103 protein-coding genes and 1 pseudogene (2 of these 104 only partly in view) are annotated in these 115,343 nt (G+C 46.5%); 79 read left to right on the top strand and 25 right to left on the bottom strand.

Annotation, left to right across the window (positions count from 1 at the left end; genetic code table 11):
* From NLX74_RS08260 to NLX74_RS08275, 4 genes are all read left to right on the top strand, one after another.
* Nucleotides 1-96, top strand: the 3' portion of a protein-coding gene (locus NLX74_RS08260; protein WP_013371655.1) for an IDEAL domain-containing protein. 84 nt of this gene lie to the left of the window's left edge; the window shows 96 of its 180 coding nt (coding positions 85-180); the start codon falls outside the window, past its left edge; the stop codon is at nucleotides 94-96.
* Nucleotides 97-270: 174 nt separating this feature from the next.
* Nucleotides 271-915: a DUF1405 domain-containing protein gene (locus tag NLX74_RS08265; protein ID WP_013310701.1), complete on the top strand. Its 645-nt coding sequence runs from the start codon at nucleotides 271-273 to the stop codon at nucleotides 913-915.
* A gap of 288 nt (nucleotides 916-1,203) precedes the next feature.
* Nucleotides 1,204-1,464: a hypothetical protein gene (locus tag NLX74_RS08270; protein WP_155729680.1), complete on the top strand. Its 261-nt coding sequence runs from the start codon at nucleotides 1,204-1,206 to the stop codon at nucleotides 1,462-1,464.
* Between the two features lie 18 nt (nucleotides 1,465-1,482).
* Entirely contained in the window at nucleotides 1,483-2,328 is an 846-nt protein-coding gene (locus tag NLX74_RS08275) for a sporulation protein YpjB (RefSeq protein ID WP_254328416.1), read from the top strand.
* Between the two features lie 77 nt (nucleotides 2,329-2,405).
* Here NLX74_RS08275 and NLX74_RS08280 read toward each other — a convergent pair whose 3' ends face one another.
* Nucleotides 2,406-3,275 carry a YitT family protein gene (locus tag NLX74_RS08280; RefSeq protein WP_061829196.1) on the bottom strand — a complete coding sequence of 290 codons (870 nt, stop codon included), beginning with the start codon at nucleotides 3,273-3,275 and terminating at the stop codon, nucleotides 2,406-2,408.
* 213 nt (nucleotides 3,276-3,488) lie between these two features.
* Between NLX74_RS08280 and NLX74_RS08285 the strand changes: the two genes are divergently transcribed.
* The 27 genes from NLX74_RS08285 to NLX74_RS08415 all read left to right on the top strand — a co-directional run bounded on the left by NLX74_RS08285 (nucleotide 3,489) and on the right by NLX74_RS08415 (nucleotide 29,856).
* Complete coding sequence (locus NLX74_RS08285) at nucleotides 3,489-3,818, top strand: nucleotide pyrophosphohydrolase (protein ID WP_023989148.1); 330 nt, start codon at nucleotides 3,489-3,491, stop codon at nucleotides 3,816-3,818.
* A gap of 50 nt (nucleotides 3,819-3,868) precedes the next feature.
* The gene (locus tag NLX74_RS08290; protein WP_013310696.1) at nucleotides 3,869-4,387 is read left to right on the top strand and encodes a tetratricopeptide repeat protein; all 519 of its coding nucleotides are present in this window, start codon (nucleotides 3,869-3,871) and stop codon (nucleotides 4,385-4,387) included.
* Nucleotides 4,388-4,418: 31 nt separating this feature from the next.
* On the top strand, nucleotides 4,419-5,222 hold the full coding sequence (gene dapB, locus NLX74_RS08295) for a 4-hydroxy-tetrahydrodipicolinate reductase (protein ID WP_254328417.1): 804 nt from the start codon (nucleotides 4,419-4,421) through the stop codon (nucleotides 5,220-5,222).
* 56 nt (nucleotides 5,223-5,278) lie between these two features.
* Nucleotides 5,279-5,716: a methylglyoxal synthase gene (gene mgsA / locus NLX74_RS08300; protein WP_013310694.1), complete on the top strand. Its 438-nt coding sequence runs from the start codon at nucleotides 5,279-5,281 to the stop codon at nucleotides 5,714-5,716.
* Nucleotides 5,713-6,405 (top strand): bacillithiol biosynthesis deacetylase BshB1, encoded by a 693-nt coding sequence (gene bshB1, locus NLX74_RS08305; RefSeq protein WP_061829194.1) that lies wholly within the window; start codon nucleotides 5,713-5,715, stop codon nucleotides 6,403-6,405. Before mgsA ends, bshB1 begins: the two co-directional genes overlap by 4 nt.
* 85 nt (nucleotides 6,406-6,490) lie before the next feature.
* A complete protein-coding gene (gene bshA, locus NLX74_RS08310; protein WP_254328418.1) occupies nucleotides 6,491-7,654 on the top strand; it encodes an N-acetyl-alpha-D-glucosaminyl L-malate synthase BshA in 1,164 nt (387 codons plus the stop codon).
* 55 nt (nucleotides 7,655-7,709) lie between these two features.
* Nucleotides 7,710-9,032 (top strand): CCA tRNA nucleotidyltransferase, encoded by a 1,323-nt coding sequence (locus tag NLX74_RS08315; protein WP_254328419.1) that lies wholly within the window; start codon nucleotides 7,710-7,712, stop codon nucleotides 9,030-9,032.
* Complete coding sequence (locus NLX74_RS08320) at nucleotides 9,025-9,999, top strand: biotin--[acetyl-CoA-carboxylase] ligase (RefSeq protein ID WP_254328420.1); 975 nt, start codon at nucleotides 9,025-9,027, stop codon at nucleotides 9,997-9,999. The genes NLX74_RS08315 and NLX74_RS08320 overlap by 8 nt, the downstream gene beginning before the upstream one ends.
* Nucleotides 10,000-10,344: 345 nt before the next feature.
* Entirely contained in the window at nucleotides 10,345-11,244 is a 900-nt protein-coding gene (gene panB / locus NLX74_RS08325; RefSeq protein WP_023989139.1) for a 3-methyl-2-oxobutanoate hydroxymethyltransferase, read from the top strand.
* Nucleotides 11,241-12,179 carry a pantoate--beta-alanine ligase gene (gene panC, locus NLX74_RS08330; RefSeq protein WP_254328421.1) on the top strand — a complete coding sequence of 313 codons (939 nt, stop codon included), beginning with the start codon at nucleotides 11,241-11,243 and terminating at the stop codon, nucleotides 12,177-12,179. Before panB ends, panC begins: the two co-directional genes overlap by 4 nt.
* Nucleotides 12,172-12,555, top strand: a complete 384-nt coding sequence (gene panD / locus NLX74_RS08335; protein ID WP_013371641.1) for an aspartate 1-decarboxylase — start codon at nucleotides 12,172-12,174, stop codon at nucleotides 12,553-12,555. The genes panC and panD overlap by 8 nt, the downstream gene beginning before the upstream one ends.
* 82 nt (nucleotides 12,556-12,637) lie before the next feature.
* Complete coding sequence (locus NLX74_RS08340; protein WP_061829188.1) at nucleotides 12,638-13,270, top strand: tetratricopeptide repeat protein; 633 nt, start codon at nucleotides 12,638-12,640, stop codon at nucleotides 13,268-13,270.
* 155 nt (nucleotides 13,271-13,425) lie between these two features.
* Entirely contained in the window at nucleotides 13,426-16,293 is a 2,868-nt protein-coding gene (gene dinG, locus NLX74_RS08345; protein ID WP_254328422.1) for an ATP-dependent DNA helicase DinG, read from the top strand.
* Between the two features lie 44 nt (nucleotides 16,294-16,337).
* The gene (locus NLX74_RS08350) at nucleotides 16,338-16,991 is read left to right on the top strand and encodes a redox-sensing transcriptional repressor Rex (RefSeq protein ID WP_254328423.1); all 654 of its coding nucleotides are present in this window, start codon (nucleotides 16,338-16,340) and stop codon (nucleotides 16,989-16,991) included.
* Nucleotides 16,978-18,279, top strand: coding sequence for an amidohydrolase (locus NLX74_RS08355; RefSeq protein ID WP_254328424.1), 1,302 nt, complete (start codon nucleotides 16,978-16,980; stop codon nucleotides 18,277-18,279). Before NLX74_RS08350 ends, NLX74_RS08355 begins: the two co-directional genes overlap by 14 nt.
* A 37-nt stretch (nucleotides 18,280-18,316) precedes the next feature.
* The gene (locus tag NLX74_RS08360; protein ID WP_254328425.1) at nucleotides 18,317-18,841 is read left to right on the top strand and encodes a cell wall elongation regulator TseB-like domain-containing protein; all 525 of its coding nucleotides are present in this window, start codon (nucleotides 18,317-18,319) and stop codon (nucleotides 18,839-18,841) included.
* 540 nt (nucleotides 18,842-19,381) lie between these two features.
* On the top strand, nucleotides 19,382-19,915 hold the full coding sequence (locus NLX74_RS08365; protein WP_061829183.1) for a hypothetical protein: 534 nt from the start codon (nucleotides 19,382-19,384) through the stop codon (nucleotides 19,913-19,915).
* Nucleotides 19,908-21,410, top strand: a complete 1,503-nt coding sequence (locus NLX74_RS08370; RefSeq protein ID WP_254328426.1) for an AAA family ATPase — start codon at nucleotides 19,908-19,910, stop codon at nucleotides 21,408-21,410. The genes NLX74_RS08365 and NLX74_RS08370 overlap by 8 nt, the downstream gene beginning before the upstream one ends.
* 136 nt (nucleotides 21,411-21,546) lie before the next feature.
* The gene (locus tag NLX74_RS08375) at nucleotides 21,547-22,419 is read left to right on the top strand and encodes a 3-hydroxyacyl-CoA dehydrogenase family protein (RefSeq protein WP_061829181.1); all 873 of its coding nucleotides are present in this window, start codon (nucleotides 21,547-21,549) and stop codon (nucleotides 22,417-22,419) included.
* Nucleotides 22,416-23,612 (top strand): acetate/propionate family kinase, encoded by a 1,197-nt coding sequence (locus NLX74_RS08380; RefSeq protein ID WP_013310675.1) that lies wholly within the window; start codon nucleotides 22,416-22,418, stop codon nucleotides 23,610-23,612. Before NLX74_RS08375 ends, NLX74_RS08380 begins: the two co-directional genes overlap by 4 nt.
* A gap of 132 nt (nucleotides 23,613-23,744) precedes the next feature.
* Entirely contained in the window at nucleotides 23,745-25,040 is a 1,296-nt protein-coding gene (gene asnS, locus NLX74_RS08385; protein WP_254328427.1) for an asparagine--tRNA ligase, read from the top strand.
* 3 nt (nucleotides 25,041-25,043) lie between these two features.
* Nucleotides 25,044-25,772, top strand: coding sequence for a DnaD domain-containing protein (locus NLX74_RS08390; RefSeq protein WP_069289808.1), 729 nt, complete (start codon nucleotides 25,044-25,046; stop codon nucleotides 25,770-25,772).
* 204 nt (nucleotides 25,773-25,976) lie between these two features.
* Entirely contained in the window at nucleotides 25,977-26,465 is a 489-nt protein-coding gene (locus NLX74_RS08395) for an RNA polymerase sigma factor (protein WP_254328598.1), read from the top strand.
* The gene (locus tag NLX74_RS08400; protein WP_254328428.1) at nucleotides 26,462-26,932 is read left to right on the top strand and encodes a hypothetical protein; all 471 of its coding nucleotides are present in this window, start codon (nucleotides 26,462-26,464) and stop codon (nucleotides 26,930-26,932) included. The genes NLX74_RS08395 and NLX74_RS08400 overlap by 4 nt, the downstream gene beginning before the upstream one ends.
* 95 nt (nucleotides 26,933-27,027) lie before the next feature.
* Nucleotides 27,028-28,296 (top strand): multi-tm2 domain protein, encoded by a 1,269-nt coding sequence (locus NLX74_RS08405; RefSeq protein ID WP_254328429.1) that lies wholly within the window; start codon nucleotides 27,028-27,030, stop codon nucleotides 28,294-28,296.
* Between the two features lies 1 nt (nucleotide 28,297).
* On the top strand, nucleotides 28,298-29,080 hold the full coding sequence (locus NLX74_RS08410; protein WP_069289805.1) for a hypothetical protein: 783 nt from the start codon (nucleotides 28,298-28,300) through the stop codon (nucleotides 29,078-29,080).
* Between the two features lie 164 nt (nucleotides 29,081-29,244).
* On the top strand, nucleotides 29,245-29,856 hold the full coding sequence (locus NLX74_RS08415; protein WP_254328430.1) for a flavin reductase family protein: 612 nt from the start codon (nucleotides 29,245-29,247) through the stop codon (nucleotides 29,854-29,856).
* Between the two features lie 166 nt (nucleotides 29,857-30,022).
* Here NLX74_RS08415 and NLX74_RS08420 read toward each other — a convergent pair whose 3' ends face one another.
* From NLX74_RS08420 to NLX74_RS08450, 7 genes are all read right to left on the bottom strand, one after another.
* Complete coding sequence (locus NLX74_RS08420) at nucleotides 30,023-30,679, bottom strand: methylthioribulose 1-phosphate dehydratase (protein WP_235309610.1); 657 nt, start codon at nucleotides 30,677-30,679, stop codon at nucleotides 30,023-30,025.
* On the bottom strand, nucleotides 30,680-31,357 hold the full coding sequence (locus NLX74_RS08425; protein WP_254328431.1) for a 2-hydroxy-3-keto-5-methylthiopentenyl-1-phosphate phosphatase: 678 nt from the start codon (nucleotides 31,355-31,357) through the stop codon (nucleotides 30,680-30,682). It lies immediately after the preceding gene.
* Entirely contained in the window at nucleotides 31,354-32,565 is a 1,212-nt protein-coding gene (locus tag NLX74_RS08430) for a 2,3-diketo-5-methylthiopentyl-1-phosphate enolase (RefSeq protein ID WP_254328432.1), read from the bottom strand. The genes NLX74_RS08425 and NLX74_RS08430 overlap by 4 nt, the downstream gene beginning before the upstream one ends.
* A complete protein-coding gene (gene proC / locus NLX74_RS08435) occupies nucleotides 32,562-33,428 on the bottom strand; it encodes a pyrroline-5-carboxylate reductase (protein ID WP_254328433.1) in 867 nt (288 codons plus the stop codon). Before proC ends, NLX74_RS08430 begins: the two co-directional genes overlap by 4 nt.
* A gap of 39 nt (nucleotides 33,429-33,467) precedes the next feature.
* Nucleotides 33,468-34,760 (bottom strand): glutamate-5-semialdehyde dehydrogenase, encoded by a 1,293-nt coding sequence (locus NLX74_RS08440; protein ID WP_254328434.1) that lies wholly within the window; start codon nucleotides 34,758-34,760, stop codon nucleotides 33,468-33,470.
* Between the two features lie 12 nt (nucleotides 34,761-34,772).
* Nucleotides 34,773-35,978 carry a glutamate 5-kinase gene (proB, locus tag NLX74_RS08445; protein WP_254328435.1) on the bottom strand — a complete coding sequence of 402 codons (1,206 nt, stop codon included), beginning with the start codon at nucleotides 35,976-35,978 and terminating at the stop codon, nucleotides 34,773-34,775.
* A gap of 241 nt (nucleotides 35,979-36,219) precedes the next feature.
* Entirely contained in the window at nucleotides 36,220-37,401 is a 1,182-nt protein-coding gene (locus tag NLX74_RS08450; protein ID WP_254328436.1) for a pyridoxal phosphate-dependent aminotransferase, read from the bottom strand.
* Nucleotides 37,402-37,577: 176 nt separating this feature from the next.
* Between NLX74_RS08450 and NLX74_RS08455 the strand changes: the two genes are divergently transcribed.
* The 3 genes from NLX74_RS08455 to NLX74_RS08465 all read left to right on the top strand — a co-directional run bounded on the left by NLX74_RS08455 (nucleotide 37,578) and on the right by NLX74_RS08465 (nucleotide 39,248).
* Complete coding sequence (locus NLX74_RS08455) at nucleotides 37,578-38,396, top strand: carbon-nitrogen family hydrolase (protein WP_069289797.1); 819 nt, start codon at nucleotides 37,578-37,580, stop codon at nucleotides 38,394-38,396.
* A 22-nt stretch (nucleotides 38,397-38,418) separates the two neighbouring features.
* Nucleotides 38,419-38,835, top strand: a complete 417-nt coding sequence (locus tag NLX74_RS08460; protein ID WP_250261130.1) for a helix-turn-helix domain-containing protein — start codon at nucleotides 38,419-38,421, stop codon at nucleotides 38,833-38,835.
* Nucleotides 38,836-39,107: 272 nt separating this feature from the next.
* Nucleotides 39,108-39,248, top strand: a complete 141-nt coding sequence (locus tag NLX74_RS08465) for a hypothetical protein (RefSeq protein WP_023989112.1) — start codon at nucleotides 39,108-39,110, stop codon at nucleotides 39,246-39,248.
* 339 nt (nucleotides 39,249-39,587) lie between these two features.
* On the opposite strand, the gene NLX74_RS08470 is transcribed toward NLX74_RS08465, so the two are convergent.
* A complete protein-coding gene (locus NLX74_RS08470) occupies nucleotides 39,588-40,505 on the bottom strand; it encodes a LysR family transcriptional regulator (protein ID WP_165177151.1) in 918 nt (305 codons plus the stop codon).
* A gap of 239 nt (nucleotides 40,506-40,744) precedes the next feature.
* Between NLX74_RS08470 and NLX74_RS08475 the strand changes: the two genes are divergently transcribed.
* The 3 genes from NLX74_RS08475 (at nucleotide 40,745) to hydG (ending at nucleotide 45,131) form a co-directional block, all read left to right on the top strand.
* On the top strand, nucleotides 40,745-42,361 hold the full coding sequence (locus NLX74_RS08475) for an alkaline phosphatase (protein ID WP_250261131.1): 1,617 nt from the start codon (nucleotides 40,745-40,747) through the stop codon (nucleotides 42,359-42,361).
* Between the two features lie 249 nt (nucleotides 42,362-42,610).
* Complete coding sequence (hydE, locus tag NLX74_RS08480; protein WP_223822128.1) at nucleotides 42,611-43,669, top strand: [FeFe] hydrogenase H-cluster radical SAM maturase HydE; 1,059 nt, start codon at nucleotides 42,611-42,613, stop codon at nucleotides 43,667-43,669.
* A 49-nt stretch (nucleotides 43,670-43,718) separates the two neighbouring features.
* A complete protein-coding gene (gene hydG / locus NLX74_RS08485; RefSeq protein WP_013310651.1) occupies nucleotides 43,719-45,131 on the top strand; it encodes a [FeFe] hydrogenase H-cluster radical SAM maturase HydG in 1,413 nt (470 codons plus the stop codon).
* Between the two features lie 147 nt (nucleotides 45,132-45,278).
* Here hydG and hydF read toward each other — a convergent pair whose 3' ends face one another.
* From hydF to NLX74_RS08535, 8 genes are all read right to left on the bottom strand, one after another.
* Nucleotides 45,279-46,532, bottom strand: coding sequence for a [FeFe] hydrogenase H-cluster maturation GTPase HydF (gene hydF, locus NLX74_RS08490; RefSeq protein WP_254328437.1), 1,254 nt, complete (start codon nucleotides 46,530-46,532; stop codon nucleotides 45,279-45,281).
* Nucleotides 46,519-47,907, bottom strand: a complete 1,389-nt coding sequence (locus NLX74_RS08495; protein ID WP_254328599.1) for an aspartate ammonia-lyase — start codon at nucleotides 47,905-47,907, stop codon at nucleotides 46,519-46,521. The genes hydF and NLX74_RS08495 overlap by 14 nt, the downstream gene beginning before the upstream one ends.
* Nucleotides 47,908-47,963: 56 nt before the next feature.
* Nucleotides 47,964-48,554, bottom strand: coding sequence for a 4Fe-4S dicluster domain-containing protein (locus NLX74_RS08500; protein ID WP_013310648.1), 591 nt, complete (start codon nucleotides 48,552-48,554; stop codon nucleotides 47,964-47,966).
* 65 nt (nucleotides 48,555-48,619) lie between these two features.
* A complete protein-coding gene (locus NLX74_RS08505) occupies nucleotides 48,620-50,125 on the bottom strand; it encodes a [FeFe] hydrogenase, group A (protein ID WP_250268687.1) in 1,506 nt (501 codons plus the stop codon).
* A 33-nt stretch (nucleotides 50,126-50,158) separates the two neighbouring features.
* Nucleotides 50,159-50,809, bottom strand: coding sequence for a 4Fe-4S dicluster domain-containing protein (locus tag NLX74_RS25615; protein WP_302058541.1), 651 nt, complete (start codon nucleotides 50,807-50,809; stop codon nucleotides 50,159-50,161).
* Entirely contained in the window at nucleotides 50,806-52,968 is a 2,163-nt protein-coding gene (gene fdhF / locus NLX74_RS08525; protein WP_235309618.1) for a formate dehydrogenase subunit alpha, read from the bottom strand. Before fdhF ends, NLX74_RS25615 begins: the two co-directional genes overlap by 4 nt.
* A 127-nt stretch (nucleotides 52,969-53,095) precedes the next feature.
* Entirely contained in the window at nucleotides 53,096-53,578 is a 483-nt protein-coding gene (locus NLX74_RS08530; protein WP_235309619.1) for a DUF2294 domain-containing protein, read from the bottom strand.
* 581 nt (nucleotides 53,579-54,159) lie between these two features.
* On the bottom strand, nucleotides 54,160-54,585 hold the full coding sequence (locus NLX74_RS08535) for a MaoC family dehydratase (RefSeq protein WP_235309620.1): 426 nt from the start codon (nucleotides 54,583-54,585) through the stop codon (nucleotides 54,160-54,162).
* Between the two features lie 492 nt (nucleotides 54,586-55,077).
* Between NLX74_RS08535 and NLX74_RS08540 the strand changes: the two genes are divergently transcribed.
* The 4 genes and pseudogenes from NLX74_RS08540 (at nucleotide 55,078) to NLX74_RS08555 (ending at nucleotide 59,031) form a co-directional block, all read left to right on the top strand.
* Nucleotides 55,078-56,496, top strand: a complete 1,419-nt coding sequence (locus NLX74_RS08540) for a transcriptional regulator (RefSeq protein ID WP_254328438.1) — start codon at nucleotides 55,078-55,080, stop codon at nucleotides 56,494-56,496.
* A 126-nt stretch (nucleotides 56,497-56,622) separates the two neighbouring features.
* A complete protein-coding gene (locus tag NLX74_RS25795; protein WP_367997025.1) occupies nucleotides 56,623-57,009 on the top strand; it encodes a hypothetical protein in 387 nt (128 codons plus the stop codon).
* A gap of 446 nt (nucleotides 57,010-57,455) precedes the next feature.
* Nucleotides 57,456-57,628, top strand: a pseudogene (locus NLX74_RS08550) (NucA/NucB deoxyribonuclease domain-containing protein); the annotation flags it as partial.
* A 173-nt stretch (nucleotides 57,629-57,801) separates the two neighbouring features.
* Complete coding sequence (locus NLX74_RS08555) at nucleotides 57,802-59,031, top strand: Kelch repeat-containing protein (RefSeq protein ID WP_254328439.1); 1,230 nt, start codon at nucleotides 57,802-57,804, stop codon at nucleotides 59,029-59,031.
* A 539-nt stretch (nucleotides 59,032-59,570) separates the two neighbouring features.
* On the opposite strand, the gene NLX74_RS08565 is transcribed toward NLX74_RS08555, so the two are convergent.
* Nucleotides 59,571-61,046, bottom strand: a complete 1,476-nt coding sequence (locus NLX74_RS08565; RefSeq protein WP_254328440.1) for an FAD-binding protein — start codon at nucleotides 61,044-61,046, stop codon at nucleotides 59,571-59,573.
* A gap of 716 nt (nucleotides 61,047-61,762) precedes the next feature.
* Here NLX74_RS08565 and leuC point away from each other — a divergent pair.
* From leuC to NLX74_RS08675, 22 genes are all read left to right on the top strand, one after another.
* Entirely contained in the window at nucleotides 61,763-63,187 is a 1,425-nt protein-coding gene (leuC, locus tag NLX74_RS08570; RefSeq protein ID WP_069289784.1) for a 3-isopropylmalate dehydratase large subunit, read from the top strand.
* Nucleotides 63,188-63,207: 20 nt separating this feature from the next.
* Nucleotides 63,208-63,810, top strand: a complete 603-nt coding sequence (leuD, locus tag NLX74_RS08575; protein ID WP_254328441.1) for a 3-isopropylmalate dehydratase small subunit — start codon at nucleotides 63,208-63,210, stop codon at nucleotides 63,808-63,810.
* A 233-nt stretch (nucleotides 63,811-64,043) separates the two neighbouring features.
* On the top strand, nucleotides 64,044-65,618 hold the full coding sequence (locus NLX74_RS08580) for an N-acetylmuramoyl-L-alanine amidase family protein (protein WP_254328442.1): 1,575 nt from the start codon (nucleotides 64,044-64,046) through the stop codon (nucleotides 65,616-65,618).
* 293 nt (nucleotides 65,619-65,911) lie between these two features.
* Complete coding sequence (locus NLX74_RS08585; RefSeq protein ID WP_235309628.1) at nucleotides 65,912-67,411, top strand: N-acetylmuramoyl-L-alanine amidase family protein; 1,500 nt, start codon at nucleotides 65,912-65,914, stop codon at nucleotides 67,409-67,411.
* A gap of 45 nt (nucleotides 67,412-67,456) precedes the next feature.
* Nucleotides 67,457-68,107: a GerMN domain-containing protein gene (locus tag NLX74_RS08590; RefSeq protein ID WP_069289781.1), complete on the top strand. Its 651-nt coding sequence runs from the start codon at nucleotides 67,457-67,459 to the stop codon at nucleotides 68,105-68,107.
* A gap of 213 nt (nucleotides 68,108-68,320) precedes the next feature.
* Nucleotides 68,321-68,995, top strand: a complete 675-nt coding sequence (gene nth / locus NLX74_RS08595; RefSeq protein WP_023989081.1) for an endonuclease III — start codon at nucleotides 68,321-68,323, stop codon at nucleotides 68,993-68,995.
* Nucleotides 68,996-69,052: 57 nt separating this feature from the next.
* Nucleotides 69,053-69,325, top strand: coding sequence for a hypothetical protein (locus NLX74_RS08600; protein WP_013310628.1), 273 nt, complete (start codon nucleotides 69,053-69,055; stop codon nucleotides 69,323-69,325).
* A gap of 485 nt (nucleotides 69,326-69,810) precedes the next feature.
* On the top strand, nucleotides 69,811-73,473 hold the full coding sequence (locus tag NLX74_RS08605; RefSeq protein ID WP_254328443.1) for a dynamin family protein: 3,663 nt from the start codon (nucleotides 69,811-69,813) through the stop codon (nucleotides 73,471-73,473).
* A 263-nt stretch (nucleotides 73,474-73,736) separates the two neighbouring features.
* Nucleotides 73,737-75,512, top strand: coding sequence for an ABC transporter ATP-binding protein (locus NLX74_RS08610; RefSeq protein WP_254328444.1), 1,776 nt, complete (start codon nucleotides 73,737-73,739; stop codon nucleotides 75,510-75,512).
* The gene (locus NLX74_RS08615; RefSeq protein WP_061831567.1) at nucleotides 75,509-77,347 is read left to right on the top strand and encodes an ABC transporter ATP-binding protein; all 1,839 of its coding nucleotides are present in this window, start codon (nucleotides 75,509-75,511) and stop codon (nucleotides 77,345-77,347) included. Before NLX74_RS08610 ends, NLX74_RS08615 begins: the two co-directional genes overlap by 4 nt.
* A 129-nt stretch (nucleotides 77,348-77,476) precedes the next feature.
* On the top strand, nucleotides 77,477-78,661 hold the full coding sequence (gene purT, locus NLX74_RS08620) for a formate-dependent phosphoribosylglycinamide formyltransferase (protein ID WP_254325443.1): 1,185 nt from the start codon (nucleotides 77,477-77,479) through the stop codon (nucleotides 78,659-78,661).
* Nucleotides 78,654-79,115, top strand: coding sequence for a GNAT family N-acetyltransferase (locus NLX74_RS08625; RefSeq protein ID WP_254328445.1), 462 nt, complete (start codon nucleotides 78,654-78,656; stop codon nucleotides 79,113-79,115). Before purT ends, NLX74_RS08625 begins: the two co-directional genes overlap by 8 nt.
* A 208-nt stretch (nucleotides 79,116-79,323) precedes the next feature.
* A complete protein-coding gene (locus NLX74_RS08630) occupies nucleotides 79,324-80,064 on the top strand; it encodes a CAP domain-containing protein (RefSeq protein ID WP_254328446.1) in 741 nt (246 codons plus the stop codon).
* A gap of 227 nt (nucleotides 80,065-80,291) precedes the next feature.
* Nucleotides 80,292-80,972 carry a TIGR00266 family protein gene (locus tag NLX74_RS08635; RefSeq protein ID WP_061831571.1) on the top strand — a complete coding sequence of 227 codons (681 nt, stop codon included), beginning with the start codon at nucleotides 80,292-80,294 and terminating at the stop codon, nucleotides 80,970-80,972.
* Nucleotides 80,973-81,147: 175 nt separating this feature from the next.
* Nucleotides 81,148-82,098 carry a GDSL-type esterase/lipase family protein gene (locus tag NLX74_RS08640; protein WP_254328447.1) on the top strand — a complete coding sequence of 317 codons (951 nt, stop codon included), beginning with the start codon at nucleotides 81,148-81,150 and terminating at the stop codon, nucleotides 82,096-82,098.
* Nucleotides 82,095-83,171 (top strand): ABC transporter ATP-binding protein, encoded by a 1,077-nt coding sequence (locus tag NLX74_RS08645; protein WP_254328448.1) that lies wholly within the window; start codon nucleotides 82,095-82,097, stop codon nucleotides 83,169-83,171. Before NLX74_RS08640 ends, NLX74_RS08645 begins: the two co-directional genes overlap by 4 nt.
* Entirely contained in the window at nucleotides 83,164-84,153 is a 990-nt protein-coding gene (locus tag NLX74_RS08650; protein WP_235309635.1) for an ABC transporter permease, read from the top strand. Before NLX74_RS08645 ends, NLX74_RS08650 begins: the two co-directional genes overlap by 8 nt.
* Nucleotides 84,154-84,251: 98 nt before the next feature.
* Nucleotides 84,252-86,231 carry a DNA topoisomerase IV subunit B gene (gene parE, locus NLX74_RS08655; RefSeq protein ID WP_028540692.1) on the top strand — a complete coding sequence of 660 codons (1,980 nt, stop codon included), beginning with the start codon at nucleotides 84,252-84,254 and terminating at the stop codon, nucleotides 86,229-86,231.
* A 22-nt stretch (nucleotides 86,232-86,253) separates the two neighbouring features.
* Complete coding sequence (gene gyrA, locus NLX74_RS08660) at nucleotides 86,254-88,716, top strand: DNA gyrase subunit A (RefSeq protein ID WP_254328449.1); 2,463 nt, start codon at nucleotides 86,254-86,256, stop codon at nucleotides 88,714-88,716.
* A gap of 275 nt (nucleotides 88,717-88,991) precedes the next feature.
* Nucleotides 88,992-89,462 (top strand): MarR family winged helix-turn-helix transcriptional regulator, encoded by a 471-nt coding sequence (locus tag NLX74_RS08665; RefSeq protein ID WP_254328450.1) that lies wholly within the window; start codon nucleotides 88,992-88,994, stop codon nucleotides 89,460-89,462.
* 264 nt (nucleotides 89,463-89,726) lie between these two features.
* Nucleotides 89,727-90,212, top strand: coding sequence for a MarR family winged helix-turn-helix transcriptional regulator (locus NLX74_RS08670; RefSeq protein WP_254328451.1), 486 nt, complete (start codon nucleotides 89,727-89,729; stop codon nucleotides 90,210-90,212).
* Nucleotides 90,196-91,698, top strand: coding sequence for a DHA2 family efflux MFS transporter permease subunit (locus NLX74_RS08675; protein WP_254328600.1), 1,503 nt, complete (start codon nucleotides 90,196-90,198; stop codon nucleotides 91,696-91,698). Before NLX74_RS08670 ends, NLX74_RS08675 begins: the two co-directional genes overlap by 17 nt.
* Nucleotides 91,699-91,834: 136 nt before the next feature.
* Here the strand turns inward: NLX74_RS08675 and NLX74_RS08680 are convergent, their stop codons facing one another.
* Both NLX74_RS08680 and NLX74_RS08685 read right to left on the bottom strand, forming a co-directional pair.
* On the bottom strand, nucleotides 91,835-92,581 hold the full coding sequence (locus NLX74_RS08680) for an RluA family pseudouridine synthase (protein ID WP_254328452.1): 747 nt from the start codon (nucleotides 92,579-92,581) through the stop codon (nucleotides 91,835-91,837).
* A 10-nt stretch (nucleotides 92,582-92,591) separates the two neighbouring features.
* On the bottom strand, nucleotides 92,592-93,455 hold the full coding sequence (locus NLX74_RS08685; protein ID WP_028540694.1) for a class I SAM-dependent methyltransferase: 864 nt from the start codon (nucleotides 93,453-93,455) through the stop codon (nucleotides 92,592-92,594).
* Between the two features lie 500 nt (nucleotides 93,456-93,955).
* Between NLX74_RS08685 and NLX74_RS08690 the strand changes: the two genes are divergently transcribed.
* From NLX74_RS08690 to NLX74_RS08735, 10 genes are all read left to right on the top strand, one after another.
* Entirely contained in the window at nucleotides 93,956-94,414 is a 459-nt protein-coding gene (locus tag NLX74_RS08690; RefSeq protein ID WP_069289771.1) for a flavodoxin, read from the top strand.
* Nucleotides 94,415-94,434: 20 nt separating this feature from the next.
* A complete protein-coding gene (locus NLX74_RS08695) occupies nucleotides 94,435-95,247 on the top strand; it encodes a hypothetical protein (RefSeq protein ID WP_254328453.1) in 813 nt (270 codons plus the stop codon).
* A gap of 356 nt (nucleotides 95,248-95,603) precedes the next feature.
* Nucleotides 95,604-96,257, top strand: a complete 654-nt coding sequence (locus NLX74_RS08700) for an HlyD family secretion protein (RefSeq protein WP_061831582.1) — start codon at nucleotides 95,604-95,606, stop codon at nucleotides 96,255-96,257.
* A 15-nt stretch (nucleotides 96,258-96,272) separates the two neighbouring features.
* The gene (locus tag NLX74_RS08705) at nucleotides 96,273-97,790 is read left to right on the top strand and encodes a DHA2 family efflux MFS transporter permease subunit (protein WP_235309639.1); all 1,518 of its coding nucleotides are present in this window, start codon (nucleotides 96,273-96,275) and stop codon (nucleotides 97,788-97,790) included.
* Between the two features lie 69 nt (nucleotides 97,791-97,859).
* A complete protein-coding gene (locus tag NLX74_RS08710; RefSeq protein WP_069289769.1) occupies nucleotides 97,860-99,326 on the top strand; it encodes an efflux RND transporter periplasmic adaptor subunit in 1,467 nt (488 codons plus the stop codon).
* A 235-nt stretch (nucleotides 99,327-99,561) separates the two neighbouring features.
* Complete coding sequence (locus NLX74_RS08715) at nucleotides 99,562-100,404, top strand: STM4015 family protein (protein WP_254328454.1); 843 nt, start codon at nucleotides 99,562-99,564, stop codon at nucleotides 100,402-100,404.
* 65 nt (nucleotides 100,405-100,469) lie between these two features.
* On the top strand, nucleotides 100,470-101,810 hold the full coding sequence (locus tag NLX74_RS08720; protein ID WP_254328455.1) for an STM4014 family protein: 1,341 nt from the start codon (nucleotides 100,470-100,472) through the stop codon (nucleotides 101,808-101,810).
* Nucleotides 101,803-102,585 (top strand): STM4013/SEN3800 family hydrolase, encoded by a 783-nt coding sequence (locus NLX74_RS08725; RefSeq protein WP_069289766.1) that lies wholly within the window; start codon nucleotides 101,803-101,805, stop codon nucleotides 102,583-102,585. The genes NLX74_RS08720 and NLX74_RS08725 overlap by 8 nt, the downstream gene beginning before the upstream one ends.
* A 69-nt stretch (nucleotides 102,586-102,654) precedes the next feature.
* Nucleotides 102,655-104,073, top strand: a complete 1,419-nt coding sequence (locus tag NLX74_RS08730) for an STM4012 family radical SAM protein (protein ID WP_254328456.1) — start codon at nucleotides 102,655-102,657, stop codon at nucleotides 104,071-104,073.
* Nucleotides 104,070-104,984 (top strand): STM4011 family radical SAM protein, encoded by a 915-nt coding sequence (locus tag NLX74_RS08735; protein ID WP_254328457.1) that lies wholly within the window; start codon nucleotides 104,070-104,072, stop codon nucleotides 104,982-104,984. The genes NLX74_RS08730 and NLX74_RS08735 overlap by 4 nt, the downstream gene beginning before the upstream one ends.
* 145 nt (nucleotides 104,985-105,129) lie before the next feature.
* Here NLX74_RS08735 and NLX74_RS08740 read toward each other — a convergent pair whose 3' ends face one another.
* The 4 genes from NLX74_RS08740 to NLX74_RS08755 all read right to left on the bottom strand — a co-directional run bounded on the left by NLX74_RS08740 (nucleotide 105,130) and on the right by NLX74_RS08755 (nucleotide 107,408).
* Nucleotides 105,130-105,408 carry a YxcD family protein gene (locus NLX74_RS08740; protein ID WP_013310599.1) on the bottom strand — a complete coding sequence of 93 codons (279 nt, stop codon included), beginning with the start codon at nucleotides 105,406-105,408 and terminating at the stop codon, nucleotides 105,130-105,132.
* Between the two features lie 3 nt (nucleotides 105,409-105,411).
* Nucleotides 105,412-105,867, bottom strand: coding sequence for a hypothetical protein (locus NLX74_RS08745; RefSeq protein WP_254328458.1), 456 nt, complete (start codon nucleotides 105,865-105,867; stop codon nucleotides 105,412-105,414).
* Between the two features lie 153 nt (nucleotides 105,868-106,020).
* Nucleotides 106,021-106,593, bottom strand: coding sequence for a PadR family transcriptional regulator (locus NLX74_RS08750; RefSeq protein ID WP_235309644.1), 573 nt, complete (start codon nucleotides 106,591-106,593; stop codon nucleotides 106,021-106,023).
* Nucleotides 106,594-106,844: 251 nt separating this feature from the next.
* Nucleotides 106,845-107,408, bottom strand: a complete 564-nt coding sequence (locus NLX74_RS08755) for a beta-class carbonic anhydrase (RefSeq protein WP_254328459.1) — start codon at nucleotides 107,406-107,408, stop codon at nucleotides 106,845-106,847.
* Between the two features lie 173 nt (nucleotides 107,409-107,581).
* Here NLX74_RS08755 and NLX74_RS08760 point away from each other — a divergent pair, with 173 nt between their 5' ends.
* The 5 genes from NLX74_RS08760 to NLX74_RS08780 all read left to right on the top strand — a co-directional run bounded on the left by NLX74_RS08760 (nucleotide 107,582) and on the right by NLX74_RS08780 (nucleotide 113,079).
* Complete coding sequence (locus tag NLX74_RS08760; protein WP_254328460.1) at nucleotides 107,582-109,099, top strand: carboxypeptidase M32; 1,518 nt, start codon at nucleotides 107,582-107,584, stop codon at nucleotides 109,097-109,099.
* A 127-nt stretch (nucleotides 109,100-109,226) separates the two neighbouring features.
* Nucleotides 109,227-110,318 carry an ABC transporter substrate-binding protein gene (locus NLX74_RS08765; protein WP_254328461.1) on the top strand — a complete coding sequence of 364 codons (1,092 nt, stop codon included), beginning with the start codon at nucleotides 109,227-109,229 and terminating at the stop codon, nucleotides 110,316-110,318.
* Nucleotides 110,315-111,127, top strand: a complete 813-nt coding sequence (locus tag NLX74_RS08770) for an ABC transporter ATP-binding protein (protein ID WP_254328462.1) — start codon at nucleotides 110,315-110,317, stop codon at nucleotides 111,125-111,127. The genes NLX74_RS08765 and NLX74_RS08770 overlap by 4 nt, the downstream gene beginning before the upstream one ends.
* A gap of 8 nt (nucleotides 111,128-111,135) precedes the next feature.
* Nucleotides 111,136-111,969, top strand: a complete 834-nt coding sequence (locus NLX74_RS08775; RefSeq protein WP_013310592.1) for an ABC transporter permease — start codon at nucleotides 111,136-111,138, stop codon at nucleotides 111,967-111,969.
* A 153-nt stretch (nucleotides 111,970-112,122) separates the two neighbouring features.
* Complete coding sequence (locus NLX74_RS08780; RefSeq protein ID WP_254328463.1) at nucleotides 112,123-113,079, top strand: aromatic acid exporter family protein; 957 nt, start codon at nucleotides 112,123-112,125, stop codon at nucleotides 113,077-113,079.
* 21 nt (nucleotides 113,080-113,100) lie between these two features.
* On the opposite strand, the gene NLX74_RS08785 is transcribed toward NLX74_RS08780, so the two are convergent.
* A complete protein-coding gene (locus NLX74_RS08785; RefSeq protein WP_254328464.1) occupies nucleotides 113,101-114,417 on the bottom strand; it encodes an amino acid permease in 1,317 nt (438 codons plus the stop codon).
* A 115-nt stretch (nucleotides 114,418-114,532) separates the two neighbouring features.
* On the opposite strand from NLX74_RS08785, the gene NLX74_RS08790 reads away from it, so the two are divergent.
* Nucleotides 114,533-115,343, top strand: the 5' portion of a protein-coding gene (locus tag NLX74_RS08790) for a LysR family transcriptional regulator (protein WP_028540705.1). 86 nt of this gene lie beyond the right edge of the window; only the first 811 of its 897 coding nucleotides appear in the window; its start codon is at nucleotides 114,533-114,535; the stop codon falls past the right edge of the window.

Genomic DNA, 115,343 nt, shown 5'->3' on the forward strand with positions numbered 1-115,343 from the left:
AGTGAAAAACTCTACAAGGATATTGATGAGGCGCTAGCCTCCGGAGATGAAGTAGCTTTTCGTCATCTTACGGATGAGCTGAAAGCAATGAGTTAGAACAATCTTAGGAATCCTAAGTTGGATTTCAGACGAATCTTTAGTTCAAAGATTATAATCATCAAACCTGACTGTAGCGGCGGTCAGGTTTTTTTGATACGCTTGGATATGATATAGTCTTTGTAGGATGGGACCTGTACAAGGCAACTGTCGTATGAACGGAGGATGAAGGACGTGTCGTTATCTTATTTGTGGAGCCGGTCGTTCTTGACGAGCCGGCCTTTTTTGTGGCTGCTGTTCTGGTGTAATCTGGTTGGAACGGTGTATGGGTACATATGGTATGGGGGGCAGTTGGAATATACGCTAAATTATCACCCAATGTGGCAGATTGTATTTGTGCCTGATAGTCCGACGGCGAGTCTGTTTTTTACGATCTCTATAGCATTTTTGCTCTATTCTCCGCGTCTCAAGAGCTTGAAGGTCATTCGCCAGATCATCGAGGCGTTGGCTGTTGTCACGAGTGTAAAATATGGCATCTGGGCTTCAGCTATTATTTTTTGGGGAGTTGCGCAGGGGGGACATATGATATGGCAGGATTGGATGCTGGTGGCATCTCACACGGCAATGGCGGTCGAAGCACTGCTGTTCGTGCGTTTTTTCACCTGCAAATGGACTGCTTTGTGCCTAGCCACACTCTGGACATTATTAAATGATACGATGGATTATACATTTGGTATATATCCGTATCTTCCGAAGACGCTAACGGATGATGTACCACAAGTGCGTGCTTTTACCTATATGCTGACCCTTGTCAGTATTATAGCGGCATGGCTTGCCATGTTTGCGCGCAATCGAATGGGAGTAGAAGTGGAGAAATAGAGATGAACATTGTTATAAACCAAAAAGAATATATATTTAAAAAAGGAACCGTGATGATCATAAAATAAGAAAGAGCTTTAATCATTTAGCTAAACAAAGTTTTGGTTTTGATTTTGAAGCTTGGTATCAATTGGGCTTTTGGAATGATAAATATATCCCTTACGTACGGCAGGGCAACTGTGATGCTACGTATTTGTTCGCAATGATAGTGTGAAGAATTTTTACCCTAAATTCGCGTTTGTTTCAGCACAAGAATATCAATCGAACCGGAAAGTAATCATAAACCACTTGGACATTAAAGTTGAGAAATTGAACCTGGAAGAGCAGTCGGATTTAAAGTTACTGAAAAATAAAAGTGCTAGATTAAATCCGTATTCACTTTTTGCTGCGGAAAGTAGTGAATGGCTGGTTTTATTCTATGCCATCTCGTTTTTTAAAGATAAATTTATGTATATACCTCAATATGACACGATTGTGGTTGCAGATTTTGAGGGGGATACCATTTGTCCTAAAGCAAGTTCTAGTCTCGGTAACCTTGCCATACAGTAAGGTGAGGAGGGATGTCCCATGATTAGGGGTCAGGCGTTGCAAATTATGATACGTATTGTTTCGAGTGTTGTTTTAACTATGGTCCTGCTGCTGTCCGTCTGCGTCCCTCCAGGTGTGGCAGAAGCGCGTGATCAGTCAAAACCCGTAGGAAATACAAAAGAGATTGAGGAACTGGATCATGCAGCTGCGATACTGTACCGAGATGTGATGGACGGGAACATTGAAAAAGCGCGCGCGGATGTAGCCGAGGTGAGTCGATGGTTTGGCACTGGACAGGTGCAGGCAGCGTTATCTGTAGAGGCCATTCATGCTTTGTCCGGCAGCATCCTTGAGGTGCAGCAAGCTACACAGTCCGTCCAAGCATCACCGGATGAATGGGTGAAGGCTGCGGCCAATTTACGACTTGCGACAGATGCGCTTGCACATCCGCGTCAGCCCTTATGGCAGCAGTATTATAAGATTTTAAAAGAAGATGTTAGTGGCTTGAACAGCCAGTTTGCTAAAGGCAACATGAAGGGTTTCAAAGCTGGAGCCGCGGTGCTGGAGGACCACTATGAGACGATCCGTACAGCAGCATTGATTCATGGCAGAACAAGTGAAGTTGTCCGGGCTGATTCATGGATTTCCTACGTCAAAGGATTGGGGGATCAGCAAAATGCAGATGCCTCAGCGATTAGAGGGGCGTTGGATCAGGGAAATCCGACGTTTAATGCCTTGTTTGGACGTGAAAAAGACGCCACTGCCCTGGCGCCATTTATCCCGCGTGAAAGTGAGCGCCGGGCAGAATTGGCAATCGGCATGATTGTTCTGCTGGCGCTGGCCTATGCAGGTTATCGTAAATATCGAGCTGGTTTCTCTGGATAACGATGCAAAATTCGAATATTCGCGTCGTTGGCTGCTGAGCCATCCATATAGGTTAGCCCATCGCCCGGATTTCCGGGCTATTCCTCTTTGAACCCCTCTCCATGTACATCATGCACATCCTGTATGATAATAAACGCCCGTGGATCAACCGATTTAACAATTTGGTGCAAACGTCGTATTTCCTGACGAGGCACGACACAATAGGCAACATGCTTGGCCTGCTTGGAAAATGCACCTACAGCCGGAATAATAGTAACTCCACGATCCATGTCCCTAATAATAATATCCGCAATGTCCATCGTCTGGTCGCTGATAATCATAAAGGCTCTGGCAGAATAGGCCCCTTCTTGTATAAAATCAATAATTTTGGACGCGATGAACACGGCGACTAATGTATATAGAATTTTTTCTTTTGGTATGTAAAGTAGTGAAGCACCGATAATGACGATATCAATGACCAGCAGAATCCTTCCCATACTCCAGCCAAACTTCCTGTTTAGAATACGAGCGATTATATCCGAGCCGCCCGTGGTGCCGCCAAAGCGGAACACAATACCTAATCCGGCCCCAAGCGTAACCCCCGCATATAATGAAGAAAGTATAAAATCGTGTTCAGTTTGAAATGTTCCCATCCATCCGAAATGAATCATTTTTTCATACAACCACAGAAAAAAAGTGAGCGACCCGATACCTACCCCTGTATATAGAATTTGCTTGCCCCCAAGCATTTTCCACCCAATTAAAAATAAAGGAATGTTCAGCAGCAATGTGGAGAGAGAGGGTGAAATCGAAAAAGCATAATTGAGCAGCAGGGTGATCCCTGTAATACCACCTTCCATCAGTTTACTGGGTATTATAAAATAAAGCAGACCGAATGCATAGATGGCGGTCCCGAGCACAATGGGTAAAATCAGTTTAAGCTGTTCCATAGACTTGGATATCTTCATATGATCCCTCGCAGTAGCAGTTTAAGGAAGAACGACTTCATGCTTATTTGCTAAATCGCAGCTCCTTATATGTAGTATACCTTTTTACGAAAGCTTTAAAAGGCTGATGACTGTAAGTTGGGATCATAAGTACACAATTAAAAAAAATTTGTTTTAAAATGTGCTTTACGATAACATATGAATAAACCTGCACATGGGGGGATTGCGTGATTCATGGAAAAATCATTAGATGAAATTCAACGTGAGGTAGACCAGTATATATCTCAATTTAAGGAAGGGTATTTTAGCCCTTTGGCGATGTTGGCCCGGATGTCTGAGGAAGTCGGGGAACTGGCGAGGGAAGTCAATCACTCCTTTGGCGAGAAACCGAAAAAAACGGATGAGGCGGACAATTCGATTGAGCTGGAGCTGGGGGACATTTTGTTCATCACAGTTTGCTTTGCGAACTCGCTAGGTATAAATTTGACCGAGGCTCATGATAAGGTCATGCAAAAATTTAACACGCGTGACGCGAATCGCTGGACCAAAAAGGACACCGATTAGGCGTTTTGTACATATGCTGTACCAAACCGGTTACCCGGAGGTGCAGTGTCATGAAGGCGGAGGAATACGTTCAGAAAGCTTATCAGTGCATTTTGCAGAACGATTTTGAGCAGGCTGTGGAATGGTTTGAAAAAGCAATTTCAGCTCAGCCTGATCATGCGGAGCATTATTTCCGGTGCTCGGTTACCTATGCTCGTAGTGGTCGTTTGGAGCAGGCTCTCGCATATGCAGAGCATGCGGTTCGTCTCGCTCCACAGCAGGATGAATATGTTCTCCATCTGCATGCGCAGGAAGCCAGGCAGCATACGGAGAAGGCCAGAAAAATGCTGGATGTCGACAGAGCTACGCCACAGGTGCGTCAGGATGCGATTTTGCTACTGGAACGAGCAATAGCCCTCGATCCGTTATGTGGGGATGCTTTTTTGTTGCTCGCATTGATTTATGATGAATTGAATGAGTATAAGCTAGCTGTGCAGGCTGCTCGCGAGGCGGCTGCACTGTTTCCTCACAATGTGCAGCTTGCCAACCTCATGAAGAAGTTATGCCAGCAGATGAATGAACAGATCTAACACAAATGGATGCATAAGGAGTTGTAGGGATATGTCAGAACCAATAAAAGTGGCTGTTGTAGGAGCAGCAGGGCGTATGGGCCGTGAAGTTGTCAAATTGGTTCTTCAGGATGAGGAACTACAGCTTGTGGCCGCAGTGAACAGAACACATGCCGGCAGTGATGCCGGCCTTCTCGTCGGATTACCGGAAGCGGGTATCGCTATTGGGGAGGACGTGGAGCAGGCTTTACTGGATAGTCGAGCGGATGTCATGGTCGATTTTACGGGGCCGCATTTTGCGTACGCACATACAGCGCTTGCTATCAAGTATGGAGTACGTCCGGTTATCGGAACGACAGGGTTTACCCCCGAACAGATTAATGAACTGGACAAGCAGTGTCGTGAGCAGCAAATTGGTGGTCTGATCGCCCCGAACTTTTCGATTGGAGTCATTTTGATGATGCGGTTTGCGGCTCAGGCAGCGAAATACTTCCCACATCTGGAAATCATCGAATATCATGGTGACCAAAAATTGGACGCGCCATCGGGCACAGCCATTAAGACCGCAGAGCTGATCGCCGAACAGCGTGAAGAGCTACGACAGGGTAACCCGGAAGAGGAAGAAACGTTAGAAGGATCACGGGGGGGGTACTATCAAGGGTTCCGTGTTCACAGTGTCCGTCTTCCCGGTGTGTTCGCACAGCAAGAAGTAATCTTCGGAGGGTTTGGACAATCTCTGAAAATTCGTCAGGATTCTTATGAACGAGCGGGCTATATGCCGGGTGTTAAAATCGGTATTCAGAAGGTTATGGAGCAGCCAGGACTTGTATATGGATTTGAGCATTACATCGATTAAGAATACGCGAATGATTTGACGAACGAAATTATAGAATGAGGCAGGAGGAACTTTGAATGTTAAAGATTGCATTTATAGCGCATGACCGAAAAAAGGATGAAATGGTAAATTTCATAACGGCCTATGAGCATGTTTTTACAGATCACCAGTTATTTTCAACAGGTACAACAGGTCTGCGCATTATGGAGCAAACCAAGCTTCAAATTCACCGTTTCATGTCCGGTCCGCTTGGAGGAGATCAGCAAATCGGGGCTATGGTTGCACAAAATGACATGGACTTGATTATATTCTTGCGTGATCCGCTTATGGCCCAGCCGCATGAGCCGGATATTAGCGCCCTGTTACGTCTGTGTGATGTACAAGGGATTCCTCTGGCAACCAACGTTGCAACTGCTGAAATACTGGTTAAGGCGCTAGACCGTGGCGATTTTGCTTGGCGTGAGCTGGTACATAAATATAAACCGGGGATTGACCAGCAAGGTGATATAAAATGACACTGGACATCTTGATTTTCGGAGCCCATGCCGACGATGCAGAAATAGGAATGGGAGGCACGATTGCCAAGCATACAGCCGCTGGTTTAAAGGTGGGCGTTTGCGATTTGACGCGGGCTGAAATGTCATCCAATGGTGATGTGGATACTCGTATGGCAGAGGCAGAACACGCTGCAAAAGTACTCGGACTTGCCGTGCGGACGAATTTAGGTCTGCCGGATCGTGGATTATATGTAACTCCAGAACATGTAGCTGCAGTTACAGCAGAAATACGGCGCCATGCACCAAAAGTCGTATTTGCTCCTTATTGGGAGGATCGACATCCAGACCATGTCATGTGCAGTAAGTTAGTGGAGGAAGCGGTATTTAACGCCAAGTTGCGACGTTTTATGCCAGAAAATCCTGCGGTACAGGTAGAGCAATTATATTTTTATTTTATTAATGATATTGGCAGAACGGATTTGATTGTGGATATCACCGAGCATTATGAAGCCAAAGAACGGTCTTTGTTGAGTTATGCTTCGCAATTTCAGGCAGCACCTGGAAAGGATACAGTATCCACACCCTTAAATCAGGGATATGTGGAACGCGTAAAAGCTCGCGACTCGTTGTTGGGTCAACGCAAACTGATTTCGTATGCAGAAGGCTTTGCGTCCAAAACGCCATATCTGGTTAAGCTATTCACATAAGAATTCTATACTTGAGCATTTTGCAGAATGTTAAAATAAATCGGCAGGAAAGTTATCACTGATGAGCGGAAGGAGGCAGCTTAGCTTGAAAGACAAATTGAAAATTGGCATTACCTGTTATCCGTCGTTGGGTGGCTCCGGCGTAGTGGCTACTGAGTTGGGTAAGTTGCTGGCAGAAAAAGGGCATGAGGTCCATTTCATTGCCAATAGCATTCCGTTCAGATTAGGCGGGGCATTTCAGAAAAATATTTTTTATCATGAGGTTGAAGTTAACGATTATTACGTGTTTAGATATCCACCCTATGATTTGTCACTCGCGACCAAAATGGCCCAAGTCGCACAAATGAAGAATTTGGACGTACTCCATGTTCATTATGCAGTACCCCATGCAGTATGCGCTTACTTGGCGAAGGAAATGGTGGGTGATCATCTGAAGGTGGTAACCACCTTGCACGGTACGGACATTACAGTGTTGGCACAGGATGAGTCGTTGAAGGACCTGATTCGGCTGGCTATTAACAAAAGTGACGCTGTGACAGCGGTTTCCAAGGATTTGATTCGGGAGACGATAGATGCGTTGGAAATTACACGACCTATTGATTTAACCTACAATTTTGTAGATAAACGGGTATATTATCCACGAGATGCCGCGGCGCTTAGAAGAGATTTTGCCCAACCGCATGAAAAAATAATGATGCATATTTCCAATTTCCGTCCTGTCAAAAGGGTGGGAGATGTGCTGGATATATTTGAAAAAGTGCAACGTAAAGTACCTGCGAAGCTACTGTTGGTGGGAGAAGGACCGGATCTTCCCAAAATCCGTTGCAAAATCGAGAATTTAGGTCTGCAAGATAAGGTCTTCTTTTTAGGTAAGCAGGATCAGATCGCAGAAGTAATTTCTATGGCGGATGTGCTGCTGCTTCCCTCGGAAAAAGAAAGTTTTGGTCTGGTTGCATTGGAAGCAATGGCCTGTGGAGTGCCGACAATCGGTTCTCAAGCAGGGGGGGTACCTGAACTCGTTGTTCATGGAAGTACGGGGTATCTTGCTGAAATCGGTAATACTGAGGCAATGGCTGATTATGCAGTAGAGCTGTTGTCCGATGAAGCGATGGCGGAACGTTTCCGTGAAGCGTGTCTGACCCGCGCCCGTACCGTTTTTTGTGATGAACTGATTACCCGTCAATATGAAGAGATATATTACCGTGTGTTGGGACGCGAGGTGCCGGATCTTAAACCGATCAGCGTTTAAGGGGGCGGACTCGCGTCCGTTTTTTATATTGAATACTTGCAAAGGGGGAAACCCTATGAATACAAATACTTGGCAATATGCTGACCAAGAGATGGCATTTCATGGCAGAGAGGTTATACATACACTAACCGCAGCAGGACACGAAGCCTACTGGGTCGGTGGCTGTGTGCGGGATGAGCTATTAGGAAGAGCCATTCATGATATGGATTTGACTACTTCGGCTGAGCCTGAACAGGTCATAGCGCTATTCCCTCACGTCATTCCGACAGGAATTCAGCATGGGACGGTTACGGTCATGCAGGGTGGCCATGCGTTCGAGGTAACCACTTTTCGTACGGAAAGTGGTTATGCCGATCACCGCCGTCCAACGGAAGTTGCCTTCGTAAAGGATATCCGTGAGGATCTGATGCGACGGGATTTTACTATGAATGCGATTGCGATGGCAGAACACGGAGAGCGTGTTGACCCATTTGGAGGAGAAGCCGATTTACGAGCCGCTCTCGTTCGTTGTGTAGGCCGAGCCGAGGAACGTTTTGAAGAGGACGGGTTACGGATGCTGCGTTGCATCCGTTTTGCCTCTGTGTTTCGGTTCCGTGTTGCTTACAACACCTGGAAAGGCATGATTCGGCGCAAAGAGGGACTTCGTTACATAGCCATGGAACGTGTGCGGGTCGAGCTGGAAAAGATGCTAGCGGGCCCTGACCCTTTAAGTGGGTTGGAGATGCTGAGCCGTAGCGGATTGCTCGGTTGTACGAAGGTTCCGGTTCCTTGGGAACAATGTGAAGTAGGGGCGCTCAAGGGGATCGTTCAACTGCAAGAAGAACTGCGGTGGGGCCTGCTCTTAATGTCTTGTAGACTTACCTCAGAGGCAGCGGATGAGCTACTAAGAGCTTGGACCTTTTCCAACGCGGTACGACTTCGGCTGGTTCATCTGCTGGAATGGGAGACCGAATTAATCTACAGTGCTGGTGCCATAGCTGGCGATTCCGATCCGGGGGAGTCTGGCATTGTCAACGATGAGGCGCTGCGTCGTAGCTGGATTCGTCTGCTAATTAGACTGGGAAAAGATACAGCTTCAGACTGGCTTGATCTTTACAAGACACTGCCTGCTTCATTCCGCGGATTACCGCCGTGGGTAGAAAAGCATGTGGCGAAAACAGCAGAACTGGCAAGCTCGTGGACAAAGCAGGCTGTAGTCGTTCGTATCAAAGATTTAAATATTACAGGAAATGAACTGGTTCAGGCGATGAATCGACCAGGCGGCCCTTGGCTGGGTCAGATGATGGAACAGCTTTTACAAGCTGTTGCCTGCGGAGATATTCCGAATGAAACAGAAACATTGCTTCAGGAAGCGAAACGGGTGATGAGTAGTGAATAATCATGAAAGATTGTTAGGCATACTGGAGGAAGGTACATCCGATTACGTATCAGGGGAGGAAATCAGCCGACGCCTCTCGGTTAGCCGAACAGCAGTATGGAAGCAGATCAACAAACTGCGTGAGTTGGGCTACAACATTGATGCCTCCTCGCGTCGGGGTTATCAATTGATATCCCGACCGGATCGGCTGCAAGTCTCCAAATTAACCAATATGTTAAATACTCAATCTTTTGGCCAGCGTATTGTTGTACTGGATTCGACGGTTTCCACTCAGCAAGATGCCATGGGTTTGGCAGAAGAGGGCGCGCCAGAGGGGACAGTAGTGCTTGCGGAGGAACAAACGGCAGGTCGGGGACGTTTGGGACGGAAGTGGTATTCCCCTCGTGGCAAAGGAGTCTGGATGAGCATTGTGTTGCGTCCTACCCAGCCCTTGGCTTTTACCCCCCAGCTAACGCTACTTACAGGTGTAGCAGTGTGTAGGGCCATTCGTCGGCTGACGGATGTGGAGGCTGGTATCAAATGGCCAAACGACGTGCTGATTCATGGTCGCAAAGTATCCGGTATTCTGCTGGAATCTGCAACAGAGGATCAACGGGTTCGATACTGTATTGCAGGGATTGGCATTGATGTGAATTTAAATAAAGAAGATTACCCGGAAGAGTTATCGCAGGTGGGAACGTCCTTGAAAATAGAAGCAGGGCGTGAAATTGACCGTACTGTGCTGATCGCCTCAGTGCTGGAAGAGATGGAACAGCTAAGCAAGTTGTATGCCGAGCAGGGGTTTCAGCCTATAGCCATGCTGTGGGAGGCTTTGTCCGTGACTATGAACCGTAGCATACGGGCACATACCGGGCAAGGGATAACTGTAGAAGGTACAGCTGTTGGCTTGGACCCTTCCGGGGCACTCGTAGTAGAAACGGATCAGGGAGAGCGAATTCAGGTCATTTCAGGGGATATACAATTGTAGAAGCGACCCTAGCTATGAAAACGACCGAAATCGTTCTATTCCCTGTGCAAAACTTCACGTGAAAAAGCTGATGTTTTTTGTTATACTGTGCAGGAGGCGGCATCGGACGGTCCGAGCTGCACTCCAGGGGCACATGCTCTACTTTAGCAAGTTTGTAAGACCATCATAACTTCATTTGAAGGTTACGTTGGATTCTGCTCTGAGCCGAACAGGACCGAGACAGAAGGGACGATCTCAAAATGAGTGTCTTTTTTGGCTGTTCGGACCTTTTGATGACGCAGATGTACAGGCGTTCATAAAAGGTTATTTTTTGTGCCAAAAAAAGATGGAAGGGAGCCATTTACAATGGCAGGAAAACAAGCACTGAATATTGTGAAAATGAAAAAAATGAAGCAAGAGGGCATTCCGCTCAGTATGCTGACCGCCTATGATTATCCATCGGCTAAAATAGCCGAGGAGGCGGGAATTGACATGATTCTCGTAGGTGACTCGCTGGGTAACGTAGTTCTTGGTTACGATTCAACCATCCCTGTAACCTTGGATGATATCGTGTACCATTCCCGGGCAGTCGCAAGAGGCGCGGAACATACATTTATCGTAGCGGACATGCCTTTTATGACATATCACAGCAGCGTATCAGAAAGTCTTCAGGGCATCCGCCGTCTGATGCAGGAAGGACATGTGCATGCTGTTAAATTGGAGGGCGGAGCTGAAATTGCCGATGTTGTAAAAGCAACTGTTCAGGCAGGTGTGCCTGTATTGGGACATATCGGGCTTACTCCGCAATCGGTTAATCAAATTGGCGGCTATCGCATTCAAGGCAAGGACGAAGCGGACGCACGCCGGTTAATGGCGGACGCCAAGGCGCTGGAGCAGGCGGGTGCTTTTGGCGTTGTATTGGAACTGGTAACTGAGGAAGTGGCAACAGCGATTTCTAAAGAGCTTTCCATTCCAACCATTGGAATTGGTGCTGGACGTGGATGTGACGGTCAGGTACTCGTTTATCACGATCTGATTCAGTACGCATCGCCTTATTTCAGCAAACGCTTTGTTAAAACCTATGCCGATGTAGGCGGCTTGATCCGCAGCAGCATTGAGCAGTATGTGAGTGATGTAAAAGGGCGGGCATTTCCGGCCGCGGAGCATGTGTTCAGCGCGGATGACCGCGTTGTGGAATCCCTGTATGGTAAGGCAAAAGGACAGACACAGGAACAAGCTAAGGAAAAGGTGGAATCACGCTCATGATCATCGTAAGAGAAGTGGATCAGCTGCGCAAGATTATTGCTGAACGTCGGCAGCTTGGGACAAGCGGAACAAAAAAGGTACACGGTTCTACCTCTTTACAGCAACATAAAGTCGGCTTTGTACCAACAATGGGATACCTGCATGAAGGGCATGCGAGCTTGATGCACAAGGCGCGTGAAATGGCGGATACGGTGGTGCTTAGCATTTTCGTAAATCCGATTCAATTTGGACCGAATGAAGATCTAGACAGCTATCCTCGCGATGAAGCTCGTGATTTGGAGGTAGCGCGGCGCGAAGGAGTGGATATTGTTTTTTTACCAACTGTAGCAGAAATGTATCCACAACCAACCCAAACCAAAATTCGTGTATCCGCTTTGACAGATCGTTTGTGCGGTGCTTCCCGTCCCGGCCATTTTGATGGTGTGACTACGGTGGTAGCCAAGCTTTTTAACATGATAGGTCCTGATTTGGCTTTCTTTGGAATGAAGGATGCGCAGCAGGTTGCTGTGCTCCAGCAGATGGTGACTGATCTCAATATGAACGTGACTATCGTACCTTGTCCCATCGTCAGAGAGGCGGATGGTTTGGCCCTCAGCTCCCGTAATGTGTATTTAAGTGCAGAACAGCGCGAACAGGCGTTGGTGCTGTCTCAGTCACTGCGTAAGGTGCAAGAAGTGAGCGAAGATATAGTAACAAACACAATTACGATTCGTCAGCTACATCAAATGGTGGAGTCCACCATTACTTCCTCTCCTTTAGCGGACATTGATTACATTGAAATATTAACTTTTCCCGGTCTGGAGCCCCTTCTTCCCGAGCAGCGGCTATGTGATGTTCAGGAAGACGTCATCGTAGCGCTGGCTGTGAAATTTGGCAATACCAGACTGATTGACAATATAAGAATACAGAAGGCGGAGGTGCTTTCCCATGTTTAGAACCATGATGAAATCCAAAATTCACCGCGCTACGGTTACGGAAGCTAACCTGAACTATGTGGGGAGTATCACTATAGATGAAGATCTCATGGAGACATCGGATTTGTTGGAGAATGAAAAGGTTCAAATTGTAAACAATAACAATGGAGCTCGACTGGAAACCTATGTTATCCCCGGACCGCGTGGGAGCGGCGTAATCTGTCTCAATGGTGCGGCAGCCCGTTTGGTGCAGCCTGGTGATACAGTCATTATTATTTCTTATGCTTCCATGTCGAATGAAGAGGCCAAAACATACAAACCAACAGTGGTATTTGTTGATGAACATAATAAACCAGCCCAAACGATGAACAAAGAAGTACACGCGACGATCATGTAATGAATGGGAGTGCGGATGAAACCCGTCTTTTAAGCGAAAAATGTGAGTGTATTAATCCATCTTTCATAAGGGCGGGATGCACATGTTCCAGCATGTATTCGCAGAAATGAACAGCATGTTAGATGATATCGTGAAGCATTACCCATCAGCCCAGGGCTCCCGCAGGCAGGAGCTGCTACAGCACTGGAGTCTGCTGCGGAGAATGAGTGACGGAATTATGGATGAGTGGCTGGCCTTTGAGGAAAAAATGGTTTGCCTGCGTGCGGCCGGGTTTTCCGCGGAGACCGATATGTCTGACACGGAGCTGCCTGAAAAAGAGCTGCCAGCTTTTAATCGGGGGCAAGGGTATTATCGATTACTCATGTACCCTGAGGCGATCCAACAATTTGAGCAGGTACTACAGCATTTTCCGAACAGCTGGCAGAGTCGCATGTATATGGGAATGGCCTATTTTCAACTAGATGATCCAGCAGAGGCTGTATGCCATTTTCAGAAGGTGCTGGACCTGACTGAGCAGGCAGGACTGAAGGCGGTCATCTATAATGCGCTAGGCTGTCTGTTGGCAAAGCAGGCTGACGTAGAGGAGGCGCAAAAATGTTTTGCTCTCGCACATCAGTTCGATCCTGCGTTACCCGAGCCGCTGCACAATATGGAAGCCTGTCTGTCCGGTACCGAAAAGCTTCGATACGACAGCTCCATGATGACGTGGATGTAGTTGTCAGACACCGAGCAAGACGATGCATGCCCACCTCTCAGGCGGCGTGTGCATCGTCTTTTTTGGCTGTCTTAATTTCCAAACAGGCGATCTTCTGCTATGCTAATATACAGAGTTATTATTTTTGTAAGTGTCATAAGAAAGGATTAGCCCGAATGAAATTTGCGGTATTGGATTTTGAAACGACAGGCACCCAGTCCGCGGATGACATCATTCAAGTCGGACTTGCAATTATAGATCATGATAACAGCATTTCCCGTGTTTACGGCTCTTATGTAAACCCTGGCAGATCTATTCCCCCTTTTATCACCGGATTGACCGGAATTACAGACGATGACGTCAAGGATGCTCCTGCTCTTGAAGAAATGATGATGGAGCTCGTGCCTATGCTGGACGATGTTGTACTGGTCGGTCATAATGTGGCGTTTGATTTTAATTTTTTGCAAAACGCTCTGGATCGGTGCGGATATTTACCGTTTAGCGGAAGAATCTTGGATACAATGGATTTTCTGAAAATTATGTTTCCATCGCTTTCTTCTTATCAGTTGGGTTTTGTGTCTTCTGAGTTTGGGCTGGCGCATGATCGCCCTCACCAAGCAGACAGCGACGCGTTGGCTACGGCTGAGGTTTTTTTAAAGTGTCTGGGTGAGCTTCAAGCATTACCTTTGATAACGATACAGCGGCTTAGCGATTTGTTTGCAGAGGAAGACAGTGACCTTGGATGGTTTCTTGATGGGGTGCGTGAAGAGAAAGAGCTTGATCCTATTCAGGATCTGGAGGGACATCAGTTTTTTCGTCAGCTTGCGCTAAAAGTGGAAGATTGGACGGAGCTAGCTGCTCCGCGTAGAGAAGATGACCCGAATCCACTGTCAGGTGTTTCCTTTGAGGAGTACATGGATGATGTGCGGGACAATTTGCGTTCATCCTTGAGCCAATATGAGGAGCGCGAGGCGCAGATACAGATGATTGAGGGTGTAAATCAGGCACTGAGTGAAGACAAGCACCTACTGATCGAAGCAGGTACAGGAACAGGGAAGTCCCTCGGCTATTTGCTCCCATCGCTGTATCACAGTGTGAAAAAAGGACAGCGAGTTATGGTAAGTACACATACGATCAACCTGCAGGAGCAATTACGCGAGCGCGACATTCCGATGCTGACCAAGGTGATTCCGTTTCCGTTCCGGGCTGCTATTTTCAAGGGTCGGGGACATTATTTGTGTCTGCGTAAGTTTGAACATAAAATAAACAGAAGAGACTTCGCGACACCGAAGGAAGATTTAATTACAGCTGCTCAGATGATCGTCTGGTTGACGCTAACAGAAACCGGTGATGATGAGGAACTGAATCTGAGCAACCGTGGTGGAGATTTCTGGGAAACGGTGGCGAGTGATTCAGAGTCCTGTCTTGGTCGCTCTTGCCCATGGTTCCGCAAATGCTATTATCATCGTGCACGCCATGAAGCAGGGATAGCGGATGTCGTTATTACGAATCACTCTAAGTTGTTTACAGACGTCAAAGCTAGTCACCAGTTGTTGCCGAGCTATGAACATCTGGTGATTGATGAAGCCCATCACCTGGAGGAAGTAGCTGGTAAGCACCTAGGTATGCATATGAAATATTTCACACTCGTGCATACACTGACACGACTGTTCAAAGACAGCAAGAATGGACAATTGCCTTCACTTCGTCAACAGTTGGCGAAATCGGGGCACGAGAAGTCGACGCATTGGGCCTCAACCATCGATCAGATGTATCCGCTCGTGTTAGAGGTTAAGGAAACTTGGGACCTGCTAAGCGACAAACTGTTTGGCATGTTGCCAGAGCGAAGCGATGCGACACCGGGTGAAACAGGACAGTTTTCTTCCCGTCTCAAACCTTCAGCCAAGCCTGCAAAGTGGGATCAGGCGGGGGCTTTGGAAAATCAGCTATATGTAACGATGAGTGAAATTTTGCGCAAGGGCGACAAGCTGATGCTGGACGTCAAGGAAGAACATGACGATTATGCGGCGGATAGCCTTATTACAGATATCACGGGTCTGCTCAAGGATCTGGCGGGGATTCGAGAAAATTTGCGCTTTTTTATGCGACTCGATGATGAAACAACCGTATACTGGCTCGAAGCGAGTGGGCAATTCCGCAGTAAATCATTACAATTTTATGCGGTGCCCGTCGATGTGAGCCGCCAGTTGAAAGAAATGTTTTTTGACAAAAAAAGAAGCATTATTCTGACGTCTGCTACCTTATCGGTAGATAAGTCGTTTCAGTACATGATCGATCAGCTCGGCTTGCAGGAGGCCGCAGATCAAGAGCGGCTGATGACTTCGCAGCTCCCGTCACCCTTTAATTACAGGGATCAGGTGCTGCTGGTCATTCCACGGGATTTCCCAAGCGTGAAGGGCAGTGTAGGAGATGCACACTTTGTAGATATGCTCGTTAGCTCTCTAGGAGCGACTGCTCAGGCGACGCGGGGGAGAATGCTCGTTCTGTTTACTTCCTATCGGATGCTCCGGCAAGTGTATGAGCCGCTTAAAGAGGCCTTAGCATCCAGCGAAATTACTGTGCTGGGACAAGGTGTGGACAGTGGGAGTCGCAGCAAGCTAACCCGCCGTTTTCAGGAAGCCAAAGCTTCTGTATTGCTGGGAACCAGCAGCTTCTGGGAAGGCGTCGATATTCCGGGGAAGGCTCTGACTTGTCTAGCCATTGTTCGCTTGCCATTTCAACCGCCGAATCACCCGTTGCTGGAGGCAAAAAGCGAGCTGCTCCAGCAGCAGAAGAAGAATCCATTTATGAAGCTGTCTGTACCACAAGCGGTTATTCGCTTCAAACAGGGATTTGGTCGGTTGGTTCGTACAGCGAGCGACCACGGGGTCGTTATCGTTTACGATACGCGTGTGATCGAATCCTATTACGGAAAGCACTTTTTGTACTCGTTACCGGGACCAAAAATGGAGCATATGCCATCGGAGCAAATGGTGCCCCGCATCGCCGAATGGCTCCAATCCGCCCCGGAGACCGAGGCATAACGGACGGACACTAAGTATGTTCGTTACAATTAGGGGGAGCAAGTATGAAATCAGATAAAATTTCAGAGGCTGTCGTACGGAGGTTACCCGTATATTTACGTTATCTGAATGCACTTCACAAACGGGAGGTGGCTACGGTCTCTTCTCAAGAGTTGGGACAGAGGCTAGATTTGAACCCGGCCCAAATCCGTAAAGATCTCGCCTATTTTGGAGATTTTGGTCGGAAGGGTATCGGTTATGATGTTTCTTATCTAATTGAGAAAATACGCCATATCCTGAAAATCGATCAGCAAATTAATGTAGTATTGGTCGGAGCGGGTAATCTGGGGCAAGCTCTTTCGAATTATAACGCTTATTTAAAAGACAATATGAAGATTGTAGCGGTATTTGATGCGTTTCCGGATAAGGTAGGGACCAAGATCAATACATTGGTCGTGCAACCGATGCATGAACTGGAAGCGACTGTGAAAGAAAAAAACATTCGAATCGGGATTATTACCGTACCTGATTTTGAAGCACAGCACGTGGCTGACAGGCTTATTGAGAGCGGAATTGGAGCGATCCTTAACTTTGCACCGACTACTCTCAAGGCACCGGCCAACATTCGGATTCATGCCACAGACTTTACAACTGATTTGCTTAGCCTCGCTTATTATTTGGAGGACGGAAAGGAAGAAACACAATATGACAGTGAATAAATGGATGATTAAAAACGGCTCTTTTGCCGTAAATGGACCAGAATCTGGGGTAATCCATGGTTTTATGATTGTGGAAGATAGCCGCATTACTTACATTGGCGAGACTTTGCCTTCGGGTGAGGAAGAGACGGAAGCGATCGATGGTAAGGGGCTTTTGTTTTTACCTGGTCTGATTAATACTCATGGTCATGCGGCGATGTCTCTGCTGCGTGGGCATGGAGATGACTTGGCACTTCAAGTATGGCTTCAGGAAAAAATGTGGCCTATGGAAGCCAAGTTTACATCTACGGACGTGTACTGGGGTACGTCGTTGTCTGTGCTGGAAATGCTGAAAGGTGGTACAACGACCTTCCTGGACATGTACGATCATATGGATGAGGTGGCTCGTGTAGCTGAAGAGTCAGGTATTCGTGCAAGTCTGATGCGTGGAGCAATTGGACTATGTTCGGAGGAAGAACAGCGAATCAAGCTGGCTGAGGCCGTGACTTTTGCGCGTAACTGGCATGGTAAAGCAGACGGGCGTATTACAACGATGATGTCACCGCATGCGCCATACACCTGTCCACCTGCGTTTATTGAAAAATTCGTACAAGCTGCGCATGATCTGGATTTGCCACTGCATACACACATGTCTGAGACGATCGCCGAAGTGGAGCAAAACGTACGAGACTACGGTTTGCGTCCAGTTGCACACTTGGATAAGCTTGGCTTTTTCTCCCGTCCCTCGCTTGTTGCCCATGGCGTTCATTTGAACGACGAAGAAATAGCTTTACTGGCTGAACGTGGTGTAGCGGTTTCGCACAACCCAGGTAGCAACTTGAAGCTGGCAAGTGGTGTGGCAAGAGTGCCTGAATTGCTGCGTGCAGGGGTTACCGTTTCTCTCGGAACGGATGGTCCTGCCAGTAATAATAACCTGGATATGTTCGAGGAAATGCGTCTGGCAGCACTTATTCACAAGGGTGTATCTGGTGACCCTACAGCAGTTCCTGCGAGTGAAGCGCTGCGTCTGGCAACAGAATACGGTGCAAAGTCAATTGGTTTAAAAGAAGTAGGAGCGTTGGCAGCAGGCAACAAGGCTGACTTTATCGCGCTGGATCTGAATCAGGCACATTTCTTGCCGCGTACAGATCTTATTTCCCATGCGGTATACTCAGCAAGCGCCAAAGACGTGGTTCACGTATGGGTAGACGGTCGTCAGGTTGTGAAAAACGGCGAATGCCTGACTATGGACGAGGAACGCATCAAACATGAGGCACAAGCCGCCTTTGAAGGGCTGCTGTCGCGCTAATTCAGGTGTCACATCCCCTTAGAGAGGAAGCACGGGTTTGAAAAATAAGAAAAAGTGGATAGCGGTCGCCATTTTGGCCGTAATACTGATCCTGGTCAGCATTTTCTGGTATTATTCCTATGTTACTCAAGACCAGGTGGCTGAGAAAAATGCCGCTATCATTAAGGCCAAGCAATCAGGTGGTCTGGTTAGCACGACTCAAACATGGAAGTCTGTGTGGGATCAGGTATATTGGGTGGTTCAAGGGAAAAATGCACAGAATGAAAATATAATGGTGTGGGTTCCTTTTCAAAAAGTGGAGGGACAACCTAACGTACCTGCCGCAGATAATAGCGGTGTTCACACCGAGTTGCTGAAGAACGGAGTCGATGAGCAAAAAATGACGTCAATAATTCAGCAGCAGCTTCCAGGTGCAAAAATTGTAAGGCTTCAGCCGAGTGTGTTCAATGGCGAATATGTGTGGCAGTTGTTTTACGATGATGGAAGTCATCATTACTACACCTTTTATCGTTTCTCAGATGGGGTGGCGACGGGTGTAAAGTATACTTTGCCCAATAACTGAGCTGGTTGAGGATTAGCAGATGTGGAATAAATGACTAGTAAATAATTGAAAGCTTAAGAAAAAGACGTAAATGCGATGAAATTCGTATTTACGTCTTTTAGTCTTGCTATGCCGTAAAGTGGGCTGAAAGCCAGTGAAGCATCTTTACCTATCCATCTTCTCTCCTAGGGCAAATTCATCTTTATGGCGGGCAGTACGGAGTGGAGGATTTGAATCTGGAGAAGCGGAGCGTTCGCCTTTGCCGCCGGATTTTCTCCGTAAGAATATAATCGAGAAAAATCGGGTGGCAACAGCGATCGTAAGATCAAATCCTACGCTCAGCGTCTCGCCTCCACCTTAACCAAAGATTTTGCCTCATCACAACTCCTCCACACATTGCCTTCGATATTAGATATACGTTATGATATACTATATTTTATAAGTGATAGACAAAAATGATAGAAAAAAAATTGCTGATCGCTGTAAGATCATGCAATTTGGTTGTTTGTTGACATTCGTCCCGTTTCTTCTGGGTTTTACATTTTGAGAGGAGGATGTTGTTTGAAATTGCGTGCAGTTCCTATCGTTGTGGCGGCAGTTTTGGCAGCTTTGCTGCTATTTGGGGGATGGTTCATTTACCGTCAGGTTACAATGCAAAGCCCTCTGGAAAAACTGGTTTCTCAATATCCAGGCGTGACAAGCGCTCAAATAGATATTAAACAGGATCAGGTTGTATTGAAACTAGATCTCAAACCGCAGGCGGATGTGGCCGGATTAGTCGATGTGGTTAAGCAAAAAGGACAAACCATCATTGGCAGCCGTACCATTAAGCTGGATATTGAAGATCGTTCCAATTCAGCACTGAATCAATGGTGGTCTGAGGCTATGTTTCCTGTAGCCGAAGCGATGGAAAATAAAAAGTATACTCAAATTTCATCTACAGTTGAGCAGATGAAAAAGAAAAAGACGGGTATCAAAGCTGATACCGACATGGATTCGAACAATGTCTATATCCGACTCAGCGAAGGGAAAGCGACCAAGTTTATCGTTTTGCCACGTCAATCTCAGCAAATGGGGGTATGGCCTAATGCCTAGATGGATCAAGGAAACATTAATCGGCATAGTGCCGGTGACTATTATATTTCTCGTTTTTATTGGGGTGAATATTATCCCTCTTCTAGTTGCTGGCGTGATGCTCAGCGGCTTGTTAATGCTCATGCATGCACGTGGTGGCTTGGCCGTAGGTGCTGGGCAAGAACGTAAACGCAAAAAAAATGGTCCGGACAAACTGACTTTTGAGGAAATCGGTGGGCAGGAAAGCGCTAAGCAGGAGCTGCGTGAGGCCCTGGACTTTTTGAATCGACATGATGAAATTTCCAAGTTTGGTATCCGTCCATTAAAAGGTGTTCTGCTCACAGGTCCTCCGGGAACAGGGAAAACACTGATGGCGAAAGCAGCCGCACACTATACTAATTCTGTATTTGTTGCAGCCTCAGGTAGTGAATTTGTTGAAATGTACGTTGGTGTTGGCGCGGGTCGTGTCCGTGAGTTGTTTCGGGAGGCACGTACTCGTGCAGCCAAGGAAAAGAAGGAAAATGCGATTGTTTTTATTGACGAGATCGACGTAATTGGTGGTAAACGTGAGGGTGGGCAGCAACGAGAATATGATCAGACTTTAAATCAGTTGCTGACAGAAATGGATGGCATTTATTCGGCAGACACTCCGCGGATTTTGATCATTGCAGCAACAAACCGTAAAGAAATGCTGGACAGTGCCTTAACGCGTCCAGGGCGTTTTGACCGTCATATTCAAGTGGATTTGCCTGACAAGAAGGGCCGTCTTCATATTCTTAAAATTCATGCCAAAAACAAACCGATTCAGGAAGATGCGAATCTGGACAAAATTGCTGAGGAATCTTACGGGTTTTCCGGCGCACAGCTGGAGAGCGTGATGAATGAAGCGGCAATCTATGCGATGAGACAGGATCAGAAAATGATTGCGCAGAAGCATCTGTCGATGGCAATTGACAAAGTAATGATGGGTGAAAAGACAGATCGAGAATCGACGTTGGAAGAGAAAAAACGTGTAGCGATTCATGAACTGGGACATGCTATTATGGCCGAAATTGTTCGTCCTGGTAGCGTAAGCCAGGTAGCACTTAGCCCACGTGGGAAAGCGCTTGGCTATGTGCGCCACAATCCACAGCAAGAGCATTATTTATACACCAAGCAGTTCCTGGAGGAGCAGATCATGATCTCGCTCGCAGGGGCTACAGCGGAAGAAATGTACTATGGCGGTCGCAGTACCGGCTCAAGTAATGATTTTGAGCAGGCGCTGAACATCGTCCATACGATGATGACTTCCGGTTTGACTTCACTTGGCATTATTAACATGGAAATGGTAACCAAAGAAGAACTTATGCGGGAAAATGGCGAGATTATGGCTGACCTGCACACCCGAACTTTGGAGTTGCTGGAAAAGCATCGTCCTGTGTTCGACAACTCACTTGACATCCTGATGAAGGAAGAAACTCTGTCTGGAGACCAATTTAGATGTCAATTTAGTGAAAATGCTTTATTACCAGCATAATTTTTTATGCTGGTTATTTTTTTTTACTTTTAGTCCGTGCTAAGATATTATTATCTATTGGGACATAAACATGTATTTTTCGACAAAGAAGGATACAATATATGAGAGTGACCAGGAAAGGGTGGAGTAAAGAATCATGCAATTTAAAAAAATCGGCGTCATCGGCGGCGGCACCATGGGACAGGGGATTTCTGAAATGCTCGCGTCCAAAGGAATCGATGTGCTGCTGGTAGAGCAGACACCAGAGAAACTAGACTACGCCTACAATATGATTGAAACGAGTCTGGACAAACAACTGGAAAAGTGGGCAATTACTCAAGCTGAGAAAAAATTGATCTTATCCCGTATTCAAAAAGTAATCCATTTGGCGGAGCTCGGCAGCTGCGATATGGTCATTGAGACTATTACAGAGAATCTGGACGAGAAGAAAGCAGTGTTCCAAGAGCTAGACTATGTGTGTCCAAGCAATATTATTCTTGCAAGTAATACATCCACGCTGAGCCTGACCGAGCTTGCTAGCTCGACCAAGTATCCTGAGCGTGTTATTGGTATGCACTTTATTTATCCTGTATCCCGTATTGATCTTGTAGAAATTATTCGTGGTTTGAAAACTTCGGACGATACATTTGAACACACTAAAATGTTCGTGGAAGAAATAGTGGAGAAAAAAGGAGTCATGATTTATGAATCTCCTGGATTCGTAACAAGCCGGATTATCTGTCTGCTGATTAACGAAGCGGCCCATGTACTTCAAGAGGGCGTGGCTTCCGCTGAAGATATCGATGACGCTATGCGAATCGGCTATAACTTCCAAAGCGGTCCTTTGGAAATGGCTGACCGCTTTGGTCTAGATTCCGTTTTGGCTGCTCTGGAGCGTATGTTCCGTGAATTCGGCGAATTGAAATATCGTCCGTCCATCGTTCTGAAGAAAATGGTGCGTGCAGGTAATCTGGGCGTGAAATCGGGCGAAGGCTTCTTTAAGTACGACAAGGATGGTGACCGGATATGAAAATTCTCGTAATCAATGCAGGGAGTTCTTCCCTGAAATACCAATTATATGATATGACGGACGAGTCCGTTCTGGCAAAAGGATTGGTAGAGCGCATCGGTATGGATTCCTCCATTCTTACGCATAAGCCAACCAATAAAGAAGAATACACCGAAGTTAGCGAAATTTTGGAACATACTACAGCCATCCGTAAAGTGCTGAACGCACTCACAGATGCTGAACATGGTGTAATCTCCAGTACTAGTGAAATTCAGGCTGTAGGCCACCGTGTGGTTCATGGAGGCGAAATCTTCAAACAGTCTGCAGTTGTAACGCCTGAAGCGAAGAGTGAAATCCGCCGCTTGTTTGACTTGGCACCACTGCATAACCCTGCTTCCATGATGGGGATTAAAGCGGCTGAATTGAATATGCCAGATGTACCGCAGGTTGTGGTATTTGATACCTCGTTCCATCAAACCATGCCTGAAAAAGCTTATATGTACGCCATTCCAAGAGTGTTGTACAATAAGTATAAGGTTCGTCGTTACGGTGCCCACGGCACTTCCCATGATTTTGTAAGTAAGGAAGCTGCCAAATTCCTTGGTCGTCCTTTGGAAGACCTGAAGATTATCACTTGTCATATCGGTAATGGTGGTAGTGTAACAGCAGTTCAAGGCGGTTTGTCTGTTGATACTTCCATGGGTATGACTCCACTGGAAGGTCTTATGATGGGTACTCGTAGTGGTGATTTGGACCCAGCAATCGTACCTTATGTCATGAACAAAGAAGAATTGACTGTCAATGAAGTCAATTCCATGCTGAACAAGCATAGTGGACTTTTAGCTATTTCCGGTATCAGCAGTGACATGCGTGAAATCACAGAAGGTATGGAAAAAGGCGAAGCTAATTCTACATTGGCATTCGAAATGTATGAATACCGTCTGCGCAAATACATTGGATCGTATGCTGCCGCAATGAACGGGGTAGACGTAATTGCATTTACAGCAGGTGTAGGCGAGAACTCCATCGTTCTGCGTAAGAGAGTGTTGGAGCAATTGACATTCCTCGGTATCGAGCTGGATGAATCGTTGAATGCTATTCGTTCTGGCGAGCCTCGCCGGATTACAACTGCAAATTCAAAGGTAGAAGTACTGATCATTCCAACGAACGAAGAACTGGTTATTGCCCGCGACACGTTCCGTCTGGTTCAGTAGTTCGGTTCGAAAGTATAAACTTTATGCATGCGGACTTACGTTTGATTTCCGCATGCACCAAACAGCGAGAGCAAACAGCCTGACCCAGGGGGAAGGGCTGTTTGATTTTCGGTTAAGAGGAGAGAGACGGTCATGACGAATAAAAGTACGATTGCCCAAGTGGGCCGCCATGTAGGGGAAACGGTTACAATCGGCGCTTGGGTGAACAATAAACGATCTAGTGGTAAAATTCAGTTCCTGCAACTGCGCGATGGTAGCGGGTATATTCAAGGGGTTATCGTGAAAAGCGAAGTGTCCGAGGATATTTGGAATGACGCGAAATCCTTGACTCAAGAGAGCTCCCTTTACGTTACTGGAGTGGTGCGTGAAGAACCGCGTAGCCAATCGGGCTTTGAATTAACGGTTACAGGCATTGAAATTATTCATTTGACCGAAAACTACCCGATTACACCCAAAGAGCATGGTGTAGATTTCCTGATGGATCATCGTCACTTATGGCTGCGTTCCGCCAAGCAACGTGCTGTTCTGATCGTACGGGCGGAAATTATCCGTGCGGTACAGGAATTCTTTAACGGCAACGGCTTTACGAAGGTGGACCCACCCATTTTGACTCCTTCCTCTGCAGAAGGCACAACAGAATTGTTCCACATTAAATATTTTGATGAAGATGCGTATTTGACACAAAGCGGGCAGTTGTATATGGAAGCCGCGGCAATGGCGCTGGGCAAAGTATATTCCTTTGGTCCAACTTTCCGTGCGGAAAAGTCCAAAACACGTCGTCACCTGATTGAGTTTTGGATGATCGAGCCTGAGATGGCTTTTGTGGATCATGAAGAATCCTTGCGCGTTCAGGAGCAGTTTGTAAGTCATATCGTGCAGTCTGTTCTGAAAAACTGTGCGAAGGAGCTTGAAACAATCGGACGAGATGTTTCGAAGCTGGAGGAAATTCAAGGCGAATTCCCACGTATTACGTATGATGAGGCGATTGCCTTCCTTCAAGGTGAAGGGTTCGATATTCCATGGGGAGAAGACTTTGGTGCTCCTCATGAAACGGCGATTGCTGAAAGATATAACAAGCCTGTGTTCATTACACATTGGCCGACTCACATTAAGGCATTCTATATGAAACCAGACCCGACCCGTCCAGAGGTTGTTTTGTGTGCCGATATGATCGCTCCTGAAGGCTACGGCGAAATTATCGGGGGTTCCCAACGGATTGATGATCCAGCATTGATGGAAGAACGTTTTAACGAGCATAACTTGGCTCGTGAAGCCTACCAATGGTATATGGATCTGCGCACCTATGGTACCGTTCCGCATTCCGGCTTTGGATTGGGCCTGGAGCGTACAGTAGCATGGATTTGTGGACTCGATCATGTACGTGAAACGATTCCGTTCCCACGTATGCTGTATCGTTTGTATCCGTAACCGATGACCGGATCATTCGACAAGACATCAGCGGCAGAATGGGCGGAGGGAGTAGCCTTTGCTATGGAAGCCGGAATGGTCCAGATTCCCTACGCCCTGCTCAAGCATTATCGGACACTTCGGCTGACGGATGGTGAAATGCTGCTACTGATGCAGTTGCTTGCCTTTAAACAAGCGGAACGTAATGAATTTCCGACATGGGAACAATTGCAGTCACGTATCGGATGCACTGCGAACGAAATCGCACTCTATTTCAGTAAGCTCATGAAAGAAGGATTTTTGAGAATCGATTCCGTAGAAGACCGCAGCTCATCCGTACAATTCGAACGTTACAATTTGACGGGGCTGTACCGTAAGTTGGCAGAATGTATGATCGCTGAACGTAATGAGCAGCACGATGAAGATGACATTTTGTTTGCCGGAAAGCCGGATTTACTGAATGGAATATCAGAATCCCCGCTTACAGAAGAACGCAATTTGTTCACGATTTTTGAGAAAGAATTCGGGCGCCCATTGTCACCGATGGAATACGAGACGATCACTAGCTGGGTGGATCAGGATCGGTATCCCGAGGAGCTGATTTTGCTGGCTTTGAAGGAAGCGGTATTTGCAGGGAAGGTACATTTCCGGTATATAGACCGTATTTTGCTGGAGTGGAGCCGAAACCGTGTTCGTAATGCGCAGGATGCCAAAGAATACGCCCAGCGATTCCGTGGTGGCGGACGCAATTGATATATATCGGTCTAAATAGGCTTTAATGATAGAGGACACACCATTCCGTCAGGAGGGTGTGTCCTTTTTTAAATATTTTTTTTCGAAATATGCAGGGGAAGGAAATTTCCTGGCGTCTATAGTATTGGGAAGGGGGAGAGCGTCATTGATATAGAGAGAATCATTGAACGAATACGGTCCGGTGACCGGCAGGCGTTCCGTGAGATCGTAGAGCTGTACAGCAAGCATGTATTTCATATCGCCTATTCGGTACTGCATGACAGCAAGGAAGCCGAAGATGCCGCGCAGGAGGCGTTCGTTCAGGTGTACAAGTCTCTCCCCCAGTACCGGAACGAAGGATTTAAAACGTGGCTGAGCCGAATTGCGCTCCACAAAGCGCTGGATATTAAGCGCAAACAGGACAGACGACCCGCAGAGCTTATAGACGTGGCACAATCCCTTGTACAGCTCCCTTCCCGGGATGAGGATGTGGTGGCCCGTCTCATTCGCGAGGAGCAAACTGTAGAACTATCGCAAAAAATTGCCCAGTTGCCCCAGCAACATCGGGATATTATTCAAGCCTATTATATGCAGGGCAAAACTTACGATCAAATTGCAGAAGAGACGCAGGTAGCTTTAAAAACAGTAGAGTCGAGACTCTATCGGGCGCGGCTATGGATTCGAAATCACTGGAAGGAGGAGGAATGGCAATGACTGACCAACAAGATAAACCGTGGATTGAAGGGAAATCGAATGACTGGCATGCTTACATTGCAGGAACTTGCACGATAGAAGAATCTGCCCGGCTAGAAAAGCTACTGCTGGAAGACGAACAGGCGCTGATGTTATATCTTGTTGCACTGGAGCAACTGGAGTCAACTTTAAAAGATTATTCTGCCTGGATGGATACGGAGCGCTTCACAGATCAGGTAATGGCCGTTCTTCCCGAGATAGAAGCTGAACCGAGTCAAGTTATGTTCAAAAAACGCCGCTGGTTTGAAAAACCTGTGTTTCATTATGTTGTCGCCGCAAGCCTAACGTTGATCTTGTTGTCCAGTGGAGCCTTTGACAAAATGATGCCGCAAACAGGCGGAAAGCCGATTCCTCCAAAAGAACGCGTTTCTTACAGTGAAGAGGTCATGCGAGCTACAACAACCTGGCTCGATAAATTAAAGCCCTAAATCATCGGATAAAGGCTGAGATGAAAAAACTCAAAAATAACAACCTTCAATTGTGAACTTTATCAAAATCCCATAAATAGAAAGGAAGTGTAGCGATGCCTTATACGGAAAGAAGCAAGCTCTTGGCATTTCTATTGAACATTATTCCCGGTGTGGGACACTATTATTGGACACGAAAAGCCAATGTGTTTGTATACACCATTTTGTTTTTCGGATGTCTGGCAGGAGGATTATTTCTTGCATTCGTAGTAAGAGACGAATCGCCTTTATTATTCGGTATGTTTGTTGCCGCCCTTTTTTGGGGACTCAGCATGCTGCATATCATGATTAGCTTGTTGCGTTATGATCCTCGTGCAGTCGCTGCTCCATACCCCCCTCATGCAGGGCTCAATCCATATGATTTTTACTCGCAAAATGGACCTTATGGACAGGCTGGTTTAACAGGGGAGGTACCGGAGGGGGCAACACACGCAGATACGGATGTACCGGGAGTAGGAATGGGATATGGCCCGGGCTATAATAACCATTATCAACAAGGACACTATGGTATGGCAGGATCACCTGCTTTTCAAAGAGGATCGGAGAATGAACGCTTTTTTACGATTTTGCTGTCGTTCATTCCTGGATTGGGACACCTTCATTTGGGGCTAATGCAGCGTGGTTTGTCTTTTTTACTGTCCTTCTTTGGCTTTGGTGCGATTCTTATCTTTATTACTAGCATTACTAACGAATCCGGATTTTTGGCCTTTGCGGGCGTGTTGCCGATTATTTGGCTGTATTGCATGTTTGATGCGGTGCAGCATGTACATCGCAAACAAGCTGGAGAAATTCTTCAGGACCGGACTTTGTTTGAGGAACTGGAGCATGGAAGAATCGAGGGACGTCGAAGTAAAATGCTGGCTACCATTTTATCCGTATTTCCCGGTGCCGGACATATGTATATAGGTTTGCAAAAGCGCGGACTCCAACTCATGCTTTTGTTTTTAGGAGGCATCTATGTACTGGATGTGCTGCATCTTTCACTCTTTTTATTCTTGCTTCCGGTGGTTTGGTTTTACAGTTTTTTTGATGCATTGCAGCAAGTAAGCCGTTATGGACGGGAGCCGCTGATCGACAAACCTGTGATCGGTATGTTTGCACAATATCACCGCTGGGTAGGCTTGGGGTTACTATTGCTGGGCGCCTATTACATCTTAATCAACGTACTAGTTCCTACTCTGGATCGTCTGTTTCCAAACAGAGAGATTTATAATTTGGTTGACATGTATCTACGGACGATTATCGTATCCTTATTGTTGATCGGCGGTGGTATTTGGATGATGATTGGGAATTCCAAATCTAAACGAGTAAAGGAGAAGCAATAGAATGGATACTGAATTTTCAAAGAGTGAGGCTCCCTTAAAGGGAGTCCATCATCCTCATAGCGATGGAGGAGGTGCCACAGGTATATTGGGTACATCATCTAACAAAAATAGCTCCTCTAAAGCGTCAAACACTCCGGCAGGGGTGTGGAAAGTTGGAAGGCTGTCAATGGGACTTTTCCTTGTTCTGCTGGGGGGCGTAACGTTTGCCTCCAAGTTTTGGGGAGCGGGCATTCTGGACCAGGCGTTAACCTGGTGGCCTGTCGTTTTTGTTTTGCTGGGATTGGAAATTTTAATGTATACTGCTTGGAAAGGGACGCGTGAGCGCATTCGTTATGATTTATTCAGTATGTTTATTACGGCGGTATTGGTTTTTTGCTGTATCGGATTTGCCTTGGTCAGTTCATTGGGGATCACTCCGCAAGTCAGAGAAATAATGAGTTCGGTTCAGGAAACAAGGGTTCTCCCAGACTGGCATGAAAAACTGCCTGCCGAAGTGACCAAGGTGATTGTACAGGGAGAAGATCCTTATGCGGTCAAAATTGACGCAACCACCTCACCTGAAGTGCATGTGTTCGGAAGTTATGTATACACAGGTAAAGAGGATGAAATAAAAGGACAAGATTTATACCAGACCAAGCAAATCGGCGATACATTGTATGTATTACTGGGTCAAATTCCGACACGTTTTATGCAGACTCAGCAGCAGCTTGATGTTACGATTGCTGTACCTGAGGGAATTACGGTTACTGTGCGCGATAGCCGAGGAAATATAATTGAAAAATAGGGAGATCTTCCGGCTCCAACTTTACATTTCGTATCATTCACGCGATACTGGAAGGGAAGCCTGAGATGTCATCCATGTTGCTAGCTAATGGTGTATTTGCTTATCAGGCGAAACTTGATGATGTGCAGTCGAATGGCGATTGTGATCGGAAATGAGGGAGAATAATGATTTCGTTGAATCCTGATACGCTTACAGGGCGTGAAAATTATAAGCTGTTGACCGGAAGTATTATCCCAAGGCCCGTAGCCTTTGTAACGACTTTGAGCAGCGAAGGGGTGCTGAATGGTGCGCCATTCAGTTATTTTTCCATCGTAGCCTCTGAACCGCCACTGCTGTCTGTATCCGTACAACGTGTCGATGGAGTATCCAAAGATACAGCACGTAATGCGATGGAGCATAAGGCATTTGTCGTACATATCACAGACGAGGACAATGTGGGAGCGGTGAATGTGACGGCTTCCCGTCTGTTGCCGCAGGAGAGTGAGGTTGCACTGGCAGGCCTTACCCCGGTCAAAAGTACAAAAATCGAAGTTCCCGGTGTGGCAGAAGCGAAAATACGCATGGAATGTATTCTGGAACAAGTTATACCGTTGGGAGGCAAGGAGGACACACCTGCCTGTGACCTGTTAATCGGACGCGTAGTGCAGTATCATTTGTCCGAGGAAGCATACCAAAATACGTATGTGATTGCTAAGGAGTTGCGTCCAGTAAGTCGGTTGGCTGGGAACAACTATGCGAAGCTAGGAGAGCAATTCACGCTGGAGCGTCCCCAATAGGGGGCGTTTTTTTACAGCATGCCTAAGATTTTATGTGGCTAGTAGAATAGAATACCCTAATTATAAAAAAGAGAACGTTCCTGTGCTATCGCTTAGGCTCCGTTCTCGATATTCAATGGCCACTTTTACAAATAATGATAAGCATCTTTGATATTTATGAGTTTATTTACTTCAAAGTTTTCAGTAGCAGGGAGCGATAGGTCGTTTCAAACAAAAATTCAAACGCCTCCAAATGCTTTTTAGCCTCAAATACATCACGGCCCCACGCATAAATGCCGTGGTTACGCAATAAAATTCCAGGCACCTGATCATTCAGCACACCGGGCACCAGCTTGGCAATCGAGGCAATATCTGCGTAATTAGGCAGCACAGGAATATCAATCGCAGCATTTTCGTCCCAAATGTTAAAAGCCTTGATCAGCTCAATACCTTGGATAGGTACAGCGCCTTGCTCACCGTAATATTCGGAAATCAGATTATTAAACACGGTATGCACATGAAAAACGGCTCCGCAGCCTGTCAGGCGGTAAATTTCGCAATGTATAAGCGTCTCTGCGCTTGGCTTGAGGTTTGTCGCTTCTGCCGCTTTTCCGTACTGGTCTACGAACAGAAAATCTTCCGGAGTACGCTTGGTTTTATCCTTACCGCTGGCGGTCACTGCAAAATAAAATTGTTCGGGATGAAAGTCACCGATTCGGATCGACAAATTGCCGCTCGTGCCTGGGAACCAGTTGCGAGATGCGAATAGTTCTTTGACATCAGCGAGTTCTTCCAGTGTACGGCGTTTTTCTTCCAATGAAATGTCTGCCAAGTTAAAACTCATTTACAGCACCCCTTGCTCCTGTTTTTGCTTTAAATCCTCGATAATGTCATCAAATGTTTCAAAGGGTACATGTGGTACGCCAAGCTCTTGACACTTTAAAGTCAGATGCGAACGGGAGTACACAAGATCGGCAATTTTGGCTCCTTCAAAATCGGTCAGGCTGTCGCCGATCAAAATCCGTTCGTATTGTTCGGAAGGATATTGACGAATCACAGTCGTTTTACACATGCCACAATCATTTGTACACGGTTCCTCACATGGATGCGGCCAAGTAATCTGGATGCGCTCCCCGGAAAAATCCGCTCCGTTGCAATAGACGTGGTCGTGTGGAATGTCAAAGGGTTTTAGCAATGGATCAATAAAAAAATCAATGCCTCCACTGGTGACAAAAAATTGAATCTGCTGCTCTCGTACATAGTCCAAAAAGCGTGCAAAGCCCTCGCGTATACCAGCTTGTCCAAGTACATATGAGATAATTTCGTCCTTTTGTTCCGAAGGCATCAGGGCGAACATCGCACCTACGCCTTCACGAATGGATGTATGCCCATTTACGATTTGATGCATGATGGGCTCACAGCCTGTAGGCTGAAAATGCTTCATGATGGCGACAATATTGTCGCTGTTCGTAATTGTCCCGTCAAAATCGCAAAAAATGACGGGCTTTTTTGCTATGCTCATCGTTCGCCTCCCCATGTGTCGAGCGCAGATTGCAGCTCGGGGTGAGTACGGGCATATTCTGCCAGGGGGACATTCTTCTGTACCGCTTCAATCGCCTGCACAAAGGCGCGCCCACCAGCTTCTGTACCCAGCGGATGTCCGTGAATGCCGCCCCCAGCGTTGACAACAACGTCAGTACCAAAATCACGTACAATGAGCGGCACGAGGCCCGGGTGAATCCCTGCGGAAGGGACAGGCATGCTGGCCTTCAGCGGTAGATCAGGGTTGATCAGCTCATCGCGGATTGCCATGTTTTCGTCACGCGGCATCGTCACTGAGCCGTAGGGAGAAGGGAAGAGCACGAGGTCAGCGCCAGCCAGCCGCATAAGCTGACCGAGCAGGACGGACGCCGATATACCATAATGCGGCGATGGATAAGCAGCACCCGCTAACGAAGGATGGGCTGCAATCGGCACCGAGACGGCGGGATCGCTGCTAAGTTCATGCAGCACATCATAACCGTAGGCCAACACGTTAAACAGTAACGCGTTGGCACCCGCATCAATGGCCTTGAGAGCTTGCGTCTTAAGCTGCGAGGTCGGTCCCGTTAAATTAGCGGCATACAGCAGCTTTTTACCGGTTTCACGCTCAGCCGCTTCGGCGGCTTTGATGCAGGCTTCGACACGTTTTTCAATCGGCGTCAACGCGTTTTCAAATAAGATCTCGTCGTCCTTGATCAGATCAACGCCACCGAGAGCCTGCCGGGTAAACTGTTCACGAAGTTCGTCCAAATTGAGGCCAATTACAGATTTGAAAATGCTCATGAGGAGGGGGCGATCATACACGCCAAGCTGCTCGCGCAAGCCGCTGATACCGAATTTCGGTCCTGGAAAAGCAGAGCGGAATGCTTCCGAGAAACCCAGCTTCGTTAGCTTAATTCGGCCGTCCATCGAAATTTTGCCGAAGACCGTGACCAGCAGAGCGGGAATGTCTCGGCTGAAGTTGACATCCGGGTAAGCGATGGTCAGGTCCGCGTACCGTTCACCGGGACCTCCATCGTGAATATCCACAGAATGAACCGAGCCAAGATGCTTTTGCATCGCGTCCCGTTTGGCTTGCGGGAGCTCAGTCCAGCTGCCCACCGTCATGCCGATGGCAATTGATTGGGCCTTTTGGTTAAAATCGGCTTTGTCATCGTATATCCGGTAGGTCGCCAAGCAATAGCTCATTCAATTCCCTCCTTGAGTACAGCTCCCATCTCGCGGGATCGTTCGGCACAACGTTGCACCGCCGCAATCACCGTTTCGTAGAAGTCACCTTTGTCCAGCGTTTCCAATGCAGCTACTGTGGAGCCGTTAGGCGACATGATTTTATGGCGAAGGGCAGAAGGCTCCTCCCCGGTTTGCTGCACCATGCGTGCCGCTCCAAGTGCGGTTTGCACCGTTAGTTCGTGCGCTTGCTCAGGGGTCAAGCCACCACGGATTCCTCCGGCAATCATGGCTTCCATCAGGTAGTAGACATACGCAGGGCCGCTTCCAGATATCCCGGTCAAAACATCCATTTTCTCTTCTTCTATAACCGTTACCGTACCTACAGATTCGAACATTGTAAGCACGTTTTTACGTTGGTTTTCGCTGATCTCCTTGGAAAAGCTAATACCTGTGGCTCCCAGCCCAATTGAGCTGGATGTATTGGGCATCGTCCGTGCGATCGGCTGCTTGCGACCCAGCAACGATTGCATCGTACGAATAGACAATCCGGCGATTACCGAAATGATCAGCTGCTCATCAGACAGAAGTGGGCCGAGCTGTCCAAGTGCTTGTGCAGCATCCTTGGGCTTCATGGCAAGCACTATGACCGGAGAACGACGCAGAAGCTCGGTTTTGGCGGCATCCTCGGTTTGGAACAAGACTCCATATTGCTTTTGAAGTTCCTCAAGGCGAGCCTGATTACTGCGGTTGATGACGGTAATACCACTAGGTTTGACAACAGAACGAGCCGTCATTCCGCGAATAATAGCCTCTGCCATTGATCCTGCCCCGAAAAATGTAATTTGCTCATTAATTAAAACCTTTGTCTGTGATTCACACATAGATTCATAACCTCCAAGGATACAGATTGATTTAAGTTATTATTCCCTGATTTGTCCAGTACCGTACACGCGATATTTGGTTGAAGTCAAGGCAGGCAATCCCATTGGACCGCGGGCATGTAATTTTTGTGTGCTGATTCCGATCTCGGCACCAAACCCAAATTCGAAGCCATCCGTGAAGCGAGTGGATGCATTGTGGTACACGGCTGCCGCGTCCACTTCTTGCAGAAAACGCTCGACATGGGCTTTGTCTTCGGTGACAATACACTCTGAATGCATCGTACCGTAACGGGCAATATGCTCCAGTACTTCGTCCAGATTGTCCACGACCTTTACGTTCATAATGTAATCATTATACTCGGTGCCATAATCCTCTTCTGTAGCAGGAACAGCCCAAGGAACCAATTCTCGTGTGCGTGCACAGCCGCGTAGCTCAACCCCCGCATCACGAAAGCGTTCTGCCAATTCTGTTAAATGTGCTTTTGCATAATCCGAGTGTACGAGCAATGTTTCCATCGAGTTACACACGGACGGTCTTTGCACCTTGGCATTCAGTGTAATCGCTTCGGCCATTGCGGTATCCGCTGTAGCGTCCAAAAAGGTATGGCATACACCAGCTCCGGTTTCGATGACAGGTACGGTAGCGTTCTGAACAACATTTTGAATGAGTGAACGCCCGCCGCGTGGAATAATTACATCCAGCAAGCCGTTCAAGGTGAGCATTTCGTTGACCGAGGCACGGTCTGAATCTTCAATAAGTTGAAGCGCCTCGCGTGGCACAGCTGTTGCGTCTAGTGCCTGCTGGAGTACTTCGATAATCTTGCGGTTGGAGAAGAGGGCGGCCGAACCACCGCGTAGCACAACCGGATTGCCTGTTTTCAAGCACAGGCCCGCGGCATCCACGGTTACATTTGGACGCGCTTCATATATGATGCCGATGACACCCAGCGGTACACGTATCTTCTCAATTCGCAGACCGTTTGGACGTTCAATTTGCTCAAGGGTGTCGCCGACCGGGTCAGGCAGTGCCACAATTTGGCGTAATCCTTCGGCAATAGCTCCGATTCGGTCCTCGGTCAGCTTGAGGCGGTCGAGCAGCGATTCCGATGTTCCCTGTTCCCGTCCACGTTTCAGGTCATTATGGTTTGCTGCAATCAGCTCTTCAGTATGATTTACTAGAGCTTCAGCCATAGCAAGCAATGCTTCGTTTTTCTGTGCTGTAGTCAGGCGGTTCATGACCCCGGCACTTTTTTTAGCAAGATTCGCTTTGGTTCGTACTTCGCTAAACTGATTCTCCTCGGTTGCAGCTGTGTTAGTCGTTAAATCACTCATGTTACGGCCTCCCTACATACATAATGTAATCCATTCATCCCTGTGGATCACCTCAAGCCGGTGAATGGGACCAATTTTGCCCACAACCTCGCCGCTGGGTAATCCTTGTACATTTCGGAGCTGTTCATCGTCATAATTGACGATGCCGCGTCCTAACACTTTATTTTCCGGTCCGAGCACCTCAACGACATCTCCGGCATGAAAGCTGCCCTCGACACGTCGTACGCCAACCGGAAGTAGACTGTGTCCTCCGTGAACCAACGCTTCCTCAGCCCCTTCATCTACATGCACCGCGCCCAGAGGGGTAGACATAAATCCAAGCCACTGTTTTTTCATCGGAAGTGAAGAGAGGTGGGTGTCAAAATAAGTTCCCGGTCCGTGTCCTTCGACGGCTGCGTCTAGATCACCATTCGCGCTTACGCGTCCCACATATACAGGTACACCGCCGCGTGTAGCGACTTTGGCAGCTTCGATCTTGGATCGCATGCCGCCAGTACCTACAGACGATCCAGAACCTCCAGCTAATGCATAAATCTCCTCTGTAATTTCTTCGATACGTTCAAAACGTACGGCATTCGGATGCTTGCGCGGATCTGCCGTATATACGCCATCGGTGTCCGTAATGATAATCAGATGCTGAGCTTTGACCAGATTGGCAACCAGCGCGGACAGCATATCGTTATCGCCGAATTTCAATTCGTCAATCGATACAGTATCATTTTCGTTAAAGATCGGGATAACCTGCTGGCGCAGCAATTCTTCTACGGTCATTCCGGCATTATTCATCCGTTTGCGGCTCAAAAAGTCACTACGGGTTAGCAGAACCTGCGCGATCACTAGGTCAAAATCTTTAAAAGCCTGCTCATAGGCCTGCATGAGAAGAGCTTGGCCAACAGCTGCTGCCGCCTGCTTTTCATGCAGTAGCTTAGGGCGAAACGGGTACCCAATCTCCCTGAATCCGGCGGCTACTGCGCCTGATGTAACCAGCAGCACTTCATGACCTTTTGCACGAAGCAAGCTGATTTCCCGGGCAAAATAAGCAATGGCTTCCCGATTCAAGCCACCTTCCACTCCAGTCAGAGAGCTGCTACCGATTTTAATGACGATTCGTGTTGACAAGACGTCCACTTCCTTAATTTTACTCTTTTTAATGCAAAAAAACTTCCATCCTTTGTATGCAAAGGACGAAAGTCTGTGCTTCCGCGGTACCACCTTCATTGATGATTCATGATCATCCCACTTGAAACCTGTTAACGGCAGGGACCGCCTGATTGCGCAGGGCGCTCGGGGATAGGAGTTGGGAGAGAGTCCAGGTAAATTCTTGCAGCCTATCGGAATTTACTCTCTGAACAGGACCGAGTCTCTCTTAATAGTCCCTTCAACGCGCTAAATGATATTGGATACAGAATACCACGAAAAGACCAGGTTTGGCAAAGAAGTTGTAGCTGGAAAATACGGCTTAACCAAACAGGTTTAGCTTGCCAATTCGATCAGCCGCCTCGGTCAGTCGAGCTTCTGAGCTCAGCAGCCCCGCTCGCACATATCCTTCGCCGCCGCTCCCGAAGCCGATCCCTGGAGCCACAGCCACCTTGGCTTCCCGCAACAGCAGATCGGCAAAAGAAGCCGAACTATAGCCCTGCGGCACAGGCAGCCAACTGAAAAAGGAGCCGCTTGGGCGCGTCGCCTTCCAGCCTATTTGCCCAAGTGCATCATAAAAAGCGTTACGGCGTGATTCATAGCGGGCTACCAGCTCGCCTACGCAGTTCTGCGAGGCCGTCAGGGCTGTCGCCGCTGCTGCCTGAATGCCGCCAAACAAGCTTACATAAATATGATCCTGTAGCAGATTAATCATCGAGACAATTTCGGCATTACCGAGCGCGAAACCAACACGCCAGCCCGCCATATTGTACGTTTTGGACAAGGTATAGAACTCAATCCCCACGTCTTTAGCACCCTCTGCCTGGAGGAAGCTCACCGGACGTTCGCCATCAAATCCAATAGCGCCATAGGCGAAATCACTGGCAACCACAATACCGTTACGTTGCGCGAATTCAACCGTATCCTCGTAAAAAGAAAGTGGAGCCGTTGCCGAGGTTGGATTATTCGGATAGTTAAGGAACATTAACTTGGCGCGGCGGCGGCGTTCCTCGGAAATGGCTTCATAATCGGGCAGAAAACGGTTCTCTTCCTTTAATGGGAGAAAAGACATTTCCGCTTTAGCCAAGGCTACGCCAGACCAGTAGTCCGGGTAGCCGGGATCAGGGACGAGGCAAACATCGCCGGGATTGAGTAAGACTTGCGGCAGCTGAACCAAACCTGTTTTTCCGCCAAACAGGATGGCGACCTCGGTTTCAGGGTTGAGCGTCACACCGTAATCCTCCTGATAGCGCTGGGCAACGGCTTCCTTGAGAAAGCTGTAACCGCGAAATGGCGAATATTTATGATACAGCGGATTATCCGCTGATTCCTGCAAAGCTTTTACAATATGAGAAGGAGTGGGGGTGTCCGGGTTCCCTTGTCCGAGATTAATGACATCATGTCCCGCCGCAATTTCACGGTTTACATTTTGTACAAGTGTGGCAAAAAATTGAGTAGGTAACTGTTTCATCACGTCAGCGGAGGGAATAGAAAAATGAGTCATCAATACACACGACCTTTTGGAATAGTTTAAGAAATAATCTATCACGATTTTACCGAGTTGTATAGGAGGAATTAAGCTTGCATAGTTGCGTAATCCAGACTGATCGGGCTATGATGGGGGAAAATACCGGATAATGGGTCGCGGGAAGCTCCGGCTCACAAGGAGGATGAAGGATTTTGACGTATCAGGAAGCTCAGCCGTTCAGTGTTGCACTCATACAAGCTCATATAGAGATAGGAAATCCCCCGGAAAACCGCAGTCATATCCGAGCTTTAATGGAACAAGCGATGAAAACCGAACTGAAGCCGGATCTGATTGTCCTGCCGGAAATGTGGAATACGGGCTATGCCTTGGATCGCATTCATGAGCTGGCGGACAAGGAAGGGACGGAGACTCGGGCATGGATAGCAGCATTCGCCGCCACCCATCAAGTGAACGTAGTAGCTGGGTCAATCGCAGAGAAAAAAAGCGACGGTCATGTGTATAATACGATGCTCGTTTTTGACCGCACAGGCAGAGAGGTTGCTTCGTATTCCAAAATTCATCTATTCCGACTTATGGATGAAGAAAAATATTTGCAGCCTGGCGAAGAAAAGGTTTTATTCGCACTGGATGGCGGTATTCAGGCAGGTGCGTCAATCTGCTATGATATCCGTTTTCCTGAACTAGCCCGAAGTTTGGCCTTGTCGGGCGCAAATTTGCTGATCGTACCCGCGGAATGGCCTCATCCCCGGCTTCATCACTGGCGTACCTTGCTGACCGCACGTGCTATAGAAAATCAAATGTATGTCATTGCTTGTAACCGGGTAGGTCGCAGCGGAGATACTGATTTCTTCGGGCATTCGCTTATTATTGATCCATGGGGAGAAATCATTGCTGAGGGCGGAGAGCAGGAGGAGATTCTCACAGGAACAATTGAGTCTGTCTTGGTGCAGGACGTGCGTGGTCGTATTCCGGTGTTTGAAGATCGGCGTCCCTCACTGTATGACCGATAATCAGTGCAGAAAGGAATACTCCATGCTTAAGGAACGCATTGATTTTTTGTGTAAAAAGAAAAACTTGTCCCGTAAAGAGCTGGTAGGCGGGCTGGTGACACCCGCACATTTTGCGAATATACTGGCTGACCGTTACCCGTTGGCAGAGGATCTGGCCGAGCAAATTGCTGGGCGTTTAGGTGTAAACCCATCCTACCTCTTGCGTGCAGCGGCAGAGGATGAGGGGACGCTGGCTACAGCGGATAAGATTTTCACAGAGATGTCCAAGCTGGCTAATCCTGCCACGGAAAGCTATGTGGATCAGCTGGAGGATCGCAACGATTCGCTTGTGGTGGAAATGACGACTTATTTGATGAAGGCCGTATATTACCAGCAATTAAATGACCCAACGGCCTATGAATATTTACATCAGACAAAATTAAGCTTCAGTTTAAGCTGAGTGTAACGAAAAACAAGGCGATACATTTAATGTAACCACGCAAAAGGATGTTTTTTCTTCCCAACTATCCAAACTGCAGCAGGGAAGTATTATAGAGGTCATTTATTCACCTCAAGATCCTTCAAAATTAGTCTTTAAAACACAAGTGAGTGAAGCCGAGGTACAGCAAGCATTTGGTTCTTCTCGATAATAAAAAAGTTTTCCGATATCTGTTTCAGATACAGCCCATAGGTGTATTATAATAGTATCCCGACACCAGGAGGTTGATAACGATGGATAACCAAAGTAGATCCGAACTGGCGAATAGGGATGGCCTGTCACGGCCGAGAGGCTTAAATAGACAGGTTGTCGGAAACAATTATGAAATGGGCTATGATCAGGATAAAAGTCCACCAGATTTAGGGAGACCCTGATCACAAAAAGGCGAGGACAGGCACTTTGGGATCACACAGCACATTGGAACTGAGGTAGGACACTCTTGGGAGACCAAGGCTAGAGACCTTAAGGAAAGAAGTGATGCGGGATGGATAAAGTGGAGTTTCCGAGCAAGCGTAAAGTAATCAGGCGAGGCTGACATGAAATTCAAATGAACATGAAATGTGGTTCGTTGAAGACAAATGGAAGCAACATCGCAACAGTGTAATCGAACCCGTAAAGTAAATGAAGTATTGAAAGTATAGGGGTGAAGCCCCGGGACCGCCTTCTTCTCTGGCTTTGGCTAGGGAGGAAGACGGTCCTTTTCACATTCGAAGCTACTTTTGAGAAAGTTGCTCGACCGTTTCTCGGAAGGTATCAATAAAGGCTTCGGCAGCTTTAGACAAATAACGTCCGTTTCGGTAAGCAATGGCCAGGGTACGGCTAGGGGTAGGTTCGGCGAGTGGCAATAATGCTGGAACAAACTCGCTGCTGGCGGCCCGGGCGATAAAACGGGGGACGAGTGTCACTCCCATACCTGTCGCTACGAGCGATTGGAGCGTCTCCATATTAGTGCTCTCAAACACCACATTAGGTTCAAAGCCAGCTTGATGACACAAATCCATCGTCAGCTTGCGAAAGCCTTGCCCTTTTTTCAGCACGACAAAAGGCTCATCTTTCAGTTCTTCCATATGCACAGGCTGCGGATGGCCTCCGTTTTTACGCAGGGCTAGGGGGTGACCTGGAGGAACGGCAAGATCAATCCACTCTTCACCGATGGGCACATAGGAAAGTGTAGGTTCAACTAATGGAAGAGATAGCAGGCTGAGATCTGTATCCCCACTGGCAGTTTTTTTCTCCAGATTCATGGATGAATCCTCGACTAACACGATTTCAATGTCGGGATGAGCCTTTTTGAATACAGGCAGCACATGCGGCAGCAAATGAGAACCTGTGATAGGCATACTGCCAACCACAACCTTCCCTTTCCGCAGTTGAGAAATGTCGTCCATTTCCTGCCGGAGCTGCTCGACTGCATCGACTATTTTTTTTGCCTTTTCTACAAAGCTTGCTCCTGCATGTGTTAATTCCACCGTGCTGGTGTTGCGTTGAAATAAAAGTACCCCAAGTTCTTTTTCCAGTTTGGATAATTGTTGGCTCAAAGAGGGCTGAGCTATATGCAGTTTTTCTGCTGCGCGTGAGAAGTTTTTTTCCGCTGCAATTTGCAGGGTGTACTGAAGCTGTCTGAATTCCATCGAATTTTGCGCCCCTTGTCTTATAAGCTTTACCTATTACATCATAGACTGATTATACAATAATAAAATGAAATTCCCAATCTTAACGAATCTCATGTGTCACAAGTTTTATATAGATGGAGCGTTTTTATACAAATAGAGTCTTTTAATACAGATAAGCAATTCATTTAACATTCTCCTGATAAAACGTGATTAATCTTAGTTCTGGTTGTACAAAAAAGTGTCTGGGAGGAAAATGAATGCTAAAATGTTGGGGGATACATACGAAGAAATCGGTGGCTGCACTCGTAGCGACTATGATGCTAGCCGTAAGCGGTGGGACGGCGATGGCAGTCGAAAAGGACACGTCGATTAAAAACGTAATTATTTTGATTCCAGACGGTATGGCTAATGACGCCACTGCACTGGCTAGATGGTACAAAGGATCCTCCTTAACGTTAGACAGTATGGCAAGCGGCATGGTGCGTACGCATTCTGCGGATGCTCCAATTGCCGATTCTGCTCCAGCGGGTACTGCTTTTGCCACAGGACATAAATCACATACTGGGTATGTAGGTGTCCTTCCTGATGAAGCGACAATGCCTGGACAACAACCCATTGCAGCGGGTGACGCCAAAAAGCCTGTAGCTTCCATTCTTGAGGCTTCCAAGCTGGCAGGAAAATCGACCGGAATTATTGCGACTTCCGAGATTATGCATGCGACACCAGCTGATTTTACCGCACATTATCCTGATCGTAAAAATTATGATGCACTCAGCATGCAGCAAGCCTACAACGGGGTTGACGTAGTGTTAGGTGGAGGCGGCAAGTTTTTGGAGGCAGCAGGGCGTAAAGATGGCCAAGATTTGGTAGCCCAAATTAAAGACCAGGGTTATGACTTTGTCACGACACCTGAAGGGTTGAAAAAATCGACCTCCAGCAAGCTCTGGGGCAGCTTTTCTCCCGAAGCCCTTGCGTATAACCTGGATCGCGATGCATCCAAGGAACCTAGTCTGGCGGAAATGACATCGAAAGCAATTGATGTGTTGTCCAAAAACGATAAAGGCTTCTTCTTAATGGTAGAAGGCAGTAAAGTGGATTGGGCCGCCCATGCAAATGATCCAACCGGAATTATCAGTGACGTGCTTTCATTTGACGATGCAGTGAAAGTTGCTGTGGATTACGCCAAACAAAACCAAAATACAGTCGTCGTAGCAGTGACAGACCACGGAAATGGTGGATTGACGATTGGTAGCAGCGATACAACTAGCAATTATGATAAAACACCTTTAGCTTCTTTTATAGACCCGCTGAAAAAAGCGAAGCTGACGGGTGAAGGCTTGGAAGCCAAGCTGAATGCAGATCGCAGCAATATTAAAGAGGTGCTTTCCACATATTTTGGCATCACCGATTTGACAGACGAAGAAGTAAAAACCATTAAAGATGCCAAAGAAGGCAGCATGAACTATGCTGTTGGACCGATCATTAGCAAACGTGCAAATATTGGCTGGACTACAGGCGGACATACAGGAGGCGATGTCGTGTTGTACACGTACGCGCCGAACGGAGATCGTCCAACCGGTGTAATCGACAATACAGATGTCAATAAATATATGACACGTGTACTCGGACTGGATTTGGATACGGTCAGCAAGCAGCTGTTTGTTCCTGCAAAAGCCGCTTTTGAAGCTAAAGGAGCCAAGTTTACTGCGGACACGAAAGTCATTACAGTGACCAAAGGCAGTAACAAGCTGGAGCTTCCAGTATACAAAAATATAGCTACGCTGAATGGTAAAAATACCACGCTCAACGGTGTAGTTGTATTTAACGGCGTTGATTATTTTGTACCCCAGCAGGCGATTGATTTGATTCAGTAGTAAGCAGAACCATCGACAAGGGCTGTTTCTTCCATTAGAGGAAGAAACAGCTTTTTTTGTGTTGATATAAATGTGTATTTTTTGAGGCAGAAGTTGGAGGCAGTTTTTATAAGATGGGATTTTTTGTGAAACTAATCACGTTACAACCTCTCCGATATTGCTAGAATAATACATGTACGGTACAAGCCGCTGATGATGTGAAGTCCGGATGGACGAGGGAAGAAGGGATGAGTCACGGACGAATTATTACTGCGTCTAGCTGACGGCAAGGAATGGACGCATACAGAAATGATGGAGCTGCTGACACGTCTGGATGATGAGCCGACGCTGCGGGCTCAACTGAGACACCTGGCAGCTCGCACCAAATTGGAGCGCTATGGCAAAGGTGTTTTTTTACGGGGATTAATTGAATTCTCCAGTATATGTCGTCAGGACTGCATGTACTGTGGGCTGCGCGCTTCGAATAAACAGGCAGATCGTTACCGTTTGCAGCCAGAAGAAATTCTGGCCTGTTGTGCGGAGGGGTATGAACTCGGTTATCGGACCTTTGTGCTGCAAAGTGGGGAAGATTACTGGTTTACAGCAGCCCGGCTGACGAAATTGATTCGGGAAATTAAAAGCCGTTTTGCGGATGTGGCGGTTACACTGTCCATCGGTGAACGGGATGATGAAACTTATGAGCAATTATACGAGGCTGGCGCGGACCGTTTTTTGCTGCGGCATGAGACAGCTTCTCCCCATTTGTACGCCAAACTGCATCCGACGATGACGATGGAAAGCAGGCGCAGCCGTCTGCTGGCTTTGCAACGAATCGGTTTTCAGATCGGGGCCGGATGTATGGTGGGGTTACCAGGACAAACGAATAGTGAATTAGCAGACGATTTGGTTTATCTACACAGCCTGTCACCAGATATGATCGGGATTGGTCCCTTTTTACCGCATAGCAACACGCCACTTCGGGATGCCAGTCAGGGGAGCATGGAAAAGGCACTCGATATTATTTCGTTATCCCGATTGGTCGTTCCAGATGCACTTATTCCGGCGTCTACGGCAATGGGAACGATTCATCCCCAAGGCAGGGAGAAGGCGCTTCAGGCGGGAGCGAATGTGGTGATGCCCAATTTGTCGCCACTGGCGGTGAGACCTAAGTATGCGATTTATGAGAATAAAATATGTTTGGGCGATGAGTCTGCCCAATGTCGACATTGCCTGGAACTGCGGATTCGCGGAGCGGGATTTGAAGTCGATATGGGGCGCGGCGATAGTTTGAGGGTGCAACGACAGCTTATGAGACAGGAAACTTTGTGAGGCCATAACGGAAACATTGCAGTAACCATAAATAAGGAGATGGGTATACGTGAGTGGAGTACGAGAGAAAGTGTCGGCGGATTTTATTAATGAAGCAGAAATTATGGCGGCAGTGGAGCAGGGGAAACAAGAGGCAACAGATCGACACCGTATTTTAGAAATTTTAGAAAAGGGGAGAGCCTGCCGGGGACTGAGTGCGAGTGAAGCGGCGGCTCTTTTGCATGTGGATGATCCTGAATTATTGGAAGAGATGTTTAAATCTTCGAGGGCAGTCAAAGAACAAATTTATGGCAACCGGATTGTGCTGTTCGCCCCTTTATATGTAAGCAACCACTGCGTGAATAACTGTGAATATTGTGGTTATAAACATACCAATGACAGCTTTACTCGTAGCCGTCTGACACCGGAGGAATTGGTGGAGGAGGTTAGAGTGCTTCAAGAACTGGGACACAAGCGGCTCGTGCTGGAAGCGGGGGAAGACCCAGTCCATTGTCCCATTGACTATATCGTCGATTGTCTGCGTCAGATCTATGAGGTCAAGGTAGATAACGGCAGCATACGGCGGATCAATGTGAATATTGCATCCACAACCGAGGAGGACTATCGGAAGCTGGCAGAGGTAGGCATTGGTACGTATATTTTATTTCAGGAAACGTATCATCGGGAAAGCTATCGTAAATTCCACTTGCAGGGACCGAAGCGGGACTTTGATTGGCACACCACCGCAATGGACAGAGCCATGCGTGCGGGTATAGATGATGTGGGGATCGGTGTGTTGTACGGCTTGTATGATTTCCGCTATGAGACCGTAGCGATGCTGAAACATGCCGAACACTTGGAAGAAGCCTTTGGCTGCGGCCCTCACACGGTTTCAGTTCCACGATTGCGTCCGGCTGAAAATGTAGATCTGGAGCGATATCCGTACCTGGTCAACGATGAGGATTTTATGAAAATTGTGTCCGTTCTTCGACTGGCTGTCCCTTATGCTGGCATGATCCTGTCCACTCGCGAGGAGCCGGAATATAGGGACCGCGTCATTGGTCTAGGCGTGTCGCAGATTAGTGCAGGTTCAGCTACAGGCGTAGGGGCATATGCAAAACAGGAAACTGATGATAAGCCTCAATTTGAGGTGGGGGATCATCGCTCACCATCGGAAATTATTAAAAGTTTGTGCCGTGGCGGATATATGCCGAGCTACTGCACAGCTTGCTACCGTGAGGGGCGAACGGGGGATCGTTTCATGGAGCTTGCCAAATCAGGACAAATTCATAATGTGTGCCAGCCGAATTCGCTGCTGACCTTCCAAGAATATCTGCTGGATTATGGGGATGAGGAGGCGCGTGAACTGGGAGCTGCCGCTCTGCGAGAGAATCTGGAGCGTATACCACGTGAATCGACGCGCCGTTTGACGCTTGACAGACTGGAACGACTGGAAGCAGGCGAGCGTGATTTGTATTTTTAGCAATTTATATTATTCGTAGTATCATTTCACGCTATGAAAATTCTCATGATTTATAATAGAACTTGAAAATGAAAAGCAGTCGCGTTGGAATCAGCGCGACTGCTTTTGTGTGTCTGGAAAAAAATATTAATGATGAGATGAGGTCTTTTAGGAATAACTGCCGGCTTCTATAGCTTGATCCCATGCCAGCATAGCAGATGGGAAGCATTCAATAGCACGGGGAAAGACCCCCTGTACATAAGCGATGAAAATACCATAGTTCACAATCGGCACCCCGGCAGCTTTTGTTTCCGACATTCGATGAAGCATCGTACGCCGATTGAGCATGCATGCACCGCAATGAATAACCAGTGCGTATTCGCTCAGATCATCAGGGAAGCTGGAGCCGGATGCATGTTCGATGATGAGACGTTTGCCTATCGTTTGGCGGAGCCAGCGGGGAATTTTCACTCGACCAATATCGTCAGATTGGCATTGGTGAGTGCAGGCTTCGGCAATGAGTACACGGTCTCCATCCTTGAGGCGATCAATGGCTCTTGCACCTCGTACCAGTTCGTCCAGATCGCCTTTATGACGGGCAAACAGGATGGAAAAAGAGGTAAGAGGCACATCCTTAGGCGTGTCGGCCGCTACTTTCATAAAAACCTGTGAATCGGTAATGACCAAGCGAGGCTTACGTCCCAATCTCTCCAGCGTCAATCGTAGTTCATGTTCTTTGGTCACTACAGCGATGGCATCACTCTCTAGTGTATCGCGGATTGTTTGCTGCTGTGGCAGGATCAATCGGCCTTTTGGTGCAGCTTTGTCAATGGGAACGACCAGCACAACAACATCGCCGGGTGACAACAGGTCACCGACGATTCGGAAACGATCCTCGTTTTGAGGGAGCGTATTAGTAATAGCCTTTTTCAGTTCCGTGTCTCCCCAAAGCAAAGATGCACTGAAAGGAATCAGGGTGAGATCCAGTTCAGTTGCCAGCTTTGTAGCCGTTTTATCTGATTCAGTAAGGGTATCTATCTTATTCAATACCCCAATAACAGGAATCTTTTTGGTGCGGAGCTTTTCGAGTAGCTCATGCTCGAATGGTCCGACACCAACGGTGGCGTCGATAACGAGCAAGGCCAAGTCTGTACTATTAAGTATTTCGAGCGTTTTGTTGCGGCGCAGCTCCCCGATCTCACCCTCATCGTCCAGTCCGGCGGTATCCACCAGAACAATGGGACCCGCTGGGAGTAGCTCCATTGGTTTGAAAACGGGGTCCGTGGTCGTTCCTCCTACAGGAGATACCACAGCGACGGGCTGACCAGTCAGGGTGTTCAGAATGCTGGATTTGCCTGCGTTGCGGCGACCGAGCAGGACGATATGTGGTCGATTGCTACGAGGGGTATCATTCATTCCCATGGTGAGTTCCTTCTTCCTGTCCCGGAATTCCGGGCTTGGTTACTGTATAGGGATGGCATAATTGGTCAATCCGCGAACGGCTCAGTAGGCCGCGATCTTCTGCAATATCTTCTGGCGCGCGACCTTGCACAATGGCTGCAGATGCAATAGAGGCAGCTTCATCATAGCCAAGCTCCGCGACCAGCGCAGAAGCCATCACGGCTGAGTTACGCAGATTTGTAGTACAGCGTTCCTCACGCACGATCAGGCCGCGCACACATCGCTCCTCGAATAGTCGAACCGCGCTGTTCAGAATATGTAGCGATTCCAGCAGCGATTCGGCAATCAGCGGCAGGAATGCGTTTAGCTCCAACTGACCGGAGGCAGCGGCCATAGTGATAGCCGCATCTTCGGCTATCACACGCATGGCTGTGAGTCCTGCCATTTCAGCTATTACCGGATTGACCTTGCCAGGCATAATAGAGGATCCCGCCTGAACTGGAGGCAGCGTGTATTCGCCAAAACCACCGAAAGGACCAGAGGCCAGTAGACGAAAATCGCCAGATATTTTGTACAGATTCACGGCGGCTGATTTGAGTAGACCGGACACCTCGACAAAGACATCCATATTTTGAATCGGGTCCATCGGGTGGTCACTGCGACTCAGTCCAAAGCCAGTCTCATCCGCCAGCTTTTCGACCATCCGATAGCTGTATGCGCGGGGCGCGTTCATACCTGTGCCAATCGCCGTGCCCCCAATAGGGATTTCCCGCAGTCGCTCTTCAGCTTTATAGAGACGCCAGCGGTCGCGCGCTATAGCCTTTGCGTAGGCACCAAAGCCCTGCCCGGCCATCATGGGCAGGGCATCCATTAGCTGAGTGCGGCCTAGCTTGAGCAAGTCGGCATATTCTGTTTCTTTGTGCTGTAAAGCATCCTGTAACGAAGATATCGTGTCACATAAAGGCCGAAGCAGCCGTATCGCTGCAATTCGTAGCGCTGTCGGATAGACATCATTCGTAGACTGGCAGCAGTTCACATCATCCAGCGGATGTAAAATCTCATACTGCCCTGGTCTGCCTCCTAGCTGTACGATGGCCAAATTAGCAATGACCTCATTTACATTCATATGGGTACTGGTGCCTGCGCCGCCTTGCATGGCATCCACGGTAAACATATGTTGGTGCCGCCCGGCGAGTAATTCGTCGCAGGCATTTACAATGGCAGAGGCCCGTTGGGCAGGAAGCCGTTTCTGCTCACCATTCACTTGAGCGGCTACTTTTTTTACCAACACAAGAGCGTGAATCAGGTTTTTGTTCACAGGCCTGCCACTGACCGCAAAATTATTCATCGCGCGTGCAGTGTGAATACCGTAAAAGGCATCTGCGGGAATTTCCATCTCTCCTAGCGCATCCCGCTCGGTTCGCGTATTTGTAGGCAGAGAAAGACCTTCAGTCATAGACCCGTTGCTGGAATGCGTGTCATATGCAGTAGCTGACGTGCACTTGCAGCGCGTTTTTCCTCAACACGGGCGTGAACCAGATCTGGTTCGACCAGCTTGAGGGCTTGTGTTGGACATTTACCAATACAGGCCGGACCACCGTCCACGCCTTCGCACAAATCACATTTGCTGGCAATCATGCGTTCTTTGGGTTGCAAACGTCCTGACATATTGGTATACAATCCGTCCTGCACTACAGGCTGCCCGTTTCGATACTCGGGTACCATGGTAATCGCGCCGTAAGGGCAAGCGATCATGCAGGTTTTACAGCCAATGCAGCTTTCACTATTAATGAGAATGCAGCCATCTGCATTCGTAATGGAGCCGTTCGGACAAGCGTTGGCGCATGGGGCATCCTCACAGTGACGACACTGAACGGGTGCAGTGACTCCAAATGATTTGATAACCTTCAGACGAGGGTGAAAATGAAACTCATCATCCGGCGAGATAAAAGGGTTCTCCGCTGAATGTGCGATGACACATGCGATTTCACAGGTACGACAGCCAATACATTGATCGGGATCAGCTAAAACAAAACGGTTCATACAATTCGACTCCTCTCAAACTAACGACAAATATAATGTATACAGCATAAAAATAACTTAACGTATTAATGAATGGAGTAACCCGTATCCCCTTTGGTGGAAATAGTGCTACTACGGCTTTGCTTGCCGGGCCCCCGTTGTTGGAAGGTCGTGTGCAGCAGATGATGCGATACATGACCCAGCGGCTCACCTAGAAATTCATCATAAAGTTTGATGATGTGAGGGTTCTCATGCGATTTTCGTACCTGGTGTGCAGCATCATGTCCATAGATGGAGGATTTACGTGCCCGATAAGCTTCAATTCGTTGCTTTTCTAACATGAGCTTGGGTTGTCCCCCTCCGCTGATACATCCAGCAGGGCAGCCCATCACCTCAATAAAATGATAATCACATTCGCCCGCCTGGACACGATCCAATAGCTGATAGGCATGTTGTAGCCCGGCGACGACCGCTACCTTGAGCTGCAGCTTGCCTACCTGAACCTCAGCTACTCGAATGCCTTCCTCACCACGAACAAAATCGAGTTGGAGCTTCGGCAGTTTTTCATTTGTCAGCAGCTCGTAACCTGTACGGATGGCAGCTTCCATGACTCCTCCGGTGACTCCAAAAATGGAGCCTGCACCTGAATATTGTCCTAATGGTGAATCGAATTCTTCATCAGGCAGGTTCGCAAAATCAATTCCGCGCTGCTTGATCCAGTATGCAAGTTCACGCGTGGTCAGTACCTCATCCACATCACGGTAACCGTCAGATTCCATTTCAGGACGATCGCACTCAAATTGTTTACAGGTACATGGCATGATGGCAACGCTGTATATATTCGCAGGTTCCACCTCGTCTAGTTGTGCGCCATAAGATTTGATTAGCGCTCCTAACATTTGCATCGGAGATTTGCAGCTGGATAGATGGTCTAGCAGATCGGGATATTCTATTTCTGCAAATCGGACCCATGCTGGACAGCAGGATGTGAACATGGGTAAGGGACCGCCTTCGGTCACGCGACGAATTAATTCAGTGCCTTCCTCCATGATGGTCACGTCAGCTCCAAAGTTGGTGTCGTATACCCGGTCGAAGCCAAGGCGGCGCAAAGCAGCAGCCATTTTCCCAGGCGTCAAGGTGCCGAAAGGCATTCCGAATTCCTCCGCGAGTGAAACACGAATGGCAGGAGCACATTGGACGATCCGAAACTGTCCAGGTTTGGTCATCATATCGGCTACCTTATTCAAGTTGTAGCTATAATAGGCAGCGAATAGCGGCTCTCTGATGTCGGCAGGCATATCGCGTTCTTGGATACGTTCCAGCCGTCTAGCGGCGCCTTCCTGTGAAGATGAACCTGCCCAGTCAGATGCGTATACGCTGCATATTTGTACACATTGACCGCAAATAACACATCGGTCTGCATTAACGGTTTGCGGTTCTCCGGGCAGTCCCTCTATGGCATCTACTGGACAAACCCCAGCACAACGTCTGCATCCCGTGCAGAGCGTAGGGTCAATATGAATGACAGGGTCTGTGCAATCAGTCGTCTTCATACAAGGAGGTGAAGAGATCTTGTCTATTGTGGTTGACATGTTTTTCTACCTTTCTGCGGCTGATTTTTGACCTTATAGGCGTGGGAAAAAGACTTCCCGCCGAGGCTCTGGAGGTGAGTCGGATATACCTTTGGCCAGCCGTAGGACATGATTCGGGCAGGCCTCTACACATGCAGGCTGTCCGTTCTCTGTTTCCGCGCACAGATCGCATTTGCTTGCCGCGGTGCGGGGAAGGGCGACTCGATTTGCACGGTGAGTCAGGCCGGACTGCGTTACAACGTGTCCGGCCCGGTAGACCGGAGACACCTCAATTGCCCCGAAGGGGCAGGCCAAAACACAGGAGGTACAGCCGATACATCGTTCCTCATCTATCATGACGACGCCGTCCTCCTGACGAATGGCCTGTACCGGACAGGCATGTGCGCAGGGGGCATTTTCGCAATGCCGGCATTGCACCGGCACATACATCTCCCCTGTACGTACAACATACACCTTGGGTACAACAGGTACGCTGACGGTTCCGACCGAAGCTCCTATACCGTTAGCCTGACTGTGAACGGCGAAGCACGCCAGTTCACAGGCTTTGCAGCCGATGCACTGCCCGGCGTCTGCGACTACAAAAGAAGAAGCAACAGCGCTTGTTCTACTGGCTGCTCCCATTCTACTCGTCGAAGCTGACCGGTTATCTGTCGGACGGTGCATCATATTCCCTGTGCCGCTCATCTCGTCACCTTATCAGCCAAAACAGCTTCCTGGACGTTCATCTGTCTGCGAATCCGTTGGTACGATTCATGTACATCACGTTCGGCCTGCACTTGGTCGGCGATCCGTTCCAGACGGATGGCACAGTATTTTAATTCCGGGGTTTTGGATACCGGATCGAGAAAATCAGCGGTCAGCTCGTTACATGCTCCAACCCACCAGTGATAGGTCATGTAGGTCGCACCTTGTTGCACACGGTCACTGATTTGTGCCCGTGCCATGATGCGTCCCCGACGGGAGGATATGGCAACAATTTCACCATCCAGAATATTCAGATCTGCTCCGTCTTCTGGGCTAATCTGAATAAAGCCAGGCTCATCAGACAACTGGCGCAGCGCGCGGCAATTGCCTGTCATAGTTCGCACGGAATAGTGACCTACCTCACGGACTGTGGACAAGACAAGCGGGTATTTTGCATCCGGTTGTTCTTGTGGCGGACGCCATTCGCAGGCGAATAATCTGCCTTTGCCACTAGGTGTCGAGAATTGATTTCCCTTATACAAATACGGTGTACCTGGATGATCCTCGGTAGGGCAAGGCCATTGAACTCCGCCTTGCTGCTCCATTTTTTGGTAGCTAGCACCCGAGAATAATGGGCTGAGGCTGCGCATTTCATCCCAAATTTCCTCTGTGTTTGCATAGGACATAGGGTAGCCCATGGCGGTAGCAACCTCGCTAATAATGGCCCAGTCTGGCTTAACATCACCCTGTGGCTCAACGGCTTTACGGATGCGCTGAAAGCCCCGATCTGCCGAAGAATATACACCGTCATGCTCGCCCCAGGCAGTAGAAGGGAGGATGACATCGGCGTGTAGCGCTGTTTTGTTCATGAAAATATCCTGGACCACGACAAATTCCAATTGGTCTAGGGCTTCACGCAACTCGGCGGCGTTCGGATCACTTTGTACAGGGTCCTCTCCGAAAATGTAATAAGCTTTCAGCTTGTTCTCCTTCAGGATGAGGTGCGGTACCTCTGTAAGTGGATAGCCTTTTTTACGCGGCAGCTCAACACCCCATGCTTTTTCAAACTTTTTGCGGACTGTGTTGTCTGTTACATCCTGATAGCCAGGGTACACATTCGGCAAAGCACCCATATCACAGGACCCCTGTACATTGTTTTGTCCCCGTACTGGTCCGATACCGACATTCGGCTTGCCCAGATTTCCCGTCAACAGTGCAAGGGAAGCGAGCCCCTTTACTACATCAACGGCCTGTGAAAATTGACATACGCCCATTCCGTACAAAATTGTAGCGGTAGGGGCCTTTGCATATTCCCTCATAGCCGCCCGGATATCGGCCGCCTTGACCCCCGTAATGCCTTCCGCATATTCGGGAGTATATTTTTTAATGCTGTCTACGTATTCGGCAAAGCCTTCTGTGTTTGCTTCCACATATCGTTTGTCGTACAGTCCTTCATGCACAAGTACATGACCAAAAGCGTTCACCAAAGCCATGTTTGAACCGCCCTTTAGGGGTAGCCACATATTCGAAATACGAGCTGTTTCGGTCATGCGTGGATCGCATACAATAATTTTGGCGCCTCTTTGCTTGGCAGCTACAATGCGTCTTGCGACGATCGGATGTGTTTCGGGTGCATTATATCCAAACACGAAAATGAGATCAGAGTGTTCAATTTCAGGAATAGAGTTGGACATAGCTCCATCTCCGAGCGAGTAAGTCAAACCTGCCACAGAAGGGCCGTGGCATACACGAGCGCAATGGTCAATATTGTTCGTGCCAATGACCGCCCGCATGAACTTTTGCATGACATAATTGGCTTCATTTCCCGGGCCGCGTGCGGAGCCCGTTCCCATAATGGAGTCGGGTCCGTATTTTTCCTTAATTGCTGACAGCCGTTCGGCAGTATATTGAATGGCTTCCTTCCACTCCACTTCCTCCATAACTCCATTTTTGCGAATCATGGGCTTGCGCAAGCGTGCAGTCAGAATTTGTGGGTCATTCAAAAAATCCCATCCATAGTGTCCTTTAAGACACAACGTTCCTTCATTCGTACGACCACCAGCCGGCTCTGCGCCAATTACCTGTCCTTTTTCCACCAGCAAATGAAGCTGACAACCGCTCCCGCAGTAGGGACATACGGTCAATACCTTGTCTGCCATAAGTGCAGCACCTCTTTTATATGAAATAGATGAAACTCGTAACATAAAAAAAGCCAATACAAAAATGCCGCTTTACGCTGCATCCTGTACTGGCTTATCCGCGAGCGAGGAGACAAGCTCCTTCCCGCTAATCCAACCGGTGTATGTGTTGTAGTTCTAGAGAAATGATAATGTGTCCGTCTCCATGGACGGAGGGGCAGACCTCCCAAGTATAAGTGAAGGGACTGCCGAGTGTTTTTTCGGCTTCGTTCATAAACTCCTTTTCCAGATAGGGACGAAGGACGTTCCAATATTCCCTGACCTTGTCCTCGGCCCCTTCATGAACGAGAATTTCGGACAAATTAGACAATGTACCTCGAATTTCTACCGTAATCCGGAGCGGCGAATCCAGTGAAACCTTGACGTTGTCCGGTCCTTTTCCACGGTAGTGCTTGACAATACATACGGCCAACTTCCTGATGCGCTCACGGTATTCCAATTCGGTATTCAACATCTGGACACTCCGCTTCGAATCAAAATAAAGGCGTACTTGCCGCGCATGCCAGACAGCCTGTGTAGCTGGTTTTAGAACAAAATGTAACCGTCCCGACCCAAGTGGTCTGCCCAGCACGGCGTATCACCCTTCTATGGTAGAACAGGTTGACCCGGAAAGATGTGAAATTCATTACACTGAACCAAAAATTTACATAGATTAGACCACTCTTGAAGTAGCTATACCTCTATGGTTTGTATGATGCTTCTCATTCCGTCGTGTTGTTTGTACAGCTCCAATACAAAAGAAGTTGAATGACATACTATGGGCTGAGATTAGTAAATGGCATACTCAAAGCCCTCTATACTGAAATAGCTCAGTGCGAATCTCAGAGATTTATAGTAAATTATTCATTTATATGATTTGCAATATCAATTTATTATTATTACATTGGATGGAAATGCTAGTCGAACTCCAGAAGGCATAGATATGTTATCCAAAATGGTGGTAAAGTACGGGTTCAAGATGTAGAATCTATGCGATATTCAGTTTGTAGAAGGGCAACGTCAAGGTCGCCAAATGAAGACTTAGTAGGAATTACTGCAACGTGTGGCTGAACATGAAGCCGCAAGTCAAGCCACGTTAGAATAAAGAGAAGAGGTCCGTGCTAAAATGCATGGACCTCTTCAGACCTGTAATAATTGATTTTTTATGAAACTTTACTGTTTAACCAGAACGGATAAATCGCCTTCAAAAACTTGCTCCTCTTTCTTGTTGAAAGTCGACAGCAATACAGTAACGAGTCCTGTTCCATTCCTCATCTCTTTTACTCCAATCACTTCAACAATGGTGTACAATTCGTCGCCTGGATATACTGGTTTAATAAATTTAATATTATTCATAGCAGTTCCAGCAATAACCTCATCACCGTAACTGCCTGTTTCAACCCAAAGCTTAAAAGAAACAGCTAATGTTTGAATTCCTGAAGCGATAATTCCATTAAATCTGCCTTGTAATGCTTTCTCTTCATCTAAATGCATATATTGCGGGTCAAACTCCCTTGCAAATCTGGTAATATCCTCTTTAGTTAATTTTAAAGACTTGGTTTTAAATACTTGTCCGATATAAAATTCATGAAACCGCATTATTACACCTCTTGATTAAATTATTTGCTTATTTATAGAGTAGCATAATATCACCAATCAAGTTAAACTGCCAGTTAGCTTAATGACGTATTGTCCGTCTACAACTTTATATTCACCGAACAATATTTCCCTTTAAAACTCGTAGCGTTATAGCAGCAAATTAATTTAAGATACAAGTATGAAAAGCCTCTGATAATTCAGCGGATTTTTGTAGTCCCACTCAGCAAGTAACCCTCCGTACTTTTGTACAGTCAGATCAATGTAAGTGTCTGTTTTTTGAAGGATTATATTTCCATTAACATAAGTCTCACCGGTAACAGTGGCAGGGTTATTTGACTTCAATGCAGAGTGACTCTTTGGAACTGCTTATTTTATATACTTCGACATTCGATGCAAATAAATAAAAATTATTGACAACTGTTAAATTATGGACAACAATAGAATGCAATAATATATAAATATTGGTACTTCTGTATGAAGGGTGGTTTATCTATGAAAGTTACACCCACGATTAGAGCAGAATTGGAACAATATCTAAAACAAGAAGGTTTGAGCATGATGGAGTTTGGGCATATAGCAGGCATGAATAGGGGGATAGTAAGTAGCATAGTGTCGGGCAATAAATCTATGTCTGTTAACCAGATAGATCGCATTACCGAGGCTATGGGTTTACCAGAAGGCTACTTTTACGACCTATTTATAGAAAACTACATCATCGACACCCCCCCGAATATGAGACGAATAGAGCCATTTTTGTATCGTTGTGCGGAATTGGACAAGCTGGATGCGATCCGTCGAGTGGTAGGAACCATTATGGACAACCTACTCTATTCGCCTAAACTATTTGATATGGCAGAAGTGCTATTAGCACAGGGACGACATGATGCTGCGTTGCTGTTCTATGAGGGGGTAGCTGAAACGGAGAAGTACCAACATTCTGAACGATTGGCGATCTGTCAGTATCGAATGTTCACGATTCAGGTTGGTGACGATCAAAGCCGCAATCTCAAGGCAGCTACGTTGTTTGAGCCTTACATTGAACGTCTGGATGAAATGGACCAACTTGACGCATTAAAGGATTTGGCGAACGTGTACAGGTCTTTGCGTAAGTGGGACAAGGTTGAGGAAATGGCAAGGCAAATGAGAGGGAAAGCTGAAGTACAATATTCCATAAAGCATCAGCAGAAGAATCGAAAGAACAGGGAGCATGAAAAGGAAACCAGAAATCCGTTATTTGGATACATTGCTTACGCCGATTTGTTGTGTGCTAGTGTTTGTGAAGCCCAAGGCGATTATCAACAAGCTCTACTATATACATACGCCTATGCGAATTTAGATTGGGTCAAAGAGACTGATGAAGATACTCAACACTGGGTAAACTTGTTCAGTCAGTGGGCAGAAGGTAACACGTACGTCAATAAACTCCTGTCTGGAGATGTTAGCGTGCTGCCAGACTATGTTGAATATATAGCGGCAACATCAACCGCTAACGAAAATGAGAAACTCTCAAAGCTGTTGAACGTTATGATAGCGGCTAACCGATATGAAATAGATGTGGATGATGTCCTTTCACGTTTTGAAACGAATATTAATTCTTTTGCTCAACTCCCAACATCATCTGATATATATACCCAACAAGTAATACCAGACTATTTCGCATGGTTTGCTTACGAAATGGCTCATTATTATTTACATCGGGTGAAATACAGTGATGGCTTTAAATACTTGATGTATGCAATGGCAAAGTCACATATAATAACTAATGAAACAAACTTTATAAATTGTATTGGTCTGTTTATGCGTTTTCAAGTCCATGCGACTCCTGAAATCAAAACAGAGATCTCCAATCTAATTGAAAAGGTGTGGTTAAGTAATGTTGAAAAAAATGGCATTGTTAATTGTTGCGAGTAGCTTTTTGTTTTTTATAACTGTACCCGCTCACAATCATGAGCAGCTTATTCAGACCCTTGTACAAATTGGGGGATTCTAAAGCTAAAGAAAGCTCTGCCGACCATAAGGTTAGCAGAGCTTTCTTCAGTGCAGGAATTACCACAGAATTCACCGAATGACTATCTTGATTATACATATACAGTGTTAAACTTGGATATAGGATTGTTTGTAGCTGCATTAAGCCAGGTAAGAGTATATGTAGTGCAGCCGTTGGGTGATGATATGGTGGAAGTTGTAGACTACGGAGATCCATCAGAAAAGTTTACTCCTGAGTCAGTTGAAATATTAGGAAATTATTATATGAGAGGGCAATTTGAGTTTAGAGTACATGTGCTTTTTATTTTGTTCTTCTCGCTGTGGATATCGGTTAGGCGTGACAGAAGAGCACCAAAAGTAATTCGTCAAGCAATAGTCCTTCATAAACGTGTCAGGTTAGAAAATGATTTACCTTCTGAAGATTGTTTTTACTTGTGAGTATGAAAATGGGGAGAGAGAAGAGCTAGAAATAGATGAAAGTGAATATGGGATTATAGTTATTGGAGACAAAGTGTTAATGTAACAAGACAACTCAAAACGTTAAGAGAAGAAAGAGTTGTTTCTTGATTAATAGACTACTATCGGGAAACTGGTATGATTTGAATTTAGAGTAGATGTAACAAAGGACTCTCGCTGGTACGTAACCAGTATAGAGTTTAAAGGATTTTTATACATTGATATACATATATAAAAATCAAGTTTAATAATGTAATTTAATTTTCAATGTAGTAGTTACTCTCTCTAGTACTCCATAACTGATAGGTCTTGTTTTGTGACAACATACGGATATTTCGACATGTCTCCCAATATAGTATTGAGAAGATTTAAAATACTATGGAAGTTCGTATGATAAAAGGAATCGTAAGAGGGAAAGGGAGTTCCTAAAAAAAGGATATGACCGCGCCGAATGGCCAATAGCAATGTGCTAAAGGTGGCGCAGGTGCTGATATTCAATACATAAGCCCTAGTGATAATCAGGGAGCAGGATAAATCATAAGTAAGTAATCAATTAGATAAGTATGTTGATGGGACACAGGTAAGATTCATATTGACATAAAGACAAGGACTCGACCAGTATAGAAGCTGGTATGAGTCCTTTTTTTATATCCAATAAAAAATAAATATGCAAATATATAGATTATATTTATAGATCAGCAAGTTTATGTTTAGACTCTTTAGATGGATTCAAGTAATCTTATGCCTACAAAAGCACAAAGGGGAGAAATTGTTTTGAAAAGAATTTTTATATTTTTTATTATTTGCATGGCTTTTTTCTCGACAGGAACACAAATATTCGCTGATCAGAATGTTTGGACAAGCGACACAAATTTAACAAAAAAGATCGACAGGGTAAGCCTTGTAACCGTTAATGGAAAGATATATTCAATTGGGGGACATGATCCAAATAAATTTTATGACACAATTGATGTTTATGATCCTGAAACTAAAACATGGACGCAAAAGGGGAAACTCCCAACGGCAAGAGGAACGGTAAGCGCTGCTGTATATGATGGGAAAATATATATTACAGGTGGCGAGCCTATTAATGACAAACTGGATATCTACGACCCCGTGACAAATGAGTGGAAGAAGGGCAAATCGCTTCCTAAGGTTGTAGCTGGTTACGCCTCTCAATTTGTAAATGGAAAGCTTCTTGTCATAGGTGGATTTAATATGTATAACAATGCATCTGCAGATGTTTACGAGTATGATCCAAGTACCGACAGCTGGACTACAAAGGCTAGTTTATCCACTCCTCGCAGATATATCACATCTGCTTTAGTCAATGGAAAGGTATACGCAATAGGTGGTTACGATGAATCGAAAGGCTTGCTTTCTTCTATAGAAGAATATGATCCTCAAGCCAATACCTGGACAACAAAGTCATCTATGTCAACCAAACGTATGGGGCTGACTGCTGCAGTGTTAAACAATGAAATATATGTTATTGGAGGCAATACTGCAACTGCTACATTAAGTGGGCCAGCCACAGCTGAAGTTGAAAAATACAATCCCAAGACAGACACTTGGTCTACTGTAACTAGCATGCCAACTGCAAGGGGGCTTTTGTCGGCAGTGAGCTTGAATAATGCAATATATGTTGCGGGCGGATCCAATAGCTCCAATTACTATTCAGTCTTTGAGAAATATACGCCTGGCGATGACGGGACCTCTCCGAGTCAACCGGGAGATCCAGGCACCTCTCGACCCGATAACCCGGTGGGAGATCGTGCAATTCTAGTAGTCACCATGACAACTGGCTTAGAGAAGGAATTTGATTTGAGTATGCAAGAGGTCAATGACTTCATTGCATGGTATGAGGCTAAACAAGCAGGTTCAGGATCGGCTTCATACGCCATAAACAAGCACGATAACAATAAAGGCCCATTCAGCAGCCGCAAGGATTACATGCTGTTTGATCGTATCCTTACGTTTGAAGTAAGTGAATACTCTAAATAAATCAAAAAGCTCAGCTGACCTTAATGGGTCGACTGAGCTTTTTTTGTTAAGAGCCCTTCCTTTAATCAAGACCTCGCATAGCCTATGGAGTAGGAGTACCCTAAAATAAAGGAGGCGTTACGTGTGGGGGAAATGAAAAGAGACTACGAGGGAATCACCGGAAGAGTTTGGACATCGATAGCTGCTGTCTTGGCACTGTTCATATTGCTGGTAATCATCTTGAAATTAATTCATTTATAAAGATTCTTAAGCTCCACCGAGGGATTTAATTTCTAAAGCATAGCCCCATTAGTTCCTGAGGAACCTATAAGGTTCGCCGTTTGGCCCATTCCCGACCTTAAAGAAGTTGGTGAAACAACGTTTTAGACACACAAAAGGAACCTCAGCGGCTTTTCCGGAGAAGGTAGGGTAATACCCCTTAACGAAGCCTGATCCACGTCGGAGCAGCTGAAATAAAGTAGACTGATTCATGAGGGTCGCCTCTTTTTGGAATGGTTGGTTTGTGCTTACCATTAGCTGAAAAGGCGACTCTTTTTATCCTATTTTTGGTTAATCAACAAGCCTGACTTTGCTTCAATATCTTCTATAATTTCCAGTGCAACAAAATATCCGAAAAATAATGTTAAAATATCCTCGTATCGTTTTCCTGATCCTCTTGCTCTACTTAATAATATATTTTGACTTTCTTGTATTTTCTTTTTATGGAATGATAGAGAAACAACGGATGAATTGGAAGCGATCAAATCCATCATTAGAATTGACAACTTTTTCTGAAACTCTTCAATCGGAAAGTCATTATTTTCTTTCGAATACAGCTGCATCGTTTCAGGTGGATCTTTAAATGAAGTTTGATATTGAGTATTGAAAACACCTTCATTAGCTATTTTGTCAACAATTAATTTACCAAAAACGATCCCTGATGCGAATGCTTGCCCAGGAATTCTTCCTATACCAAGATCACCATTAAATTGAGCTTCTCCAGTAGCAAAAACACGATTCAAGTTTATAGCCTCAGCATTAGCATTGATTTCGATTCCTCCTGAAGAATAGTGCATCGTTGGTGTAATTTTAATTCTTTTATTTTTAACTACTTTAGGACTAAATCCATATGTTTTGAATTTTTCATTTAATACATTTTCATCAGCATGGCTCATATCCAAGTACATGTCCTTTTTTTGTTTGATGCACTCTAGTTGGAATTTTAAAATCTCATCAATCATTTCGTGGTAATCATCCCGAGCAATTGCATCACAAATATACTCATCTTCTAATAATTGAACTCCTTCCTCATCTATTATTTTCCCTTGACTCAAAGATACAACCCCGCCCAATAAAATTTGTCTTCCGTTATATATAGACCAAGGATGACACATTACTGTAGACATTCCCTTTAATCTCGCACCTATTTTCTTAGCTAAGATTAGCGTTTCACCAGTTGAACCGGGCGAATTATCATTGAAACAGAATTGTCCTGCATATCCCCCCGTAGCTAATACCAAATAATTAGTATATATTCTGATAAATTGATCTGATTGTGTGTCATAAAATATTGCGATAATTCCGTGATCGTACTTTTCCAAATGTATCAAAATTTTATTACACATCGGTTGTTCAATATGTTGTAGTAAACAATTGATTAATTTCTTTCCCCCATGTGATTTAATCATACATTCAGGCATGATACCAAAGGATGTTTTCTCATAAGAAATACCCAATTCTTCGAAGAAATTTATAATTATGTTGGAATTCCTATATAGCGATTCAATTACGGATCGATCTGCTCCACATTTATCAATAGTAAGATTAATAATATGATTAATTTCATTCTCTGAGGGAACACGTGTATTTGCTGCTGAAAGAAAGGAGTTGCTTTGTTTGGGTGCACTCTTTTTTGTTACAATCGTGTACTTGATATTTTTTTTTGACAAATAATAAGCAGCAGTAAGTCCTGAGATCCCCGTACCGACAATCAAAATTGGAGTGTAGTGTTCAACGGATATTCCATTTTGTTTCATCATTCCAACTCCTTTTTAGGATATGAATGTTATCTTCGGCTGAATCTCGTAGTCGGTTTTCTATTTTTTTGCAACAAAACGCATCAGGAGGATATTTATAAAATTCTTGCTTTCTTGTTAATTACCTGTGATTTATATCAAATTATATAACTGTATTTCGTTTTATACTTTATATAGTTATTAAGAGCTAACAAAATCAAATACAAACAGTTTTGCAAAAGTAGAGGAAAAAAAGAACCATTAAAGCAATTGCTAAGATGATTCTTATTACGAGTTACAATATCCTTGTTACCGACGAAGAATGGAATCTAAACAAAATATTTTCCTGATTGTACAAGTTTATTCCTTATTTTGTCAACAATATCTGAGAATATATAACTGATTCAGCTTTCACAGTATGAATATTCACACAAATTCTTAATGTAATAACTAGCGTACCTTAGAAAGGGCCACAGAGTTCTCGTATTCATCCATTTGTATAACCCTTTTTTTAACCTTCGACTTTTAGTCGAAGGTTTTTACTAATTAAGAGCTGATAGAGAAACAGTGCAATGAACCGCCTATATTCACCTTCTCCAGCCTTATAGCCTTAACCTATCACTTCTATAGATATCATATCTTAGACCAATCAAACATCCCGTGGTATATTGTTGACATTCAAGAGAGAGCCGTTAGCTTCTCTCCACTAGGTTCGAAAAACACAGGGGTGAATAATGATGAGTAAAAAGACCATGTTCGAGAAAATTTGGGATAACCATGTCATCTATCAGGAAGCGGGTAAGCCGAGTATTTTGTACATTGATCTTCACCTCGTACATGAGGTAACATCGCCACAGGCGTTTGAAGGATTACGTCTTAGCGGCCGTCAGGTGCGTCGTCCAGAGCTTACGTTTGCAACGATGGACCATAACGTACCGACTAAGGACCGTTACAATATTACGGACCCGATTTCCAAGCAGCAGATCGATACATTAACTCAAAATTGCCGTGATTTCGGTGTCACACTGTATGATCTGGATACGGTTGATCAAGGTGTCGTTCACGTTATGGGACCTGAACTTGGTCTGACTCATCCGGGCAAAACGATTGTTTGTGGTGATAGCCATACCTCCACACATGGGGCGTTCGGAGCGCTCGCTTTTGGTATCGGAACCAGTGAGGTAGAGCACGTAATGGCAACACAATGTCTCCAGCAAGCCAAAGCCAAAACGATGGAAGTTCGCTTTGTAGGCCGCCGCAAACCTGGGGTGACAGCAAAAGACATGATTTTGGGTGTCATCGCCAAATACGGTACAGATTTCGCTACAGGTTATGTTATTGAGTACACAGGTGAATCTATCCGCGAATTGAGCATGGAAGAGCGCATGACTGTGTGTAACATGTCCATTGAAGGCGGAGCCAGAGCAGGAATGATTGCACCGGACGAAACCACCTTCAACTACTTGCGTGGACGTCAACATGTAGCACAAGGAGCTGCTTTTGAGCAAGCGGTTGCTGAGTGGAAAGAGCTTGTCACAGATGAAGGTGCTGAGTTTGATGTCGTGCTGGAGTTTGACGTAGATGCTTTGATTCCGCAAGTAACCTGGGGCACTAGCCCGGGAATGGGTACAGATATTTCCTCAACCGTACCGATTCCGGCAGAACTGCCAACCGAAAACGAACGTAAAGCGGCTGAAAAAGCGCTTGAATATATGGATTTGAAGCCAGGTACTCCGATCACGGATATTGCGATTGATTATGTGTTTATCGGCTCCTGCACCAACGGGCGAATTGAAGATTTGCGTGCAGCCGCTGAGGTTGCCAAAGGTTACAAGGTTTCTGACAAAGTAACGGCCATCGTCGTACCAGGTTCGGGTCGTGTGAAAATTCAGGCTGAAGAAGAAGGACTGGACGTCATTTTTAAAGAAGCAGGATTTGAGTGGCGTGAAGCGGGATGCAGTATGTGTCTTGCGATGAATCCAGACGTACTGCAACCGGGACAGCGTTGTGCTTCGACTTCTAATCGTAACTTTGAAGGTCGTCAGGGACGCGGAGGACGGACTCATCTGGTATCTCCAGCAATGGCAGCCGCTGCGGCGATTCATGGACATTTTGTTGATGTACGGGATTGGAAATTCAAGCAGGAAGAAGTAGTCCGCTAGGATACAGAGGAGGAATTACGATGGAAGCTTTCACAACATTAAAAGGAATTGTAGCCCCTGTGGATCGGGTGAACGTGGACACAGATGCTATCATTCCTAAGCAGTTTCTGAAACGAATTGAACGTACGGGCTTTGGACAGTTTCTGTTCTACGAGTGGCGGTTTGATGAAGCGGGCAATATCAATCCTGACTTTGAACCCAACAAGCCTCGTTATGCAGGAGCGTCTGTGCTGATCTCTCGCGCTAACTTTGGCTGCGGCTCCTCACGTGAGCATGCGCCCTGGGCGATTATGGACTATGGGTATCGTTGCGTAATTGCACCGTCTTATGCAGATATCTTCTATAATAACTGTTTCAAAAACGGTATATTGCCGATCAAGCTATCTGAAGAGCAAGTAGAGGAATTGTTTCAGCGTACGGCGCAGCATGATAACTACCAATTGAACGTAGACCTGAATGAAAAAACAATCACTGACGACTATGGTCTGAAAATTGAATTCGATCTGGATGAACATCGCCGTCAGTTCCTGCTACAAGGCTTGGACGATATTGGCCTGACACTCCAGCATGAATCTGAAATTCTGGCGTATGAACAAAGACGCGCTGCGAAACAAGGCGCATAATCATATTTCCCAGTTCAGTATCAATACGAAGCCATATAGCTTGCTCATTTGTTAGACAGAAAGCCCGTACTGGCAATTCTTTTGCCTGCGGGCTTTTATTATGCTCAAACAATAAATTGGAAAATAAGGGGTTGACGGTTCGACTCAGCATGGTATTGTAAATGTAAATTGGTTTGAAGGACTGTGTCTGTGAGAAATACCAAAAAATACATATATAAGTTAGGGGAATGAGGATGAAGAAATATGGTTGGGTGATACTAGCGGCTATCTTGATTTGGTTGTGGCCGTCCTCCCCTCATGTGAATGCGGCTGGAGCAGATTTGTTTTTGGATGGCAAAAGAGTGGAAGCGCCTGCGGATGCCAAACCTGAAATGGTCAATGGAAAAATCATGGTACCGCTCCGGGTGGTTGGGGAGCAGCTGGGGTATCAGTTCAAGTGGGAACCACAAGCCTATAAAATCTCAATCCAAAAAAACAGTACCGATATGTCTATGTATGTAGGCCGTACATCGGCTGATGTGAATGGAAAAACAGTAAGTCTGGATGCGCCTCCTGTACTTCGGGGCAATTCGACCATGGTTCCATTGCGTTTTGTTGGGGAGCAAATGGGGCTGAAAGTAGATTGGAATAATAAAAGTAAATCCGTAAATCTCAGTCAAAAGGCTGCAACTCAACAAGCGAATAAACAGTCTCAATCCCAACCATCGTCGCAAACGTCAACACAGAGTACAACTAGCACCAATAAAACGTCTTCAGCAACAGCGACGACAATAACCCCAGTTGAAGCAGACAAGCATACTGAAGCTACATCTTCACCAGCCAAGCAGCAGAATACAGAACAGACCACAGCGAATGCGTTGCTTGTACAAAATATTACTTTTGAGGGTGAAACGTTAAAGATTTCTTTGAACAAAGATGTTACCCCTAAAGTATCCACAATGACGGGGAATGATCGTATTATTGTAGATTTACCCGGGGCTTCACTGGCGACTGATTTTCTTCAACCGTTCCCGATTCGTAAGGATGGCACGCGGGCGTTGATGAATAGTGACAGTGAGGATGTGCAGGAAATTAGATTTGCTCCCACAGATGGACCGAATGGGGGCGTACGCATTGTCATTGCTTTAAATCAAGCACGTGATTACGATCTATCAACCAATGGCCTAGGCGATATCACCCTTCAATTGCGTGAGCATAGTGTGAATCCAGTAGCGGTAACACCAACGAATGTCGAAGGACGGCGAATCGTCGTCATTGATCCCGGACATGGTGGCAAAGACCCTGGAGCAGGTAGTGTGACTGGGCGACATGAAAAGGAATTTACATTGGCGGTAGCGTTAAAAGTCGAGCAGCTTCTGCAAAATGATGCTGACATTCAAATCGTATTGACTCGCAATGGAGATACGTATCCCACGTTGGATGAACGACCACAACTCGCTAATAGTCAGCAGGCAAGCGTGTTTGTATCTATTCATGGTAATAGTATGCAAGCTTCAGATAAAGGAAAAACCAATGGCTCTGAAACCTATTATGCACGTCAGGACAGTTTGGCACTGGCAAAGACGATGCATAAATATCTTGTAGCAGCTACCGGATTTAAGGATAATGGCATCAGGGTGGCAAACCATGCAGTGACGAGAAAATCACAAATGCCTGCTGTATTGCTGGAATGTGGCTACCTTAGTAATCTATCCAATGAAGCAGCCATGTTTACAGAAGAAACACAGGAGAAGATTGCCGAAGGTATTGTCGATGGGTTGAAGGAGTATCTTGGAACGAGCACAGGAGCTACTGAATCACTTAACTAAGGATGTTAGCAATAAAAGCTACTTTCCACCTTTTAATGAAAATTCATGGGGGTGAAAAGTAGCTTTTTTAGTTTTTTAGCTGTGACTTTGGATGGGAAACAAATGATCTATATTTTTAGTCAAAATTCGACAAAAATAGTTCTTTGGCACGTATATTTCTGTTATGATGGAATATATTCGCAACTTTTGGTGTGAGATAACGTCTAAAAGGTTGTCTGATATTACATAAGCGCGTATATCAGGTCGCCGCACCGGAGCATGTGGCAAAAAAATTATGAATGGAAGGGTGACGAATGAAGAAATTTGGTTTTTTGTTGTTATTATTTGTCTTCATGTGGGCGGTTCCGGGTTATGGACATGCGGCTTCGAGTGGAACACAAATCTATCTCGACGATCAACAGTTAAGTGTCCCTAGTGGTGCTAAGGCACAAGTAATTGGCGGAAGTACAATGGTCCCGCTACGCGTAATTTCTGAAAATTTGGGATATGACGTGACATGGAAGCAGCAGGCGCGAACCATAACGATTGAGAAGGACAGTACCTCGATCCGAATGATAATCGGAAGTAAGACGGCGACTGTCAATGGAAGCGACATTAGTCTGGATGCTTCGCCTCTGCTGCGTTCCAATTATGCCCTTGTACCGCTTCGTTTTATCGGCGAGCAAATGGGACTGGACGTAAAATGGGACAGCAGCTCCAAGTCCGTAAAATTATATACCCGCAGTAGCGGGTCTGGAAACGGGGAATTTACACCTCCCAAGTCTGGAAATAACAGTACAGGTACTGGAAGTGTTACTGCGCCAACGAATAATGCGAACTCAGGTGTTACACAGGTGCAGGGAGTCAGTTTCAGCCAAAACCGTTTAACCATCACCACAGCCAGTGCCGTCAAGCCGAAAGCGTTTACGATGACAGGCCCTGATCGGGTAGTGGTGGATTTGCCGGCGACTGCGTTTGCTGACAATTTTGGAGACCAGCAAAAGCTGGATAGCAACTTAAATGGTTCGCTGGACATTGAGAATGAAGCGGATGTGTCCGGTATCCGGTATGCTTTGTTCCAAAAGGAACCTTCAACGGTGCGCGTTGTTATTGATTTGAAACATGCCATGAATTATACCGCATATAATGATGGATCGAATCGTGTTATCGTCGATTTGGCTTCCAAGGATTCAGTGAATACCACGCCAGACGCAACGTTACCAGATGGCTCACTGCCGGATGACACGCAGACATCACCAACTAACAGCAATGGTAAAAAGGTCGTTGTTATTGATGCTGGTCATGGAGCAAAAGATTCAGGTGCAGTTGGTGTTTCGAGAAAAAATTATGAAAAGACCTTCAACCTGGCTATGGCTCTGAAAGTAGAAAGCATATTAAAGCAGAACCCCAATCTTGAGGTTGTGCTGACACGCAGTGATGATACATTCTTGGAGCTTAAACAGCGCGTAAAAGTAGCTGAAAACCTTAATGCTAACGTGTTCGTGTCCATTCATGCTAACAGCAGCGGTAGCTCAGCTTCCAACGGTACAGAGACGTATTACCAGCGTAGTGCAAGCAAAGCGTTCGCTAACGTTATGCATAAGTACTTTGCTCCTGCGACGGGTCTGACAGACCGAGGCATTCGTTATGGCAATTTCCATGTAATTCGGGAAACGACTATGCCAGCCGTATTGCTTGAAGTAGGATATCTGAGTAATGCAAAAGAGGAAGCCACACTGTTTGATGAAGATTTTCAAAATCGGGTAGCTCAAGGGATTGCAGATGGAATCACAGAGTATCTCGACGTAAAATAAATCTTCAACAAATCGCTTGTCAACGTCAAGCAAGGAGGGGGACATATGAACAAGAAAATCGTAATTGCAGGCCTGCTGGCATTGTTCGCCATTGCAGGTGCAGGGTGTGCCTCTAAGCAAACATCGGCTCCTGCGACTCCATCTCAGGAAACACAAACTTCTAATGCACAAAATAGTACACCCGAACAGACGACCCCTGATCCATCGGCTCAGTCTGCTGAGAATAACGGGGCGAGTCAAACACCTGCATCTCCGTCAACAGAGCCTACAAAGACCAAGACGGACACGGAAAATTCAGGAGATCGACAAACACAGCAGATTACGGTGTACTATACGGATACACAAGAGAACGGCTTGAAAGAACAGAAAAAGGAAATTACCTATCCAAGCGAGCTGGAAAAATTGCAAAAAGCGTTTGAAGCTCTGCAAAAGAGTGGGGATTCTGCTCTAATCCCGTTGTGGTCCGAGAAAATTTCCGTGCATAAGATCAAATTGGATAACGGTGCATTGACTTTTGATATTTCCCTGCCGGACGAGGCTCGATTGGGAGCTGGCGGCGAGGAATTGGCTATCGATGCCTTGAAGAAAACGATGTTCCAATTCAAGGAAGTCAAAACGCTGGATTTGCTCGTAGATGGGCAATCTCTGGAGTCCTTAATGGGACATGTAGATTTGGATCATCCCATGAGTCGCTAACCGATCAGACGGTATGAAAATTTCTTAGGGATTTACACACTTTTCACGTGCAATCTGTGACAGATAATGATAATATAGGAGTGTATTTCTCGCCTATGCAGGCAGTCATGCACAAATAGTATTCGTTTCTTTCCGGATGATTATTTAGAGTGACCGTCTTGATGCGGGCTATCCCGTATCAAGACGTTTTTTTTGGTAGGAGGTAGGATTTCCGTGAATGCAGCAACCGCACGTCATATATTGGACACCATCGGTACGATGTTTCCGGATGCCCATTGTGAGTTGAACCATGACAATGCTTTTGAATTAACGATCGCCGTGTTATTGTCTGCTCAATGCTCCGATCAGATGGTCAATAAAGTAACGGCAGACCTGTTTCAAAAATACAAGTCACCTGAGGATTATTTGGCTGTTCCTCTTGAGGAACTGGAGCAGGATATTCGCAGAATCGGCTTGTACCGAAACAAGGCCAAGCATATTCATAACCTCTGTCGTATTTTAATAGACCAGTACGGGGGAGAGATACCTTCAGAGCACGATCAACTGGTTAAGCTACCCGGTGTCGGCCGCAAGACGGCTAACGTCGTAGTATCTACTGCTTTTAATGTACCAGCTATTGCGGTAGATACGCATGTAGAGCGTATTTCCAAACGGCTCGGTTTTGCAGGGTGGGATGATTCAGTGCTTGAGGTGGAAAAAAAGCTGATGAAGAGGGTACCTAGGGATGAATGGTCTTTGACCCACCACAGGCTTATTTTTTTCGGACGCTACCATTGCAAAGCTCAAAATCCTCAATGTCAGGTATGTCCGTTGCTTGATGTGTGCAGGGAAGGCAAGAAACGTATGAAAACGTCTCTTATCAGAAAAGATAAGGAACGTAGAGCTTAAAGACCCACAGAGGTAACAAAGGGTTTAACCATTTATGTGTAGAAAAGGATGAAGAGTATGAAGTGCATTTCGGTATATACAGACAATTTTGAAGCGTTCTCTGATATTTTTGAGCAAATTGTAACAACAGAATTTGCTGAAAACGAAGAGCGCGAGCTTGAGGGAATCACGGTTAGTCATTCCGGTGATGTACCTGAGCATTATCTGGAGCGTATGTCACAAAAGCCAGAAGTGGTCGTAATGAAGGACAAATCCCGTGGGATTACGATTTTACAGCATGGTCAAGTATTTGAAATTTTGCTGCCAGTGCTTGAGACTGCAGCCAATTAAGTTCAATTAGCGGACGACATGCGTTGCATGTTCCGGTGTAGGCGGCTCGGCTGGTTTATCCAGCCCGAAGGCGCATTATACATGAACCTTGCAGACCATCCTGATATGGCTAGAGCCTATTCCAATGAAGTGTGCATACATTTTGCACCTTGAATTATGGTATCGCGTTCCCCAGGTTCCAAAAGGTTAATGTACGTGATGAGTAGGCTCACCCGTTGTATACATATCTTACTTCGTCGTTGTCCTTTAAGGGGGCTTTGATGAAATGCATTCGGTTGCCAAAATACTTATTCCTAATGATCCGTTTTGGACAGAATAAAATGAACTTATTATTATCATGTACAAAAAAACAGCGTTCCCTAAAGCCAGGTACTGGCGGGGAGCGCTGTTTAGTTTTTTTGATGTGATGATTCTCACAACGGCTTAGGAATGCTACAATATAGCTATTTGGTGCAGACAAGTGATAAGGAGTGGAACCGTAGCTTATGATGCAAACGATTACAGGAGATGCGGGAAAGTGGTTGGATACGATAGAACAGATACAGAATACATTGCGTAAAGCCGGGGACGAAGCGGGAGCGAAGGCGATAGGTGATCTGCTGGAAAAAGCATATGTGCAGGAGCTGACCATTGCCTTTTGTGGACATTTTTCAGCGGGTAAATCGAGCTTGATTAACAGCCTATGTGGTAAAACCGTGCTGCCATCTGGACCGGTGCCTACGAGCGCTAATGTAGTGTCCATCCGTTATGGGCGTCCGAGAGCGCTCATTCATCCAGCCAAATCAGCGGAAAATCCAGAGCCGGAAATCGTGGAGGCCTCCCTGTCCGAGCTTGCTGAGTATTGTAAAAATGGTGGAGCCTATGAATCGGTTCAAGTGTGGGAGGATGTTCCCATATTATCTAGCGGAGGAGTGTTGCTGGATACACCAGGCGTAGATTCCACAGACCACGGACATGCGCTGGCGACACATTCTGCTTTACATTGGGCAGATATTGTTTTTTATGTGATGGATTACAACCATGTCCAATCTGAAAATAATTTGTCCTTTGCCAAAAGTTTGTCGGATTGGGGCAAGCCGTTATATTTGATCATCAATCAAATCGATAAACACCGGGAGCGAGAGCTTTCATTTACACGTTATCGTAATGAGGTGGAGACTAGCTTTCATGCCTGGCAGGTTCATTATACGGATATTCTCTTTACTTCCTTGAAGGAGCAGAATCATCCATGGAACCAGTGGAAACAGTTGACGCACCTGATCCCGAAATTGCTGGAGCGAAAAACAGAGCTTTTAGCATACAGTTTAGTGTCCTCTATGCACCATTTGGTAGAGCAACATGTGGAGACTGTACAGGCAGCTGAAGAAGAGGAACTGAACACACTGCTAAAAGAAGCAGGTGGAGAAGAAGCCATTTTGCGCCTGGATATAGAGCAGAAAACCTTGCAGCAAGAAGATGAACACTGGAAGATGCTTCCGGAGCAGGAGCGTAAACGACTGCGTCAAGAGCTGGATCATCTACTGGAACACGCACATTTGACGCCAGCGGAGCTACGTGAAGCGGCAAGCGAATACTTAGAGAGCCGCAAGCCGGGCTTCAAAACAGGACTATGGTTTGCAGGAGGAAAGACTGAGCGAGAAAAGGAAAGCCGTTTGGAACGGCTGACAGGAATGCTGACTGATCAGGTGGAAGGACAATTGCTTCCTCATGTGCGGGAGTTACTGAGGTCTTGGGGTGACGGTCAGGGTTTGTGGTCCGCTGCGATGGAGCAGGAGCTGGATGACATCCGCCCTGTAACGGATCGGCAACTGGTAGAGCAGACGGTGAAGGAAAATGCGTTGTCGCCGGAGTATACGTTGAACTATTGCAAGGATCTACGTGCTGCTGTGACCGCCGATTGCCGCCGCAAGGCGCTTACGCTAGTAGACCGCCTGCTGGCCCAGCTTGCAGTGCGAGCCGAAGCCCGCCGCGCGGCTCTCGCGGATGCGCGCACTGCGCTGCTGGCGCAGGCGGAGGCGGCGAGCCGCTACAGCACCCGCGTGCAAGCTTCGGCTTCGCACGCCAGCCTGCTGCGCAGCTTGCTGCCGCAGGCTTCCGCGCCAAGCGGGTTGCCCCGTGCGGACGCGCCTGCACCTGCGTCTGATACCTCCGCTGCTGCCTCGCCAGCTGCGACGCCAACGGGCGTTGCGCGTCCTGGTATCGCTGGCTCGCGGAACGCATCGGCGCAGCCGCTAGCAGGAACGGCGGCAGCACAGCCTGCCGCCGGAGGCCGCCGCACGCGGCTGGATGCAGTAGCGGCCCGATTGAAGGCCGCCGCTGCCCTGGTAAGCCCATACCCTGCCATGCAAACGGCGGTACGGGATTTACATGCCCGCGCCGCTGCGCTGGAGGGTGGGCAGTTTACGCTGGCGCTGTTCGGAGCGTTCAGCGCTGGGAAATCTAGCTTCGCCAACGCTTTGCTGGGTGAAGCTGTGTTGCCCGTATCGCCGCATCCGACGACAGCGGCGATTAACCGCATAATGGCGCCTGCGAGTGCTGAGCGCCATGCCACGGCTGACGTCCATATGAAATCAGTGGACGCGTTGCGGGAAGATCTTAAATACTCATTTCGGCTATTAGGATTGGGGGAACCAGCGGCAGCGGGCTGGCAAGAAGCCGTTCATGCTTTATCTCCGGAAGGCATCCATCCTGCGGGTAGGCCTCATTATAGTTTTTTGAAGGCTGCCGCAGCGGGATGGGAAGAAGCTGAAAGCTTGCTGGGACAACAGCTTCAGGTGGATTTAGAGCAGTATCGGGATTTTGTTGCGTCTGAGCACAAATCATGCTTTGTGGAGCATATCGACCTTTATTATGATTGCGCTCTGACCCGTCAGGGCATCGTGCTAGTGGATACGCCTGGAGCGGATTCTGTGAATGCACGGCACACAGGCGTGACCTTCAACTATATGAAGCATGCGGACGCTCTTGTATTTGTCACCTATTATAACCATGCGTTTACGCAAGGCGACCGACAGTTCCTGAACCAACTAGGTCGAGTTAAAGAGACCTTGGCGCTCGATCAGACGTTTTTTATTGTGAATGCATCAGATCTAGCTTCTTCTGAAGAAGAACTTCATTCTGTTACCCGGCATGTACAGGAACAACTACAGGCGAATGGAATCCGAAAGCCACGCATTTATCCGCTTTCCAGTATGCTGGCGTTGGAAGCTGCCGAACAGGGAGAGGCTTCATTGCGTTCAGCTTCACGTTTTGATGCATTTGAAGATGATTTCTCGGCATTTGCAGCCGAAGAGCTGGCAGGTCTGTCCATTGCTTCTGCTATGCAGGAACTGAGCCGGCTGCGGAACCGCATAGAGCAACATGCAGCCGATGCCCGGTATAGCGTAGAAGAACGTGAGATCCGATTCGAGCGATTAACTCGCATCCGTGGGGAATTGGAGCATACGCTCCTAGACCTGACTGACAGCAACGGTGCATCTGTGTTATCGGGCGAAACCGATGAACTGCTGTATCATGTCCGTCAAAGGCTGTCCTATCGGACTGGAGAATTTATGGCAGAGGCGTTTCATCCATCTGTTCTGCGTGAAGGAGTAGGTGATCTCCGTTCGGCTTTTGCATCTTGTGGTCGTGAGCTGATGCGCTTGATCGAACTGGAGCTGTCTCAGGAATTACTGGCAACCACACTCCGGCTGGAAAAAACGGGACAAATTTTGGTGCACAAGGTTACACAACAGTGCGTAGAACACATGAACCATCAGTTGCCAGGACTAGATTGCACAATTCCTGAATCCAGAAAATGGGCTGTTCCCGAGCTGAATGAAATTTCCCTGCAGGAGTCCATTCATTGGAAGGATTATTGGAATAGCTTTAAAAATCCAAAGCTATTTTTTGAAGGAACTGGTCGAGCGAATCTACAAACCAAACTGGAGCCGATATTACGCGAGCGAATCGGGGAAGCTGTGGATCAGCAACGAGAACGAATGTCTACTTTTTACGTTACGCTGATGCAGGAGGAGCAATTGTGGCAGAAAGCTCAGCTTCGAGAGCAAATGCTGGAGACGACTCGTGGCATGGAGCATGCGCTTATGGGCGGTGAGCAGCCACAGGTTTGGGAAGAGCTTGCTGGCAAGATTGCGGCTTTGGAGTAAAGATAAATAAGTACACCATTTATTAAAGTTCAGGACACCGGGTTGTGGGACAACCCGGTGTTTTATGCATGCTCCAAAAAGAAAGCAATACTGAGTAAATAGCCATATTCAATAATAAGAAAGCGATTTAATTTGTCTAATCACCCACCACTTGATAACCTGCCTGAATACGGCTCGTTATCCTCTTTGCCGCCTTGGAACGCGAATGGTAAACTTCACTAAGCCATATAACAACGTCGTGCAACTAATGGAGGGACATTGACATGGAAGTGCTCAGGCAACTGCAAGTTTTTTTTCGCGAGAGGAGACACTATCTGTTTCTTTCTATTTTATGCCTTGCGATAGCGACGGCTCTGGGACTGGTGTATCCGAACCTGCTCCAAAGGCTTATTGATAACGCTATCATCCCTGGTGACTTCGGGAAAGTACCGGCGCTGGCTCTGACTGTGCTGGGAGTAGTCATCATCAAAGGGTTCATGCAATTTTTACATGGTTTTTTTGGTGGACGGCTAGGTAACTATCTGGCGTACCGACTCCGCAATGCTTGTTACGAAAAGCTGCAATTTCTGTCTTTCAGATATTATGACACTGCCAAAACGGGTGATCTCATGTCCCGACTGACTGGTGATTTGGAGGCAATTCGTAACTTTATTGGGTTTGGTTTTGCCCAACTCCTCAATGTGCTACTGATGGTCGTATTCGGCTCTATGATGATGCTGTATATTAACTGGCAGCTCACACTCATTACGATGATCAGCATGCCATTGCTGCTCTTCGTCACATTCAAGTTTGAATCCCGGATTCATCCCACCTTTCAGGAAATGCGGATTGCCCTTAGCGCCTTGACGACAGCGGTCCAAGAAAATATAACAGGTGTGCGAACCGTCAAATCTTTTGCCCGCGAATCCTATGAAGTTGAGAAATTTTCAGTACGTAATGAACAATACAAGAGTAATCAAATTCAGGCTGCTTCCTTATGGAGTCGGTTTTTCCCCGCTATGGAACTGATTGCTTCTGTCAGTGTGGTCCTTCTGTTGGGCATGGGGGGGTATCTGGTTATTCAGAAGTCAATGACCTTGGGGCAGCTCGTCGCTTTCTTTAGCTTAATTTGGTATATTATCGGCCCCATCTGGAGCATTGGCTTTCATATCAATAACTATACGCAGTCCAAAGCTTCTGGTGAAAGGGTCTTGGAACTACTAAATCAGTCCATAGATGTAACCGATGAAGCTGGAGCACTTACACTCAATGCTGATCAGGTGGAAGGACATGTTACGTTTGAACATGTTACCTTTGCTTACGGAAATAAGCTTCCTGCTGTTGTTGACATCAATTTAGACGCACCGCCAGGATCAGTCATTGGAATTTTAGGAGGAACGGGGTCAGGGAAGTCTACCATTATTCAATTACTCATGCGCGCTTATAATGTGAATGCAGGAAGTATCAAGTTGGATGGCAAGGATATAGGTCACTTAAAGATTCGCGATTTGCGTGCTCAAATTTCTTCCGTGTTTCAGGAGACGTTTTTGTTTTCGTCCTCTATACGCAACAATATTTCATATGGTTTAAGCCATGTTAGTATGGATGACATCATACGGGTTTCCAAACTGGCTCAGGCTCATGAATTCATAACTGAACTACCGCTGGGTTATGACACTGTCGTCGGAGAACGTGGATTGGGACTGTCCGGAGGACAGAAACAACGGATCGCCATCGCACGCGCACTACTCAAAAATCCGAAGATTCTGGTTCTGGATGATGCTACCAGTGCGGTCGATATGGAAACAGAGCATGAAATACAGACCGGTTTTCAAGAGGTTATGCGTGGTCGAACAACATTCATAATCGCTCATCGAATCTCTTCGCTTCGTCATGCTAATGAAATTGTGGTGCTTGAGGAAGGGCGAATCGTTCAGCGTGGAACACATGAACAGCTCATTGCTACTCCAGGTCCATATCAGGATGTGTATCATATTCAATACGCCGATTACATAGCTCAGGCTCCAGACGGTGTATCCGAAGGGCAGGTGAGACCATGAATATACCCGCAGAAAAAGTCAAACCGTTAAAAAAACCAACGAATGAGCGCTTTGTCTATCAAGATGATGATGTCATTGACAAACCGTTTAACTGGTCAGAATTCAAACGTTTGTTGGCATACATGAAGCCTTATGCCCGTCAGATTTTGCCGATCCTTCTCGTCATGATGATTCTCGGCACCATTACCAAGCTGACCGTTCCTTATTTGATCAGTCTGGCCATTGATAAAGCAATTGCTCCCGCATGGCCTGCACTGCCTAGCGTAAAGTTGCTGTTGCTCATCACGGGTGCCGTGCTCTTGTTATATTTAATTCAATGGGCAGCCAGCACGTACCGCATTAAATTCACCAATATTATCGGTCAACGGGTTATTTACGATTTGCGTGAAGATTTGTTCAAGCATATTCAAAAGCTATCTTTTAACTTTTTTGATAAGAGACCGGCAGGTTCTGTATTAGTGCGCGTGACGAATGACATTAACTCGCTACAGGATCTATTTACGAACGGTGCAGTGAATGTCCTGATTGACTGCGTACAGCTTATCGGAATTATTGTCATTTTGCTGCTTATTAACTGGAAGCTCGGTTTAGCGGTAATTGTCACTGTTCCGATCATGTTTTTGATCTCGACCAAGCTGCGCGTACGCATCCGCCGCGCTTGGCAAGAAGTGCGTATGAAGAACTCGCGTATCAACTCTCATTTGAATGAGTCTATTCAGGGCATTCGTGTGACACAAGCATATACGCAGGAGCAGGAAAACATGGCTTATTTCGACGACATGAACAGCTCTAGCAAAAAGTCGTGGGATAAGGCTTCTGCCATGAATCAGGTCTTTGGCCCACTTATTGATATTACCGGAGGATTTGGTACGCTTGTGCTGTTCTGGTTTGGAGCGCATTTAATTCAGACAGACCAACTTACGGTGGGACTACTGGTTGCGTTTGCCAATTATGTTGGGAACTTTTGGGAGCCGATTAATCGGCTGGGCCAAATGTATAATCAGTTACTGGTTGCGATGGCTTCGTCAGAACGAATTTTTGAGTTTATGGATGAACAGCCGAATATTGCAAACAAACCGGGAGCAATAGCCTTGCCGCCCATTCGGGGAGACATCCAATTTGAAAAGGTCATTTTTGAGTATGAAAAGGGACGTCAGGCGCTTAAAGGTATTAATCTTTCTGTCGAGGCGGGTCAATCTATAGCGCTTGTGGGTCATACCGGATCAGGTAAAAGTACAATTATTAATCTGCTAAGCCGTTTTTATGACATTACGTCAGGGCGGCTTACGATTGACGGTCATGATGTGCGTGATGTCACGGTGGAGAGCTTGCGAAGCCAGATTAGCATCGTACTTCAGGATACATTTATTTTTTCGGGGACGATCCGTGATAATATTCGATTTGGCCGTTTGGATGCAACGGATGAGGAAATTGAAGCGGCTGCGAAGGCGGTCAATGCTCATGAATTCATTGTTCACTTGCCAGCTGGCTATGAAACAGAGGTAGAGGAGCGGGGGGGAATGCTGTCCATGGGCCAGCGACAGCTCTTATCCTTTGCTCGTGCCTTGCTGGCTAATCCGCGAATTCTTATCCTAGATGAGGCCACAGCTAGTATTGATACAGAAACGGAGTTGAAAATTCAGGAGGCTCTTCAGGTTTTACTAGAAGGCAGAACTTCTTTTATGGTCGCTCACCGTTTGTCCACCATCCGTAATGCTGATCATATCGTTGTACTGGATCATGGGGAAATCCAAGAAAGTGGTAATCATGAACAATTGATGAAAAAACATGGAATATATCGGGGGCTGGTGGAAGCACAGTTCAGATTTTTGTAAAAAAAAGATCAAAAAATCGCGTTTTTTGTAAATTTTAATGCCGAGCACTATTGCATTCTTGGAGCTAAACCCTGAAAATAAAGATGAAAAGAGATCAGAGCAATTTCGTCAGAGGGGGAAGAGTTCAAGATGTGGGGTGCTCCTTTTTCTGCCAAGGCTAAGAAGATGCTGCTGCTGGGTAGCGGCGAATTGGGAAAAGAAGTCATTATTGAAGCTCAGCGGCTTGGCGTGGAATGTATTGCTGTAGATCGCTATGAACTGGCTCCAGCAATGCAGGTGGCCCATCGCTCTCACTGTCTGGATATGCAGGATGCTGAGGCGTTGAAGGCACTAATTCGTAAGGAAAAGCCCGACATAATTGTACCTGAAATCGAAGCTATTGCTACGGGTGCTTTGGAAGAATTAGAGCAAGAAGGATTTCACGTAGTACCAACGGCCCGTGCCGCCCGTCTTACGATGGACCGGGAAGGTATCCGCAGGCTGGCTGCCGAGAAATTAGAGCTTCCGACTGCTGCCTATCGTTTTGCAGATAACTTTGAGCAGTTGCGGTCGGCGGTTCATGAGCTGGGCACGCCATGCGTGGTCAAGCCCTTGATGAGTTCGTCGGGTAAAGGGCAGTCTGTATGCCGGGCGATCGAAGATGCAGAATCCTGCTGGAATACGGCGCTGGAAGGCGCGCGTGCCAAAACAACACGTGTCATTGTTGAAGCTTTTGTCCCGTTTGAGAGCGAAATTACCTTATTGACCGTCAGATCGGTTTTGGGTACGACTTTTTGCCCACCGATTGGCCACATTCAGAAAGATGGGGATTATGTCGAATCCTGGCAGCCTCATGGCATGACGGACAAGCAGCTTTCGGAAGCGGAAGACATTGCCCGTAGGATAACGGATGAACTGGGTGGTTACGGATTGTTTGGCGTAGAGCTATTTTTAACAGCTGATGGCGTCATATTCAGTGAAGTATCCCCTCGTCCGCATGATACAGGAATGGTGACCATGATTACGCAGGATTTGTCGGAATTTGCGCTTCACGTGCGGGCCATTCTCGGATTCCCGGTGCCATCCGTCACGCTGCTTACACCAGGAGCTTCAGCTACTTTGAAGGCAGAAGTGACTACGCGGGATTTTGTAATAAGCGGTCTGCATGATGCATTATTGCTACCCCGGACACAGGTGCGAGTGTTCGGGAAGCCTGAAACCAAGCCGGGACGCCGGATGGCTGTAGCGCTTAGCGCTGCAGAAGATGTGGAAACAGCACGGAAGACGGCCAAAGAAGCTGCTAATATGCTGAAAGTGGAGGTAAATCATGTCTAACAATGTGATGATTCCAGTACTGACAATTCGTTCCGTAGAGCTTGGCGATTGCGAAGCCGTAACTGGACTACTAAGAGAAGTCGGATACCCGATGACTTGTGGTGTAATGAAAGAAGTTATGGGAACAGCGCGGGAGGACAGTCAAGCGAATATGATGGTTGCAGAAATGGATGGTCGTGTTGTCGGAGTAATCGGCATGCATACGGCTCAAAGCTTGGCTTATCCTGATCCTGCCGTACAAATCACCATGCTGGTCGTGAGAGGGGAGTATCGCGGCGAGGGCATTGGCAAGCGCCTGGTGGCTTGTGGTGAGGAGTGGGGACGTGCGCAAGGATGCTATCATTTATTCATTACCGGAGCGAATAACCGCATCAAACAAGTAGAGGCCCGAGCTTTCTACAACCGAATCGGCTTTGAAAAGCAAGGCTACCGTTTCAGCAAAAAGCTTAGATAATCAGCTTATAACAAGACAATCTAATACTTAAAGCCTCACTACTTTTAACTTAGTTCCGCATGGGTCAATTCCGAGCGGGGCTATTTTTTTTCCAACTTTTATACCATTGATCCTGCTATAAAACATGATATACTGCTAGAGTAAAGATTACAAAGTTGTAACCAGACGCGTTCACACCAAGGCATTTATACAACAAGGAGATGACGAAATGAAGAATATGTTGAAAAAAACACTGGTGATGGGAAGTCTTAGCGCCATTTTATCCGCAGGATTCATCGTTCCGGCATCAGCTTCACCAGCTGACGATTTGACTGCCCAACTGCAACAATGGTTTCAAAATAACGGATATACCGTCAATATGTCCAACGGGACGACTACGATAACAAAGACCGTAATTAAGGATGTTTCTGAAAAGGACAAGGCTAAAAACAAAACAGCAAATCCTTCATCCGGCAAACAAACAACAACCAAACAGGGTGGCCAAAAGGCTTCGCAGTCTGCTACCAAGCAACAGACTCAAAAACAAAACACAAACTCAGGCGCGGGTCAGTCTGCAGGTACGGATGCACAACTCAGCAAGTCCCAATTTGCAGCTGAGGTTGTAAAGCTTGTAAATAACGAGCGCAGCCAAAAAGGTCTCAAGCCCCTCGCATCGAATGCGAAGCTTACAGAAGTAGCCTTAGTCAAGGCGAAGGATATGAGTACGAACAATTACTTTTCCCATACATCACCGACCTATGGTTCACCATTTGATATGATGAAAAAATTCGGTGTAACTTATACGTATGCGGGTGAGAACATTGCTATGGGACAACAAACACCACAAGAAGTGATGAAAGCCTGGATGAACAGTCAGGGACATCGTGAGAATATTTTGAAGGCAGAGTTTACACAAATCGGTGTGGCTTACTACAATGGGTATTGGGTACAAGAGTTCACACGTAACTAAGTTGATAGTAAATATGTTCCCAACGTTATATCGCTGCTACGAAAAGATAGTGACGTGACGTTAATCTAGAGACCCGCTGACACGTTCAGCGGGTCTTTTGGTGTCTCTTCATCCTCCAGTGGCATAGCCACTGCTTTATACCAGAAAAGACATAAGGGACGTATTTATAGTATGATAGCAGCAAGTTGAATAGATATCAGACTACTTATGGAAAGCCAGGTGAACAAATGAGCTACGAAATCGTGCATGAAGGTGCCTTTGCTATGCTCAAGGTGCAGTTGAAACCCGGGGAAATGATTAAAGCAGAAATGGGAGCGATGGTTTCCATGTCTTCCAGTGTAGATATAAAGGGGACGGTAGACGGTGGACTGTTACGTGGCTTAGGCAGAATGCTGAGCGGAGAAAAATTCTTTTTTCAAGAACTGAGGGCAGCCCGGGGACCGGCTGAGGTGTTGTTAGCCCCTGCTAGTATAGGTGATGTACAAGCGGTGGAACTGGATGGCACGTATAGGCTATTCGTCCAAAAGGACGGTTTTCTGGCTTGCACAGAAGGGATTGAGGTTAGCACCAAAATGCAAAACCTGATGAAAGGTTTATTCTCCGGTGAAGGTTTTTTTATCGTAGAAATCAGTGGTCGAGGTACGGTATTCCTGTCCTCTTATGGAGCCATTCATCCCATTTATATTGCGCCAGGAGAAGAGCGTATTATTGATAATGCTCATCTGGTGGCATGGCCGGATTATATGGATTATAAAATTGAAAAAGCATCTAAAGGCTGGTTGTCCAGCGTAACGAGTGGAGAAGCACTTGTATGCCGCTTTCGCGGTGAAGGAACGGTACTGATTCAAAGTCGAAATCCGGGCAGTTTTGGACAATGGATCAAAAGTTTTATCCCTGATAGCAAATAGTTTGATTCGCCTGATTAGAGATGAGAGGATAAACCGTTCGCAGAGGAAAGTATAATATAAGGATGGTCATTTGCCATCCTTTTTTTGCATGTTCATGGGAAATTATATGTGACACTAAGCATGTATTGCGCTTTTAATCCGAACGGTTTATTTGCAAAATGATATGAGAAGCTTTATGTTTATTTCACTAAGCTATCAGGAGGGAACACGAGTGAATTCATCAAAATGGATTTGGCGGTCTGTCGGTTCCGTTTCCATTGCCGCCACATTGCTATTATTGTACGGATTTTTTACAGCAGTACAAAGTATCACGGCTCCAGAGCCAATGGTTAGCACTCAACCTGTACATTCTGGTTCATCGCAGACACAAACTGTGCCATCCGCTACTAATCAGACGGGAGAGTTTCGGGTAGCTACCATTGGAGATTCGCTAGCCAAAGGCACGGGGGATGACTCCGGAAGTGGTTTTGTGCGCCGGTCGGTGAGCTTGTTGAATAATCAGGAAGGCCATAAGGCTCAGCTCATAAATAATCTGGGGATTAATGGACTGACGACTCAAGGGCTATTGACCAAGCTGGATGAGCCTGGTGTTTCTTATGTGTTGAAAAAGGCTAACGTCATTATTGTCTCGATTGGCGGAAATGATTTATTTCAGGGAGCTCAGGCTGCCCAAACTGGCAAAGAGCCGCCTACACTCAGTGGTTTGCGTAAAGCTGTGCCTGATGCCGCCAAACGTCTGCAAAAAGTGCTGACAAAGGTAGGGGAAATCAATCCGAATGCTAAAATTATCTATGTCGGATTATATAATCCATTCAGTGATCTGCAGGAAATGAAAATTCCCGGTAATCTTGTAGTAACAGAATGGAATCTGGCTGCCATGGCAATTACCAACCAAAACAGCAATATGACTCTGGTTCCAACTTTCGATTTATTCCAGCAAAATTTGCCCGTCTATTTATCATCCGATCATTTTCATCCAAACGGACAGGGCTATCAGGCAATCGCTGAACGTATCGCGCAAGGGTTTGCAGTTGCAAACACGAAGGATGCCGATAAAGTGGATAACGAACAACAGTCTACAAGTAGCCAACCCGCTGAAGTGAAAAAGGGAGGAAACAAGCAATGAGCATCCAATCTGCTGACAAGACCGGGGCTGGAATAACCGAAAAATCGACATCAAGGGATGCATTGTCCAGTTTCCATTCCGCCAATCAGGTTGGCAGCGGAGGCAGAGACAGAAGCAATACCGAAACAGTTCTCTCTGTTCAGCACGTTAAGAAACGTATCAAACGCAAAATGATCATTCATGATGTCACATTCGACGTTCGTGCGGGTGAAATTTTCGGATTTCTTGGTCCTAATGGGGCTGGAAAAACGACGACTATTCGTATGCTGGTCGATTTAATTAAGCCTACGGAAGGGACGATTACCGTCTGTGGTCATAATGTAAATCGTGACCCTGAGCAGGCTTTACGGCATATTGGGTCTATTGTGGAAAATCCGGAGGTGTACAGCTACCTGACAGGGTGGGAGAATTTAGAGCATTTTGCCCGTATGCAGCCTGGTGTAGACGAGCAGCGTATCCGCGAAGTCGTTGAGCTGGTTCGGCTCGATCGCCGTATCCATGATAAAGTAAGTACGTATTCTCTCGGAATGCGCCAGCGCCTTGGTATAGCCCAAGCCTTGCTAGGTAGACCGAAATTACTCATTTTGGATGAACCGACGAACGGGTTAGACCCCAAGGGGATCAAGGAAATGAGAGCTTTTATCCGTTTGCTAGCGGCAGAAGGCATGGCTGTATTTGTTTCCAGCCATTTGCTCAGCGAAATCCAGCTGCTATGTGACCGGGTGGCAATTATAAGTCGGGGAAAGGTGCTAGCTGTAGGTGGTGTACGGGAACTGGTTGAGACGCACTCGCACTTGGCCGTGTGGCAACTGGAGCCTCGTGATCAGGGTCTTGCCATATTGCAAAATTCTCCGCATGTGCAAATGATTACGAATGCCGATGAATTAATTGATGACAGCATTGTTGCAGGCAGCGGAGCCGATGCAATTTTTACAGAAATGGATGAAGAGCATATTGCGGAGCTGGTGACACAAATGACGGCTTCTGGTATTTCCGTTAAAGGTGTAACCAAAATCAACCCTACACTGGAGCAGCTATTCCTGAAAATGACGGAAGGTGAGATACTTGAATAACATTTTACCGCTCGTACAAAATGAAACGCTCAAAATTATCAAGAAGAAACGATTTTATGTCATTTTACTTGTTTTACTTGTGCTTGTGCCGATTTTTACGTACGCTCAGATGAAAGTGGCAGAAAACAATCGCGAAAAATTCGGCAATGATTGGCGGCTTGAACTACGCCAGGCGATTACCGATAATCAAAACTCGCTGGGAAGTGACCGGGTTCCCGAGGAATGGAAGACCTATCGTCGGGTCTTTGTGCAGCAGATGCAATATTATTTGGAGAATGATGTGAATCCTAATGAGCCGAGTGGTGTCACCTTTACCAGAGAGTTTATGGATAATTCCATAAATCTGTTCGTTCCGCTGTTGATTATGGCCATTGCCTCCGACTTGGTTTCTGGAGAACGGACGACTGGCACGATAAAAATGTTGCTGACTCGCCCAGTCAGGCGGTGGAAAATACTGCTGAGCAAGCTGTTGACATTGTATATGTTCGTCTCGCTCATCATTTTGGCTGTATTTATAATTAGCTATCTCATATCAGGCTTGTTTTTTGGTTTTCGCGGTTTTAATGTTCCGGTATTTACCGGATTTCAAATTGTTGGATCGACGGTGGATTTGTCTGCTGTACATGCGATTCCACAATGGCATTATCTGATGCTGCAAGCCGGATTGATCTGGTTTGTCAGTCTTGTGGTAGCTTCGTTAGCCTTTATGGTATCTGTCCTGGTACGAAGTACGGCGGCAAGTATCGTGGTCATGATGGCTGCGCTTATTTCGGGCACTATTTTGACAAACATGGCTTCATCTTGGCAGAGTGCTAAATATTTATTTATGGTTAACCTCGAATTAACCGATTATTTATCTGGAAGCCCCGCCCCGATTGAGGGAATGACCTTACCCTTTTCTTTAGCTGTACTGTGCATTTGGGGGGCTGCGGCATTGATTGTTTCATTCGCCGTCTTTACGAAACGGGATATATTGAATTAAAATGGACAAGGTAAAAGAAAACATCTGTTTGCATTTTTGGTGAAAATCATCAAGAATAAGGCAAAACACGGTTACGATTAGACAAAGGGGGAGCATGAATGGTCGACAAAATCGACTTGTCTGCGGGAGTATCCGGCACACAAAGCGGAGCTTCAGAATATGGCGCGGACGACATTCAAGTGCTCGAAGGGCTTGTGGCAGTTCGCAAACGGCCGGGCATGTACATCGGGAGCACCAGTTCTTCGGGACTGCATCATTTGGTATGGGAAATTGTAGACAACGCGGTGGATGAACATCTCGCCAAGTTTTGCTCTCGCATTGATATTACAATGCATAAGGACGGTTCCGTTACGGTATCAGACAACGGGCGCGGTATTCCTACAGGAATGCACAAAACGGGAATTCCTACGCCTCAGGTTGTATTCACCATTTTGCACGCCGGAGGTAAGTTTGGCGGTTCGGGATATAAAAAGTCCGGGGGTCTGCACGGTGTAGGTGCGTCTGTAACGAACGCTCTTTCGGAATGGCTTGAAGTAGAAATTTACCGGGACGGCAAGATTCACCGTCAGCGGTTTGAATATTGGCAGGACAAGAAGGGCGTGGAGCATGTCGGAGAACCGACCACAGGCCTTGAAGTGCTGGGCAATACTAACAAGACGGGCTCGAAAATTACATTTAAACCGGATATTCGTGTTTTTCAGGCAGGCATTCATTTTAACTACGATACGTTGGCTGAGCGCCTTCAGGAAATTGCTTTTCTAAATTCGGGCCTTCGTATTCAACTTAAAGACGAACGCAGCGGAAAGTCAGATGAGTATTTTTATGAGGGTGGCGCAAGTCAGTTTGTTGCTTTTTTGAATGAGGGCAAGGATGTGCTGCATGACGTTATTCACTTTAATGCCGAGAAAGAAGACATTGAAGTAGAGATTGCCATCCAGTACAATGCGGGTTATACAGAGACGATTGCTTCGTTCGTTAACTCCATTCCGACACGTGGCGGGGGTACGCATGAAACGGGATTCAAAACCGCTTACACTCGTGTCATGAACGACTATGCCCGCAAAACGGTGATGTTGAAAGAAAAGGATAAAAACTTGGAGGGCAACGATCTACGTGAGGGCATGATGGCTGTAATCAGTGTCAAGATGGCTGAAGTTGAATTTGTCGGCCAGACAAAGGATCAGCTGGGTAGCGCTTCGGCACGGAGTACAGTGGATGCCATCGTATCTGAGCAGATGCAGCGTTTTTTGGAAGAAAATCCGCAGATAGCACAAACTTTGATCAAGAAGGCAGTTCAAGCATCCAGAGCGCGTGAAGCTGCACGTAAAGCTCGGGATGAGATGCGTTCCGGCAAAAAGCGCAGTGAAAGTTCCAATTTGAATGGTAAACTGTCGCCTGCGCAGTCCAAGGATTTTACACGTAATGAGTTGTTTATTGTGGAAGGCGATTCGGCTGGAGGATCAGCCAAGCAGGGACGGGATTCCAAAATTCAGGCCATATTGCCGCTGAAGGGCAAGCCGATGAATCCGGAAAAATCCAAACTGGCGGATATTATGAAGAATGATGAGTACCGTGCTATTACAGCAGCTATTGGTGCGGGGGTAGGAACAGAGTTTTCGCTGGAAGACAGCAATTATTCCAAAATCATCATTATGACCGATGCAGATACAGATGGTGCGCACATTCAAGTGCTGTTGTTGACGTTCTTTTATCGGTACATGAAAGAGCTTATTGATGCAGGACGCATATTTATTGCTCAACCGCCATTGTATAAAATAACTCGAAAGTCGGGTAAGCTCGAAACGGTGCGTTATGCTTGGACTGACGAGCAACTTGATAATTATCTAAAAGAATTTGGACGAAATTTTGAGCTTCAGCGCTATAAAGGACTTGGGGAAATGAACCCTGATCAGTTATGGGAAACAACAATGAATCCCGATTCACGCACCTTGTTACGCGTTCAGATAGAGGATGCAGCCAAGGCTGAACGCAGGGTGTCCACTTTGATGGGTGATAAGGTGGACCCGCGCAAACGCTGGATCGTGGAAAACGTAGATTTCACGGAATACGTAGAGTAGTGCTATCAAAAGAGGTGTATACATGAGCTTATCGGAGCAGTTTTTGCCAGCTTTTCTGGAGGAAGTGGTCGGTGACCGCTTTGGCCGATATTCCAAATATATTATTCAGGATCGGGCGATACCCGATGTACGGGACGGATTAAAACCCGTACAACGTCGTATTCTGTATGCAATGTACGATTCGGGCAATACGCCGGATAAAGCATATCGTAAATCAGCCAAAACCGTTGGGGACGTTATGGGTAATTACCACCCCCACGGTGACTCGTCGATTTACGATGGCATGGTACGGATGGCGCAGCCTTGGAAAATGAGTCACGTGCTGGTGGATGGTCACGGTAACTGGGGCTCCCAGGATGATGATCCGGCGGCAGCTATGCGTTATACGGAGGCTCGCTTGTCCCCGATCGCAATGGAAATGCTGCGCGATATTGAAAAGCGTACGGTTTTGTTCAAAGACAATTTTGATAACTCGGCCAAAGAGCCTGTTGTGTTGCCGTCTCGTTATCCAAATTTGTTGGTGAACGGTTCCAGTGGGATCTCGGCAGGATTTGCGACAGAGATCCCTACACATAGTTTACGCGAAGTTATTGATGCCAGCATTGCGGTGATGGAAAAGCCAGAGATTGAGCTGGAAGAGATTATGACCTTTATTAAAGGTCCTGATTTCCCGACGGGCGGACTCATTATGGGTGGCGAAGGCATCAAGGACGCTTACCGCACGGGAAAAGGACGCATTTATATTCGTTCCAAAACGGAAATTCAGTCTTTGCGCGGAGGCAAGCAGCAGCTGGTCATTACCGAGATTCCGTATCAGATCGTCAAATCAAGGCTCGTAACCGCCATGGAAAATATCCGTCTGGAGAAAAAGGTGGAAGGGATTGCCGAGGTTCGTGACGAAAGTGGACGAAATGGTTTGCGCATCGTTGTGGAGCTGAAGAAGGAAGCTGATGCGGAAGGGATTTTAGCTTATTTGCTGAAAAAAACCGACCTACAGGTGGCATATAACTTCAACATGGTAGCCATTGTGAACAAGGCGCCACATCAGCTTGGGCTGAAGTCTATTTTGGAAGCGTATATCGCCCATCAACGCGAAGTTGTTACTCACCGTATCCAGTATGAACTGGAAAAGGCAGAGGATCGTGCCCATGTGCTGGAAGGTTTGGTCAAAGCACTGAACATTCTGGATGAGGTCATCGCAGCCATTAAAGCTTCCAAAAATCGTCAGGACGCACAAAATAATTTGCAATGGATGTTTGGTTTTAGCGAACGTCAGGCAGATTCTATTTTGACTTTGCAGTTGTACCGTCTCACCAATCTGGAAATCACCACGCTTGAAAAAGAACTGGGTGACATCCAGAAAAAAATCGCGCAATATCGTTCTATTCTGGAAAGTGATCGCAAGCTGATCAGCCTGATTCGCAAGGAACTTTTGGAAATTCGCGAAAAGTACGGCATTGACCGTCGTTCAGATATCCAGGGCGAGGTAGAAGAGATTAAGGTGAACCTGGAAGTCATGGTGGGAGCAGAGGATGTGCTGCTGACACTCTCGAAAGATGGCTATGTGAAACGTACAAGTATGTTGTCATTCACTCGTTCAGGCGGGGAACGTTCAAGTTCTGGTGTTAAAGAAGGGGATTACGTTACCCAATTGCTTGATGTGAATACGCTGGATGTATTGCTCGTCTTCACCCAGCGCGGACAATATTTTTTACTGCCTGTACATCAGGTGCCAGAGTATAAGTGGAAAGAGCCGGGCACACCCATTGTCAACGTCATTCCGTTATCGAAGGAAGATCGTATTGTAAGTGTTATTCCGCTTAAAAACATCGAGGAAATCGGCAAAAGCCTGGTATTTGTAACAAAGAAAGGCCAAGTAAAGCGTACAGAATTGAAAGAATATGCTACAAAACGTTCTAGTGCCGTAGCCGCTTGCAAAGTAGCAGGGGACGATGAAGTGTTATCAGTAACGTTAAGCGAGGGTACCCGGGATATTATGCTGATTACCCGCGCGGGTATGAGTATACGCTTCAAGGAGCAAGAGGTTAATGCGATGGGTCGCGTCTCGGCTGGTGTCAAAGGTATACAGCTAACGGAAGGCGATGAAATTATCGCGGCGTTATGGGTAGAAGAGGATGAAGGAGAAGTGTTGGTGCTGACCGAGTCTGGTTATGGTAAGCGTACGCTTCTGTTGGACTATCCTACACAGGGAAGAGGCGGCAAAGGTATCACTACCTTTGAGTTCAAGGAAGGCAAACGGGTACGTTCGAATGGAACTCGAATCGTGGCTGCCTTCTATTGCCGTGAAGCTGTTCAATTATTTGCAATCACAGCAGAAGGACAAACGATGTCCTTCCTTTCGGAAAAGGCTCCTTTGACCGACCGAAAGGATACAGGCAAGCTGCTGGCTCCAGTGGAGAAGAAGGACGAAATTGTGAATGTGCTGCTGCGTAGTGAGCCGCAAGCTTCTCAGTCCATAGAATAATAGGAAAGTCAAGCGCTTATTAGCTCGAAAAAGAGAGGTCCTCTCGTGCCATTCCGGCACGAATGAGGACCTTTTTGCCGTCATGGTGTCGAACTCTGACCAGCCTTCAAAACCCAGGTGAGACTTCCTTCCCCTTTTCATTTCGTGCTCCAAAAACGGCAGGAAACCGGGGCTGAATGGCGAAAATTTAATGTGATGAAATACAATCCGGACGGTGGCCCATACGGTAACTTTGATGCTTTTACTGACCCTGTTATCTAAAGGAGTGAGGCAAAATGCAAACGACCGAATTTGCAAAAATCTGGTCCAGAATGGCTAAGGATTATAAGGTTCATATGGAGCAGCAACTGGCTCCAACACTAACCGAAGCTCAACTTACGGTGCTGGAGGTTTTGAACGAATACGGCCGTATGAAACCGTCTCAACTAATCCCATATCTCGCCACCACACCAGCCGCGGTTACGATGCTGCTGGATCGGATGGAACGGAATCGATTGGTCACCCGTTTCAGAGATGTAAAAGACCGTAGAATTGTATGGATTGTCATTTCGGATCAAGGGAGAGAAGAAGTAGAGCGTGGATTACGAATACGGGATGATTTTCTGGGTTCTGCACTAAACCGAATTTCTCAGCACAATCAAAATTTGCTGGTTTATTTGTTGGGGAAAATTACAACGAAGGCGAAGACTTCAGTATCGGCAAGTGAGACTGAGGGAGTAAAGGAACCAATAGAGCGAGCAGAATAACTAGAATGGTGGCTACATGAAAAGTAGCTGTACGCAGCAGATTATCATTTTAAGGCAAATAGGAGTGCGCGGATGTAAATACCTATCGTGGTATTCATACCGCGCTTTTTTGTGTTGAAATAAGGTGATATTAGGGTGAATGTTGACATTTACATAAGAGATGATAAAATAATAGTTATAAATAAATAACAATTCGTATACAAATAGTTGCTTGTTTATATTATATGGATTGTGAATTGGGTATTAGAAAGAAGGATGGTTTCAGTGAGAGACAGAGAGGAAGACAGACTTGAGGTGTACCGGATTATTCAATCGGTAAGGGAGGTTAACAAAACGATATTTTATGCCTTCTGGAATGAGGAGCAGCATTTGGATCTGACGGCCATTCAGCATATGGCTTTGGCAATTCTGAATAAACGTCCCAACATCGGGTTATCCGAGTTGGCAGATATAGCGCATGTGGGAAGCAGCTCTATGAGTGGGGTGGTTGACCGCTTGACCAAGGCGGGATATATTGCTCGCGGACGGCACGAGCATGACCGTAGATCCTTAGTGCTGACGCTTACGCCGGAGGGAAAAGATATCATGCAAAAAGTAGACGCCATGTGGATGGAGCGCATCTTGCCCATTCTGGACATCCCGAAGGAGCAGCTAGAGATGGCCATGGATATCCATAAACAAATGATCATGAAATTAACACCGAAGGGAATGAATCAACTTGAGCAGTCCTCAAATGACACTACCAGGTAATGTACGCAGAGCACCCATTGTGGCCGCTCTGTTGATTGGCGCGATTGTAGCGATATTAAATCAGACGTTGATCAGTGTGGCTTTACCGAAAATGATGAGTGATCTGAATATAGATGCCAATATAGCTCAGTGGCTCAGCACGGGGTTTATGCTCGTGAATGGGGTATTGATCCCGGTGACCGCGTTCTTGATTGCCCGTTTCTCCACTCGTAAATTGTTTATTAGCGCGATGACTATTTTTTCAATCGGCACGCTGTTATGTGCTATAGCGCCAAGCTTCAGCGTATTGCTGATCGGTCGGCTTATTCAGGCCGCGGGAGCAGGTATCATGATGCCCTTAATGATGGTCGTTATCTTGAACATCTACCCAATAGAGCGTCGTGGCCGGGCGATGGGAACCTTGGGGATTGCGATGGGTTTTGCTCCAGCCATTGGGCCAACCTTATCCGGTTATATAGTACAGCATTATGACTGGCGGGTTTTGTTCTGGATCATCCTGCCGATTTCAGTGATTTCGATTGTGATCGGATTTATTTTTCTGAAAAATGTAACGGAGCAGTCCAAGCCAAAGCTGGACATTCCCGGCATCATTTTGTCTACGCTCGGTTTCGGTGGACTATTATACGGCTTTAGTGATGCAGGAACATCAGGTTGGGGAAGTATTCCTGTCCTGTCTACGCTTATCGTTGGGACAATTGCGCTTATTTTGTTTATTGTCCGCCAACTGAAGGCAGATGAGCCTATGCTGGAGTTCCGTATCTTTAAATACGATGTATACAGCTTGACGACAATCATTAATGTGATTGTGACGATGGCTTTGTACGCCGGTATGATATTGCTTCCGATTTATTTGCAAAATATTCGGGGTTTTACACCGCTCCAATCCGGTATGCTGATGCTACCGGGAGCGATTCTGATGGGGCTCATGTCTCCTGTAACGGGGGCTATTTTTGACCGAATCGGAGCACGCTGGTTGTCTGTAATTGGCTTGCTGATCATGGCTATAACGACTTGGGAATTTACAAGGTTGACCGAAACAACCACCTATATGACACTGTTAATTAATTATACGGTGCGGATGTTCGGGATGTCGTTGCTGATGATGCCGATCCAAACGGCCGGGTTGAATCAGCTTCCGCAACGATTGAATGCACATGGTACGGCAATGAGTAACACGCTGCGTATGATTTCCGGCTCGATTGGGACGGCAATTCTGGTGACAGTGATGTCCACACAAAGCAGCAACCGTTTGACATCGATTGTTACGTCTGAGGGACTAAGCGTGACGGATAAAGCGGGGATGCTGGCTGCAGGTAATCAAGCTACGATTTATGGGATTAACTCGGCTTTTATCATTGCAACAGTGTTGAGTGTGGCCGCTCTGATTTTAGCATTTTTCATCAAAAATACGAATGCACAAAACGCTCATCCCCGTCAACAGCTGGTAAACAGCAAGAAGGGGCAGTCCGTGGCTTCTTCGTCATAAAAGGATGAGATGACCCATTAATTTAATTTTCTGCAAAAAAAGAACCTGCAATGCATGTTTGTTTACATGCGTTGCAGGTTCTTTGTGCAAATGGGGTTGAAGATGTTGATATCCAGATAGGGCAGGGCTTTCCGGTTCAAATTTTAGACGTAATCATGTTCTCATAAAGCGACCTGGGCCATTCATTCCATGGAAATTGGACTGGAGGTAACGAGTGAAATCTCATATCTTCTTTGCTAACCGGATGCGGTGCTCCAGCCAGTAAAGACCAGAGCGCCAGCTGTTGACCGGGACGGCTCAGATGACCGCCATATTTTTGGTCACCGTAGAGGGGACAGCCGATCGCCTGCATTTGCACACGAATTTGGTGTGAGCGTCCGGTGTGCAACTTAATCTGCACGAGACTGAGTCCATCTGCTTGTCCGATCACGCGGTACTCCAAAATGGCTTCTTTCGCACCAGCTGTGCCAGGTCGAACCGCTTGAACCGTGTTGGTACGGCTATCCTTTAGCAGATAATGGGTTAGACGGCTCTGTGGGGCCGTCGGAACGCCATTCAGAACTGCGGTATACAGTTTGTGAAAATGACGACTTCGTACCGACTCTGACAGGCGAGAAGCAGCTTTGGACGTCTTAGCAAAAATCATGGCTCCACCTACAGGCCGATCCAGTCTGTGAACTAAGCCTAAAAAAACGTTACCAGGCTTATTGTGTCTGATTTTTAGATCTTCCTTGAGTAAAGACAACAGATCAGGATCACCACTGGCATCCTCTTGTGTTGGAACATTGACAGGCTTTACAACTGCCAAAACATGATTGTCCTCATATAGGACAGGAATGTTGGGCAGTGCATGCTCATGCCGGGTAAGTTCATTTTGAGTCATAAGAGGAAATTTAAGCCTCCCAGCGTCCGAGAATACCACAAGGCAAATTCAATCCCGAGCGTGTGATCGGCAATCCGATTTCACCAGCGCTAATTTGTCCGCCGTACTTTTGTTGCATGGTCATGCTCAGCATGTTGCGCAATACAGTAGGCGAAATACCTGTAGTATAGGAGTTAATCAGCATGAACAGCGGTTGATCCGAAATGATGCTCATGCAGGATTCGAGAAACGGGTATAAGCTTTCTTCAAGCTTCCAAGTTTCTCCGTTCGGTCCGCGTCCGTAAGAAGGAGGGTCCATGATAATGGCATCATAACGGTTGCCCCGACGTTGTTCCCGTTGCACGAACTTGAATACGTCATCCGTAATGAAGCGTACCGGACGGTCAGCCAGACCGGACAATTGAACGTTTTCCTTTGCCCACTGCACCATGCCTTTGGCGGCATCCACGTGAACTACACTGGCTCCAGCATACGCAGCAGCAGTCGTGGCTCCTCCCGTGTATGCAAACAGGTTCAGTACGGAAATCGGTCTGCCTGCGCCTTTGATTTTATCCATCATCCAGCTCCAGTTCGCTGCTTGCTCCGGAAAAAGACCGGTATGCTTGAAGCTGGTCGGTTTAATGTGGAATTTAAGCGGTCCATAGCTAATTGTCCAGCGCTCGGGGATAGGTTTTTTCATATCCCAGTTGCCGCCACCGGAGGAACTACGGTGATAATGTCCATGAACATTACGCCATTCGGCTGTTTCCTGGGCCAAAGGCCATATGATTTGCGGATCGGGACGACGCAGGACAATATCACCCCAACGTTCCAGTTTTTCACCACCGCCTGTATCCATTACTTCATAGTCTTTCCACTCTTGTGCTACATACATGTACAATCCATCCTTCAGCAGTCAATTCAGGATTCAGGCAGCAAGCTGCACAGAAATCCCCATATGGAGTCTATTGTACAACAAACCTCAGCAACAATCGAATGATTACATAAATAAGTAAGTAGTCAAATGGTCTAAAATATTTTTTCTCGGATGTACTTGTAATTATAGCGCTTCCATATTAAAATGAAATCAATCCCACTTGTACGTACAACAATCCGTTTTTTTATTATAATAATGAAAAATGGATTGAATTGTACGTACATAATATTTTTTATCAACACAGCTGAAATTCTCCTTAATTAAACAAGGCTCTAATTTAATGTGCTTATCCATAGAGTTTATCAGCCAACAGTCGCATGTAATGCGGCTGTTTTGCGTATATCTCCCCAAGATTAAAGCTAGTTTTTGAAATTAATATTTGACAATGAGAATCATTATCAAATATTATTTGAGTAACAGGGAATGAAAGCATCCCATATTTCAAATAAAGGTGAGGGATGAACTTGGGTAAAATCATGATTGCTTATGCCAGTTTGACCGGTAATACAGAGGAAATTGCGGAATTGATCGCCGAGGGCGTTCGTCAGGCAGGGCATGAGGCGGAGTTGAAGGCTTCGTATGATTGCAGCGCGCAAGAACTGCTCGCATATGACGGGTTCCTACTGGGTGTATATACATGGGGAGATGGTGAGCTTCCTGATGAATTTTTGGATTTTTACGAGGAACTAGACGAACTTGATTTGTCTGGTAAAAAGACCGCAGTATTTGGCAGTGGAGATACATCTTATACGCAATTCTGTGGCGCAGTGGACTTGGTAGAGGAAAAAGTCAAAGAACGCGGCGCATCGGTCATTCAAGAGAGTCTAAAGATTGAATTCAATCCATTGGATGATGACAAGGAGAATTGCCGAGCTTACGGAAGACAATTTGCACAGGCTGGTATTGAAGTGTCCTGAGAAGAGAGTGAGGGATAGGTATGCGCAATAGCGATAGCTTAAGCGGCTTTCCTCTTCTGCACGACTATCAGCTAGAGGAGATGTGGAGAACTCCACAGCCAATCCGTCAATCACAGAGGAAAAGAGGGCGTGAGGGCTGGAATTGGCGGCAACGGGTTCAATATGCAGTAGGGCATGCGCTCAACGAATACTTTGGAATGGAAGTAAAGGTACGGCGGGAAGTCCCTGTCCAGTATGTGCTGGAGAAATGGTGGCCCAAGCAGTCAGACAACTTTGAATCTTTGTTCCATTATTGGGATGTCAAAAATAAAGTGTCAGGTGAGTTGTCAAAAATTTGCGGCTTAAATAATGACTTGATGGTGCCTGTGATGCTGTATGAACAATTTTGTACGTCTGTGCCTGAGTTAGAGGTCAATATTTCGCTTATTGTTCAGGCTGCTTGGCAACTATCAGCAGAAGTAGATTCCCTGCTCATTCAAAAGTACATCGTTGACTATAATCCTAACGTTGTCAGTACATTCCAACATATGACAAATGTATTTTGTTATTATGCATTTGGAGCTCTTCCTCAGCTTATTGAGGTATACTGTCTGCTGGAAGGCAAAAAGGTTCGCTTCATTCCGGGACCTGCTTCTTTACAGCAATCTCTGGATTACGTACGGCTATTACGGGATTCCAAAGAGGATGTACATGGGACGGCAGAACGCTGCCGTTGCGGGGGGTGCATAGGGGAGCAAGTTTCTCAGGGAAACAGAATGAATAAGAACACGAAGGAAGGGCAGGAGGCGAAAAACTGCAAACAACGGTCAGCTGTACCTGCGCCTTTCTCTTAACGTTACTGTGTAACCCTTTAATTGTAAACTATCCCTTTTCGTGAAAGAACCTTGGAAACAAGGTTCTTTTTTATGAAAAAAAATTATGAAAAAACTGAAAATTTATGTTGCCTGAATAGATAAATATATCTATAATATTTCAATGTACAATAGTTATATGAAAATATTTAAATATAAAAGGCGGTTTGTGGACCATGGATCAGGTTGTCCTATGTACATAAGATAGTCCTGTCTTTTGCATGGAATGTTGCCATGTGTTTATTTACGTTCTCTATTTGGTTTAATGGCCTAATATTTCAATTTTAAAATATTAGCGTTGAATAATAAAAATTTTTTGGACAACAGGGGTGGAAGAAGTGAGTAAGAAAACTGTATTGCCAATCCTCATTGTACTGCTCATTCTGAGCGGTGGAGCTATTGGCTACTATTATTGGTATCAAGCAACACACTTTGTTAAAAGTGACGATGCGCGCATTCAAGCCGATCAATATAAGGTAATGCCGCAAATCTCTGGAGAAATTAGCCACATTGATGTGGAAGAAGGAGATGTTGTTCAGCGTAATGAACCGATTGCCGAGCAGGATGTATCGGGGCTGGATGCGAGCATGATCAGCAAGTCCGTACTGCGCGCGCCGATCAACGGAACCGTCATTAAGATTTATTCGAAAGAACATGAAATCGGATCGCCGGGTAGTGCTGTTGCAACTATGGTGGATATGAACAGCTTGTACGTATCTACGAATATTGAAGAAACTGATATTAACCGTATTAAACCAGGACAGCTTGTTGATATTACGCTTGATGCAGCAGGTGACCAGGTGATTCAGGGTAAAGTTCGTAAAGTGGGCGAAGCCTCCAACGCCGTGTTCTCACTCGTTCCTGCAGTGAACACAAGTGGTAACTTTAACAAGGTGACTCAGCGTGTGCCTGTAGAGATTGCTGTGAACAAGCCGAAGGATCTGAAACTTATTCCTGGAACGAACGTGGAAGTAAAAATTCATACACCTTAAAAAGGAGGGGTCCATGTGGCTGCCAATGATATTGCTGCTGCTCCTTCGACAGATTCTTCCAAAGAACGCTGGCTTGCCTTTTTCGCTATCGTTTTAGGCGCCTTTGTCGCCATTCTGAACAACAGTCTGATCAATGTCGCCATTCCTAGATTGACGACAGATTTAGGATCTACGACGACACGTATTCAGTGGGTTATTACAGGTTACACGCTTGCATCTGGTGTAATCGTACCGATTACCGGATATATGGAGCAGCGCCTCGGATACAAAAAGTTTTTGATTCTTGCGCTCAGCGTATTTTCGCTGGGAACGGGAATATGTATTTTTGCATGGAGTGATTCTTCCCTGATCGCAGCACGGGTGCTGGCTGGTCTGGGCGGTGGTGTTATTATGCCGCTGAGTATGACGATTATTTACAAAATTATGCCGCGTGAACAAATCGGTATGTCCCTTGGTATATGGGGGATCGCCGCAATGGCAGCGCCGGCTGTAGGGCCTACGCTCAGCGGATATTTAATTGAGTGGTTTAACTGGCGATTCTTGTTTATTGTCAGTGTGCCAGTTGCTTTATTTGCAATTTTAATGGTTATTCTTCTAATTAAAGAACCGCCTAAAGTAGAGCCGAAGCCGTTTGATCTACCGGGCTTTTTGCTGGCGGCAACTTGTGCCGGAACACTCTTGTACGCATTGACAAACGGCCAGCGTGATGGCTGGACTTCCTTTGGAATTGTATCCCTGCTGTTTATTGCTTTCTGGGCACTTGTTTTTCTGATCTATGTAGAAAGCGGCAAGGATAATGCTGTAATTGAAATCTCATTATTCAAGAATTCAAAGTATACGATTAGTGTAATTGCCTCTAGTCTGGTCATGATGGGGATGTACGGAGGAACGTTCCTAACACCGTTGTTTTTGCAAAATATCCAGCGTGTGTCACCGATTGATACCGGTATTATCCTCATTCCACAGGCCATTGCCATGGCGGCTATGATGCCTATTGCCGGGAAGCTATTCGATAAGTTCGGCATTGTGCCTTTGGGACTTGTGGGCCTGACGCTAACCAGCTTTATGACCTATCATCTTCACCAGCTTACGCCAGATACTTCGCATGCCTGGTTGGAAACCGTAATGGCATTACGGGGTCTGGGAATTGGTATTTGTATGATGCCATTGTCCACGGTCGGCATGAATGCCGTTCATCCGAGCAAGGTAGCCAATGCGTCTACAGCGTCCAATCTGGTACGTACTGTGGCTGCATCTATGGCGATTGCGGTGTTAACCGCCATTATGCAAAGCCGTTCGGCTGCTCATGCCCAGCAAATTTCGGAGTCCATTACACCAGACTCGGCTCATGCGCTTCAAGCGACATTGGGCAGCTCATGGATGTCATCCATAAGTAGTTTAATTACACTGGATGCTACATCAAGAGGAATTGGGGATACGTTCCTCATTTCATCCATACCGCTGTTTTGCACAATTCCACTCATCTTTTTGTTTATTCAGAGGAAGAAAGCAAAGACACAGCCGGAAGCTTAATAAGTGAAGTACAAAATATCGACTGGATGACTTACATTATTTCCACGGACAGAAAGAAAGGGAATTATCATGAAAATATTGAGAGTAGAAAGTACATTAGCGGCTTTAGTGCTCGGCGGCGCAGTGCTGGCAGGCTGCTCCAGTAATAGCGGGGCGGCTCAGGACATGGTCGTTCCGGTTAAAATCAGCCAAGCACAGCAAGGCATCATCGGACAGGGAAATATTTATACAGGAACGGTAACACCTTCGGAGACGGTGAACATTGTGCCTAAAGTGGGCGGTAAAGTGGTTGAACTGCCTGTGGATATTGGCTCCGAGGTTAAAAAGGGTCAAGTACTGTTCAAGCTTGATGATAAAGACATGCGGAATAATGTTGCGAAAGCTCGCGCCGCAGCAGCTGCGGCAGCAGCCGGAGTAAGTACCGCTCAAGCATCCCACGAATCTACGATGGTTCAAGCAAACTCGGGCTTAGTGCAGTCCAAGAGCGGCGTGATTCAATCCCAAAGCGCAATCAATCAGGCACAGGGGGCTATTAATCAAGCCACTACAGCCGTAGAACAAGCAACACATGGTGTCTCCTCGGCAGCCAATACGGTGAAACAAACGCAGCAAGCTTTGGCAGATGCACAGAAGAATGTAACACGTACACAAAGTCTATTCGATGCAGGTGCGAGCACTCAAGCACAATTAGAACAAGCCAAAACAGCAGTTGTGAATGCGGAAGCGGCTTACAATAATGCACAAAATGCGCAGGCTAATGCACAAGATCAGTTGGTAGCTGCGCAGAAGGCCTTGACTACAGCTCGCAACAGCTATGATTCAGCAAAAAATAGCTACAGTAATGCCAATAGTGGTTACAGCAATGCGCAAAACCAACTCAAAGTATCTCAAAATACTGCGGTCATCGAGTCCAGCCAACAATCTCTTAAGCAGGCTCAGCTGAATGTAAACATTGCTCAGGATGCATTGGATGACACCGTTGTTACATCACCGATTAATGGTATTGTGGGTACGAAAAATGCAGAAGTGGGCGAAATGGTATCCGCTCAATCTCCTGCGCTGGTCATTGCGAATCTGAGTACGGTCAATACATTAATCTATGTTCCAGCGGAACAGATAAACAATGTAAAAGTAGGTGACAAGGTACAGGTTCGTGTTGCAGCGTCCAACATTGTAACAACAGGTACAGTTAAGAATGTAAGCCCGTTGGATGCAAGTGGAAAAGGCTATCCTGTAAAAATCTCAGTTGCGAATCCAGACACAAAATTGAAATCCGGCATGTTGGCTGATATCAGCTTTGTCGCTGCCAATGCACAAGAAGGCATTGTGGTTCCTACTGCGGCAGTTCAAAAGGATCAAGGTAAAGAATATGTATATGTTGTAAACGGAGACCATGCGAAACGTAAGGAAGTGAAGACTGTTCAGACGGCAGGTTCACAAACACTCGTTACCAGTGGCTTGAGCAATGAGGAGAATGTGATCGTGAATAATCTGGCATTGCTGTCCGATAACTCACCGATTACAATTAGCCAATAATTTGGTTCTAGAATTACTACTATATAATAGTAGAAGTTTATTATAGACATATGCGCAAGACAGCCTGCTTAGTGGGCTGTCTTGTTTTGATTTCATTGAGCACATTTTACATAGGATTGATGTCGATATAGGACTATTTTTGACGAACATTGGTAGAATAGGATAGACTAAATTGGAAATAGATAGTTTTCAAGATTTATTACATTCTCAGATAAATGATCGGAGGAATTGTAAGATGGAAGTAAAATTGGTAGTGGATTTTGAAGCTTATGAGAATGGCCAAACGATGGCTAAATTGCTTGAGGAACTGGCAGCCAAGCCGGAGAGCGCGGAAGTTACGGATCTGATCATTGGAGATTGGGGTGGAGCCTATGAGAGCTCACCAGATGATTTCATCCCAGTGTTAGTGAAGCTTAAAGATCATTTCCCTAAGTTACGCAAGCTGTTTATTGGTGATATGGAATATGATGAGTGTGAGGTTTCATGGATTAACCAGACGAATCTATCCCCGTTATTAGAAGCGTTTCCAGCGTTGGAGTCCTTTCATATCAAAGGAAGCCAGGACCTGAGTCTGGAACCACTTCGTCATAACAACCTTCAGGAATTGGTTATTATTTGTGGCGGCCTGCCTGTGAGCGTTCTTCAGCAAATACACAATGCAGAACTGCCTGAACTGCGCAAGCTGGAACTGTATTTGGGTGTCGATAACTATGGTTTTGACGGTAACCTGAAAGATGTTTTGCCGTTTTTGAATAGCAATCCTTTCCCCAAACTTACATACTTGGGACTGAAAGATAGTGAAATACAGGATGAAATTGCAATTGCAGCAGCTAATGCCCCTGTGATTGGACAACTGGAAGTGCTGGATCTCTCACAAGGTACGTTGTCTGATAAAGGTGCAGAAGCGCTGCTGGCTAGTGAAAGTATAAAAGGGCTGAAGCATCTGGATTTGAGCTATCATTATATGTCTAGTGAAATGATGCAACGTTGGAAAAACTCGGGTCTATCTGTGAACGTGGAAGATCAACAAGAAGCGGATGAGGAAGATGATTGGCGTTATCCATCACTGACTGAGTAATTTGTACAAATGGACTTAAAACGGACTGTTTTCAAAATTAAAATGATCTAAAGTGAGGCGGCTCTATGGTTAAGATGTCAGACTGTAATGTCAGCGAGCCGTTTATCTTGTTCGGTAATCCGGGGAATCGTCGAACTACCGGGCTGCAGGAGGCGCGAAGCAGATTAATGCTTCCACCCGCTCTGGAGGTTTCCTATAAGAATGTGCTGGAAGCTATTCGGCAGAAACAAGGTCTGAGAGAGCTGATGGCGCGAATAGTTGCGCGAGCTACGCATGATAGCGTGAATGGCAGTTCCTTTCTGCAAGAGAGCATTGATCAGTTACTGGCGGGGCAGATGAACAGTGGTCCGCTGCTTCGTCTGGATGCACCGGGCGAAAGCTTTGAGGTAGAGTGTGAGTTGATTGCTCTTGGCGCCTCGGATGGTGAGGGAGACGATTCTCTGTTACCATGGCCCGAATGGACACAAGGCACAAGTATATCGGCGGCAGAAGCGCGACGTCTGCAGGAGCAGCACGGTCGTATTTGGCACCCGGCACAATGGTTCCGGGGCTATTGCCGTCTGCTGGCCTGGCTGCGGGATGAAGTGGCTCTGCTCTGGCCCTCGTCATACTGGATGAACGATCCGGCGGAAGTGGCCGTGATGTTCGACAAACGGCGTTGTAGCGCCGATTTAGGCAAGGCAGATATAAGAGTCCCGCCAGTGCTTGCATCTTCAGGTGGTGCATTTCATGATGTTGTCGATCTGCACGCGGCAATAAAGGAGAGCGGGTTTCACCGCGTATTTGTGAAAATATTTTGTGGGTCTGGTGCTTCTGGTGTCATGGCCTATCAGGTACATCCCCATACACACGCGGAACTGGCGGTGACCACGATTGGAACGGAAATCATACGCGGACAGCGCGTGTATTATAATGCCGGACGACTGCGTCGTTATACGGATAAGCAGGACATTCATGCAATCCTTAACTGGCTATGCCTGGAAGGGGTACATGTAGAGCGCTGGATTCCCAAAGCGACCCTGAACGGGCGTGTTTATGATGTCCGCCAACTCGTGTGCGGATCAGAAGCTTGCCATGCGGTTTTACGTTTGAGCCACAGCCCCATTACGAATTTGCATTTGCGTAATGAGCGGCTCTCGCTGAAGGAAGCCGGATTACCACAGAATACGGTGGAATCGATCCAGCTTACGGCGAAAGCCGCTATGAGTGTTTTTCCAGCCTCCATGGTTGCTGGACTGGATGTGCTGGTTCCGGCTCATGGCGGTCGTCCCTTTGTATTGGATGTTAATCCGTTCGGTGATTTGCTGTATCGGGTTGATCATCAGGGTTGGAATCCGTATGAATGGGAAATGCAGCACCTCGCTAATAGGAGCGTGGGTACGGAAAGGAAAGACAGATATGATTGATATGAACCAAATTGTCGGCTCTCATGATATTGTCATGATTACGCTTGATACTCTGCGTTATGATGTAGCAAAGCTGGAGGAAGAGAACTGTCCGAATTTGTGCGGCTCCGGGTCATGGGAAAAGCGTCATACACCGGGTAGCTTTACCTATGCTGCACATCATGCTTTTTTTGGCGGATTTTTGCCGACTCCAGCGGATACAGATAAGACTTCACATATCCGTCTGTTTCACACAAAGGATACGGGACTGCGTACGCATCCACATACCTGGCTGTTCGATGCCCCGGATATTGTGTCCGGGCTAGAGGGTGAAGGTTATCGGACCATCTGTATCGGCGGCGTTATTTTTTTCACGAAGAAAAATAAGCTTGCCAAAGTGCTGCCAGGGTATTTCCAAGAAAGCTACTGGCGTATGAACTTTGGCGTTACCAACCCCCGTTCGACGGAGCATCAGGTGAATCATGCTCTGAAACTGTTGGGGAATACAGACCCGTCACAGCGCTTGTTTTTGTTTCTGAATGTATCAGCGATCCATGGGCCTAATCATTATTTTGTGAAGGGCTCAGCTAAAGATTCAGTGGAGTCTCAACGAGCAGCCTTGCGGTATGTGGATGGTGAACTTGGACGTTTGTTTGATGCTTTACGAAATCGGGGCAAGACGTTTTGCATGGTTTTTTCCGATCATGGTACAGCTTATGGGGAAGACGGCTATGAAGGACATCGTCTGGCACATGAGGTAGTCTGGAATGTGCCTTACCGCGAATTTATATTATAAAGCAAATAGAAATATAGATTGCACTAGTAAAATATTAAGAAATCAATCCAGCGCGAGGAAGGAGCAGAAATGAAAGCCATGAATCTGAATCACTCACATCCAACGGGTGCGGTAGCCCCGAAGATAGACACAAACTTAGCACCGTCTAGGTTTCAGTGGCCTGAAACTCCTGCTGAATGGGCACGCACGATCCGTGAAGCTCCCTACCGCTCCTATCTGTACTCTTACCCGCATAAAACGGCCTATCGTTCGTTTGATACACCGCTCTCATTGCAGGAGCTGTGGGAGAAGGAGGAGTTAGAAAGCTATTTTTTGTATATGCATATTCCGTTTTGCGCGGCTCGCTGTGGATTTTGTAACCTCTTCACTTTGCCGGACAAGCGTCTGGATGTACATAAGGAGTATGTGGATGCGCTAGAAAGACAAGCCAAGCAATGGGCACCCATTATGGGCCGTCGGCCTTTTTCGCGTTTTGCGATCGGCGGCGGTACACCAACCTTACTGGAGACTCCTTTGGTGGAGCGTTTGTTTGACATAGCGGAAAATATAATGGGACTGGACCCTAAACGAGCTTCTATTTCGGTGGAAACCTCTCCCGATACTGTGACTGAGGATAGGTTGGAGGTGCTCAAGCGCCGCGGGACAGATCGTGTCAGCATGGGAATTCAGAGCTTTGTGGAATCAGAAAGTGCCGCCATTTACCGACCTCAGAAGCCCAAACTTGTTAGAGAAGCACTTGAGCGGCTGGTGGAATACAACTTTCCATTGCTGAACGTGGATCTGATCTATGGCCTGCCTGGTCAAACGGTGGAAACCTGGCTGTATTCTTTAGAGGAAGCACTGTCTTACTCGCCAGGAGAGATTTTTCTTTATCCGCTATATATTCGAGAAAATACGATTTTAAAGCCAGGCTATACCGGGCTGGATCATGATATTCGTCTTAGCTTGTATGAAGTGGCGCGCGAACGGCTCAAACGGGCAGGATATGTACAATATTCCATGCGCCGTTTTGCAAAAAATGATGGTTTATCCAGCAAAGAGCTTTTGCCCTACAGTTGTCAGGAGGAAGGTATGGCTGGTCTGGGATGTGGTGCGCGATCCTATACACGTAATGTTCACTATGCCAGCCGGTACGGTGTTAGTGCAGCAGCTACGCGTAGCATTATCGAAGATTATGTTGCTGCGGAACGTCATGATCTGGCTGACTACGGCTTTATTTTAAATGTGGATGAGAGTAAGCGACGCTTTATCTTAAAGGCGCTTCTTCATCGGGAAGGTTTGGAGCTATCGGCCTATGCAGAGCGCTTCGATGTATCCCTATCGGACGATTTTACGGGAATGTCATTGCTGCTGGAATCCGGTATGGCTGTCGTCGAGGAGGGTAGGCTGCAACTTACAGAGGAAGGAATGGCCTATTCCGATGCGATTGGGGACTGGATGATCTCCACATCAGTACGTGAGCGCATGGAAGGATATGTAGGCGCATGAGAGCGACCTTATATTATCGTGGTTCGTTGACCTCGTGCAACTATACCTGCCCATACTGCCCGTTCAGTAAAAACGTTGATAGTCGGGAAACGTTGAACAAGGATCGGACCCAGTTGGAACGTTTTGCCGATTGGGTACGAGAACAGGGCGCTCTGGGGCATCGTCTCTCTATTTTTTTTAATCCGTATGGAGAAGCCTTGATTCATTCCTGGTATCGCAAGACCATGATTGAGTTTTCCCACATGGCGCATGTGGAAAAAGTGGCGGTACAGACGAATCTATCGACTAAGCTGGATTGGACGCAAGAACTGAACCCGGAGACTGCTGCGCTGTGGGCTACATATCACCCTGGAGAGACAAAAGAGCAAGTTTTTATATCGCAGGCTATGAAGCTATATGAACTTGGCATTTCCTATAGTGTCGGTACCGTCGGGTTAAGACAGGCATTTCCGGCTATTCATTCCTTGCGATCGAAACTTCCAAGAGATGTTTATTTGTGGATCAACGCCTACAAGGATCGTCCACATTATTATACAGATGCTGAGGTTGCTGAATTAACTGCGATAGACCCCTATTTTCAATGGAATTTAAAGGATTATAGCAGTCAGGGGCGGGCATGTCGCGCTGGTGAAGATGTATTTTATGTCCAGGGTGACGGAAGAGTAAAACACTGCTATCAGGATCGAAGGGTGCTAGGACACTTATACAGGAATGGTCTTGAGGGTCTGAGTGGCAAACGTCCGTGCCGGATGAAAGAATGCGGCTGCTATATCGGCTATATTCATATGGAGGAGCAGCCGTTTCGGGAAATGTACGGTAGTGGCTTACTCGAAAGGGTGCCGCAGGTACAGCTATCTCCGGCTCCATCATTTAGCAGACAGGCTATTCATAGAGCAAATGAATCCATATAACAAGGTACGTCCGCGTCTAAATGTAATGCTATAGCAACCTTAATGATCTATTAGAAAACGAGCAAAAAAACCGACCCTTGCCATCAAGCAAAGGTCGGTTCTTCTGTTTTATAATAAGTTTGTGCGACGATCTTATGCGAAATAATCAAGTTTGGACAATAGCAGTAATTTCTTCATCCAGATCCAATCTGATTTGTTCGCGATAGGCACGAATATTGTATTCGGAATACAGGTATCTTAGAATTGCTTCAATCATGTTGGCTTCCACCAGATATTGACTACGGCCCTGTACATGGACTTCTGCGGAATAACCTGTATCCTCTTCCCAGCTTAATTCTACTGTTACATCAGTGGGCTGGACACCTTTGCGTTCAGCCATATGCAAGCAAATAGCGTTGACAATCTCATCCATACTCAAAATCATAGCTTAGTAACGTCCTCCGCGGGAATCATCTGGTCTGCGACGATTTTTAATAGCACGGTAGATACCTACTCCGGCCATGATCAGGACGTAAATGGCGAGAACGTTAACGGCCAGACCAAGCAAGCTACCCAATGCGCCCATGTTGCCGAACAATCCGCCGAAGAGCATACCTGCCAAACCGCCCAGCATCATACCTTTCAGGAATCCGCCGCCACCGCCAAGGAATCCACCAGTTCTGTTTGTATTCCCAGCAGTTGCTCCTGACTTGGTTCCGCTATCTGACTTATTGACGCCACTGCTGTCATTTGTCTTGCTTGGTGTAGATTGGTATGATTTAGGCCCGGATTTAAACCCGCCGCCTCGCCTTGCATCAGCTGTAGATGGTGCGATCATAGCAATGAGTAGGGTAAAAGCCATCATCAGCATCATCATATTTTTCAAAGTAAATGTTTTTTTCATGTAAATATATCCCCCTTAGTAAATTTTTTTTATAGGTCAAACAACCGCTAATCAGTAATACGAATGGCATGGAAAAGGGTTTCAAAGAATTTTAATTTTTAAAAATTAAATAATAACGTCCCATAAATCCTATGCATGGATTGGTAAAAGCATTCAGCTTTGCGGCTTAAGTAAAAACGGATTAGTATCCGTACTGACATCACCGGCAAGCAGCATACGCAGAACCATTTGGCACCATTCCAGACCTGCTTTAGCATTCAAAAGTCCTTTTTGTACTAAAATATAGTCACCAAAGGTCTTACTGCCAAAATGTAAATTCTCTGCTGGAATGTCGTTCAAAATATCCTCAAGATGCTGGATTTTCTGAATAAAATGACGTTTGCGTTCCTCCAGCATACGATTGGCACTACTTTTGTCCGTCAACCAAAGACAGAACAGTCGAAGACTTAATTCATCCCGTGTAACCGGAGCAGCTAACGCTTCCTGGGACCATTGCTGAAGCATATGGATTCCCTTGTCGGTAATGGTATACATTTTCTTATCAGGCTTGTCGGACTGCTGAATCCAACGAGAGGCTAGCAGTTCCTTGCTCTCCATACGGGCCAGTAGCGGATAGATCTGACTGTGCTTAGCCTGCCAAAAAGGCTGAATACGCAACATCAGATCATAGCCGGAGGATTCCTCTCTTGCGAGAAGCCCCAACAGACCATACGATAGTAAATTCATAGATCTTATCTCCTTCATCCATCATAGTAACGGTTGTAACAGCACTGCGGCAGGTATTCTGCAGCTTCATGAAAAGTGTACACTGAAACTGTATGGTTTGACAACTTTCAGACAGGTCGTTCACAGGTTAGCCAAAATTGGCTCCTGTCATTCTCCACGTATATGCGCTTTTTTTCATAAAAAAGGGTAGTTTAGGCTCGTATGTACGAGCTTAAACTACCCTGGTAACTTTCTGCCGAAGCGTATCCTGTTTACTGTTCATTCCCGTCAACGACAAGCGTTAACGCTCCTGTATCTGGATGAATAACCATGCCGTGAACGGGGGCATTAGGGGGGAGAAGCGGGTGATTCTTAATAAGCTTCACGGTAGTTCTTACCCCTTCTTCAATGTTATCAAAACCTCTTAACCATTTATTTAGCTTAATGCCTGAATTTTCTAATGTGTTCAGCACTTCCTGAGAAATTCCGCGATCGAGCATTTCATTGACCATGTGGTCTGCATTTAATGCAGCCATACCGCATTCATAATGGCCTACAACGACGACTTCGTCTGCTCCCAGCTCATACAGGGCGACTAGCACACTGCGCATTACGCTTCCAAAGGGCTGTGAAATAATCGCACCCGCATTTTTGATGATTTTCACATCACCGTTGCGCAGGTTCATAGCTTTTGGGAGTAATTCCGTTAGCCGTGTATCCATACAGGTGATAATGACCATTTTTTTATTGGGGAACTTGCCCGTTCTATAGGCCTCGTATTCTTTGTTTTCTACGAAAACACGATTGTACTCTAAAATTTCTTTGATGTGATCCACGATTGTTCCCTCCAGATTCTAATAAAGTTTGATATGTACAGTCCAACGTTTGTTTTAGGTCTTAGGAGCTGGTCGTACATGTTGTGTGTTGATTATACTTTTTAATATAAGTATCATCAAGTATAGGTATTGTAAAGTTTTAACCATTTTAAGTTAAAGAGGTGACCTCAAATATGACGCAACAGACGTTGGATCAATTGACGGCTTTAAAGGAGCTTGCACACAAAATTAGTAGTTATGGCGAAGCAGTAGGTCTGCTGCACTGGGATTTACGGACTGGCGCTCCGCGCAAGGGCGTTGATATTCGGTCGGAGACGTTGGGTATGCTGTCCACTGAAATGTTCAAGCTGATGATCTCGGATGAAATGGGACAATTGCTGCAATTTTTTGCCGTAGAAGACAAGCTGAAGCAACTGGAGGACAATGATCGCAGATTGGTGGAGGAATGCCGTAAAAATTATGAACTGAATCGTTCGGTTCCGGCAGACCGATACCGGGATTATAGCATTCTTGCAGCACAGGCAGAGAGCAAGTGGGAGGACGCAAAGGAACATAGCGATTTTGCCGGATTTGAACCGTACTTGTCTAAAATCGTAGACATGAAGCGTGAATTTATCGGCTACTGGGGGGTTAAGGATACAGAGTATGACACGCTTTTGGATCAATATGAGCCGGGGATGACGGTTGAAAAGCTGGATGCTGTGTTTGATCGTCTCAAGAAGCGCCTTGTACCCCTATTGTCTAAAATTCAGGCTTCATCGAACCAGCCGGATAAGAGCTTTTTAGATGGTGTGTTTGATGTGAAGCAGCAGGAGAAGTTCAGCCTATTCATTTTAGGACAGATGGGGTATGACTTTGACGCAGGTCGTTTGGATGAGAGTGTACATCCTTTCGCAACAGGATTAAATCCAGGTGATGTGCGTATAACAACTCATTATCTGCAAGATGATGTAACCAGTGCTATTTTCAGTTCTTTGCATGAAGGAGGTCATGCGCTGTACGAACAAAATATTGCTCCAGAGCTGACAGGATCACTACTGTCTGGAGGAACCTCTATGGGGATTCATGAATCCCAGTCCCGCTTGTGGGAGAATAAAATCGGACGCAGTCGTGCTTTCTGGGATCGGTATTACGATGATTTGCAAAAGCATTTTCCTGATCGTTTGGCAAAGGTTACGGCAGAGCAATTCTACCGGGCAGTCAACCGTGTGGAAAATTCACTGATTCGTATTGAAGCGGATGAGCTAACATATAATTTACATATCATTATCCGTTATGAAATTGAAAAAATGCTGTTTAATGAAAAGCTGGATGTGAAGCGTCTCCCCGAGGTGTGGAATGCGAAATATAAGGAATACTTGGGACTTGTTCCACCGAATGACGGACTGGGCGTACTTCAAGACGTTCACTGGTCCGGCGGTGATTTTGGTTATTTTGCTTCCTACTCACTTGGCAATATGTATGCAGCGCAAATTTTGGCGACATTACGCAAAGAGTTGCCAAATCTGGATGAATTAATTGCTGCTGGAGAGCTTGAGCCGATCAAGCAATGGCTGACCGAACGTATTTACCGTTACGGCAAGAGTCGGACGCCGTCCGAGTTGATTGTAGCCATTACAGGTGAGGATCTGAACCCGGATTATCTGGCCGACTATCTGGAAGAGAAATATACCTCCATATACAAGCTGTAAATCATATAGCATCTACCCCGCGTTCCCGGGCGAACGTGGGTTTTTTTTTTGCAATTAACCAATATATCGACAATGGCATAACAATATATGAAGTCAACCGATGTAAAAAGGTGGGGAGGGAATAAGGATGAAAAACGGCGCTCGTTTCAAAGCTGTGGTGGCTGCGGCACTACTCGGATTACTGTTGCTCAGTGGGTGCACCCCCAAAGGAGGGGAGCAGACGATTGAGATCAGATTAGGCGAGGTAGCCCGTACGGTCTTTTATGCGCCGCAGTATGTAGCCTTGAGCCAGGGAATGTTTGCTCAGGAGGGACTGGATGTCCAGCTGGCAACGATTCCCGGGGGTGACAAGGCAATGACGGCGTTGTTGTCCAATCAGGCGGATATCGCGCTGATCGGCGCGGAAACATCTATTTATGTGTATCAGCAAGGAGCAGAGGACCCTATCATTAATTTTGCCCAACTGACACAGACGGATGGAACCTTTTTGTTTGCCCGTCAAACGCAGAATAGCTTTGAATGGGAAAAGCTGAGAGGACAAAATTTTTTGGGGCAACGCAAGGGTGGAATGCCGCAAATGTCACTTGAATTTACGCTTCGCAAACACGGCATTGATCCTCACAAAGATCTGAAGCTGATTCAAAATATTGATTTTGCTAATGTTGCCTCTGCTTTCGGCTCCGGTACAGGGGATTATGTGCAGCTGTTTGAACCGCAGGCATCTATTTTTGAAAAGGAAGGTCGTGGGCGGGTTGTTGCCTCTATCGGTGTGGAGAGCGGCGAGTTGCCGTATACAGTATATATGGCTAAGCAAAGCTACCTGAACACAAATAGCGAGGCTGCACAGAAATTCACAAATGCTGTATATCGGGCACAACAGTGGATTGCTACGCATTCACCTGAACAGATTGCCGAAGCAATCACGCCCTATTTTAAAGATACAGATTTAGCTGTTTTAACGAGTAGTATCAAGCGATATAAGGAACAGAGTACCTATGCTTTGAACCCGATGATTGAGGAAAAGGAATGGAAGAACTTACAGGATGTCATGACCTCGGCAGGGGAGCTTAAAAGTCCGGTTGCACTAGATAAGCTAGTGAACCCAAGCTTTGCACAACAAGCGATTTCGTCAAGCTCTACCGGGAATACTGAACCGCCTGTGAAAAAGAGCACAACTGAATCTACGGATGCAGGTGTCGGTACTGGAGGTTCATCATGATGGAGGAACGGAGTGGCCTAACTTTGGACGCGACCATCCCGATGGTGAGACTGGAGCAAGTGACGCATGTCTATGTAACGGATCGTGAAGCTTCGCTGGCGGTTGAGAATATTGATTTTTCCGTAGAGACAGGGGATTTTGTCAGCTTGGTTGGTCCAAGCGGCTGCGGCAAAACGACGATCCTGTCCATGATCGCGGGGCTACTGCGTCCAGCGGCAGGCCAAGTTATGTTGCAAGGTCAGCCGGTAAGTGGTCCGAGTCCAGAGGTCGGTTACATGTTGCAGCAGGATTATCTGTTCCCGTGGCGGACGATAATGGATAACGCATTGTTGGGTCTGGAACTAGGCAAAAGAGTAGATGAAGCTGCGCGTGAGCGGACACGGCTGTTACTGGAAGGCATGGGTCTGGGAGGGAAGGAGCATCTGCATCCATCCCAGTTGTCTGGGGGAATGCGCCAGCGCGTGGCGCTGGTACGGACGCTGGCGACCAATCCGGGACTGCTGCTGCTGGATGAGCCGTTCTCCGCGCTGGATTATCAAACCAAGCTACAGCTGGAAGATCTGATTGCGGAAACCTTGCGCGAGCGGAGGAAGACGGCTATTTTAGTCACACATGATTTGGCTGAGGCCATTGCGGTCAGTGACCGGATTATAGTGATGGGTCGAAATCCGGGTCATATCCGACGTACCTTCGAGATTCCGGATTGCATCCGAGAAGCTCAGCCTTTTTATGCACGCGAGCAGCCGGGTTTTAATGAGCTTTTTCATGAAATATGGGGTGAACTGGAGGCTTCGGGAGCAAAGGAGTGAGTTAACGTATGAAGGACGAAGCGGATCAGCTTGAGCAACGTTGGATTCAAGGACTACATCAGGCGTATTTACGCAGCAGGCGTTCGCAACGATGGTTAGTGACAGGTGTGCAGACAGCTATTTTACTGCTTTTGTTTGTGCTATGGGAAATTGCAGGCCGTTTGAAGTGGATTGATGTACTACTGTTCAGCTATCCGAGCAAAATTTTTACCCAGATCGGCAAGGATGCGGTCAGTGGTGAATTATGGGGACATGTAGGTGTCACCGTGGGAGAGACGATGGCGGGTTTTTTACTCGGTACACTGTTAGGTACGTTGCTGGCTGTACTTATTTGGTGGTCACCGTTTTTGTCGAGGGTGCTTGATCCCTATATGGTCGTGTTCAACAGTATGCCTAAGGTGGCGCTAGGTCCAATTTTTATCGTCATGTTTGGGGCGGGATTTACTGCTATCCTAATGACAACCCTCTCCATTACGGTCATCATTACGACACTAGTCGTATACAACAGCTTTCAGGAAGTCGATTCGAATCTGATCAAAGTGGTTCGCACGTTTGGCGGATCACGCCGTGATACGTTTCAAAAGGTGATTTTACCTGCATCCTTTCCTGCAATCGTCTCTACGCTGAAAGTGAATGTCGGTATGGCATGGGTTGGTGTGATTGTTGGTGAATTTCTGGTGGCTAAAAACGGCTTAGGCTATTTGATTATCTATGGTTTTCAGGTGTTCAATTTCACGCTGGTTATGTCCAGTCTGTTGATCATTGCTGTCGTAGCTACACTGATGTATCAGGCGGTCGTGTATGTGGAGCATCGTCTGCTTTCTGGTCGTCCTCATCGGTAATAATAAAATTTCTGAACATTTGTGTAAAACGTGAAAATAAAGTACCATGAAAAATGAAAATACTTAAAATTTATGAAAATGAACATTATGCATAAATTTCGAATTATGCAAAATGCTGAAACAGATTTCATCTAGAGAGGACAGAATTTTTTCATGGGCTTTCGTACGATTAAAACGGCTATTGCCGCATTAATGGCCGTACTTATTGCGGATGGTTTTGGCATTCATGGAGCCACCTCAGCAGGGCTTTTAGCGATTTTGGGGGTGGATGTCACACGCAAGAGAAGTCTCCGTACCATTTCGGCGAGATTTTTTGCATCCGTCGTGGGGCTTCTTTTTGCTTGTGTTTTGTTTGTGGTATTCGGATTCCATGATTGGGTACTGGCATTATATATTTTAACGGCGTTTCCAGTCATTGTACGGGTGGGATTTAAAGAAGGGATCGTCACCGGTTCGGTCGTAGTTTTTCGCGTATTTAGCGGCGGCGTGATTGATATGGAGGTACTGCTGACCCAGCTAGCTCTGCTAGTGATTGGACTGGGTTCCGCGATGATTGTCAATTTAGCCTATATGCCGGGTTCTGATAATACAATGCAACAAATTCGGCAGGAGGTGGATCGGACATTTTCTGTTATATTCAGAAATATGGCCAATACGCTACGTAGTCCAGCATACATATGGGATGGCAAGGAAGTTATTGAAGCGAACAGCGTGATAGCCAAAGGGGTTACTGAGGCGGGGCGTTCCTTGGAAAATCAGATGCTTCGTCCCCAAGAGGGCTGGAATGTGTATTTTTATATGCGAAAAGAACAGCTGGATTCGATCCAAAATATGATGCAGTTGATCGCACAAATGTATCAGCATATGCCGCAGGCCAAGCTTCTGGCCGAGCTGTTCGACCAGCTTAGCAATGACGTTTTGGCTGGACATTATACGGGACAGACCGAGAAGCTGCTAGAGCAGGTTCGTGAAGAATTTAAAGCCATGGAGCTTCCCGCAACCCGGGAGGAATTTGAGATTCGCTCGGCATTATTGCAGCTTACACATGAGCTTCATCAGTATTTGAAAATTGCGAAAAAGGACAAGGCCCCTACCCCAGTGAAAAATTAGAGTAAAGGCCTTGAGCGGCTACTATCCATGACGGACAGTAGCCTTTTCTTGTTCAGTAATGGTAGAAGTCGGAAGATTCAAAGTCCGTTTGTGCCGAATTCGGTCTGTGATCCATAAGACAGCGGTGATCAGGCAAGGGTACAGCATAGCCCATCCGACAAAGGGGAAAACGATAGCCGTAGAGATGAACGATATCCAGCTAATGGCTACGCCCCAGCGACTACCACGCAGAAGCTTAATTCCTGCTGCACAACCACCGAGATAGGTCAGAATAAAGGTGGCGTTCGGGAATTGAATCAGCTTAGTGAGTGAAACAGCGCCACTACCGTACAACACCATAATGATCACAAAGCACACGCTAAGAAAAGCAATGCCTCCGATAGGGGTATGGAAACGTTGCGATAACCTGCCCATCCAGCGAAAGGCCTGTCCTTGCCGGGATAAAGCATAAGCGACACGTGAAGCGGCACCAACATAAGCAATAATAGTAGCGGTACAAATAAAGATACCCGTCAAGCCTGCAATTATCGCGCCCCATGGCCCGATAGCTCGACTAATCACCCATACGAGCGAAGCATCCGAATCCACTGCAAGGTAACTTTGTGTGCCCACAGTAGCCAGCGCAGTTAAGAAATAAAGCAAACCGACAATGACGGCTGCAATGGTCACACCTCTAACGGCCGCCCGCTGGGGATTGGTGAATTCCTCTGACATATGGGACACGGCCTCCCAACCGATAAAGCACCAAAACAGAATCGCGGCGGCTTGACCGATAGAGAGCCAGCCATGTGGAACAAACGGGGTGAAGTGGACTGTTTTCATCTGAGGAAGTGCTGCGGCAATGGCGAATATAAGGACGGCAACGATAGCTATGACGACTGCGATCTGAATACGTCCCGCGACCTTCATGCCGATCCAGTTGATGATCAGGCCCACCGCCAGCATAGCAACGGCTAACATTATGCGGCTTTCCTCTCCCCAGCCCATGGCTGCGGTCATATAGCCGGCTCCAGTGAGTGCGGCAACAGGTGCTCCGATCGGAACCGACATGAGAAAAAACCACCCGATATAAGCACCGGCACGTGGGGAAAAGGCCAACGTGACAAAGTGCGATACCCCTCCCGCATTCGGGAATTTGGCAGATAGAAGCCCCATGGAAAGTGCCATTGGCAGGATGAGCAGGGTCATAAAACCCCATGCCAGCAGCGATGCCGGCCCCGCCATTTGGGCAGCAAGACCAGGCACAATCAATATCCCCGAACCCAGTACAGCTCCGATATAGAGTGCAATGGCCTGTGGAAGACCAATGGTGGATTGAAGTTTATTTTCATTTGTCATGCAGAAAAGCCTTCTTTCTCTTGTTATTTTCTCCAGCTTATCAGATAATCAATCTATCGGAAAAACGGAATATAACGATTGCTTGCATCGGAAAAACCGATTGAAGGAGCGGATTATGGAATCGCGGCATTTGTTTACCTTTTTAAATGTAGTTGAGGCAGGCAGTTTTACGCGAGCAGCGCGTATACTGGATTATGCACAGTCGAGTATCACTGCTCAAATTCAAGCGCTAGAGACAGAGTTGGGTACGCCGCTTTTTGATCGCATTGGCAAAAAAATCATGCTGACGGATGCCGGACGACGTCTGCTGCCCTATGCGCAGGAAATTTCCAAGATGCATGCTATGGCTAAGGATGCACTTCGTTCAGAAACAGAATTGGCGGGCACGCTGAAAATAGGAGCACCAGAGTCTCTGGCCGCTTTTCGTCTACCAAGTCTGATCCGTGAGTACAGAGAACGGTATCCGAAGGTTAAAATTGTCCTTAAACCCGGCGAATGCTGGGAATTACGCGATTTGATCCGTTCCGGTGAGTTGGATTTGGCTTTTTTGCTTCAGCCTGAGACGGAGGATAGAGAACTGAATGTCACCACGCTTATTCATGAGCCGATGGCCTTGGTTGCTCCACTTAAGCATTCGCTGGTTACCTATACCCGGGTAGAGCCTGCCGACTTGAAGGACGAAACCATTTTGCATACGGAGGCAGGATGTACGTACCGTATCCTTTTTGAGCAGTATTTGAATAAACACGGAATTTTTTCAGACCCTAGCCTGGAATTTTGGAGTATTGAAGCCATCAAGCAGTGTGTCATGGCTGGATTGGGTATAGCGCTGCTTCCGCTGGTAACGGTACAAAATGAGCTGCGAGAAGGTAAAATGGCGCGTTTAGCCTGGGATGACAGTGAACAGCAGGTGGCTACTCAGGTCG

It is taken from the genome of Paenibacillus sp. MZ03-122A (assembly GCF_024213325.1).
GTDB classification, from domain to species: Bacteria; Bacillota; Bacilli; order Paenibacillales; family Paenibacillaceae; genus Paenibacillus; species Paenibacillus polymyxa_B.

Bases quoted from the DNA above. Each gene is read 5' to 3' on its own strand.
- NLX74_RS08275 (WP_254328416.1), top strand. From the start codon at position 1,483: ATGATTAGGGGTCAGGCGTTGCAAATTATGATACGTATTGTTTCGAGT.
- NLX74_RS08280 (WP_061829196.1), bottom strand. From the start codon at position 3,275: ATGAAGATATCCAAGTCTATGGAACAGCTTAAACTGATTTTACCCATT.
- NLX74_RS08285 (WP_023989148.1), top strand. From the start codon at position 3,489: ATGGAAAAATCATTAGATGAAATTCAACGTGAGGTAGACCAGTATATA.
- NLX74_RS08290 (WP_013310696.1), top strand. From the start codon at position 3,869: ATGAAGGCGGAGGAATACGTTCAGAAAGCTTATCAGTGCATTTTGCAG.
- dapB (WP_254328417.1), top strand. From the start codon at position 4,419: ATGTCAGAACCAATAAAAGTGGCTGTTGTAGGAGCAGCAGGGCGTATG.
- mgsA (WP_013310694.1), top strand. From the start codon at position 5,279: ATGTTAAAGATTGCATTTATAGCGCATGACCGAAAAAAGGATGAAATG.
- bshB1 (WP_061829194.1), top strand. From the start codon at position 5,713: ATGACACTGGACATCTTGATTTTCGGAGCCCATGCCGACGATGCAGAA.
- NLX74_RS08315 (WP_254328419.1), top strand. From the start codon at position 7,710: ATGAATACAAATACTTGGCAATATGCTGACCAAGAGATGGCATTTCAT.
- panB (WP_023989139.1), top strand. From the start codon at position 10,345: ATGGCAGGAAAACAAGCACTGAATATTGTGAAAATGAAAAAAATGAAG.
- panC (WP_254328421.1), top strand. From the start codon at position 11,241: ATGATCATCGTAAGAGAAGTGGATCAGCTGCGCAAGATTATTGCTGAA.
- panD (WP_013371641.1), top strand. From the start codon at position 12,172: ATGTTTAGAACCATGATGAAATCCAAAATTCACCGCGCTACGGTTACG.
- NLX74_RS08340 (WP_061829188.1), top strand. From the start codon at position 12,638: ATGTTCCAGCATGTATTCGCAGAAATGAACAGCATGTTAGATGATATC.
- dinG (WP_254328422.1), top strand. From the start codon at position 13,426: ATGAAATTTGCGGTATTGGATTTTGAAACGACAGGCACCCAGTCCGCG.
- NLX74_RS08350 (WP_254328423.1), top strand. From the start codon at position 16,338: ATGAAATCAGATAAAATTTCAGAGGCTGTCGTACGGAGGTTACCCGTA.
- NLX74_RS08355 (WP_254328424.1), top strand. From the start codon at position 16,978: ATGACAGTGAATAAATGGATGATTAAAAACGGCTCTTTTGCCGTAAAT.
- NLX74_RS08370 (WP_254328426.1), top strand. From the start codon at position 19,908: ATGCCTAGATGGATCAAGGAAACATTAATCGGCATAGTGCCGGTGACT.
- NLX74_RS08375 (WP_061829181.1), top strand. From the start codon at position 21,547: ATGCAATTTAAAAAAATCGGCGTCATCGGCGGCGGCACCATGGGACAG.
- NLX74_RS08380 (WP_013310675.1), top strand. From the start codon at position 22,416: ATGAAAATTCTCGTAATCAATGCAGGGAGTTCTTCCCTGAAATACCAA.
- asnS (WP_254328427.1), top strand. From the start codon at position 23,745: ATGACGAATAAAAGTACGATTGCCCAAGTGGGCCGCCATGTAGGGGAA.
- NLX74_RS08390 (WP_069289808.1), top strand. From the start codon at position 25,044: ATGACCGGATCATTCGACAAGACATCAGCGGCAGAATGGGCGGAGGGA.
- NLX74_RS08400 (WP_254328428.1), top strand. From the start codon at position 26,462: ATGACTGACCAACAAGATAAACCGTGGATTGAAGGGAAATCGAATGAC.
- NLX74_RS08405 (WP_254328429.1), top strand. From the start codon at position 27,028: ATGCCTTATACGGAAAGAAGCAAGCTCTTGGCATTTCTATTGAACATT.
- NLX74_RS08410 (WP_069289805.1), top strand. From the start codon at position 28,298: ATGGATACTGAATTTTCAAAGAGTGAGGCTCCCTTAAAGGGAGTCCAT.
- NLX74_RS08415 (WP_254328430.1), top strand. From the start codon at position 29,245: ATGATTTCGTTGAATCCTGATACGCTTACAGGGCGTGAAAATTATAAG.
- NLX74_RS08420 (WP_235309610.1), bottom strand. From the start codon at position 30,679: ATGAGTTTTAACTTGGCAGACATTTCATTGGAAGAAAAACGCCGTACA.
- NLX74_RS08425 (WP_254328431.1), bottom strand. From the start codon at position 31,357: ATGAGCATAGCAAAAAAGCCCGTCATTTTTTGCGATTTTGACGGGACA.
- NLX74_RS08430 (WP_254328432.1), bottom strand. From the start codon at position 32,565: ATGAGCTATTGCTTGGCGACCTACCGGATATACGATGACAAAGCCGAT.
- proC (WP_254328433.1), bottom strand. From the start codon at position 33,428: ATGTGTGAATCACAGACAAAGGTTTTAATTAATGAGCAAATTACATTT.
- NLX74_RS08440 (WP_254328434.1), bottom strand. From the start codon at position 34,760: ATGAGTGATTTAACGACTAACACAGCTGCAACCGAGGAGAATCAGTTT.
- proB (WP_254328435.1), bottom strand. From the start codon at position 35,978: ATGAAGGTGGTACCGCGGAAGCACAGACTTTCGTCCTTTGCATACAAA.
- NLX74_RS08450 (WP_254328436.1), bottom strand. From the start codon at position 37,401: ATGACTCATTTTTCTATTCCCTCCGCTGACGTGATGAAACAGTTACCT.
- NLX74_RS08460 (WP_250261130.1), top strand. From the start codon at position 38,419: ATGCTTAAGGAACGCATTGATTTTTTGTGTAAAAAGAAAAACTTGTCC.
- NLX74_RS08465 (WP_023989112.1), top strand. From the start codon at position 39,108: ATGGATAACCAAAGTAGATCCGAACTGGCGAATAGGGATGGCCTGTCA.
- NLX74_RS08470 (WP_165177151.1), bottom strand. From the start codon at position 40,505: ATGGAATTCAGACAGCTTCAGTACACCCTGCAAATTGCAGCGGAAAAA.
- NLX74_RS08475 (WP_250261131.1), top strand. From the start codon at position 40,745: ATGCTAAAATGTTGGGGGATACATACGAAGAAATCGGTGGCTGCACTC.
- hydF (WP_254328437.1), bottom strand. From the start codon at position 46,532: ATGGGAATGAATGATACCCCTCGTAGCAATCGACCACATATCGTCCTG.
- NLX74_RS08495 (WP_254328599.1), bottom strand. From the start codon at position 47,907: ATGGAAATTCCCGCAGATGCCTTTTACGGTATTCACACTGCACGCGCG.
- NLX74_RS08500 (WP_013310648.1), bottom strand. From the start codon at position 48,554: ATGAACCGTTTTGTTTTAGCTGATCCCGATCAATGTATTGGCTGTCGT.
- NLX74_RS08505 (WP_250268687.1), bottom strand. From the start codon at position 50,125: ATGTCAACCACAATAGACAAGATCTCTTCACCTCCTTGTATGAAGACG.
- NLX74_RS25615 (WP_302058541.1), bottom strand. From the start codon at position 50,809: ATGAGCGGCACAGGGAATATGATGCACCGTCCGACAGATAACCGGTCA.
- fdhF (WP_235309618.1), bottom strand. From the start codon at position 52,968: ATGGCAGACAAGGTATTGACCGTATGTCCCTACTGCGGGAGCGGTTGT.
- NLX74_RS08535 (WP_235309620.1), bottom strand. From the start codon at position 54,585: ATGCGGTTTCATGAATTTTATATCGGACAAGTATTTAAAACCAAGTCT.
- NLX74_RS08540 (WP_254328438.1), top strand. From the start codon at position 55,078: ATGAAAGTTACACCCACGATTAGAGCAGAATTGGAACAATATCTAAAA.
- NLX74_RS08565 (WP_254328440.1), bottom strand. From the start codon at position 61,046: ATGAAACAAAATGGAATATCCGTTGAACACTACACTCCAATTTTGATT.
- leuC (WP_069289784.1), top strand. From the start codon at position 61,763: ATGAGTAAAAAGACCATGTTCGAGAAAATTTGGGATAACCATGTCATC.
- leuD (WP_254328441.1), top strand. From the start codon at position 63,208: ATGGAAGCTTTCACAACATTAAAAGGAATTGTAGCCCCTGTGGATCGG.
- NLX74_RS08580 (WP_254328442.1), top strand. From the start codon at position 64,044: ATGAAGAAATATGGTTGGGTGATACTAGCGGCTATCTTGATTTGGTTG.
- NLX74_RS08585 (WP_235309628.1), top strand. From the start codon at position 65,912: ATGAAGAAATTTGGTTTTTTGTTGTTATTATTTGTCTTCATGTGGGCG.
- NLX74_RS08590 (WP_069289781.1), top strand. From the start codon at position 67,457: ATGAACAAGAAAATCGTAATTGCAGGCCTGCTGGCATTGTTCGCCATT.
- NLX74_RS08600 (WP_013310628.1), top strand. From the start codon at position 69,053: ATGAAGTGCATTTCGGTATATACAGACAATTTTGAAGCGTTCTCTGAT.
- NLX74_RS08605 (WP_254328443.1), top strand. From the start codon at position 69,811: ATGATGCAAACGATTACAGGAGATGCGGGAAAGTGGTTGGATACGATA.
- NLX74_RS08610 (WP_254328444.1), top strand. From the start codon at position 73,737: ATGGAAGTGCTCAGGCAACTGCAAGTTTTTTTTCGCGAGAGGAGACAC.
- NLX74_RS08615 (WP_061831567.1), top strand. From the start codon at position 75,509: ATGAATATACCCGCAGAAAAAGTCAAACCGTTAAAAAAACCAACGAAT.
- purT (WP_254325443.1), top strand. From the start codon at position 77,477: ATGTGGGGTGCTCCTTTTTCTGCCAAGGCTAAGAAGATGCTGCTGCTG.
- NLX74_RS08625 (WP_254328445.1), top strand. From the start codon at position 78,654: ATGTCTAACAATGTGATGATTCCAGTACTGACAATTCGTTCCGTAGAG.
- NLX74_RS08630 (WP_254328446.1), top strand. From the start codon at position 79,324: ATGAAGAATATGTTGAAAAAAACACTGGTGATGGGAAGTCTTAGCGCC.
- NLX74_RS08635 (WP_061831571.1), top strand. From the start codon at position 80,292: ATGAGCTACGAAATCGTGCATGAAGGTGCCTTTGCTATGCTCAAGGTG.
- NLX74_RS08640 (WP_254328447.1), top strand. From the start codon at position 81,148: ATGTTTATTTCACTAAGCTATCAGGAGGGAACACGAGTGAATTCATCA.
- NLX74_RS08645 (WP_254328448.1), top strand. From the start codon at position 82,095: ATGAGCATCCAATCTGCTGACAAGACCGGGGCTGGAATAACCGAAAAA.
- parE (WP_028540692.1), top strand. From the start codon at position 84,252: ATGGTCGACAAAATCGACTTGTCTGCGGGAGTATCCGGCACACAAAGC.
- gyrA (WP_254328449.1), top strand. From the start codon at position 86,254: ATGAGCTTATCGGAGCAGTTTTTGCCAGCTTTTCTGGAGGAAGTGGTC.
- NLX74_RS08665 (WP_254328450.1), top strand. From the start codon at position 88,992: ATGCAAACGACCGAATTTGCAAAAATCTGGTCCAGAATGGCTAAGGAT.
- NLX74_RS08675 (WP_254328600.1), top strand. From the start codon at position 90,196: ATGACACTACCAGGTAATGTACGCAGAGCACCCATTGTGGCCGCTCTG.
- NLX74_RS08680 (WP_254328452.1), bottom strand. From the start codon at position 92,581: ATGACTCAAAATGAACTTACCCGGCATGAGCATGCACTGCCCAACATT.
- NLX74_RS08685 (WP_028540694.1), bottom strand. From the start codon at position 93,455: ATGTATGTAGCACAAGAGTGGAAAGACTATGAAGTAATGGATACAGGC.
- NLX74_RS08690 (WP_069289771.1), top strand. From the start codon at position 93,956: ATGAACTTGGGTAAAATCATGATTGCTTATGCCAGTTTGACCGGTAAT.
- NLX74_RS08695 (WP_254328453.1), top strand. From the start codon at position 94,435: ATGCGCAATAGCGATAGCTTAAGCGGCTTTCCTCTTCTGCACGACTAT.
- NLX74_RS08710 (WP_069289769.1), top strand. From the start codon at position 97,860: ATGAAAATATTGAGAGTAGAAAGTACATTAGCGGCTTTAGTGCTCGGC.
- NLX74_RS08715 (WP_254328454.1), top strand. From the start codon at position 99,562: ATGGAAGTAAAATTGGTAGTGGATTTTGAAGCTTATGAGAATGGCCAA.
- NLX74_RS08720 (WP_254328455.1), top strand. From the start codon at position 100,470: ATGGTTAAGATGTCAGACTGTAATGTCAGCGAGCCGTTTATCTTGTTC.
- NLX74_RS08725 (WP_069289766.1), top strand. From the start codon at position 101,803: ATGATTGATATGAACCAAATTGTCGGCTCTCATGATATTGTCATGATT.
- NLX74_RS08730 (WP_254328456.1), top strand. From the start codon at position 102,655: ATGAAAGCCATGAATCTGAATCACTCACATCCAACGGGTGCGGTAGCC.
- NLX74_RS08735 (WP_254328457.1), top strand. From the start codon at position 104,070: ATGAGAGCGACCTTATATTATCGTGGTTCGTTGACCTCGTGCAACTAT.
- NLX74_RS08740 (WP_013310599.1), bottom strand. From the start codon at position 105,408: ATGATTTTGAGTATGGATGAGATTGTCAACGCTATTTGCTTGCATATG.
- NLX74_RS08745 (WP_254328458.1), bottom strand. From the start codon at position 105,867: ATGAAAAAAACATTTACTTTGAAAAATATGATGATGCTGATGATGGCT.
- NLX74_RS08750 (WP_235309644.1), bottom strand. From the start codon at position 106,593: ATGAATTTACTATCGTATGGTCTGTTGGGGCTTCTCGCAAGAGAGGAA.
- NLX74_RS08760 (WP_254328460.1), top strand. From the start codon at position 107,582: ATGACGCAACAGACGTTGGATCAATTGACGGCTTTAAAGGAGCTTGCA.
- NLX74_RS08765 (WP_254328461.1), top strand. From the start codon at position 109,227: ATGAAAAACGGCGCTCGTTTCAAAGCTGTGGTGGCTGCGGCACTACTC.
- NLX74_RS08770 (WP_254328462.1), top strand. From the start codon at position 110,315: ATGATGGAGGAACGGAGTGGCCTAACTTTGGACGCGACCATCCCGATG.
- NLX74_RS08775 (WP_013310592.1), top strand. From the start codon at position 111,136: ATGAAGGACGAAGCGGATCAGCTTGAGCAACGTTGGATTCAAGGACTA.
- NLX74_RS08780 (WP_254328463.1), top strand. From the start codon at position 112,123: ATGGGCTTTCGTACGATTAAAACGGCTATTGCCGCATTAATGGCCGTA.
- NLX74_RS08785 (WP_254328464.1), bottom strand. From the start codon at position 114,417: ATGACAAATGAAAATAAACTTCAATCCACCATTGGTCTTCCACAGGCC.